Genomic DNA, 113829 nt, shown 5'->3' on the forward strand with positions numbered 1-113829 from the left:
CGAAGGACACCCGGAAGACGCAAATCTGCAGCTTGCGCTGGAAGAATTGCGGTTCTTCACCAAGGAAGTGCGGATTCTTGGCGTCTACAAAGGCAGCGATATCCGCGATACGCATCTGCTGGCAGCAGAATAATCAGCCTGCGTCGTAGACCCAGGCCTTTATCAGATGGGTTGCGATGGCGCCGGACGGTGGCACCCGCAACCCATTTTCATGTGTGCCTTCCAGCATTGTCCGCACTTCGGCCTTCGAGAACCAGCGACCGTCTTCCAGCTCCGAACGGTCGATAGTGAAGTCGTCGCTCAAAACCTCGGCATGACAGCCGATCATCAGCGAATAGGGAAACGGCCAGGGCTGGCTCGCATGATAGGCAACGCGACCGATGGAGAGCCCCATTTCCTCGACACTTTCGCGGCGCACGGCGGCCTCGATTGTTTCGCCGTGCTCGATAAAGCCTGCGAGGCAGGAATAGGAACCGGGCGCGAAATGCGGGCTGCGTGCCAGAATGCATTTTTCGCCGCGCACCGGCAGCATGATCGCCACCGGGTCGGTACGCGGGAAATGTTCCGCACCACAGTTCGGGCATTGCCGCTTGGCACCGCCAGCGCGCATGTCGGTTTTTGCACCGCAGCGTCCGCAGAAACGGTGATTGGCATGCCATGCGGTCAGCGCTGCGGCTTGCGCCAGCGCGCCGAGCATATCGGCTGATACCAGCCCTTCCGTATAGATGCTGCGATAATCCTGTAGACGGAAAGGCGCTTCCATCGTCTCGGGGTCGAGCGGTGTCGTCAAAGCGACAAGCGGCGCGCCGTCCTGAAGACCGAGAAAAATCGGCTCGTGAAGATCAGGCGCAAAGTCCTTCGCCTCACCGAGGCGGAACAATGCGCGTGGCGCTTTTTCATCGGCATAGTCGAGAAGCAGCCGGTTACCGCCAAGCAACATGATTCGCGTTTCGGGAAGTTCCAGCGCCGTGAAGGCAGAGTCATCCTGCCGCTTTTCGGATTGGCGGTCGATCCGGTTGCCGGAAAATCCGACAGATCGGCTCGGTTCGATTTCCGGCAGATCGTAGAGACGGAAAGTCATATCTATCTCGGAATTGTTGGGGGATTTAAAGCGCATCCCGAAAAGTGTGAAACGGTTTTCGGAAAAGATGCGCGTGAAAGCAAATTAAAGCGCCGTGCGAATGTCGGCGATCAGCTGGCGGGCGTCTTTTTCGTCATAGGTCTCGCGGGTGCCAAAGCCCCAGACAGGGCCGGGCCAGCCCGCATCGCCTTCATTGCGGGCGATGACATGCAGATGCAGCTGCCGAACGATATTGCCGAGCGCGCCCGTATTGATCTTCTGGCAACCCGTCACAGTCTTGAGCGCCTGCGCAACGATGCCGGTCTCGAAGGTCAGCATGGTCTGGTCGAGCGGGGTCATGTCATGAATTTCCGCAAGGCCGGGACGGCGCGGCACCAGGATCAACCATGGCCAGCGCCGGTCGTTCATCAACCGAAGCTCGCACAGGCCGAGCTTGGCCACGGAAAAAGTGTCGGCATTGAGCCGTTTATCGACTTCGAATTGTTCCATAGGCCGACATTTACCAGTTTTTTTCGTTCAGCGCTTGCTTTTTGCGTGGCGCCCTCCTTGCTTTTTGCTTCACAATTGACGATATGCAGCGTGGGAGGTTGGTGGTGGACGAGCCACTCGCCAACCGGGTCAGGTCCGGAAGGAAGCAGCCCTAACGAGCCACGGCACGGGTCATCGTGCCAGCCTCCCACCCTTTCTCGCTACGCCGACGACTGTTGATGGGTTGCCTCTTTGGTTGACGCCGCTCATGCGTCCGGTCCAAACTGGCGACTGAGAAAAAGCGGAACAGGAAGAACGGAAGGGTCGCTATGGACACAAAATCCGCCGATGGCGCCTATCGCGTTCTCGCCCGCAAATATCGCCCCCAGAATTTCAACGACCTTATCGGCCAGGAGCCGATGGTTCGCACGCTCAACAACGCGTTCGAGACGGGCCGCATTGCGCAGGCCTGGATGCTTACCGGCGTTCGCGGGGTCGGCAAGACCACCACGGCGCGCATTCTGGCGCGTGCTCTCAATTACAAGACCGATACGATCGACCAGCCGACTATCGACCTTTCCGTGCAGGGCGAAAACTGCCAGGCGATCATGGAAGGCCGTCATGTCGATGTGATCGAGATGGATGCCGCCTCGCATACCGGTATCGACGATATCCGCGAGATCATCGAGCAGGTGCGTTACCGCCCGGTTTCGGCGCGCTACAAGGTCTACATCATCGACGAAGTGCACATGCTCTCCAATCAGGCTTTCAACGGCCTGTTGAAGACACTGGAAGAGCCACCGCCGCACGTCAAATTCATCTTTGCCACCACCGAAATCCGAAAAGTTCCGATCACGGTTCTGTCGCGCTGCCAGCGCTTCGACCTGCGCCGTATCGAATCGGGCACGCTGGCGCAGCATCTGCGCCGCATCGCAGAAGCGGAACAGATCGCGGTGGATGACACGTCGCTCGCCATGATCGCACGCGCAGGCGAAGGCTCGGCACGCGATTCGCTGTCGATCTTCGATCAGGCCATCGCGCATGGCGCAGGCACCGTCACGGCGGAAGCCGTGCGCTCCATGCTGGGCCTTGCCGACCGTGCCCGTATCATCGATCTCTTCGAGATGCTGATGCGTGGCGATGTGGCAGGCGCACTGACGGAATTTCGCGCGCAGTATGATGTCGGTGCCGACCCGTCGGTCGTGCTGACCGATCTTGCCGATTTCAACCATCTCGTGACACGACTGCGTTTCACGCCGGATGTGGCCGAAGACGTGTCCCTGTCGGAAGATGAGCGCGTGCGCGGTCGTGAATTCGCGCAGAAACTTTCTGTCCGTGTGCTGTCGCGCACCTGGCAGATGCTGCTCAAGGGCATTGCGGAAGTCGATACGGCGACGAGACCGGTTCAGGCTGCAGAAATGCTTTTGATCCGGCTTGCCCATGCCGCAGATCTGCCGACGCTGGACGAGGCGATTCGCAGTCTCGACAATGGCTCCGTTTCGGCGCCGCGTCCGCAGCCGGGCAATCCGCGGCCGAATGGCGGCGGTGGTGCGCCGGAAGCGCGTTTTGCCGCCGATGCGGTTGGATCGTCTTCGATGGCTCCAGCTTCCGGTGGACCGGCAACGGCCATGCGTATCGTGGAAACACCGCAGCCGGTTCAGCCGTCAGCCGCACCGCAGCAGTTTGTCGAGAACACGCCGCAGCCTTCGGTGCCGGTCAACAGCTTGCATGATGTCGTCGCACTTGCCGACAAGCACCGCGACATGCAGTTCAAGATTCTGGTCAAGGGTTGCGTGCGCCTTGCATCCATTGCACCCGGGCGGCTCGAAATCGGCCTGACCGATGATGCGCCGAAATCTCTGCCGAGCGATATTTCGCAACGCCTCCTGAACTGGACCGGCATTCGTTGGGTGGTGACGGTCGCGCGTGATGTGGCGGGGCAGACCATTTCGGAGGCGGAAACGGAACGTCGCGACAATCTGGTGACCGACGCCCGCGCCGATCCCGATGTCGCCGCTATTCTCGCGGCCTTTCCGGGGGCAAAAATCACCGACGTGCGCATTGCCGTACCGGAACAGAATGACGACGAGGACATTGACCTCGATGCCGTGGTGGAAACACCGGGCGCACCGTCTGAAGACGACTGATTTACGGAATGATGGAGTGAACCCATGCGTGACATGATGGGCATGATGAAGCAGGCGAAGGAATTGCAGGCCAAGATGAAGGCCATGCAGGACGAGATCGCCACGATGGAAGCCTCGGCGTCATCGGGCGGCGGGCTGGTGACGATCACGCTTTCCGGCAAGGGCACCCTGTCGGCGCTGAAGATCGACCCGTCGCTGATGAAGGAAGAAGAGGTTGAAATCCTCGAAGACCTGATTATCGCGGCGCATAACGACGCCAAGGCCAAGCTCGAAGCGGCCATGGCCGAGAAGACGCAGTCGCTCACCGCCGGTCTGCCGATCCCTCCGGGGTTCAAACTGCCGTTTTAGGGGAATATGGCAATAAGGCAGTAGGGCAGTATGTTTTATCTGCCGGAAACGCCGTTGCCGTTGTTTTCCCTATTGCCTTACTGCCCTACTGCCTTATTGCCTTAAAAGATGTCCAAACGAATAGCCGGTCCTGAAATCGAACGTCTCATCCAGCTTCTGGCCCGTGTGCCGGGGCTTGGGCCGCGTTCGGCCCGTCGTGCGGCGCTGCATCTCATCAAGAAGAAAGAAGCGCTTCTGGTGCCGCTTGGTGGCGCCATGCAGGAAGCTGCCGAAAAGGTGCGCATCTGTTCTTGTTGCGGCAATGTCGATACGTCCGATCCATGCACGATCTGCACCGATGAACGCCGCGATCCGACGACCCTCATCGTGGTGGAAGATGTTTCCGATCTCTGGGCGCTGGAACGGGCGGGCACGATGAATGTGCGCTATCACGTTCTCGGCGGTCGCCTGTCGCCGCTCGATGGCATCGGCCCGGACGATCTCAACATCAAGGGACTGGTGGAACGGGTTTCCACGGGTGAGATCAAGGAAGTGATTCTCGCGGTCAACGCTACCGTCGAAGGCCAGACCACGGCGCATTACATCACCGACCAGTTATCGAGCTTCGACGTTCGTGTCACGCGGCTTGCCCATGGCGTCCCGGTCGGCGGCGAGCTTGATTATCTGGATGAAGGCACGCTTGCTGCCGCCTTGCGGGCAAGAACCACCCTTTAGAACGAATGGAGAAGGCATGGCAGCGGGAAATTGGAAGCATAGCCTGAAGATTGGTCTCGCACTGCTTGCCAGCCTTGCCATTTCTCCCGCCATTGCCGCACCGTCCAAGGCGCAGATTGAAAGCCAGTATCGCAACTGGCTCGAAAAGGACCTTTGGCCGGAAGCGAAGGCAGCAGGCGTATCGCGCGCCGTGTTCGATCAGGCTTTTGCCGGTGTCTCGATCAACTGGAAGCTGCCAGACCTCGTCATCCCCGGCGAAAAGCCTTCGACACCGAAAGAGCAGAAACAGGCGGAATTCGGTGCACCCGGCAAATATTTCAATGCAAAGACGATGGGCGCGGTCACAAGCGGCGGCAAGGCGCGCTATGGCCAATATGCCAATCTCCTGAAGCGCATCGAACAGAAATACGGCGTTCCGGGGCCGATCCTGCTTGCCGTATGGGGCCGCGAATCCGGCTTCGGTACGGTGAAGATTCCCTACAATGCTTATGAGGTTCTGGGCACCAAGGCTTTTATGGCCACCCGCAAGGATATGTTCCGGAAGGAACTGATTGCTGCGCTCGAAATCGCTTCCAAGGGCTATATCAACGAAGCCGCTATGAAAAGCTCATGGGCGGGTGCACTCGGCCAGCCGCAATTCATGCCGACTTCCTATCTGAAACATGCTGTCGATTTCGACGGTGACGGCAAGCGCGACATCTGGAACTCGGTGCCGGATACGCTTGCCTCCATCGCCAATTATCTGAAGCTGCATGGCTGGCGGAAGGGGCGTGACTGGGGCTTTGAAGTGAGCGTTCCGCAGAACGTATCCTGCTCGCTGGAAGGTCCGGATCAGGGCAAGACGATTGCCGAATGGGCAAAGCTCGGCATTACGCGGGTGAATGGCAAACCGTTTCCGGCCAATGAAATGAAGGGCGAGGGCTTTCTGCTCATGCCCGCCGGTCGCTACGGTCCGGCCTTTGTCGTGAGCCCGAATTTCTACGTGCTCAAAGACTATAATATGAGCGATCTCTATGCGCTCTTCATCGGCCACGTCGGTGATCGTATCGCCTATGGCGCGGGCGATTTCAGCCGTGGATGGGGCGACGTCGGCTCCATGTATCGCTCTGATATCGGCGCAATGCAGAAACGCATGCAGGCGCTGGGCTATGATGTCGGCAAGCCGGATGGTCTGCCCGGCTTCAAGACCCGCCGCTCCATCGGCCTGTGGCAGGCGAAGAACGGCATGGCGTCAACCTGCTTCCCGCAGCCAGAATTGTTGCGTCAGCTTCGCTGAGTCTGTCTGCGCAAGATTTGGTTTGTCGTGTTTTATCAATCAGAAAGATATTGAATATCCTGCGGATATAGAGTTTATTCTGGCTGTGTATAGATATTCCGCGCGCAATTAATTTTATTTTTCACAGTGAATATCTGCTTATTTTTGCATTTATTGATTTTTTTGAAAGTAAATATGGGAAATATTGATTATATTTCGAACTCTTCGGAAGAGTTTTTTCATGTTCGTGTCTTAACGGGAGTCGTTGTAAGTTTGTGTATGTCTCGTCTTCTGGCGAGCGTCGCGGGGTTTATACAGCACCCGAAAGATAAGAAATATAATAAAATACAGTTGCTTTGGACATTAAATTTAATTTTCTGGATGATGCGATGGTGGTGGATTATATTAGATCTGAAGGAAAGCGTTGTATTTAATTATTATATTTATATTATGATTGTTTTTTATTCATCTCTTCATTTCTTTATAGTTTTTCTTATTACTCCGGACGACATAGATGAGTACTCTTCATTTGAAGAGTACTTCAATAGAGTAATTAAGATAATTTATATCATATGTATAATTATATCAAGTGATTGCTTTCTGCTTTTTGACTTTGATACTAAAAGTTTATTTTCATTTTTATTCTATTCATCTATTTTTCTTTTTAAATCTTCAGCTTATATTATTGCAATTATGTATAAAAGTATGCAATTTCAACAATTGTTTATAACAATTCTTTTGGTTTTTTCCGCTGTAGATATATTATTAGAGTTTCTGATTTGATGAATTTTTCAGTATTGTAACAAAAGGGGTGAGGCATTTTACTTGCGCGTGTTTCCGATCATATCTGCGAAAATCCGGGTGGCTTTCGTTCTATAGCGATCATTGTGCTGCAGCATGAGAAACTGGCGTTGCGGCAGAGCAAAATCCGCCTTTACCAGTGTTCCGGCAGCAAGATGCGGGGCGGCGACAAGTTCCGATATGGCCGTCACGTAATCACCGGAGCGCACCGCCGAACAGATGGCTTCGTTCGATGGCAGTTCCAGCGCCACATGCAGTCGCGCTGGATTATAACCGGAAGCGCGCATCGCATCCTCGAAAACGCTGCGCGTTCCAGATCCCTGTTCACGCAGAATCCATTTTCCCTCGAAAAGCCGATCCCAGGTGAGCTTGCCGCCCGTACCCCAGTCATGATCGGGGCGCGCCACCAGAATAAGCTGGTCGCTTGCAACCTTACTGATTGATAGCGACGGCGCCTGCACAGCACCTTCGACGAGGCCAATATCGGCGACGCCTTCCTGTGTCGCCTGGGTAACGCTTTCCGTATTGCCAAGCGTCAGTCGCACGTCGATCAAGGGGTAGGCGGCGTGAAACCGTGCCAGAAAGGACGGCAGCCAATAGCTGGCGATGGTCTGGCTGGCATGAATGGCGAGAATGCCCCGTTTGCCGCCACCGAGTTCCGATAGCATCCGCTCGGCAGAGCGGGCGCGCGCAAACGTTGCGCGTGCCTCGTCCAGAAACATGCGCCCGTCACCGGTCAGCTCGATCCGCCGCCCGATGCGGTTGAAGAGCGTCGCTCCGTAGCGATCTTCCATGGTGCGGATGGCCGAACTGACCGCCGAAGGGGTCAGATGCAGGGCTTCCGAGGCTCGCGTGAGGTGCTCACGCTCGGCGACTTCAATGAAAATTCGTAGCTGTTCCAGTGTCATAGCGATGATCGTTCGATTTTATCAAATGAAATATGCCATATAATGAAATGGATTGAACAGGGAAAAGCAGGCATCTAATCAGAAAATAATTCTCATACGAGCATTTCCAGCAAAAGTGCGAAGCGGTTTTGCGCAGGGCAATGCGAAAAATGCAGACAGTCAGATTTGAAATGCTGAAAATGACCTACTCCAAAATCCAGAACATCCTCCCGGGACTTGGCTTGAGCGTCGCCGTTGCTATCGCTGCAATCGGACTCGAAAAAGTCGAGGAACATTATGCAGGACGGGCCTGGCTCGAAGCGCTGGTGATCGCCATCCTCCTTGGCACGGTCGTGCGGACGTTCCTGCGTCCCGGCAAGCATTTCAACAAGGGCATCGGCTTTTCCGCCAAGCTTCTTCTGGAAATTGCAGTGGTATTGCTTGGCGCGTCGATCAGCGCCAGCGCGGTGGTGGCTGCGGGTTCGGGGCTTATTTTCGGTATCGCAGGCGTTGTGGTGCTGGCTATTACACTCAGCTACGGAATCGGGCGTCTGCTGAAGCTTCCGCATCGGATGGCCGTGCTGGTCGCCTGCGGCAATTCCATTTGCGGCAATTCCGCTATTGCCGCAACCGCACCGGTTATCGGCGCGGGAAGCGAGGACGTGGCGGCTTCGATCGCCTTTACCGCTATTCTCGGCGTGGTCGTCGTGCTGCTTCTGCCACTGCTGGTGCCGTTTCTGGGGCTGTCGCACACGCAATATGGCGTGCTGGCGGGCCTGACCGTTTATGCAGTGCCACAGGTTCTGGCGGCCACTGCTCCGGTCGCGACGATCAGTGTCCAGCTCGGCACGCTGGTGAAGCTCGTGCGCGTGCTGATGTTGGGACCGGTCATTCTCGCATTGGCGCTACTTGCCGGAAACAAGGACGCAAACGCCAAGCCTGGCTTCTTCCAGCTTGTGCCATGGTTCATCCTCGGCTTTCTTGGCATGATGGCGCTGCATTCGCTGCACCTGATACCGGAATCGATCCTGCCCGGCATCCAATATGCCTCGACCATCCTTACCATCATTTCGATGGCGGCCCTTGGCCTTGGCGTGGATATCCGCTCTGTGGCGTCGGCAGGCGGTCGCGTCACGCTGACTGCGATACTTTCGCTCGTGGCTCTCGGCACCATCAGCCTTGGCCTGATCCATATCCTCAGCGTTGCTTAAAAAGGCCGGGATGGTTCACATTCCGGCCTTTATTCTCACAAGCGATGGTCAGCTTTTCTTGGCCGCATCAGTCGGCTTTGCGTCGGCTGGTGCATTGGCTGTCTTGCTGGCGTCCTTCTTGTCATCAACGGACATGTTGGAGCGGATCGTCACCACATGTTCCGCCTTGATGAGGGTCAGGTTGGCATCGTAATATTTGCCGTTGCCGAGCTGTTCCAGTGCCAGATCGACATCCTTGTCGATGGCAGGCAGATTGGCTGTCGTTTCGGTTATCACCAGATCAACATCCGCGAGTTTCAGCTCATCCTGAGCCTCTTTCTTGCGGCCATGCTGGATATGTTCATTGGCCTTTTTCAGGTGGGCAGCCTTTTCAGGCGTCAGCTTGTAGTCATCGACCACACCGACTTCCATATCGACCGGCAATGTGCCCGACTGAACTTCGGCGACTTCGTCGGCTGGAGCGCCAGCCGCTTTCATCTTGTCGAGCAGGGATGGAGTGTCTTTCTGCGCCTTGTCCAGATCATCCTTGACCGTCGACAGAATGACCTTGGCCTGGTCGGGTGTTCCCTGAAAAATGGCCAGTCGCGCCAGTGTAACGCCGCGCACCGCTGCGAGGCCATCGCCGGAAATGGCATCCAGCTTCTTGATGGCGTCCTGTTGTGCAGCTTTCGTGCTCTCGGTCGCCGGGGCATTCGGCTTTGCTGCACTTTCGGCGAAGCTTGGCACGGCAAAGGAAGCGCTCAGCAGCGCAGTTGAAAGCAGCATTGCGGTCAGGGTGGTGGTTCTGGAAATCATCTTATGCAATCCGTTCAAAAGTAATTCTGTATAGATATTTTGCTATGAATAGGCGGCTTGGAAGCTTTTATCCTCCACGATTAATGCAGAGAAAGCTTTATTAGTCGCTCACCTGCCGAATTGGAAAAGAATATAATGAATCAATATTGGTGGAGTACGTAAAATTGTGCCGGTTCGTGACCATTTCGTGGCGGAGGAATCACCATAAATTTATTTGATAAAGAAAAAGCCCGCCAGGAGGCGGGCTTTCTCATGTTCGATCGAAGAAGAAAAGATTAGTTCTTTTCCTGCTTCTTCAGAGCGGCACCGAGGATGTCGCCGAGCGAAGCGCCGGAGTCGGACGAACCGTACTGAGCGACAGCTTCTTTTTCTTCAGCGATTTCGAGCGCCTTGATCGAGACCTGCAGCTTGCGGGTCTTCTTGTCGAAAGCGATGACGCGAGCGTCAAGCTTCTGACCGACCGTGAAGCGTTCCGGACGCTGCTCGTCGCGGTCACGCGACAGATCCGAACGCTTGATGAAGCTTTCGAGATCGTGGTCGACGAGACGGACTTCGAGGCCACCGTCGGTAACGGCGGTCACTTCGCAGGTCACAACGGCGTTCTTGCGCAGTTCGCCGGAAGCTGCTGCTTCGCCGACCTTGTCGCCGGAAAGCTGCTTGATGCCGAGCGAGATGCGTTCCTTGTCGATATCGACGTCGAGAACGACAGCCTTGACGACTTCACCCTTGTTGTACTCTTCGATGACCTGTTCGCCCGGACGGTTCCAGTCGAGGTCGGAGAGGTGAACCATGCCGTCAACGTCGCCGTCGAGGCCAATGAACAGGCCGAATTCGGTCTTGTTCTTGACTTCACCTTCAACAACGGTACCGACAGGGTACTTCTGGGCAAAGGTCGTCCACGGATTGTCGAGGGTCTGCTTGAGGCCCAGCGAGATACGGCGCTTGACCGGATCAACTTCGAGCACAACGACTTCGACTTCCTGCGTGGTGGAAAGAATCTTGCCCGGATGGACATTCTTCTTGGTCCACGACATTTCGGAAACGTGGATGAGGCCTTCGATGCCCGGCTCGATTTCAACGAACGCACCGTAGTCGGTGATGTTCGTGACGGTGCCGGTGATCTTTTTGCCGATCGGGTACTTCGCGCCGATGCCATCCCAAGGATCGCTCTCGAGCTGCTTCATGCCGAGCGAGATACGATGGGTTTCCTGGTTGATGCGGATGATCTGCACCTTGACCGTCTGGCCGATGGTGAGGATTTCCGACGGATGGTTGACGCGGCGCCATGCCATGTCGGTCACGTGCAGGAGACCGTCGATGCCGCCGAGGTCAACGAACGCACCGTAATCGGTGATGTTCTTGACGACGCCTTCAACGACCTGACCTTCTTCAAGGTTCTGAACGATTTCCGAACGCTGTTCCGCACGGCTCTCTTCAAGAACGGTACGACGCGAGACAACGATGTTGCCGCGACGCTTGTCCATCTTGAGGATTTCGAACGGTTGCGGGACGTGCATGAGCGGGGTGACGTCGCGGATCGGACGAATGTCGACCTGCGAACGCGGCAGGAAGGCAACAGCGCCGTCGAGGTCGACGGTGAAACCACCCTTGACCTGATTGAAGATGACGCCATCGACGCGCTCGCCATTGGCGAACTTCTGCTCGAGCTTGACCCAGCTTTCTTCACGGCGTGCTTTTTCGCGCGACAGGACAGCTTCGCCCAGAGCGTTTTCGATGCGCTCGACGTAAACTTCCACTTCGTCGCCCGGCTTCAGCGTGCCGTCTTTGCCCTTTGCGCCGAATTCCTTCAGCGGCACGCGGCCTTCGACCTTCAGACCGGCGTCGATGATCGCCATGTCCTTTTCAATGGCTACGATGCGGCCCTTGACGACATAACCTTCAGCAAGGTCGTTCGTTGCAAAGGATTCCGCCAGCAGCGACTCGAAGTCTGCGAGGGATGGATTGAATTCTGACATGAATACTCCTGGTGCATCCGGAAAATTCATCGGATGCGGCGCCGGGGGTTAGTGTTGCGTTATGCCCGACCTCGGCCCCGTCTTTGCAGACAACCGGCGCGTGGAACGCGAAGTCAGGCTTTTCAGTATGAGTGCAGCCTATATAGGTCCGAACTCAAGATAATCCAGCTTTTCGGGGCATAATGAGATCCAAAAAGTCTAAAAACTTGTCGGTTTCATCCCCGATGCTGCGCCAAAGCATGATCGATCAGCTTTTTTGCGGCCAGAAATGCCGCTTCTATACTCATTTCGCTCGTATCTAGCAAGTGCGCGTCTTCAGCGGGCCTCAGCGGAGAATCGATGCGGTTCGTGTCGCGTTCGTCGCGTTTCCTGAGGTCCGCCAGGATTTCCGCGAAATCTGCCTTCTCGCCGCGTGCCACGATTTCTTCAAAGCGACGCTCGGCGCGCACTTCCGGCGACGCCGTGACGAAGAGCTTTATGGCTGCATCGGGACAGACGACAGTGCCGATATCGCGCCCGTCAAGCACGCTTGAGGGCAGGGCATTGGCGAAATTGCGCTGCGCTTCGACAAGCGCACGTCTGACCTTCGGCATGACCGCGACCTTCGACGCCGCTTCGCCGATCGCATGAGCGGAAAGGACCGCCTTGTCCATCTCGCGCAGATCGAGATTGAGCGCGGCGTCAGCCGCCACCGCTTCATCATCGAGCGGCAGCCCCTTGTCGATCAGCGCCTTGGCCACAGCGCGATAGGTCAGCCCTGTATCCAGATGCGGCATGCCGTAGTGAATGGCAATGCGCCGGGCAAGGGTTCCCTTGCCCGAGGCGGCCGGTCCGTCGATAGCGACGATGAACGGCGTCATCGCGCGTCGCTCAGTTCGATCTTGGCGCCCAGTCCCGGCATCATGTCCATGAATTCGGGGAAGGACGTGGCGATCATGGTGCTGTCGTCAACCGTCACCGGCTTTTCCGATGCAAGGCCCATGACGAGGAAGCTCATCGCGATGCGGTGATCGAGATGGGTTGCGACAGTGCCACCACCCAGTCCCTTGCCGTCGGGACGACCGCGGACCGTCAGCGACATCTCGCCTTCGGTGCAATCGACGCCATTGGCTTCAAGGCCGCGTGCAACCGCTGCCAGACGATCCGATTCCTTGACGCGCAGTTCGTCGAGACCGTCCATCACAGTTTCGCCTTCCGCGAAGGCCGCGGCGATGGCCAGAACCGGATATTCATCGATCATCGACGGAGCGCGTTCCGGCGGAACGACAACGCCCTTCAGCTTGGAGGCCTTCACGCGCAGATCGGCGACATCCTCGCCGCCGGCAAGACGGGCATTGAGCACTTCGATATCGGCGCCCATTTCCTGCAACGTCAGGATCAGGCCGGTACGGGTCGGGTTCATCAGCACGTTGCGGATGGTAACATCCGAACCTTCGACCAGAAGGGCGGCAACGAGCGGGAAAGCCGTTGACGACGGATCACCCGGTACGTCGATGGTCTGGCCGATAAGCTTGCCCTGTCCGGTGATGCGGATATGGCGCACGCCGTCCTTGTCGGTTTCAACCGAAAGATCGGCGCCAAAGCCCTGCAGCATCTTTTCGGTGTGGTCGCGGGTCATGACCGGCTCGATGACGGTGGTAACGCCCGGCGTGTTGAGACCGGCGAGCAGCACGGCGGATTTGACCTGTGCGGATGCCATCGGCACGCGATAGGTGATCGGATTGGCCGTCTTGGGGCCGATCAGCGTCAGCGGCATGCGGTCGCCTTCGGCTGCTTCCACCTGAACGCCCATTTCACGCAACGGGTTCAGCACGCGACCCATCGGGCGCTTGGAAAGCGAGGCATCGCCGATAAAGGAGGTTCTCATGTCATAGGTGCCGACAAGGCCCATGGTGAGGCGCGCACCGGTTCCGGCATTGCCGAAGTCGAGCGCTGCTTCGGGCTGCAACAGGCAGCCGTTGCCGACGCCATTGATGATCCAGGCATCGCCATCCTTGCGGATTTTCGCGCCCATGGCCTGCATGGCGCGACCGGTATTGATGACGTCTTCGCCTTCCAGAAGGCCGGTGATGCGGGTTTCACCCGATGCAAGGCCGCCGAACATGAAGGAACGATGCGAGATGGATTTGTCACCCGGAATGCGAATTTCGCCCGTAAGTGCCTCCGAGCGGCGGGCGGTTGCTGGTTTCGGGGGTGCAGAATGGGACATGGATTTTTCACAGTCACATTTTTGGCGCGGACACGCGCCGGGATTGAGAGATAAGCCGGGCTTCCCTAGCATAGTAATATTGTGCGGTCATCCGCGAATACGCGGTGCGGATGAAACCCATAATCAGGAGGGAGAGCCAAGAGTCTGCACATCCCTTTGCGTTTGGCTTTGACAAACGCGCCAAATTGCGTTTATGCACCGGACAACAATATAAACGCGCTTAAGACTTGCCCCTTGCCATATGGCTCCATGAACAGCATGGTGAAGGGCTATATGCTTCAAGGCAGGCATTCCGGCGCGATTTTATGAATTTGTGTCCCCGTGCGAATTAACGAGGCTAGACGTGGCAAAAGCTGAACTTGGTACCAAGCGTATCGACCCGGAAACGGGCAAGAAATTTTACGATCTCAATCGCGACCCGATCGTTTCGCCTTACACCGGCATTTCCTATCCGCGTTCCTATTTCGACTCCACGCTTGAAAGCCGCGTTGTCGAAGAGGAAACCGAAGAGGAAGAACTGGATACGGCACTCGAAAAGCCGGAATTCGTCTCTCTCGAGGATGCCGACGACGAAACCAAGGGCAGCGGCGACGACCTGCCGGATATGGACGACGACGATGTCGATCTCGGCGACGACGATGAAGACACCTTCCTCGAAGAAGAGGAAGACGAGGACGACGACATGTCGGGCATTCTCGGCGGCGGCGTCGGCGGTGAAGACGAGGAAGGCTGATCTGTTACACAGGTCAAGACCGGATGCTTTTGCGAGGCGACCTTCGGGTCGCCTCGCTGCGTTTGGAGCATATCCCGGATGAGGCTTCGGCGTGATCTGTGAATTATTTTCGGCAGATGTGAAAAGAGTTGCGATTTAGCTCTTGATCTTCTGACAAACGCCATTTAATAAGCCGCCACACCGGGCAGCAAGTCCTGCCTGATGCGCCTCGAAAGAGGTCTGATGGGGCCATAGCTCAGCTGGGAGAGCGCCTGCATGGCATGCAGGAGGTCAGCGGTTCGATCCCGCTTGGCTCCACCAAATGTTTCTTCTCAACTAACCAGAACGGACACCGTCATCGGTCGGCACAATGGCTGTCGGTGGACAAAGCCTGTCCAAGCGCTATGTCATTTCCCATGACTGAGATGATATTGGCGACATTCGACTGGGTTCCCAAAATGCCGCGTGGCTTCGTCCGCGATCTTCGCGTGCGCTGGGCGCTGGAAGAAGCCGGATTGCCCTATCGTGTCGAAGGCGTTCCATTCAAGAATCGCGGGCCGGAACACTTCACCCATCAGCCTTTCGGGCAAGTGCCATGGCTGATCGACGGTGATATGTCGGTCTTCGAAAGCGGCGCCATCCTGCTTCATATAGCCGAGAAGAGCGATGCGCTGTTGCCGCCTGATCCGAGGGCACGCAACGAGGTCATACAATGGCTGTTCGCGGCGTTGAATTCGGTCGAAATGGCCGCCTTGCCGCTCGCCCTTTATAAATTCACCGGTGATGAGGAGCAGACGCCGGGGCGTCAGCTCATGGACAGCTTCCTTGCCGGTCGGCTGGCGCACATGGAGCAGGCGCTGTCAGGCCGCGAATGGCTGACGGATCAGTTTTCGGTTGCCGATATTCTGATGGCCGACGTGTTGCGTCTGGTTGACCATTTCGACGGTCTGGCGCAGCATCCGGTCTGCCGGGCCTATGTCGGGCGCGCGACGGCACGGCCGGCATTCCAGAAAGCCTTTACCGACCAGATGGAACATTTTGCTGCAGCGGACTGACGCTCTTATTGAAATTAGCATGATGGCGCTATTTCCCGCTCAAGTTGCACTCGACAATTCCTAAAAAATTGCTAAACAGAAATTGTGTGAAGTAGTTCCAGTGTTTTCAAATGAAAAGACTCCAAGATTTTGATGGGTTGCGGTTTTTATTATGTATAGGAATCGCAATTTTCCATTTTTCTTTCCGGGTTCCGGTAAATGATGAGATTCTGAATTCTTTTATATTAACATTTGCTTATTTTACCGATGTCTTTTTTATTGTTTCTGGATTGTTTCTGGCAAGAAGACAAAATTATCTCTGGAGCTGGCCGCGTTATGTAGCTTTCGTTGGGAAGCGGCTCGCGCGGATTTATCCGCTGCACGTGGTGACCTTCTCCTGTTTCGCGCTTCTTTCTGTCCTGACAGCAGCGGGAATTCTGCATCCTCTGGTCGAACCCAGCATGAGCTGGCGAGACGGGCTGACCCAGTTACTGCTGATTCATAATTGGGGTTTGGGGCGCACCTTGTCCTACAATTATGTCAGCTGGTCGTTGAGTGCCCTTTTTGCCATGTATCTCGCTTTTCCGCTGTTCGATATGTTGTGCCGTCGTTTCGGGAGCTGGGTTCTCGTCGGTGTGATGGCTGCAGCCGTGGGCGGTGATTATCTGGCGCAACAGCTTGGCGTATTGTCACTCACACGCATTCAATTGTCCGATGCCGGGGTCTTGCGAGCCTTGCCTTCGTTTGTCTTTGGAATGTGGCTTGCTCGCCGGGAACATCCACCGATGCCGGCATCGGCAATCAAGGCATTGCTTGCCACTTGCCTGATTGTCTTTCTGTTCTATCACCCGGCAAACGGGCCGGACGAACCGCACACGCTTGAAGGCCCCTGGCGGCTGGCCTTCCTCTATGCGGGTGTCTATGTGCTTTATGCCGCATCCACTCGGGGCATTTATACACCGCTGCAATGGCGCGGATTCACAAGGCTTTCCCGTTACAGCTTCGGCATCTTCATTCTCCATCCTGCGGTCGGAATGGTTTTCTTCAAAGCTGCTCCGGAACGATGGGGCGAGGCGACGGCAGGCGCGGTCCTGCTCATCGCTGCAGGTGTTCTTGCAAGCGTGTTGACTGCCATTGCCTCTTACCACCTGTTCGAAAATCCCGTTCACCGCTGGCTGGTGAAAAGAATTGACGCATGGGTCAGCAGATCGGAAGGCTCAAGCGGGTTTTCTGGTTCCACGCGCGACGGCCTGCCCGTCTCCCGATAGGCAGGCATCCTCACCGGATCGATCAGGCGGTGCGCGACGTACCGCTGTCCTGCCGCATCAGATAGAGCGATGCGCCGATGATCAGGGCCGCTCCCGGCCAGAAGTTGATGCTTGGCGCTGCTGCAAACACGATCCAGCCGAAGATCACGTTGATCGGCAGTCTCAGGTCATCGAACGGTTGCAGATAGACCGCATCCGCTATCGAATAAGCTGCCGTCTGGAAATATTGGGCGAGAGCTGTGAATGCGCCGATGACGATCAATATGGACCAGATTTCGACGTCCGGCGCGGTGATTGCGGACATGCTTAAGCCGGATGCCAGCCAGAGTGCCGCGTTGATGGGCGTGAGCAGTACCAGCATATAGGCCGAAATGCTGGCGGGCTTTTCGAAACGGGTCAGATATTTGGTCATCACCGAATAGCCGGCCCACAACGCCGCGGCCAGAATCGGCAGGAGCGAATAGACCGTATAGGAATCCGACCAGGGTGCGATGATGATCAGCGCGCCAATAAATCCGGTGAATGTGGTCAGCAGCCGTGCCGGCGTGACCTTTTCCTGCAGAAAGAGCCGTGCGCACAGGATGACGAAGAATGGCGATGTCATGGACAGCGCGACCACCTGCCAGATCGGCACATGGGTCAGCGCATAAATCCAGACCTGTACGCCAGCGGCAGCCAGCGCGACGCGCATGACGTGAAGACCGAAATGGCTGGTACGCAAGGCTCTCGTGCCGTCGCGAACGAGCAGGGGCAAGGTCAGCACTAGCGCGATCACATATTGCCAGAAGGCGATGATGACGGAGGGAATACCGGTACGCGTTCCCGCCCATTGGGTGGCGACATTGACGGCGGCATAGGCCGAACAGGCCGCGACCATCAGCGCTGCTCCGCGTATGGTCGGTTTCAAAGTTGGCGAAGAGGCAAGTTGGCTCAACGGTTTCTTCCTTCGGAGCATTTTGCAGCCAAATGGAAACATTTGACGTCGCATAAATGCGGCAAAACAAATGGACAGAGCGTTCCGCTTCAGGCGGAACTTGCTCTGGCAAGCCTGTTACCTCAGGGTACGGGAAGAAAGACTGCAGGACGAAGACGGCAAGCCGTCCAGCCGAGCATGATTCCAACCTCGTTCTCTCTCATCCGGACTATGACCGTCGGCTTCGGAATTGCACCGAATCTGCTGACCCTGACACGTCTGCCGTGTCAGGCGCTCGCGGGCTTCGGACACTTGGTCCGTTACCGCCGGTGGGGAGTTTCGCCCCGCCCTGAGAACTGGATATTTCGTTTGCACCGAAGGACATCAGGATGAACTCCGACGCGGGCTGTAGTTATGTTACGCTTTCCCATAAAGCAAGGTGCAGGTTAGATTCTGCCTGCCTGTCCGGCAATCACAATTGAGTGCAGGGCAACACAAGGGATGAGCCTTTGATAGCCAAGTCACGGGAAAAGCATGGACGTATCGGAAACTCTCTTTTAGAAACTCGTGTCGGAGTTGATCGAGAGAGGGTCTAATTCCACATGGTTCTGGGAGGAATGATGAGCACCAACGCAGTCCCCACGCAGTTTTCGCATGACCATCCGCTATGGCAACCGGATGCGGGGCGCATCGCCGCCAGCAATCTGGAGCAATTCCGTATTCGCGCAGAACAGCGCACGGGCTTGAGCCTGCCGGATTATGCCGCGCTGCATCGCTGGTCGGTCGAGGATCGCGGCGGCTTCTGGCAGCTTGTGTGGGATTTCTGCGAGGTTATCGGCGAGCGTGGCAAAACGGCCCTTGTCGATAAAGGCCATATGCGTGACGCAAAATTCTTCCCCGAGGCACGGCTCAACTTTGCCGAAAACCTGTTGCGCCATGAGGGTGGCGAGGAAGCCATCGTCTTTCGCGGTGAGGACAAGATCGAGCGCCGCCTGACATGGGACGATCTTCACGCGCTGGTCTCGAAACTCCAGCAATTCATGCTGGCGGAAGGGGTTCAGCCGGGCGACCGCGTGGCGGGCATGATGCCCAATATGCCGGAGGCGGTGGCCTTGATGCTGGCCGCTTCGTCCATCGGTGCCGTCTGGTCGTCCTGCTCGCCGGATTTTGGCATACAGGGCGTGCTCGACCGCTTCGGCCAGATCGAACCAAAGCTTTTCTTCGCCTGCGATGGCTACTGGTACAATGGCAAGCGCATCGAAGTTGCCGACAAGGCTGCTGAGGTGACGGCAAAGCTGCCGGGGCTGAAACGTGCGGTCATTGTCACCTATCTCGGCGAAGCGGAAGCCGTTGCTGACCGCGCTGAAAAGGGAATTGCGCTTGATGTGGCTCTGGAACCGTTCAAGGCCAAAGACGTCGAGTTCACGCGGCTCCCTTTCGATCATCCACTTTGTATCCTGTTTTCGTCCGGCACGACGGGCATTCCGAAATGCATTGTACATCGCGCAGGCGGCGTGCTGTTGCAGCACCTGAAGGAACACCGCCTGCATGCGGATATCCGTGATGGCGACCGTTTCTTCTATTTCACCACTTGCGGATGGATGATGTGGAACTGGCTGGCTTCAGGCATAGCATCGGGCGCCACGCTTCTGCTCTATGACGGTTCGCCCTTCTATCCCGATGGCAATGTGCTGTTCGATTATGCCGCCGCCGAGGGTATGACTTATTTCGGCACTTCGGCGAAATTCATCGACGCGGTGCTGAAAGCCGGTTTGAAGCCCGGCGAGACACATGATCTTTCAGCGCTGCGCACCGTCTCCTCGACCGGCTCGCCGCTATCGCCGGAAGGCTTTGCCTTCGTCTATGAAGCGATCAAGCCGGACGTGCATCTCGCGTCCATTTCCGGCGGTACGGATATCGTGTCCTGCTTCGTACTGGGCGTTCCGACCGAACCGGTCTGGCTGGGCGAAATTCAGGGTGCTGGCCTTGGCATGGCAGTCGATGTCTGGAACGACGATGGCAAGCCGGTGCGCCGCGAAAAAGGTGAGCTGGTCTGTACCAAGGCATTCCCTTGCATGCCGCTGCAATTCTGGAACGATCCTGAAGGCGCGAAATATCAGGCCGCCTATTTCGAGCGTTTCGACAATATCTGGTGCCATGGCGATTTTGCCGAATGGACCGAGCATGACGGCATCGTCATCCATGGCCGCTCCGATGCGACACTCAACCCCGGCGGCGTGCGTATCGGTACGGCGGAGATTTACAATCAGGTCGAACAGATGCCGGAGATCGCCGAGGCGCTCTGTATCGGGCAGGATTGGGATAATGACGTGCGGGTGGTGCTGTTCGTGCGCCTCGCCGAAGGTGTGGCGCTGGACGACGACCTCAAGGCACGCATCAAGACCAAGATTCGTACTGGTGCCACGCCGCGCCACGTTCCGGCAAAGATTGTGGCGGTCCGGGATATTCCGCGCACCAAGTCGGGAAAAATCGTGGAGCTCGCCGTGCGCGATATCGTGCATGGGCGCGATGTGAAGAATCGCGAGGCGCTGGCAAACCCGGAAGCGCTGGAGCTTTATCGCGATATTGCCGAGCTTCATGAGGATTGATTTGATTACCCTCCAATTGCTTGGAGTTGCCGGATAACGGGCGCAACAAAATTTCGTTATCCGGTAATAAATAGCCACAGAACGCCACGCAAAGCCATTGCCTAATTGGTCGCCACGGGACACTCTGGCCGGAACATAGCCGTCTTGCAAAAGATGGACACCGGGCAGAACTTGTGGAGGACGAGTATGTTTGCATCGGGCATGAATTTCGGTCTTGGCGAGGAGATCGAAGCCCTTCGCGATACGGTGCGCCGTTTTGCGGAAAGCCGCATTGCGCCGCTGGCCGCTGAAACCGACCGCAACAATGCATTTCCCATGCATCTCTGGCGTGAACTGGGTGAGCTTGGCGTACTCGGCATTACGGCGCCAGAAGAATATGGCGGCGCTGGCATGGGCTATCTCGCCCATTGCATTGCGATGGAAGAAATCAGCCGCGCTTCCGCTTCCATCGGCCTGAGCTACGGCGCGCATTCCAATCTCTGCGTCAACCAGATCAAGCGAAACGGTTCTCCCGAGCAGCGCGCGAAATATCTGCCAAAACTTATTTCCGGCGAGCATGTCGGCGCGCTCGCCATGTCTGAGCCGGGTGCGGGTTCCGACGTCGTTTCGATGAAACTTGCCGCCGAGAAACGCGGCGATCGTTACGTTCTCAACGGAAACAAGATGTGGATCACCAACGGCCCGGATGCCGATGTGCTGGTGGTCTATGCCAAGACAGATCCGTCGGCAGGTCCGCGCGGCATCAGCGCCTTCATCGTTGAAAAAGGTTTCAAGGGGTTCTCGACCGCGCAGAAGCTCGACAAGCTTGGCATGCGCGGTTCCAACACCTGCGAACTGGTGTTCGAGGATTGTGAAGTGCCTGCCGAAAACCTGCTGGGCGAAGTCGGCAAGGGCGTCAATGTGCTGATGTCCGGTCTTGACTATGAACGCGTGGTGCTGGCGGGTGGTCCGCTCGGCATCATGGCGGCCTGCCTCGATGTCGTGGTGCCCTATGTGCATGAGCGCAAGCAGTTCGATCAGCCGATTGGCGAGTTCCAACTGATGCAAGGCAAGCTTGCCGACATGTATGTGACCTTCAACGCCTCGCGCGCCTATACCTATGCGGTGGCGGCTGCCTGTGACCGGGGCGAGACGTCGCGCAAGGATGCGGCGGGCTGCATTCTCTACACGGCGGAAAATGCCACGCAGATGGCGCTTCAGGCGATCCAGTCTCTCGGCGGCAATGGCTACATCAATGATTATCCGACGGGCCGCCTTTTGCGCGATGCGAAGCTCTATGAGATCGGTGCGGGCACATCGGAAATCCGGCGCATGCTGATCGGACGGGAACTCTTTCAGGAGACCCGTTGATGGCAGTTCTGAAATCGGAAATCTCGACGCGCAGCGCCAGCTTCGAGGCTAACCGCAAGGCGATGCTGGCGGCGATCGACGTGGTGGGTGAAGCTTCCCAGATTGCACTCGATGGCGGTGGCGAGAAAGCGCGCGAACGCCATGTTTCGCGTGGAAAACTGCTTCCTCGCGAGCGCGTGGCGCAATTGCTCGATCCGGGGGCGCCCTTTCTGGAAGTGGGGCTGACGGCAGCCCATGGCATGTATGGCGGCGCGGCTCCTTCGGGCGGGATTATCACCGGCATCGGGCGTGTATCGGGCCGCGACTGCATGATCGTCTGCAACGATGCGACGGTGAAGGGCGGCACCTATTATCCGGTCACAGTGAAGAAGCATCTGCGCGCGCAGGAGATCGCGGGCGAGAACCGTCTGCCCTGCATCTATCTGGTCGATTCCGGCGGGGCCAATCTGCCCAATCAGGATGAGGTGTTCCCGGACCGCGACCATTTCGGGCGCATCTTCTACAATCAGGCGCAGATGTCGGCGGCAGGCATTCCGCAGGTCGCCGTGGTCATGGGGTCGTGCACGGCAGGCGGTGCTTACGTGCCTGCCATGAGCGACGAGACGGTGATCGTGCGCAATCAGGGCACGATCTTTCTGGCCGGTCCGCCGCTGGTGAAGGCTGCAACCGGCGAAGTGGTGACGGCGGAAGATCTCGGCGGTGGTGACGTGCACACAAGGCTTTCCGGCGTGGCCGACCATCTGGCCAATGACGACGCCCATGCATTGCAGATTGCGCGCGCCATTACCGCCAATCTCAACAGTAAGAAGCGTGAGTTTATCCCGCGCGGCGATAGTGCTGCACCGCTTTATGACCCGGAGGAAATTCTGGGCGTCGTTTCCGCCGATACGCGCATTCCCTATGATGTGCGCGAGGTTATCACGCGGCTGGTCGATGGTTCGGATTTCGATGAGTTCAAGGCACGCTACGGCACCACTTTGGTCTGCGGTTTTGCCAGCGTCTATGGCATGCCGGTGGGGATTATCGCCAATAACGGCGTGCTGTTCTCCGAAGCGGCCTTGAAGGGCGCGCATTTCATCGAGCTTTGCTGCCAGCGCAACATTCCACTGGTGTTTTTGCAGAACATCACCGGCTTCATGGTCGGGCGCAAATATGAAGCCGAGGGCATTGCGAAACATGGCGCCAAACTGGTGACGGCGGTGGCGACGGCCAATGTACCCAAGATCACCATGCTGATTGGCGCTTCCTATGGTGCGGGTAACTACGGCATGGCGGGGCGGGCCTATTCGCCGCGCTTCCTGTGGACCTGGCCGAACAGCCGCATTGCGGTGATGGGCGGCGAACAGGCGGCAGGCGTGCTGGCAACCGTCAAGCGCGACGGGATCGAGCGCACCGGCGGCACGTGGTCGGCGGATGAGGAAGCGGAGTTCAAGCGCCCGACGCTCGAAATGTTCGAACGCCAGAGCCATCCGCTTTATGCCTCTGCCCGACTTTGGGATGACGGCATCGTCGATCCGCGCAAGAGCCGCGAAGTGCTTGGCCTGTCGCTTTCCGCCACGCTGAACGCACCCATCGAGCCGACGCGTTTCGGCTTGTTTAGAATGTAAAAGGGCCGTCAGATGTTTAAAAAAATACTGATTGCCAATCGCGGAGAAATTGCCTGCCGGGTCATTCGCACGGCGCGCAAGCTTGGCATTGCCACCGTCGCGATCTATTCCGATGCCGACGCCGAAGCGCTGCATGTGGAGATGGCCGACGAGGCGGTGCGCGTCGGCCCTGCCATTTCTGCGCAAAGCTATCTGAATGCCGGTTCGATCATAGAGGCTGCGAAGGAAACTGGCGCAGAGGCTATCCATCCAGGTTATGGGTTTCTCTCCGAAAATGCCGGTTTCGTGGATGCGGTTGAAGCCGCCGGGCTTGTATTCATCGGCCCATCGGCCAAAGCCATTCGCGCCATGGGGCTGAAGGATGCCGCCAAGGCACTGATGGAAAAGGCAGGTGTACCTGTCGTTCCGGGCTATCACGGCGACAATCAGAATGGAGCCTTCCTCAAAAGCGAAGCGGACCGGATCGGCTATCCTGTGCTCATCAAGGCGCGGGCAGGTGGTGGCGGCAAGGGCATGCGCCGCGTCGATCAGTCGGCGGATTTCGCAGTGGCGCTGGACAGCGCGCGCCGCGAGGCGGAAGCCTCTTTCGGCGATGGCGCCGTGCTGGTCGAAAAATACATGACCAAGCCGCGCCATATCGAGGTGCAGGTCTTTGGCGACAGTCATGGCAATGCGGTGCATCTCTTCGAGCGCGATTGTTCGCTGCAGCGCCGCCACCAGAAGGTTATCGAGGAAGCACCTGCGCCCGGCATGACGCCGCAAATGCGCGCCGCCATGGGCGAGGCCGCGGTGAAGGCCGCATTGGCCATTGGCTATTCCGGCGCGGGCACGGTGGAGTTCATCGCCGATGTTTCTGAAGGGCTGCGGCCGGACCGCTTCTTCTTCATGGAAATGAACACCCGCCTGCAAGTGGAGCATCCGGTGACGGAAGCGATTACCGGCCTCGATCTGGTCGAATGGCAATTGCGCGTAGCTTCCGGCGAAGTCTTGCCGAAACGACAGGATGAACTTTCCATAGATGGCTGGGCTTTCGAGGCGAGGCTTTATGCGGAAGATCCGGCGCGGGATTTTCTGCCTGCAACCGGCAAGCTTGCTCTATTTGCACCGCCTGAGAATGCCCGTGTCGATTCCGGTGTGCGAACCGGCGATACGATCACGCCGTTCTACGATCCGATGATCGCCAAGATCATCGCCCATGGCGCAACGCGCGATGAGGCACTGAACCGACTTGATGCGGCACTAAACAAGACCCGCATTGCAGGCCTCGTCACCAATCGCCAGTTCCTGTCGGCGCTCTGCAATCTTAAAGCTTTCCGTACAGGCGATGTCGATACCGGCCTGATTGCACGCGAGACGGCGACACTGTTTGCCGATAAGCAGCCTTCGGATATCGCATTTGCGCTGGCTGCACTCGGCGCGCTCGATCTTCTGGATGCGCCAGCAAAGGATGATCCATGGTCGAGCCTGCGCGGGTTCCGGCTTTGGGGTGAGGCATCGCGCTCGGCCCTTATCGATCATCATGGCGAGCGCCACACGGTCAGCTTCACGACCATGGGTGACAGGCATTTCGGCTTTGCTTTCGGCACTATCGAAATCCGTTTCCATGAAAACGGGCTGGTTCGCTTTGCTGTTGATGGCTGCGTGTCGGAGGCGTCCGTCGTGCGCATCGGACACGATGTGACGGTGCAACTCGAAGGTCGCGACACCATATTTCATCATGTGCAGTCTGTTGGCGCGGAAGAGGATGCTTCGAGCGAAAGCCGCATCCTGTCACCGATGCCGGGACTGGTACGACTGGTTTCCGTCGTGGAGGGGGCGAGCGTCGCCAAGGGCGATCCGCTGGTAACGATGGAAGCGATGAAGATGGAACTGTCACTGACCGCGCCGCGCGACGGCAAGGTTGCGTCCGTAACTGTTGTAGCGGGCGATCAGGTCAATGAAGGCATCCTTCTTGTAGAACTGGAGGAAGAACATGGCTGAACACGTAGAAATCGTTGAAATGGCTGCGCGTGATGGCCTGCAAAATGAAAAGCGGTTTGTGCCGACAGCGGACAAGATCGCGCTGATCGACCGCCTGTCCGATTGCGGCTATGCCCGCATCGAGGCAACGAGTTTCGTTAGCCCGAAATGGGTGCCGCAACTGGCGGATGCCGCAGAAGTCATGGCCGGGATTCGCCGTGCTGATGGCGTGCGCTATTCGGTGCTGGTGCCCAACATGAAGGGCTATGAAGCTGCCGCCGCTGCAAATGTTGACGAGATTGCGGTTTTCATTTCCGCCTCGGAAGGCTTTTCGAAAGCCAATATCAATTGCACGATCGCTGAAAGCATCGAGCGGCTGTCGCCGGTCATCGGTGCTGCGATCAATGATGGTCTGGCCATTCGCGGCTATGTGAGCTGCGTCGTGGAATGCCCTTATGACGGGCCGGTGGCCCCGCAAGCGGTTGCCGATGTGACCGAACAGCTCTTCTCGCTCGGCTGTCACGAAGTAAGCCTCGGCGATACGATCGGGCGTGGCACGCCGGACAAGATTGCAGCCATGCTGGATGCCGTTCTGGCCATTGCGCCTGCGCACAGCCTTGCCGGCCACTATCACGACACGGGCGGGCGGGCCCTCGACAATATCCGCGTCAGTCTGGAGAAGGGCTTGCGCGTGTTCGATGCTTCGGTTGGTGGGCTCGGCGGCTGTCCTTTCGCGCCGGGCGCCAAGGGCAATGTCGATACGGTCTCCGTCGTCGAAATGCTGCATGGATTGGGTTTTGAAACCGGCCTCAATCTGGACAAGCTAAAGTCGGCGGCCTTGTTCGCGCAGGCGCTGCGTCAGGACAAAGCCGCATGAAGGCGTTTGACACCATCCAGATTGCGATAGACCAACGCGGCGTTGCGACACTGACGCTCAACCGTCCAGAGCAGCATAATGCGCTATCCGGTCGGATGATCGATGAGCTTCTGACGGCGACGCTGCATCTGGCGGATGATGACGCCGTGCGCCTCATGGTCCTGACCGGCAATGGCACCAGTTTTTGTGCAGGCGGTGATCTGGGATGGATGCAGGAGCAGGTGAAAGCCACACGCGCGCAGCGCATTGAAGAAGCGCGCAAGCTCGCCCTCATGCTGAAAGCATTGCGCGATTTGCCAAAACCGCTGATCGGGCGCATCAACGGGCAGGCCTATGGCGGCGGCGTCGGCCTCATCAGCGTCTGCGATGCTGCGATCAGCGTTTCCGGCGCGCGCTTCGGGCTGACGGAGACGAAGCTCGGCCTGATACCGGCCACCATCAGCCCTTATGTGGTAGCGCGCATCGGTCAGGCGAATGCGCTGCGCACATTCACTTCGGCGCGACTGTTCGATGCCGAGGAAGCACGGCGGATCGGGCTGGTGCATGACGTGGTCGAGGCGGAACGTCTCGATGCGGCGGTGGAGGCGGAGATCAAACCCTATTTTGCCACCGCGCCTGCAGCGGTTGCCGCCTCCAAGAGGCTGGTTCATGCGCTGGGCGCGCCGATAGACGAGGCCGTCATCGAAATGACGCTGACCCGTCTTGCCGATACATGGGAAACGCCAGAGGCCGCGGAGGGAATCGCGGCCTTTTTTGCGAAGAAATCACCATCATGGAAGGGAGGGAACTGAACATTTGGGAGGAGCTGATTTTCGTTGTAGTTGCGGGCACTTGGCCCCTTGCAATCGGAAGCCGGAAATGCATTCTTATTACATCATGAAAGCTCGCTCCCGTTCCGGAGCATGATTCCGAAAGGGCAGATGCAATTTCGGATAATATTATGGCTCTGACCTCTTCGAGGCGGCGGTGCGGCGTGCTTTTGGATTGACCCTTTGAGATCATGTGATGAACAAAAGGGAGGGCCCGGCAATTCGGCAGCGCAGATGCGCTGAGATTTGACCGGCAAGGGTTGTCTCGGGGCCGTCGGAGGACGCTGCCCTACAAAGGAGAAAAAGAATGAACCTGAAACTTCTGTCCAGCGTGGCTTTCGCAGCTACACTCGGCTTTGCCAGCGCCGCTTATGCAGACATCACCATCGGCGTCGTTGCACCGCTGACGGGCCCTGTCGCTGCTTTCGGTGACCAGGTGAAGAAGGGCGCGGAAACCGCCGTTGAAGTCATCAACAAGGCTGGCGGCATCAAGGGCGAGAAAGTCGTTCTGAAGTTTGCCGACGATGCCGGTGAACCGAAGCAGGGCGTTTCCGCCGCCAACCAGATCGTTGGCGACGGCATCAAGTTCGTCGTCGGCCCGGTCACGACCGGCGTCGCCATCCCTGTTTCCGACGTCTTCTCGGAAAACGGTGTGCTGATGGTCACCCCGACCGCCACCGGCCCGGATCTGACCGCGCGCAATCTGGAAAACGTGTTCCGCACCTGCGGCCGCGATGACCAGCAGGCTGAAGTCATGGCCGATTATGTCCTGAAGAACTTCAAGGACAAGAAGGTCGCCGTGATCCATGACAAGGGTGCCTATGGCAAGGGTCTGGCCGACGCTTTCAAGGCGGCGATCAACAAGGGCGGCATCACGGAAGTCCATTACGATTCGGTCACGCCGGGCGACAAGGATTTCAGCGCGCTCGTCACCAAGCTCAAGTCTGCTGGCACTGACGTCGTCTATTTCGGCGGCTACCATGCCGAAGGCGGCCTCCTGTCGCGTCAGCTGCATGACGCTGGCATGCAGGCACTGGTGCTCGGCGGCGAAGGCCTGTCCAACACCGAATATTGGGCAATCGGTGGCACCAACGCACAGGGCACGCTCTTCACCAACGCCAAGGACGCCACCAAGAACCCGGCTTCCAAGGATGCTATCGAAGCGCTCAAGGCCAAGGGTATCCCGGCTGAAGCCTTCACCATGAACGCCTATGCCGCTGTGGAAGTCATCAAGGCCGGCATCGAACGCGCCGATTCGACCGATGATTCTGCTGCCGTCGCCAAGGCTCTGCATGATGGCAAGCCTATCGAAACCGCTATTGGCACGCTGACCTATGGCGCAAACGGCGACCTTAGCTCGCCAAGCTTCGACATCTTCAAGTGGGATGATGGCAAGATCGTCGGCCTCGAATAAGATTGTCGTGGTTAGAATAAAGAACGCCGGGGTTATCCCCGGCGTTTTGCATTTGTGGAGCTGAAAACCGTCAGGAACCGGTATAGCCGAGTTCCGCCTCGATGGCTTCGAAGGTCTTTTCCATCGCGTAGGTCGGGCTGAGCGGAAAACCGAAATGTCCGTAGGCGATGGACATCTGCCGCTCGGCCTTGCCTTCGCTACCCTTCGCGACGGCTGCCACATAGAGCGCTGCAGCGAGACCGGTGCGGTCGGCGCCGGATTTGCAATGGATGAGCACCGGCTTTTCTGCATTCTGCATCAGGGCGATTAGCTGTCTGGTCTGTGCCGGGGACAGCTCCCGCCTTGACGACATTTCGAAATCGGCATGCTTGATGCCGAGCGTTTTCGCTGTTGCGATCTCTTCATCATACCATTTCGAGCCCGGCTCCGGGCCGCGCAGATTGATGATGGTTTTGATGCCATAAAGCTTCTGCAGGGATGCGATGCGCGCAGGATCAGGCTGGTTCGAGCGATAGGCCTGTCCGTCGATGATGGTGTGGACGTTGCCCTTATATTGCAGCGTGTACAGATAACCGCCCATGACGCTTGAGCCGACGAGCAGTCCCAGCCCGGCCATCCGGGCGTAAGTAAAGGACCAATCGACGTATTTCCGAAAGAACGACATAGGGGCCTCATCCGAACGAAAGCAAATAATAAAATATAGCGAGTTGAAAATTTCTTCTTGGTTTTCGCGGGAAATATACTAGGATTTGGACTTAATCTTGTCCGAAAAACAAGGTTTTCAATTTTCTGTTTAAGTTATTTTTGAAATGCATTCCGCAGGTTCTTGCGGAAAATTTTTTGAGCAAGCGTCTGCGTCAGTTTGTGGTGTCAGTAAATCGCGTTGGTTTTTCGTGGCTTAAGCTTCGGTTAACCATGACTGTTTAATCTATGACCATGTGCTGGGGCAGATAGCGGAGCAGGTTTATGCAGCGCTACAGATTTGACGATAAGAGAATTCTGATCGAGGCGATAGTTGAGTTGCTCAACAGGGGCGTAGAGCCCGACGAACTCGATCTTGTACTGAGCCGGATCGGTCCGGTCGATCTCGACTTGATGCGGCAATGCCTGATCGAGGTGTGGAATTACAACCACCCCGATGTGGCGGAAACGCCGATGGCGGCCTGACGACAGGTTCTGCAGCCCTTTGGGCGCAAAGCTTCAGACGTCGGAAACGGATATTACAAGCGTCGATCTGCGGAAGCGGGATGAACGCGGACTACATGGGGCGTGATCAGGCGCCCACGCAAGAATACGGCAGTTTCAGGCAACGGTTTGTGGGTCGAAACTGTCGGGGCAGGGCCGGGTTGAACCGGTTTTGGAGCAATCTGGCTACTGCCCGCAATGTCATATTCCTGAAACGCAGACGGGTTATATCCATATGCGTATCGGGAATTCACTTGGGATCGTGACCACGGATGTACTGGCGCAACTCAGGTGAAAGCGGAAGGTCGGGTTCAACCCGGCCTTTTTCGTTTTTGGCGTATTTTCCGGAAAGAATGCCGTGTCCGTGCCGGGAACCGGTCCACGGGATTGGCTTCTCATCTCGCTTCGATGCGTTGAATAATGCGACGAAACAAATACTTGCAGCGGTTCAGCGACTCCGTTTTTAACTGGAACCGTTGAGTACTGCCGTCAGGCGAGTTCCAGTCGAGACCGCATGGAATTGCGAAATGGCTTTCGGTGCGGTTCCGTTTCAGCGACGCCTGACAGGAGGCATTTTCCCCGCTCGATAAATACCGTATGAAAGAGGTTGCCTGCTGCCATTTCTGGGAGGCTGCGCGATCTCATTTTCAATCACGGAAACCGTTCATGATACGCCATATCGTTCTCGTCAAATTCAGGTCCGAACTCGGAGCCGCGCAGATCGAAGAGAAGCTGCAGGCCGTTGTGGCGCTCAAGGACAAGATCGGCGGCATCCTGTCCATTACGGCTGGCGAAAACAACAGTCCGGAAAATCTCGAAAAGGGTTTCCGGCACGGTTTTGTCGTCGATTTCACGGATAGCGCGGCGCGGAACGCCTATCTTCCGCATCCCGAACACGCAAAGGTTGGCAAAAGCCTCGTCGAAGCCGCTGAAGGTGGCATCGAGGGCATATTGGTTTTCGACTACGCGTTCTAGAGAACCAGTCCACCAACCCCCATGCGGGAAAGATCGTCGGCGGAAAGTGTGATCCCCGCCATCAGGCGATCCAGCACCCAGTCGAGGCTGTTTTCGCGGGCGCTGCGGGCCGATCCGGGGGCGGCGACAATATACTTGCCGTCATGCCGGCCCAGGACCAGCAGATTGCCCGGATCGACCGGCATGCCAACGCGCAGGATTTCACCGCCTGACATGCGGATCGACTGCGGTACGATATCCGCTTCGTCGGCAACCGCCGATGCGCTGAAAATCACGATAATATCGCAGGCCCGGCTCACTTCCGCGATTGCTGCCGCCAGCGCAACCTGATCGTGCGCGACGCGCTTTTCGCAAACAAGTGTCCCGCCATTTCGAGTAGTCCGCTTTCCCATCAGTTCGCGGGTCTTCTCAAGAACCGTTTCGCGTATCGAGGGAAGGCGCGACTGGATCAGCCCGATCCGCGCGCCGTTGAAGGGATGGACGCGCAGCGCAGGCCGTGCATCGAGGCCGATGTCCCGCAAAAGGGTCCCCGGTACAGCAAAAGGAATGATCTTGACTGTGGCGACCATCTGTCCGGCTTCCACCCGCACATGATTGCGCAGCGTCGCGATGGAAATGCGCGCATCATGCGCATTGACCGCATCAATACGGTCGGCATCTACCAAAAATACGCCATTCTTCCGGGCGTGCAGGTTGACCCGTCCAGTTGTGGGGCTGCCGATCTCCACTTCGCCGGAAATAAGCATACGCCCGATGGCGAGTGCGGCCTCATCCTCGCCGATATCGCCCTTTTCCAGGCGCGCAGCCAGAACCGAGCTGATACCTGCTTCCCGCAACAGGGCAAGATTGAGGGCATCGAGAACTGTGCCTTTGCGTAAAGTGAGCGCACCTGCCATCATAGCATAGCCGAGAATTGCACCTTCGGCTTCATCAAGCGGCATTTCGGCAAATATCATTTCTATCCCCAATTCCCTCGCGCATTTTCAATAAGCATACACAGCGCGGAAGATAAACCGTCTCTGCGCCCCGGGGTTATTTTGCCGAGGATCGTGCCGCCACAAAACGTCGGACATGGATCGGAGCGGCTGTCCGAAAACCGTTTAACACTTTCCGGGATGCGCGCAATTCGCGTCAAATTCGGTAAATTCCCATCACGATCCCGTTTATTCATGGGGTAGATGGCGGTTTTCATCTTGCAAACCCTTTCCTTTGGGCCTATTCGCTCCGCCGCACCTGACAACTGGCGACCCATTCAGACCGCCGGTCAGGACATCGATCCCTTGAGAGGGCCGATGGATTTATTGCATTTATGCATTGCCCAAAACATGGTCCGCATCAGTGATCTGGCCGGATTGTTCAGACAAAATGCCCGCTTTTGGGCGCGACATTACGATCCAGCACAATTTTCGTCAGGCACGTGACAAACGGGATTATTCGTTATAACGGTACTTTTGGAAATTTCAGAATTTACCGAAAACTAGGAAATGACGCATGCGCCGGAGATGACACTCCGCGCGCAGGATGGAAAGACAAATGAAACACGGCACCCCCCGGACGATCGTTTCGTTCGCCGTCTTGGCCCTCACGGCGTTTCTCGCAGGCTGCGAGAACCAGGTCCTGCTTTCCCCGAAAGGGGAAATCGGCATGGCAGAACGCGATCTCATGCTTTTTGCGACCGGCATCATGCTGCTCGTCGTGCTTCCCGTCATCTTCATGACGCTTTACTTCGCATGGAAGTACCGCGCCTCGAATGAGAAGGCGGATTACCAGCCCGACTGGCACCACTCGACCAAGATCGAGCTTGCCGTCTGGCTCATCCCGTTGGCGATCATCGTCGTTCTGGGCTCCGTGACCTGGGTCGCCACCCACAAGCTCGATCCGTACCGCCCGCTGGAATCGAATGCAAAGCCGATCAATGTCGAAGTTGTTGCGCTCGACTGGAAATGGCTTTTCATCTATCCGGACCAGGGCATCGCCACCGTCAATGAAATGGCAATGCCGGTCGATGTGCCGGTCAACTTCAAGTTGACCTCCAGCAACATCATGAATTCCTTCTTCATCCCGCAGCTCGGCAGCCAGGTCTACACCATGCCGAGCATGCAGACGAAGCTGCATCTGATTGCCAATCATGCTGGCGAGTTCGACGGTATCTCCGCCAACTATAGCGGTCAGGGTTTTGCCCAGATGCGCTTCAAGGCGCATGCCTACAATCAGGCCGACTTCGACAAGTGGGTTGCCGATGTGAAGGCCAAGGCGAATGGCGAAGAGCTGAGCCGCGACCGTTACGCCTCGCTGGTTCAGCCGAGCGAGAAGGTTCCGCCGCAGTTCTTCACCTATAATGACCAGGCGCTGTTCCACAACATCGTGAACCGCTGCTGGGACGGCAAGTCCGTCTGCCTCGACGATGAAATGCATCGTCAACAGATGATCCGCGAAGCGCGCGCCAATCTGCGCAAGTCTTCGCCTGTCGATTTCAGCCAGTGGGCGAGCGACATCATCTGCGCAGTCCAGCCGCAGCGGCTCTCGCAGCTCGAAAACTGATGTGCCGATCGGCCCGTGATCTCGCAGGAGGTCACGGCCATCCGCATTCAATCCTTTGTTTCACGCGGTTCCGGAAAGATGGCCGTCTTGCGCCGTCCCGGAATTGCTAAAATCGAAGCGTGATAAAAAATGTTCGGAAAACTTACGCTCGAAGCGATACCCTATCACGAGCCAATCATCATGGTCACTTTGGCCGCGGTGGCTGGCGGGGCGCTCGCTATTCTTGCAGCCATTACCTACTACCGCAAATGGGCTCCGCTCTGGAACGACTGGCTGACGTCCGTCGACCACAAGCGCATTGGCGTGATGTACATCATTCTGGCACTCGTGATGCTGTTCCGCGGCTTCTCGGATGCGGTCATGATGCGCGCCCAGCAGGCAATCGCCTCCGGCGCCAATGAAGGCTTCCTGCCGCCGCACCACTACGACCAGATCTTCACCGCCCATGGCGTGATCATGATCTTCTTCGTGGCGATGCCCTTCATCGTCGGCCTGATGAACTTCGCCGTGCCGCTTCAGATCGGCGCGCGCGACGTGGCTTTCCCGTACCTCAACTCGCTCAGCTTCTGGTTGACGGTTGCCGGTGCGATCCTCATCAACATCTCGCTCGGTGTCGGCGAATTCGCCAAGACCGGCTGGCTGGCCTATCCGCCGCTTTCCGGCAAGGAGTTCAGCCCGGATGTCGGGGTGGATTATTATATCTGGGCCTTGCAGATTTCCGGTATGGGCACGCTGCTTTCGGGCGTGAACCTCATCACCACCATCATCAAGATGCGCGCGCCCGGCATGGGCATGATGCAGGTTCCGGTCTTCACCTGGACCGCGCTCTGCTCGAACGTGCTGATCGTCGCAGCCTTCCCGATCCTCACCGTCACGCTGGCCCTGCTTTCGCTGGACCGCTATCTGGATTTCCACTTCTTCACCAATGATGCCGGTGGCAATCCGATGATGTATGTGAACCTCATCTGGATCTGGGGTCACCCGGAAGTCTACATTCTGGTTCTGCCGTGCTTCGGCATCTTCTCGGAAATCGTGGCAACCTTCTCCGGCAAGCGCCTGTTCGGCTACAAGTCGATGGTTTACGCCACTGTGGCCATCACGGTTCTGTCGTTCCTGGTCTGGGTCCACCACTTCTTCACCATGGGTGGCGGTGCCAACGTCAACGCCTTCTTCGGCGTGGCAACCATGATCATTTCGATCCCGACAGGGGCGAAGGTCTTCAACTGGCTCTTCACCATGTATAAGGGCCGCGTTCGCATGGAAACGCCGGTCATGTGGACCATCGGCTTCATGTGCACCTTCGTTATCGGCGGCATGACGGGCGTTCTGCTCGCAGTTCCGCCTGCGGATTTCGTGCTGCACAACTCGGTGTTCCTGATCGCCCACTTCCACAATGTGATCATCTCGGGCGTGCTGTTCGGCTGCTTTGCCGGTCTCGTCTACTGGTGGCCGAAGGCTTTCGGCTTCAAGCTGAACGAACGTCTGGGCAAGAACGCATTCTGGTGCTGGCTCGTCGGCTTCATCCTGGCCTTCATGCCGCTCTACGTGCTCGGCCTGATGGGCATGACCCGTCGTCTGAACCACACCGAAAACCCGGCATGGCACATCTACCTCATCATTGCCGCCATCGGCGTTGCGATCATCCTTTGCGGTATCGTGTTCCAGGTTCTGCAGATCGCAGTTTCGATCCGCGACCGCGAAAAGCTGCGCGACAACAATGGCGACAGCTGGGGTACGGGCCGTACGCTGGAATGGTCGCTGGCTTCGCCGCCTGCCTTCTACAACTTCGCCGAAGTTCCGCATGTGCGCGATCATGACGGCTGGTGGGACATGAAGCAGAACGGCTATGTGCGCCGCACCGAAAAGTTCGCGCGCATCCACATGCCGAAGAACACCGGCACCGGCTTCATCATCGGCATTCTGAACATTCCGCTCGGCTTTGCCCTGGTGTGGCACATCTGGTGGCTGGCAATCGCCTCCGCCATCGCTGTGCTGGCCGTTGCCATCGCTCACTCCTTCAATAATGACAGAGACTTTTACGTCTCGGCCGAAGAGGTGCAGGAAGTCGAAGACCTCCGTACCCGGCAACTGACTGCTCAGGAGGCCTGATTCCGATGAGCGCAAGCATTTCAACCACCGCTCCGTTCACGGGCGGGAACGAGCACCCCGCTCATGAGGACCATCACGATGCAGGGTCGACCACGCTGGTCGGCTTCTGGATCTACCTGATGAGCGACTGCGTCCTCTTTTCGGGCCTGTTTGCAACCTATGCCGTTCTGGCGCATCAGTTTGCGGGCGGTCCGACCGGCCGTGAACTGTTCGATCTGAACTTTGTTCTGATCGAAACCATGCTCCTGCTGGTGTCGTCGCTGACCTATGGTCTGGCCACGCTGTCGATGTTCAAGAAGAACCGTGCCGGCCTTCTGTTCTGGCTGGGTGTGACCTTCCTGCTGGGCGCTGCCTTCCTCGCGATGGAAGTCTATGAGTTCAATCACCTGATCCATGAGGGTGCGGGTCCGGGCCGCAGCGCGTTCCTCTCGGCCTTCTTTGCGCTGGTGGGAACCCACGGTCTTCACATCACGTCGGGCCTGATCTGGATTCTGGTGCTTTCGGCCCAGCTTCTGCGTGACGGTCTGACGGAAAAGAACCAGACGCGCGTGATGTGCCTCAGCCTCTTCTGGCACTTCCTGGATATTATCTGGATCGGCGTCTTTACCCTTGTCTATCTGTTGGGTGTACTGTGATGAGTTCTGCACACGAAACACATGACCACGGCGCGAGCCACGGCAGCCTGAAGACCTATCTGATCGGCTTCGTGCTGGCAGTTGTTCTCACCGTCGTTCCATTCATGCTGGCCATGAACGGCTACTTCACGCCGGGAACCACCGCAGCCATTGTGCTCGGTATCGCCGTCGTCCAGATTTTGGTGCATCTGGTTTACTTCCTGCACCTCGATCCGAAGTCGGAAGGCGGCTGGAATATTCTGGCACTCATCTTCACGGTCATCATTCTGGCTATCGTTCTTGCCGGCTCCATCTGGGTCATGCATCACCTCGATACCAATATGATGCCGATGTACATGTCGCCGGAAGACGTGCGCAATCTGCCGTAATATCAGGTCTCGTTGAGTTTGACTCATCGAGACTTGTTAAGCCCGTGTGGCGATAGAGCATTTTCAGGGCGCGGATAGCGCAAGCATCTTAGCGCCCTGCTATAAAAGGCTCGTCAAACACATTCCCTGCACCACAACGCTGCAGGGAGTGCATCTGTGAGCCTCGCAAAACAACTGGCCTGACGGCCCGTGATCGCGGCTTTATCCTCCCTCTCTCCCCCCAAAGCCGCGTGGCGTCCCGGTTCCCTCCGGGGCGCCTTTCTTTTTGACTGTCTGTCAAAGAGGTGAGAGTAACATTTCCTGTAAAATTTTAATCAACTTGCTGTAAGTGCGACGTTGTATTTTGTAAAATAAAGATGATTGCAATCAATATTTAAGTGTAGAAAATAATAATATACGCCCTAAATTTACCATTATTGCGAATGTTGTTTGCATAGTGTACTATATCAACATAGATTAGCTCGTGTTTGATACTTATTGCGTCTCTGTTCGATCGCTAATCTGGAGAAGATGCGATGTCTTTATTTAAGGGAATGCTTACTAATAATCGTATTCTTGGTGCGGCTGTTATTGCCGCAACCCTGTTCACGCCCGTTATTGCTTCCGCTGCAACAGCCTATGTCTCCGCTTCGGTCAATGTCCGTTCGGGCCCCGGGTCCAATTACGGACGGCTTGCCGCGCTCCCTGCCGGTGCGACGGTCAATGCCGGTTCCTGCCGCAATGGCTGGTGCCAGATCTTTAACGGGAGCCGTGTTGGCTGGGTCTCGGCGCGTTATGTGCGTTTCGGCGCCTATAGCGGCCCCGCTTATGCCGCGCCGTCCAGCACTACGGTGATCGTCAATAATGACGGTTACGATGACGGCTTCGGCCTCGGACTTGGTATCGGCTGGGCGACCGGCGGCTATTGGGGTCCCGGCTGGGGCGGTGGTTGGGGTCCAGGCTGGCGCGGCGGACCGAACTACGTCAATGGCTGCATTGGCCGCAATTGCCAGTCCAATCGCGGCGGCTGGAATCCGCGCTGGGGCCATGGTCCGCGCTGGAACGGCGGCGGCAACTGGGGCGGGCGTGGATGGCCGCAGGGCCAGCTACGTCGCAACTGGGGTCCCGGTCCGGTGATGTCTCCGACCCGCTTTGGTGGTTTCAACCGCGGCTTTGGCGGCGGTGGTATGGGCGGTGGCGGTTTCCATTTCGGAAATATGCGCCCGATGCACGCTGGCCGCTGACGGCATCCGGTGTGTTTGTGCCAGAACTTATTTTGATCAGGTCGTTCTCCCTCCTCCCAATGGCCTGATGGACAGCTCGCCGGCAGCACCCCGCCGGCGAGCTGTTACAATTTTTTGATCGCGCCCTGCAATCAATGCGGAATGCGAGCACAAAGCTCTTCAATCTGTGCGGGAAGTTGCAATGGTGTGGTAACGTTAATACTCCATTGACTGAAATGGTCCATATCTAGCGTTGTTGCTTGGACTTCCGTTCTCCCTATGGTAATCCCTGAATCGTCCTGGGCTTGGGGGTAATGAACGGGACGCCGCCAGGCGACCGCATAGACAGGAACCGGACAGTAGCGCGTATGACTTGGAGTAACAGGACGATACAGGGAAGGGGCATCGCCGTGCTTTTGCTGGCGGCTCAATTTTCCTCTTTCATCGTGTCGCCTGCTTTGGCGTTCGAGATCTTTGGTGTTCGTCTGTGGGGCGAGGACAAGAAGGAAGATCCTGACATTATCGACCCGAAGACCTACTCCGTCGAGGTCACAACCACGGGCGACCGCAAGAATGCGGACGGCACGGAAGCCGATCTGAAATCCACCATTGAAGGCGCTTCCGGTCTCGTTTCGGATGCCGAGAGACCAGCTTCGGGCTCCGCCGGACTGCTGGCCAAGGCGCGCGGCGATTATCGCCGCATTCTGGCCGCACTCTATGGCGAAGGCCGCTATGGCGGTACGATTTCTATTCAAGTCGATGGTCGCGAGGCGAACGACATTCCGCCCGACGCGGAAATCCCCAATGATGCGAAGGTCGCGATTTCGGTTGACCCCGGCCCGCAATTTCTGTTCTCGCGCACGGCCATTTCCAATATTGCGCCACCGCCGGTCGACAAGCGCGATCACGTGCAGTCGCCCGAAGATGCGGGCTTCGCGCCGGGACAGGTGGCGCGTTCGGGCACGGTCATCAAGGCGGAGCGCCTTGCCGTTGAGGCGTGGCGCCAGCAAGGCTATGCCAAGGCGCGGGTTACCGATGAGGATATCGTCGCGGACCATGCCGACAACCGGGTTTCCGCCGATGTTTCGCTCGATCCCGGCCAGAAGGCGCATTATGGCCCGGTCAGCGTCGTTGGAACCGCGCGCATGGACCCGCAATTCGTGGCCTGGATGACCGGGCTGAAAGAAGGCCAGGAATACGATCCCGACGATATCGAGAAAGCCAAAAAGCGTCTCGGTCGTATGGAAGTGTTCCGCGCCATGAGCTTTGAGGAAGCCGAAAAGATCGAGCCGGACGGCAGCCTGCCGATGACGCTCAACGTGCAGGAGCGCAAGCCGCGCCGCTTCGGCTTCGGTGCCGAATATTCGACCATCGATGGTTTCGGCCTGACCGGCTACTGGATGCACCGCAACCTGTTCGGACGCGGCGAGCGCCTGCGTTTCGATGCCAAGGTCAGCGGTATCGGCGGCACGCAGGACAATTCCTTCGATCCGAAGAACTTTACCTATCTTCTGGGTACGAGCTTCACGAAGCCGGGCGTCTATACACCGGATACGGATTTTGTCGCATCGCTTGATGCCAAGCGCGAAGTGCTGGATGCTTATACCGAAACATCGGTCAATGCGAAGACCGGCTTCACGCAGATATTCAGCGACGAGCTGTCAGGCGCGCTCTATGCCAAGGCGAGCCAGGGTCATTTCGACGATGACGTCTTCGGTTCGCGCAGCTTCACGACGGCAGGTCTTGAGGGCAATCTTCTTTATGACAGCCGCAACAACAAGCCGGATCCGAGTTCGGGCTTCTATCTGGAAGGCAATATCCAGCCCTTCTATGAATTCCAGTACGGCAATTTCGCCACCCGTTTCACCGCCGAAGGCCGCACCTATTACGGCTTTGGCGAAAAGGATCGCGTGATCCTCGCAGGCCGTCTCAAGTTCGGTTCGATCGTCGGCGCGTCCATCGAGGACCTGCCGCCGAGCCAGCTCTTCCTGGCAGGTGGCGGCGGCTCGGTTCGCGGCTATGGCTATCGCAACATCGGCGTCAGCGCAGGCAATGGCGAGATCATCGGCGGGCGCTCGCTTGTCGAGGCCAATGGCGAAGTGCGCACCCGCATCACCGACTCCATTGGCGCGGTGGCATTTGTCGATGCCGGTTATGTCGGTGAAAAGTCTTTTCCCGATTTCTCGGAACAGATGCGTGTCGGCGTCGGTGGCGGTCTGCGCTATCTGACCGGTCTCGGACCGATCCGCCTTGATGTCGCTGTTCCGCTCAACCGCCGCTCGGGTGATCCGAGCTATGGCTTGTACGTAGGTATAGGACAGGCGTTTTGACCAGATTTCTCGCAATCATCGCCTTCGTCGCTTTCGCCGTCACGGCAGTCATCTTCGGCTGGCCGGAACAGCAGAAGCAGTTGCAGGCTCAAGCTCAAGTTCCCGCTCAGGCTCAAGATCAGGCCTCTGGACAGGAACAGGCAGAAGCACCAGCAGAAGAAGAGAAATCCTATTTCCTGTCTTTCGTGGAAAGCCAGCTTTCCGCGCCGAACCGCCGCATTTCCATTTCCGGCATCAGCGGCGTTCTGTCTTCGGAAGCAACCGTCGGCTCAATCACCATTGCGGACCGTGAAGGCGTCTGGCTGCGCATCGAGAATGCCAAGCTGAACTGGAGTCGTACCGCACTTCTTGTTGGTCGTCTCAGCATCCAGTCGCTTGCTGCCGAGCGTATCGATATCATTCGCAAGCCGTTGCCTGACAACAGCCTGCCGTCGCCGGAATCGTCCACGTTCAGCCTGCCGGAACTGCCGATTTCAATCAGCCTCGACCAGCTCGCCATTGCGCGCCTGCATTTCGGGCCGGATATTTTCGGTCTTGAATCGGAAGTTTCTGCCAATGGCAGCCTGTCGCTTGCCGATGGTTCGCTCGATTCAAATTTCGACATCAAGCGTCTCGACGGTCCCGGCGGAAATTTTGCCCTTCGCGCGGCCTATGCCAATTCTGACCAGAAGGTCGATCTCGACCTTAAAGTCTCGGAACCGGCTAACGGCATCGTCGCCAACCTGTTGAACATCGATGGTCGTCCTCCGGTCGATCTTACTTTGAAAGGCGCCGGTCCGCTTGACGAGTTGAAGGTCGATCTTGCGCTCGACACCAATGGCAGCCGCACGTTGACAGGCGAATTCGCGCTCAACCGGCAAGGTCAGGCGCCCGATGGCGGACGTGTTTTCTCTGCCCGTTTCAACGGTCCGATCGCGGTTCTTGTACCGCCTGTATTCCGCGATTTCTTCGGTGCCGAAACCGTACTGTCGGCGGATGGCTTCCTGAAGGATGCAGGCGGCTTCCGCCTTGATGATCTGGCGCTGAACAGCGCTGCCTTGAAACTGAAGGCTTCTGCCGAAACCGGTAATGACCGCTTCCTGAACAAGCTGCGCATCGATGCCTCCATTGCCGATGAGAGCAAGGGCCGTGTCCTCCTGCCGGTCAAGGGCGCTGAAACCTATATCGACAATGCAAAGTTCCAGGTCGCTTACGGTGATCGCCCGACCAATGACTGGACGGGAACGCTTGCCATCGCCGGTCTCAAGAACGCAACCATTTCCGCCGACAGCATCGCGCTCGACATGGGCGGCGTTGCCGAGAACCTGAGCGATGCCGCCAATCGCCATATCACCTTCAAGGTCAATGGCGGGATGGATGGCATTTCGGCAGAACGGGCGGAAATTGCCGAGGCGCTTGGCAGCAAGATTGCGCTCGCCATCGATGGCGCATGGCGCGCCGGCTCGCCGGTCGAGCTGGCGCAAGCCAATATTGCCGGTAACGGTCTCAGCCTCGATCTCAAGGGCAATATCGACGACTTTGCCTTCAATGGCGATATCGCCGCCAAGATTGCAAGCCTTGCGCCGTTCGGCGCTCTGGCTGACCGTGACCTTGCAGGCAGCATCGATGTCAACGCCAAGGGCATTGTTCGCCCGGTCAGCGGTGCATTCCAGCTCGACCTTAACGGCACAGCACAGAACATGCGCACCGGCACGGAAGCAGTCGACCGCATTCTCGATGGTGCCGTCAATCTCAGCGGCGCGCTTGGCCGCAGCAGCGAAGGGTTTTCGGCGCGTGATTTCCGTATCGGCAATGAGCTGAGCGAAATCACTGCCAATGGTTCCTTTGCATCCGACAAGGCAAGTTTCGACTTCGGCGTCATGCTGTCCGATCTGAAGCTTCTTTCCGATCAGGCATCGGGGCGGATGACCGTCAAGGGCAGTGCGCGCGGCGACGACAAGCTGATTGCGCTGGCGCTGCGCGCCGATGCGCCGGAGGGCACTCTGGCCGGTCGCAAGCTTTCCGAAGGCGGTCTCGATTTCAATGCCATGCTCGACGGAAATGCAAAGACAGGTGCTGCCCTTTCCGGCAAGCTTGCTGGCAGTGCATTCCTTAATGGCCAGCGTGTTGATCTTGGAACGCTCATCGACATCGTCAATGACGAGAAGCGTCTGACCGACCTCGTCTTCAATGCAGGCGGTGCGCATCTTTCGGGCAATGTCACCCAGACCGCGAAAGGTCTCCTGACCGGCGCGCTGAAGCTCGATGCGCCGGATATTTCCACGGCAGCAGCCCTGGCGCTGGCAGAGGCGACCGGTGCGGCCAATGCTGATATCACGCTCGACGCCTATGACGGTCGCCAGAATGCATCGGTCACTGCCAATGCCAAGGACATCAAGGTCAATGGCAATCGTATCACCTCGGCTGATATTGCCCTGACGGCAAAGGACCTGTTCGGCGTGCCGGTGGTGGACGGCAATGCTGCGGCGCGCGACATAATGGTCGGCACTTTCGGCATCGACAGCTTCGATGCCAAGGCCAATGCGACCGGGTCGAAAACCGATTTTACTGCCAATACCAAGTTGAAAATCGGCACAGTCGCCAGCGCTGCCGGTTCGCTTGAGCCGAAAAATGGCGGTTTTGAACTGGGACTGGCTTCGGCCCACGTGAAGCAGGGCACACTCAGCGCCAATCTGGCCGCGCCCGCCACCATTTCCATGAAGGGCGAGGAAATCTCCTTCGGGGATATCATCATCAATACGGGCGCAGATGCCAGCGCGGGGCAGGTCAAGGTGAATGGCGTGGTCGATGGTCGTCTCGATCTTTCGGTCGCCCTTTCCAATCTGCCGCTGGCTCTCGCCAATACGTTCAAGCCGGAACTAGGGCTTGGCGGCACGGTCAACGGCACAGCCCGCATCACCGGCACGAAAGAAGCGCCCAATGTCGCTTTCGACATGGCGGCGCGAGGCGTGACAGCAGCAGAGCTCAAAAAGCAGGGCATTGCGGCTCTCAATGCCGATGCCAAGGGCACCTCGGCCAATAATCGGCTCAATGTCGATGCGCATGTAACCGGAGGCGGCGGCATCGATGTCCGCGCCAATGGCGGCGTGCCGCTCAGTAAGGGCGATCTTGCCATTGACGTTAATCTGGCCAATCTGCCGCTGACGGCGCTGAACGGTGCGGTCAAGGGACAGGATTTGGCTGGTAATGTGACCGGAACGGCGCGTGTCACGGGCCCCCTCACCAATCCTGCGGCAACCTTCAATCTGCGCGGCACAGGCCTTGCGGCCAAGCCGCTGCGCGATAACGGACTTGCGCCGCTCACCCTGCAAGCTGCAGGCAGCTATGCGGCCATGGCTATCGACTTCTCGTCGCTGACCGTCGACGGTCCGCGCGGCCTCAATGTCACCGCCAATGGCAAGGTTCCGTTCTCGGGGCAGGGGCTTGGAGTCAATGTCAATGGTAGCATTCCGCTGGCGCTCGCCAACCGCTTCCTGGCCGATCGCGGTGCGCAGGTAAACGGTACGCTGACGCTGACGGCCAGCGTTTCGGGCGGCTTCAACCGTCCGCAGTTGCGCGGCATGTTCTCCACCAATGGCGCAACCTTTGTCGATCCGGACACCAATGTTCGCCTGAACAATATCAATGTCATGGGCAGCCTGGATGGCGAAACCGTCACGCTGCGTCAGGTCAATGCCGCGCTCGGCAGCGGCGGATCGGTTTCTGCCAGCGGTACGATCTCGACCAATGCCGAAGCGAGTTTCCCGGCCAATATCGAGATCAAGCTCAATCGTGCCCGCTATGCCGACGGCAAGCTGGTTGTGGCGACCGTCGACGGCGGGATCACGATCAGCGGGCCGCTGATGCGAGATCCTTTGATTTCAGGCCGCATCGATGTCGACAGGGCAGAAATCTCGGTGCCGGAAAATCTGGGCGGCGGCGCAGCCTATGTTCCGGTTCGCCACAAGAACACGCCTAAGAACGTTCAGGTGACGCTTGATCGCGCCAAGGTCGAAACGCGTCGCAGCAAAGTGCCGACGCCGACAGCGCGTCCGACCGTGCCGCGCCTCGACGTTGTCATCAATGCGCCCAACCAGATTTTCGTGCGCGGTCGCGGCCTCGATACGGAGCTGGGCGGACGTCTTCGCCTGACCGGGCCTGTGACCGATATCAAGCCGGTCGGCGCGTTCGACATGATCCGCGGCCGCATCGGTATTCTCGGGCAGCGCATTACCTTCGATGAAGGCAATGTCACGCTGGTGGGCGATCTTAATCCGCAGCTCAACTTCGTCGCCCGTTCGGAAGGCAATGAAATCACTGCAATCGTGACGGTGACGGGTACGGTTGATAATCTCGACATAAAATTCTCGTCGACGCCGGAATTGCCGCAGGATGAAGTGCTGGCGCAGTTGATCTTCAAGCGCTCAATCGGCGAGTTGTCGGCCTTCCAGATCGCACAGCTTGCCGCTGCCGCCGCCGAACTTGCGGGCGGCTCCAACAACTCGCTCATGAACAAGCTGCGCGCCGGGACAGGTCTCGACGATCTTGATGTCGTGACGGATGACAAGGGCCAGACAGCAGTTCGTGCCGGTCGCTATATCCGCGACAATATCTATCTGGGCGTGGAAGCGGGTTCAGGCGGCTCAACCAAGGGCACCGTCAATCTCGACATCACCCGTAACCTGAAAGCCAAGGGTTCACTGGGAGCGGAAGGCGATTCCAGCGGCGGTATCTTCTACGAAAAAGATTATTGATCGCCGCAAAATATTGAAGGCAATCAAGGCCGGGTTTCATGACCCGGCCTTTTGCTATCCGGCTACAATTCAGAATAGCGGTTTTGAGGCAAAGCCACATTTTCGCCATCAAATAGCCATGAGATACATACGTTCGTCGCATTTGCCATGAAACTTAAATCGATTGAATTTTTACATTCACTGCAATTTATGCTTTCAAACGGAATTTTCAGACACGTTTGCGCGAGTTGTTTAACCGTTCTTCAACCATAAGAACGCAAATTGCTGTTGAGTATGGCGGTCGCTTGACGGCTGTGTTTCAACCCTTCTGTCCGGGTAATTTGCATGACCAAGTTCATTGACGATCTGAGCCGCCGCCGCTTCCTTTTCGGCACCGGTGCCGTCCTCCTCACCGGTGCTGCCGGTTGTAACCAAACGATGGATATGTCGGCCTTCCAGATGAATGTCGATCCGATGTCGACGGGCGGGATTACGCCGATGCGTCCGCAGATCAGCGTCGACCGCGATATCACGACGCCGGATGTCATGTACGCCGCCGTGCAGGAAGGGCCGTATTCACTGCCCGCAATTCCATACGAGAAGGTGCCGAAGCAATTCCGCCGTCAGATCGTGCCGGACCCGACAGGGCAGGCGCCGGGAACGATTGTCGTCAGCCTCAAGGACCATCTTCTCTATTACGTTCTGCCGGGCGGAGAAGCGCTGCGCTACGGCATCGGGATCGGCAAGGCGGGCTTTGAGTGGTCGGGCACCGCCAATGTCCAGTACAAGAAGCAATGGCCGGTCTGGACGCCTCCACCGGAAATGATCCAGCGCAAGCCGGAACTGGCAAAATATCGTAACGGTCAGGAACCCGGCCCGCAAAATCCGCTGGGTGCGCGCGCGCTCTACATTTTCCAGAATGGGCAGGACACCGGTTATCGCATCCACGGCTCGCCGGAATGGTGGTCGATCGGCCAGTCCATGTCATCCGGCTGTATCCGCCTGATGAACCAGGACATCATCGATCTCTATAACCGCGTACAGGGCAAGGCTCCGATCATCGTCGGATAACCGGACCGGAGGAATTCCGGCTCTGACGGCCTGCAAATGGCGTTGTGCTGCGCTTCCAGTGCTCGCACTCCACCATTTTCGGCTCGTCATAACCGAAATCTCAACGGTCGCACGGCGCATCAGCGTCTGTTGGAAATTGAAGCGTTTCTGCTGCAAATAAAAAGGCCACGCCAGATCTGGCGCGGCCTTTTTGTATCAGGTTCGATACGATTACTCGTAGCGCACCGACTTCGGCATGGCTTCGCCGAGATTGACGAAATGGCGCAGCTCGGCGCGCAGGTTTTCTGCCGAGGCCATATGAATCTGGCTCTGCGGCACCACATCGTTCTGCACGATCTGGGTGGATACGCCCGGCATGACAAACGCTCCTGCGGTCAGGACGAGGGCGGCGGCAATGCCGAGGCGTCGTTCGGTTCTGGCCTGCATTTCTATCTCCTTGCGCCGGGTGACGGCGACTTGAAATCTGGAATCACATTCATTCGCAAAACGCTGGGACTTTTCCGGCCAAGGATCGGTCTGGGGCCGATCTTGGGTCAATCAGTGAAAAGTCGCGCGCGGCGTAAAATTCAAAGCGCTGTCGATGGCATGGATCGGTATTGGCAACAAAGTCTGGCCGAAATCAGCCAGCGTGTCGGCAAAATTGCGGGCAGCCCCTGCCACATCGTCGCAGCGGCGATGACAGGCAATGGCTTCAAGGCAGGTATCAAGTAGCAGCGCGTCCTGATTCTGGATGCCGGAAATCAGCCCCAGCGTCAGGCATTCCTCGCGGCAGACATGGTGCGAGTCGAAAGGGAAAGCACGCAACTGGCAGCTGGCGCAATGGCGCAGCACGCGGATGAAATGCGACAGCTCGCCCACCGCGCGTTTTGCTTCCGAAGGCCCAAGCACTTCCGAATAGAGGCCCCAGGTCATTTCCCACGGGATGATCGAGCCTGTCTCGAAACCCGCAGTCCAGCGGCGATAACCTTCCAGCACCAGCTTTTCCGGCAGGCGATCGAAATAGCCCGCAGTGTTAGCGCCGTTCAGTTGGGATATGCGCATATTCATGTCCGCCTCCCGTAGAAGCTACGGAATGAAGACATGCATGCGGGGCGTGAACCCTGCATTTTTACAGAGGGACGTTCGGTTTCCCCCCGCACATTGCAATATCCGGTCGGCAAGAGACTGAGCTGCCAAGGCAGGCCGTCGACATTTGCGGACCGGCATTCGCCGAGACCAATCATAGGGTCCTCCAATCGAAAGGGTTCAAGGCCCAGACATCAAAGGTTGTGAATTTGCACCATGCATAAAAGCCAGAAAATCCATCTGGAGTCAATTACTCAAGTTTAAAATCTTATTAGATTTCAATTGTTTGGAATTATTCTAGACTTTAATACTCATGTTTACAGCATTCGAGAAGGAACGCAACCGCTGTGGGGGAGCAGCGGTTGCGGCAAACGGGCGCATAATGCGCGAAGGAGAGAGGACGCGGATCATTCGCCCCTTTGCTAACACCACAGTCGCATTCTTCGTGATGCCGGGTTGCAAAGAGCAATCTTCCCCGTTCCGGTGCTCACGTAGCTTTCTCTGGCGCATAGCCTGATCCGAAAAGTCTGCAACTTTTCGGGACTATGCCTGGAAGCACGCTCCGCTCCGGTACTCGAAAATTACTCTTCTCGCCACGGTCTGACGAATTTGCAACTGTAGTGCTGGAGCGCATCCCGCAAAGTATGAAACGGTTTTCAGGATGCGCTTTAGAACAAAAAGCCGAGACGCGCTGATCTGATTCAGTCAGATCGAAACGCGCTCTAGTGACCCGAATGCTCTCCATCTTTCTGGCCGCCCTTTTGACCGCTTTGCGCGGTGACGGGGAAATCGATTGTGACCTTGCCGGCCTTTTCGAATTCCAACGTGACAGGAACGGTCTCGCCTTCCTTGTATGGCTTTTCCGGTTGGATGAACATGAGGTGATAACCACCGGACTTCAGCTCGACCTTCTCGCCTGCCGGAATATCCAGACCGCCTTCAAGCTGGCGCATCTTCATCACGTCGTTCTGCATCGACATCTCATGGATTTCGACGCGCTTGACACCGCCGGTGGTGACGGAGACCAGCTTGTCGGCATCCTTGCCGTCATTGGCGATGGTCATGAACCCGCCTGCAACCTTGGCACCGGGAACCATGGCGCGCACCGAAGGTGCCGTGATTTCCAGTTCGCCAAGCTTCGTCGGCATTGCTGCCTGCATGGAGGCCCCATCCATCTGGCCCATCTTGTCGTGCCCACCATGGCCGCCGTGCCCATCGTCAGCGCCCGCGGCCTTCACGAGCAGCTGCGGTGCCGGATGCGCCAGATCGTGCGGGTTCTGGCCATCCTTGGGCACTTCCGTCCACGCAACCGAAGCGTCGCTTCCGCAGACCTGCGTCACGGGAAAGGAGAGGGTGGTGTCCTTGTCGAACTTGGCGAGCTGGCCGACAACGGTGAACTCGTCGTAGAAATCACCGGGCAGGTTGCCATCGGTGAAGCGGACTTCGCGGACGCCGGAAGTCACATCCTTGCCGTGCACCTTGTAGCTCTGGGCATAGTCACCCTTGACGGTCTCGATCTTCCAGCCCGCCTTGACCTGCGGCTGGGCCGAAATGAAGCCTTCAGGCAGCTCGACCTTCACTTCAGTCGTGGCCTTGCCGTCGCAGCCATGCGGTACGCGGAAGGTTGCCTTGTAGAAGCCGCCTGCCTTGGCTTCGCTCTGGTCGAGGGAGGAGTGGGCTTGGGCCAGGCCAGCAGAGGCGCACAGTGCGGCAATCGAGATGGCGGAGGCGAAAAGACGATAGTTCTTCATTGTGTCAAACCTGAATAATCATTGGAAGGCACGCCGACGCCAAGTTCGGGGGAACAGGGTTCAGGCGCGTTTCATTCCCGAATGCGATCCGGGGAGCGCATTCGCTCAAACGATATTATTCAGGCGAGCGGCGGCGCTTGCGGCGGTGCCGATGGCGGATAGGTGTTGTGCTGCAGGATCGGTTGCGGCGGCACGATGCCATCCGCCATGGCGATATGCGGGGCTGCACCGGTTGAACCCGTAGGCGCAGGGCACAGGAAGGCCGATGAAATCCGGCAGGCTTCGCAACTATTGTTGCTCAGATGCTTGTCGTGACCCTGATGGTTGGGATCGGAACCATGATCGCCGATGCAGAGCACCGGGTAGGTTCCATCAGGCAACTGGTATTGGGCAAGCAGGTAGCTGTCGGGCGCATTGAGGTCGATGGGCTTGTGCGCAAAGGCGACGAACATCAGGGCGAATACGCTAAGGACGCGTATAGCCAAGGATATCCGATATTGGCCGATGCTTGTCTTCAACTCAAAGCTTCTCCATTCAAGCCGAATTTACCTAGCCTAAAGGAGCTGTCTTTGCCAAGCATCAAACAGAAACGGCGCGAATTGGTCGCGCCGTTTCTGTTTTTCAGCGGTCGGGAGAATAGATATCGAGGTCAGATCGCCCGCTTCTTCATCTGTTCCGCGATATAATCAGCCTGACGGATAGCGAGAGCTACGATGGTCAGGGTCGGGTTTTCCGCGCCGCCGGTTGTGAACTGGCTGCCATCGGAAACGAACAGATTCTTGATGTCATGCGTCTGTCCGTGCTTGTTCACGACGCCATCCTGCGGCTTTTCGCTCATCCGGTTGGTGCCCAGATTATGCGTTGACGGATAGGGTGGGGTCGGGAAGGTACGGACGGCACCAACGGCCTCATAAAGCGCCTTGCCCTGCGCATAGGCATGATCGCGCATGGCGATATCGTTCGGGTGATCGTCGTAATAGACGTCGGGAACCGGCAAGCCGTGTTCGTCCTTCACGTCCTTGCTCAGCGTGATGCGGTTTTTCTCCTGCGGCATGTCTTCGCCGACGATCCAGAGACCGGCCATGTTGACATAATCGTCGAGTGCCGAGGTGAAGCTGCGCCCCCAACCGCCCGGATTGAGGAAGGCAGCCATGAAGGGCAGGCCAAGCGAAACGGTTTCCATCTCATAGCCGCCGACGAAGCCTCGTTTCGGATTATGCGCAGCCTCATCGCGGATGATGCCTGCCATGGTGGTGCCGCGATACATATGAACCGGCTTTTCAAACGAGGCATAGACCGAACCGGTGGTGTGGCGCATATAGTTGCGCCCGACCTGTCCTGACGAATTGGCGAGGCCGTCCGGGAATTTCGACGAAGCCGAATTGAGCAGAAGGCGCGGGCTTTCAATCGAATTGCCTGCCACGCAGACGACGCGCGCCTTCTGCAAGTGCTGCTTGCCATCCTTGTCGGCATAGAGCACGCCCGTCACCTTGCCAGCTGCATTGTGCTCGATCTTGAGCGCCGTGCATTCCGGGCGAACTTCCAGCCTGCCGGTTTCCTCGCCCTTGGGAATTTCCGTATAGAGCGTCGACCATTTCGCGCCCCATTTGCAGCCCTGAAAGCAGAAGCCGGTCTGCTGGCAGGCCATGCGGTCGTCGCGCGGCGCTGAATTGATAGCCATGCGACCCGTATGGCATTCCTTGTAGCCGAGCTTGTCGGCACCGGCTTTCATAACCTTGAAATTATTGTTGCCGGGCAGACCCTCAATGCCGTTGGTGCGGGTGACCCCCATCTTGTCCTCGGCCTTGGCGTAGTAAGGCTCCAGATCTGCCAGCGTGATCGGCCAGTCGAGCAGATTTGCCCCTTCGATCTTGCCGTAATGGGTCAGGGTCTCGAACTCGTAATCCTGAAAACGCAAGGATGCACCAGCCCAGTGGGTGGTGGTGCCGCCGACAGCCTTCACGATCCATGCGGGCAGGTTCGGGAAATCGTTCGCCACGCGCCAGCTGCCCGATGTCGTGCGCTTGTCGAGCCAGGCGAGCTGGGCAAAACTATCCCATTCATCATTGATAAAATCTTCGAACTCGTGGCGTTTTCCGGCTTCGAGAATGACGACGTCGATGCCTTTCTGGGCCAGTTCGTTGCCGAGCGTGCCGCCGCCAGCGCCCGAGCCGATGATAACGACGACCTTGTCGTCCTTGAGATTGTATGGAGCAGCCATTGTTTCCTCCCAATGCTTTCCCGTTTCCGCAAAACGCAAGGCGCTTGCAGGACGGTGGTGCCGCTTTGAAATTGGTATGTCCTGCGCCGGGGGCGCCTAGAGCCATTCGATATCGTCGAAGCCGCGCTGGATGTAACCGCCCTTGGAATAGGCTTCGCCCTCGTAGCCGAAGAGCGGCCAGATATCCTTCTGGTTATAAAGGCCGGTCACAAGCCCGCTGCGCACCTTCTGGAAGAAGGGGCTTTTCTCGATCTCGCGCAGGATCGCGACGCGCTCTTCCTCCCAGCCAAGCCCCAGATAGCCTCCGGCTCCAGCCCGCTTGTTCAAATCGGCAACACCGTCCTCGATCAGCTTTTTGAGCGTCTCGTCCTTGGCGGAATCCGCGTCATAAGGTTTGACGGCAATGGCATAGAAACGGTCGGGAAGCTTGTCATGCGGATAGATGTCGCGCGCAAGCTGGATCAGGGTCGCCATGGTTTCGGGCTTGAGCGTGGTGGTTTCAAGCGCCCATGCGAATTGCGGGCAGATAACGGCATTGCCGCTGACAACGAGCATGGCGCCGAGGCTGAGGCCTGCGCCGCGCTTGAGAATATCGCGGCGGGACAGTGTCTTTTTCTCTCGGGTGGAAAGACCGTCAAAAACGGTAGTCATTCGGTTCTCCTCCTTTGCTTGCCCGTCCGGAATGGGCGGGCTGGCTATGCGTTCCCGGAGATTCTCACCACCGGGAATGCTGGCTTTCCCGTCTTCCATGGCCGCTCCTCCCGGCCAGAAAAGACGATAGGGAGCGGCTTACTGGTAGCGGCCACCCCGTTGCAGAACTTCGATCTTGTAGCCGTCCGGATCTTCCGCGAAGAAGAAGCGGGCAAGCTGCACGCCGTTATTCTTGAAATCGACAAGCTTGCCGACCTTGAAGCCAAGTTCCGTGAAACGGGCATGTTCGGCATCGACGTCATCGACCGCCACGGCGAGATGACCATAGCCGTCGCCCAGATTGTAAGGCTCGGTACGGCCCTTGTTGACCGTCAGCTCGACTTCGAAATCGGCTTCGGCATTGCGCAGATAGATCAGCGTGAAGGTTTCGAAATCAATGCGCTCGGCAATATCGAGGCCAAAAGCCTGATTATAGAAGGAAACGGATTTTTCCTCGTCGAGAACACGGATCATCGAATGAATGGCTTTAGCCACAAGCTACTCCTGTTTCTTTTGCCGCTTCCTCAAAAGCGGCTTGCGATTGTCTTGCTGGTTGTCGATTATGAAAGAAAAAGCGACGGCGTGGTGGCAATCGGCTACCACAGCCAAGTTCGTGCTCTTAATGAAGGGAGGAACCCATGTGCAAGGTTTTCGCCGAGCAGGACCCGGAAGGCTACCGGCAGATCAATCGCTCCGTGCGCATAGGCGGCCATTCCACCAGCATTCAGCTGGAGGCCACCTTCTGGCGCCTGCTGGATGAGATCGCGGCCAGCCAGAACCTGACCACGCCCCGCTTCATATCGACGCTTTACGACGAAGCGCTGGAGGCCAATGGCGCGATCCCGAATTTTGCCTCCATGCTGCGCACCACCTGCGCGCTCTATCTCATGGGTCATCGTCCCGAGGCTGCCGTCTGCGAGGAGGCAGCCTGACAGAGGCCTGAAACGGGCATTGGCCTTTTGATGAAAAGGGAATAGGGGAGTAGGGCAATATGTTCTTACATCGGACATACTTCCTTACTCCGGTATTCCCTTGCTGCCTTCATTAAAGGAATCGAAATGACAAGCGTAACACGCGAACAGGTTCAGGAACGGCTGAAGACCGTGACGGGACCGGATTTCGAAAGCGATGTTGTGTCGCTCGGACTGGTGTCGGATATCTTTATTGCCGACGGCAAGGTTTTCTTCTCCATCACGGTTCCGGCAGCGCGCGCCGATGCGCTGGAGCCGATGCGGCTTGCCGCTGAAAAGGCCGTGAAGGAAATTCCGGGCGTCACTGGCGCGCTGGTCACGCTCACCGCCGAAAAGAAAGGCGGACGTACCAGCGACGATGCGCCCCCACCACCAAAGCCGCAGGCCAGACCTGCAGCCGCTCCGGTTCAGCATCGCCACCCGCCACAGCCGCAGCGCGCAGCGACCAAGCCCGGCATACCGGGCGTTGGCGCGATCATTGCTGTCGCATCGGGCAAGGGTGGCGTCGGCAAGTCCACCACCGCGGTCAATCTTGCGCTCGGTCTTGCCGCCAACGGGCTGAAGGTCGGCATTCTCGATGCCGATATTTACGGACCGTCCATGCCGCGCCTGCTCGGCCTTTCCGGCCGTCCGGAAACGGTCGAGGGCCGCATCCTGAAGCCGATGGAAAATTACGGCATCAAGGTCATGTCGATGGGCTTCATGGTCGATGAGGAAACGCCGATGATCTGGCGCGGGCCGATGGTCATGTCGGCGCTGACGCAGATGCTGCGCGAAGTGGCCTGGGGCGAACTGGACGTTCTGGTGGTCGACATGCCGCCCGGCACCGGTGACGCACAGCTCACCATGGCGCAGCAGGTGCCGCTGGCGGGTGCCGTGGTCGTTTCGACACCACAGGACCTGGCGCTGATCGACGCGCGCAAGGGCTTGAACATGTTCCGCAAGGTGGATGTCCCGCTTCTGGGCATCGTCGAAAACATGAGCTACTTCATCGCGCCCGATACTGGCGCGCGCTACGATATTTTCGGCAATGGCGGCGCGCGCAGGGAAGCGGAGCGTCTCGACGTGCCGTTCCTGGGCGAAGTGCCGCTGCATATGGATGTGCGTGCCTATTCGGACGCGGGCACGCCGATCACCGTCCATGAACCGGACAGCGAACACGCGAAAATCTATCGCGAGATCGCCCGCAAGGTCTGGGACAACATGAAGGGCGGCAAAGGGGCTGGAAAGCCCGCGCCGGCGATTGTCTTTGAATGAAAAAAAGGGCCGGAAACGGCCCTTTTTCTTTTGTCAGGTGATAACGCTCGGCTCTGTCCGCCCGCTGCGCTTTTTCACCTCGGCGATCTGTTCTGCCGCGTCGATGAATGGGGCCAGCGTTTCCTGCGTGTCGAGATTGTGCCTGGTGGTGTCCGCTTCATAGCGCTCGACATAGATGCGGATGGTAGCACCTGACGTACCGGTGCCGGACAGGCGCAGCACCACACGACCGCCATCCGGGAAATAGATGCGGATGCCCTGATGTTCGCTGATCGAGCCGTCGACCGGATCGTGATAGGCGAAGTCGTCGGCCTTCTCGATTGTGAGGCCATTGACAGTCGTGCCGGGCAGGCTTGCAAGCTTGCCGCGAAGATCGGCCACCAGTTGTTTGGCGATATCGGAATCGACAGCTTCATAGTCGTGGCGGGTGTAATAATTGCGCCCGAAACGCGCCCAATGTTCCTCGACGATGTCTTTCACGCTTTCCTTGCGCACCGCCAGAATATTGAGCCAGAGCAGTACGGCCCACAGGCCATCCTTCTCGCGCACATGGTCGGACCCGGTGCCGGAGCTTTCCTCGCCGCAAATCGTGACCTTGCCATTGTCGAGCAGATTGCCGAAGAACTTCCAGCCCGTCGGCGTTTCAAACATGCCGATGCCGAGCTTGTCAGCCACGCGGTCGGCGGCAGCACTTGTCGGCATGGAACGGGCAATGCCCTTGATGCCGTCCTTGTAGCCCGGCGCCAGATGCGCATTGGCGGCCAGCATGGCAAGCGAATCGGATGGCGTGACGAAGATGCCGCGCCCGATGATGAGATTGCGATCACCGTCGCCATCGGAGGCGGCGCCGAAATCCGGCGCGTGGTCGGACATGAGCAGATCATAGAGATCTTTTGCGTAGACGAGATTCGGATCCGGATGGTGGCCGCCGAAATCCGGCAGGGGCACGAAATTGACGACGCTGCCTTCCGGCGCGCCGAGACGGTGCTCGAAGATTTCCTTGGCGTAAGGCCCGGTCACCGCATGCATGGCATCGAATTTGAGACCGAAACCGCCCTTGATCATGGCGCGGATTGCGTCGAAATCGAACAGGCTTTCCATCAGCTCGGCATAATCGGTGACAGGATCGAAGATGACGACTTCGGTATCGCCGATCCGGCTCGTGCCGATCTTGTCGATGTCGACATCTACGACATCGGCAATTTTGTACTGGTCGATCACCTTGGAGCGGGCGAAGATCGCCTCGGTGATCTTTTCCGGTGCCGGTCCGCCGTTGCCGATATTGTATTTGATGCCGAAATCTTCATTCGGGCCGCCAGGATTGTGGCTTGCCGAAAGTATCATGCCGCCGAAAGCCTTGTATTTGCGGATCATGTTGGAGGCGGCTGGCGTCGAAAGAATGCCGCCCTGACCCACCATGATGCGCCCGAAGCCATTGGCGGCGGCCATCTTGATGAGCTTCTGGATCACTTCGCGGTTATAATAGCGTCCGTCGCCGCCGACCACGAGCGTCTTGCCGGCAAAACCTTCCAGCACATCGAAAACCGACTGGATGAAGTTTTCAGCGTAATTGGGCTGCTGGAAAACCGGAACCTTCTTGCGCAGGCCTGAAGTGCCCGGCTGCTGGTCCTGGTATGGCGTGGTGGCGATTGTCTTGACGGTCATATCTTTCCCGTTCGATTAAATGAATTAAGCAGTCAATGTGTTGGCATTTGCGGTCATTGCAAGACAACATAGATCAAACTTATTGATTGAAAATAACAAACTGTGTGGTTGTCGCTGGCCATGCTACAAATTCTGCCATGACCGACAATGCTCGCCCCATCAATGGCCCGCGCGATGTGATGCGGCTGAAACGCGACGATACCACCGGCCTGGAAGCCGTGGCGGCCCGTTTTCACAGCCATGCCTATGACATGCATTTTCATGACGAATGGCTCGTCGGCGTGACCCATGCGGGCGTGCAGGATTTTTTCTGCCGGGGCAGGCGGCGGCAGAGCACGCCGGGGCGAGTGATTCTCATCGAGCCGGGCGAACGCCACGACGGGCAGGCGGTCGCGGCGGACGGTTTTGCCTATAACATGCTTTATATGCCGCAATCGCTGGTCAGAAGCGCGATGGGGGGCAATGATGCGCATATCGGTTTTCGAGAGACGCTGGCCGATGACGGACAGTTGTTTCATGCGGTCGCCCGCGCCTGCGAGGCAATCTTCCTCGAAGCGCCGCGCCTGATGATTGAAGACTGCCGCGATCAGGTGACGAACCATCTTGCCCGACATCTTGGGCAGGACGTGACAGAAAAAGGGTCGGCTCCGCATCCGGTCGCAGCACGCGCGATGGACTATCTGCGGGCGCGCTTCGACGAGGAGTTCGGCCTCGATGAACTGGCGGAAGCGGTTGGGGCCGCCGACCGTTTCCAGCTTTCACGTGGGTTCCGGCGTGAATACGGCACCTCGCCACATGCCTGTCTGGTGCAGTTGCGCCTTGCTGAAGCACGGCGCCTGTTGCGCGAAAAAGTGGCGCCAGCAGAAGCAGCCGCGCTCAGCGGATTTGCCGACCAGAGCCATATGGGGCGCTGGTTCCGCCGCGCCTATGGCATGACGCCTGCTGCTTATCGCAAGGGACGCACAAACGTTCCAGAAATTGCAGCGAAAAGCCGTTAGGCCTGTCCTCGAAAAGAGGAAAAGCTTATGATTTTCGATACAAAAGTAGCCATTCTTGTCCTGCATGATCTGCCTGTCTGGCAGAAGCTGAACGTGACTGCCTTTATCGCGACCGGCATATCCGGCGCTGTGCCGCACGCCATGGGCGATCCTTATGAGGATGCGGCAGGCCGCAAGCATACGCGTCTGCTCGGCCAGCCGATGCTGATCTTCTCGGCAACACCGGACGTTCTGCAACGGGCATGGCAGCAATCGATCCAGCGCGATCTTATCCGTGCGCCCTATGTGCGTGCCATGTTCGAGACCGGGTATGACGTCGCCAACCGCGCTGTATTCAAGGCGGAAAATGCCGACGCACCCGATCTGGTCGGCCTTGCGCTTTACGGCCCAAAGAAAGATATCGACAAGGCCATAAAGGGAACTAACCTGCATCCTTGAACAGGACGCTCTGGTCGAACAGATAGCGGTTGGAAAGCGGCAGGCTTGCCGCGCCCATCGCCTTGGCATGCACACCAACCTTGCCCTCGATGATCTTCGGCGCGCGCAGGCCCTGCAAGTCGAGGCATGAAAGCTCCACGCGGGTCGCTTCCACGATGCGGTGACGCACATTACCCGGCAACCAGCCATCGATGACAGCGGCGGGAAAGTCGATCACGGAGGCGGCAGCTACCGTTGCATGGGCCAGCCCGCGTGCGGCAAGCGCTACCCATTCGTCGAGCGGCGTACCAAAGTTGCGCCAGTTTTCCGGTGAAAGCCACAGATCGTCGGAGGGCAGGTGCCGCTCCTGCAACATGCGTTCGAGGACGAACAGCGAAGCCGTATCGATGAGCTGCAAGGTTTCGCCGCGCTCCCACGTGCCGCGCATCCGCATCGGCATGGAGCCGAGCGCGCCCGCATTGCCCGTGCGGCCCGGATAGAGCGTGTTGTTCAGCACCACGCCGCCGCCGATGAACGAGCCGATGAAGAAATAGACGAAGTCGGTGAATTCTGGCCCGCGACCAAAGGTCAGTTCCGCACCACAAGCTGCCGTTCCGTCATTCTGCACGAAGACCGGAAACGAAAACGCCTTGGCGAAATCGCCGACGAGATCGGCGCCGAGCCATGCATCCAGATCTTCGGCAGGTGCACCCACTTCCTCGACCCAGTTCCACAATTCGAAGGGTAATGCGATGCCGAGCCCTGCAATGCGGTCGCGCTTGGCCGGTTCGAGGGCTGCCGTGAAAGCGGCGACGCTCTCGACGGCGAAGCGACGGATTTCACCCGGTACAGGCCAGCGATAGGTAATGTGCCGCCGTTCGCGGATCGCTCCCAGAAAATCCATCAGGATGATTTCCGCGCTGCGCCGCCCGATCTTGAGACCGAAGGAGAAAACCCCGTCGGCGGCAAGGCGCATCGGCATGGAAGGTTGGCCTACACGACCGCGCACCCGTTCGCCCTGCGTAATAAGGCCGTCTTTTTCCAGCGCACGAATGATGACGGAAACCGTTTGTGCCGAAAGTCCGGTCAGGCGCGCAATTTCGGCGCGGGCCAAAGCGCCATGCCGGCGCACGAGCGCCAGAACCAGCCGCTCATTATAGGCGCGCACGCCGATCTGGTTTGAACCGCGATTGACGCTCGCGCCCGGCCCGGCGAATTGCAGCATGGCAGGACCCGGAGTGCCGGAAAGGGTGCCAGAAAGGGTGCTGGAAAGCGTATCGGCAGACCCGTTGTCTGGTTCGCCTTCAACTTTATGCCTGACCATAGCCTCTCCCAGATTCCGTGCCATGGAATGCAATCTCGAAATGCAGCCATGGAATGCCGGAATTCCTAAACCAACCATCGGAGGAGAAAAAGCCCTCATTGTGAGGGATATGAAATAAAAACAATCGCTTAAGAGCCTGCTCCAAAAGTCACCATGCCGGTCTCCAAATAGCGCCTTTCTACGTTCCGGTGCTCACGTACCTTTAAGTACGCTCCGCTCCGGTACTCGAAAATCACCATTTTCGCCTCGGCCTGCCGCTTTTTGATTCAGTCTTTAAGACCGATCATGCGGCGCGGCAGTGGGCTCGGTGCCTGCCTCTTTCGATCCTCTCTCCTCCGTCTTCCAGAGTGACACAGCATATTAATAAATCAAGTGGATTTATTAATTGACTCTGTTTTGAAGCCGTGTTTTGCTTCTCTTCTGCCGGGGGAAGAGGACCGGTTTCAATCTGGGAGGAGTCCATGAAGAAGACAGTTCTGTCGGCAGCCTTTGCTGCCTTAGCGCTTGGCGCTGCCGCGTTGCCTGTTGCTGGGCCAGCGAATGCCGCCGATGTCGGCGCGTGCCTCATCACAAAGACCGATACCAATCCGTTCTTCGTCAAGATGAAGGAAGGCGCTATCGCCAAGGCGAAGGAGCTGGGCGTCAATCTCAAGACCTATGCGGGCAAGATCGACGGCGATTCCGAAAGCCAGGTTGCAGCTATCGAAACCTGCATTGCTGATGGCGCCAAGGGCATTCTCATCACGGCTTCCGACACCAAGGGCATCGTGCCATCGCTGCAGAAGGCACGCGATGCGGGCCTGCTCATCATCGCGCTCGATACGCCGCTTGAGCCTGCCGATGCGGCGGACGCAACCTTTGCAACCGACAATTTCCTGGCCGGTGAACTGGTCGGCAAATGGGCAGCGGCAACACTCGGTGACAAGGCCAAGGATGCGCGGGTTGCCTTTCTCAACCTCACCGCATCGCAGCCGAGCGTCGACGTTCTGCGCGATCAGGGTTTTGCCACCGGTTTCGGCATCGACCCGAAAGACAAGACCAAACTCGGTGACGAGGATGATCCGCGCATTGCCGGTCGCGACCTGACCGATGGCAACGAAGAAGGCGGACGTCGCGCGATGGAAAACCTTCTCCAGAAGGATCCGAACATCAATGTCGTCCACACCATCAACGAACCTGCCGCCGCCGGTGCCTATGAGGCGCTGAAGGCCGTCGGTCGCGAAAAAGACGTGCTGATCGTTTCCATCGATGGCGGTTGCCCCGGCGTGAAGAATGTCGAGGCCGGTGTGATCGGCGCGACTTCGCAGCAATATCCGCTGCAGATGGCGGCACTCGGTATCGAGGCGATCAAGAAGTTTGCTGATACGGGTGAAAAGCCGAAGCCGACCGAAGGCAAGGACTTCGTCGATACCGGCGTGTCGCTTGTCACCGACAAGCCGGTGGAAGGCGTTCCGTCCATCGACACGAAGACCGCACTCGACAAGTGCTGGGGCTGATAGGCTCTTTGGGTTCTGGTTCGGCAGGTCGTAGGATTTGCCGAACCTTTCTGCAGGTGAAGGCAGGAGACAGACATGAGTGAGCCACAGGCGGCTTCCGCTGCACAAAAACCGTCTATGCAGGACTATGAAAAGACGCTGGCGCAGAGCGCGGCTGATGTCGCCTCTTTCGATGCGGGCGACCAGTCGCTGCTTTATCGGATGCGGAATTTCCTGCATCACAATCCCGCTGCCGTGCCGCTGATCGTGCTCGTCCTGTCGCTGCTGGTGTTCGGCATCACGCTTGGCGGCAAGTTCTTCTCCGCTTTTGCGCTGACGCTCATTCTGCAACAGGTCGCCATCACCGGCATCATTGCCGTGGCGCAGACGCTTGTGATCCTGACCGCAGGTATCGATCTTTCGGTCGGTGCCATCATGGTCCTGTCATCGGTGGTGATGGGCCAGTTCACCTTCCGCTATGGGCTTCCCGCCGAACTTTCCGTTCTGTGCGGCTTTGCTACCGGCGCGCTATGCGGCTTCATCAACGGCTTTCTGGTGGCCTATGTCCGCCTTCCGCCCTTCATCGTAACGCTCGGCATGTGGCAGGTGATCCTCGCCACAAACTTCCTCTATTCCGCCAACGAGACGATCCGCGCGCAGGAAATCACGGCGGAAGCGCCGATCCTGCAATTCTTCGGCGAGAGCATCCGCTTTGGTGGCGCGGTCTTTACCTATGGCGTCATTGCGATGGTGCTTCTGGTTCTGCTGTTCTGGTATGTGCTGAACCACACTGCCTGGGGACGGCACGTCTATGCCATCGGTGACGATCCCGAAGCGGCACAGCTTTCCGGCGTCTCGGTCAAGCCGATCCTCATGTCGGTCTATGTGCTGGCCGGTATCATCTGCGCGCTTGCAGGCTGGGCGATGATCGGTCGTCTCGGTTCTGTGTCGCCGACCGCAGGCCAGTTCGCCAATATCGAATCCATCACCGCAGTGGTGATCGGCGGCATTTCGCTCTTCGGCGGACGCGGTTCCATTCTGGGCACCATGTTCGGTGCGCTGATCGTCGGCGTGTTTTCGCTGGGGCTGCGCCTGTGGGGCACCGATCCGCAATGGACCTATCTCCTGATCGGCGTTCTCATCATTGCCGCCGTCGCCATAGACCAGTGGATCAGAAAGGCTGCCGCATGAAAACGAACACCACGCCTGTTCTGTCTGGCAGAAGTCTGGTCAAGCGCTATGGTCGCGTCACCGCACTCGACCATGCCGACTTCGATCTCTATCCCGGCGAAATCCTCGCGGTCATCGGCGATAATGGCGCCGGCAAGTCCTCGCTTATCAAGGCGCTGTCCGGCGCGATCAAGCCGGATGAAGGGGAAATCCTGCTCGACGGCAAGCCGGTCAGCTTTCATTCACCGATGGAAGCACGGCAGGCGGGCATCGAGACGGTCTATCAGAACCTTGCTTTGTCGCCTGCGCTTTCCATCGCCGACAATCTGTTTCTGGGTCGTGAAATCCGCCGCAAGGGGCCGCTTGGCTCGCTGTTCCGCATGCTGGATCGCGGTGCGATGGAAAAGATCGCGCGCGAAAAACTGTCCGAACTGGGCCTGATGACGATCCAGAATATCGGCCAGGCGGTGGAAACCCTTTCGGGCGGCCAGCGTCAGGGCGTTGCGGTGGCGCGTGCCGCCGCCTTCGGCTCCAAGGTGGTCATCATGGACGAGCCGACGGCGGCGCTTGGCGTCAAAGAATCGCGCCGCGTACTGGAGCTTATTCAAGACGTGAAGCGGCGCGGCATGCCCATCGTGCTCATCTCGCACAACATGCCGCATGTGTTCGAGGTTGCCGACCGCATCCACATTCACCGGCTCGGACGCCGCCTGACGGTCATCGACCCGAAGGAATATTCCATGTCTGATGCCGTGGCGCTGATGACCGGGGCGATGAGACCGAAGGAAGCGGCTTGACCACTTGCGCTTGAACAGGGTTGCTGCGCCTTTAACACGGTGACAGGACGAATCACGGAAACCGGACATGACGCCTATTGAGCGCGAAGCCCTGCCTTCGGAAATTCTTGCGCGGCTGGCGGAAACCGACAAGCGCCTGATCGTGGCCATCGCAGGCCCGCCGGGAGCCGGAAAATCCACCATTTCCGACTATCTGCTCCATGCCATCAACAAGGGCGGCGAAACGCCGTCCATCGTCGTGCCCATGGACGGGTTCCATCTTGATGACGGGATTCTCGATCAGCGTGGATTGCTGAGCCGCAAGGGCTCGCCGCCCACTTTCGACTGCGCCGGATTTGCGGTGTTGCTGCAGCGACTGAAACAGGCAGAGGGCGAAATCTTCATTCCGGTTTTCGACCGTTCTCTGGAGCTGTCCCGCGCTGCGGCATCCGTGGTCGGCCCGGAGCATCGCGTGCTTCTGGTCGAAGGCAATTATCTGCTGCTCGATCAGCAACCATGGACGCAGCTTGCTCCCTTTTTCGACATGACGCTCTATCTGGATGTGCCCTTTGCAGAGCTGGAGCGTCGCCTGATCGAACGCTGGCTCAGCTTCGGTTTCGATGCCGAAACCGCCCGAAACCGCGCCCTTTCCAACGACATTCCCAATGCCGAACTCGTGGTAGCGCAGTCGCGCAAGGCGGATTTTGTCGTGGTCTCGGACGGGCGATAACAGGGAATTGCGCCTTTCAAGGGTTGCGGCGATGCGCTTGCGTCTGCATGATGGGAAAATCGCTTCATCAGTTTCCGACCGGAATAGTTCCCCATGACGACTTATGTTTTTGCGCCGCCTCCGCAGCCTTTTTTGCCTGTGAAGGGAACGGACGCGCGCTTTCCCGTGCACCGCATCTATTGCGTCGGCCAGAACTACGCTGATCACGCCATCGAAATGGGTGGTGATCCGACTCGCAACCCGCCTTTCTTCTTCCAGAAGAACCCGGACAGCCTCGTGATCGAAGGCGGTGATTTCCCTTATCCGCCGAAGACCGAGGACGTGCATCACGAGATCGAACTTGTGGTGGCGCTGAAGGCCGGGGGCACCGACATTGCTGTCGAAAAGGCGCTGGACCATGTTTATGGCTACGCCGTTGGCATCGACATGACGCGCCGCGACCTGCAGGCCGTGGCCAAGAAGGCCGGGCGCCCGTGGGAAGTCGCGAAAGCTTTCGAACACTCCGCACCCTGTTCGGCCATCGTGCCGGTGTCGGAAATCGGCCACCCGGAAAAGGCTGCGATTTCGCTCGCCATCAATGGCGAAACCCGCCAGTCGGGCAACCTCAACCAGATGATCTGGAAGGTGGCGGAAACCATTTCCTACCTGTCTTCGCTCTTTGAGCTGCAACCCGGCGATCTTATCTTTACAGGTACGCCTGCGGGCGTCGGACCGGTGAAGCGCGGCGACCGTCTGGAAGGCAAGGTCGACGGCGTGGAAACCCTCACCGTAACCGTAGTCTGATTCTCTTCACGTGGAGGAGCATGAATGAGCATCTATCTTCCCGATGACGTGCACGACGCTCTGGAGCGCTTCATCGCCGAAAAGCATCCTGGTCTCAACCAGACCGAGGCGATGACGCTTATCCTGCGCAAATGGCTGGTGCGTGAGGGCTATCTGTCGGCGGAGCCCGAACACGGCACACCGCCGGATGAACTGAACGCGACCAATGACGATTGAACAAGGCAGCAATTGACTATGGCCAAACAGCCGCCGGAAGGAGCGGGTCGCAAGACCGCGCTCGGGCGACGCCTTTTGATTCTCATGATTCTGGCAATTGTGCTCGTGATCGCGCTCGTCTGGATGAGCATTTATCTCTTCGATCCAAACGGCGGTCTAGACTTCGATGATCTCGGTATTTTTGCTTTTGATTTCAATGTGGTAGATGCAATGTCACCGCGCATTTTGTGAGTGCGTTAATCTTTTTGTTACCATTTGAAATATTCATTTTGGCCGAGCCCCGACGTTTAGCGCTTCCGTTTGCCGTCTTTTGCATGGTACATGATCCTCATCGACCGAAAGAATATTGACTGAAACGGGCGCTTTCCGATGCCTGTAAAGCCAAGAGGATCTGGATGGCATTCGAGGACATCAAGGCGGAAATTGCGCTGCTTTTCGAGCAAATGGTGAATCAGCCGCAAGACGCTCATGAAATCCGTGAAACGGTTCGCGAGAAGCTCAATACGCTGCGGGCCAGTGGTTTGCCTCTGCCTGAAGATCTGGTCGAGCTTGAAAAACGCATCGAAAAAGATTTCGATTCCTGAGAACGGATCCGGTCATGCGTTACGCGCTTTCCTCTTCTTCCTCCGCTGGTCTGGTCCGCAAGGGCCTCATGCTTCTTGGTTGTGCCGTGGCGCTCAGCGCCTGCAACACCACCAATGACGGCAAGCCCGTGAAAACGGCGCTGATCACGCAGACCGATACCTCCAGCCAGACCGCTTCCGCAGCAGGCAGCGCTGCCAGTGCCACGGCCAATGCCGCAGGCACGGCGACTGCCGATGCGGGCGCTGCTGCCGGAACGCAGACCGTCGCAGCCGTGACCGATCCTTCCGATCCGGTCCTGCCTGCCGTTGTTCCCATTCCCGGCATTCGTGGCCAGTCCGAACCGATGATGGCCTATGCCGGTGCGCAGGCTGCCGCTTCGCCGGCATCCGTTGCCGCCAATATGGCGTTTGAGACACCGGATCATGCGCCGGAAGAACTCGATGCGCTGATCACCAAATATTCCGTCGCCTATGACGTGCCGGAACGCCTTGTGCGCCGGGTCGTGCATCGCGAAAGCCGGTTCAATCCGGGCGCCCGCAACGGACCTTATTGGGGCCTGATGCAGATCAGCCATCCGACTGCGCGCGGCATGGGTTATACGGGCGCGGCCAAGGGTCTGCTCGATGCGGAAACCAATCTGAAATATGCGGTTCGCTATCTGTCCGGCGCCTATAAGGTCGCGGGCGGTGATGAAAGCCAGGCAGTCCGCTATTATGCGCGGGGCTATTATTACGATGCCAAGCGCAAGGGACTGTTGCAGGAAACCGGCCTCGACGGAAGCTGGAAGCGCAACGGACCGACCCGTGACGCAGCCGCTTCCATCCAGCCGGCATCCTTGCCGGAAGGTGGGACAGCACCGCTCCCCGGCGTCGCTCCCATTCAGGCTTCCTACGCACCGGCAGCGCAATAAACTTCCTATCAACCAACTGTCATCTTGACGCTGCAAAGCGATGGCAGTTTCCTGTTGAGAGCGCATCCCGAAAAGTGTGAAACGGTTTTCGGAAAAGATGCGCGTTAAAACAAAGGACTAGAGCGCCGATCTGACCCAATCAGATCGAAACGCGCTCTGGAACCGACGACAGGGAAATTTCATGAATGTAAGACTGCCTCATCCAGTCAAATGGAAATATGACCGGGCCGAATTGTGGGCCGATGGCGTCATCCATGTTCTGGGTGTCGGGCTGGCGCTTGCGGGCGCCATTGCCATGCTGATCTATTTCCTGCCGAACATGCCTGCGGCGACCTCGATTTCGTCGGGGGTCTATCTCGCGAGCCTTCTGGCGGCGCTCGGCATTTCGGCCGTCTACAATATCTGGCCGGTTTCCCCGACCAAATGGTTCCTGCGCCGTTTCGACCATTCGGCGATCTATCTGCTGATCGCCGGAACCTACACGCCTTTTGCCATGCATATGGGCGACCGCGCTCTGCCGCTGCTTCTCTTCGTCTGGAGCGTGGCTTTCGTCGGCATCATGCTGAAACTGTTCATGCCGGGACGTTTCGACCGGCTGTCGATCCTGCTTTATCTGGCGCTCGGCTGGAGCGGCGTCATGGTCTACGACACCATGGTGCAATCGCTGCCGCCAGCCGTTTTCTGGCTGATTGCAGCCGGTGGCATGGTCTATTCGTTGGGGGTGATCTTCCATGTCTGGGAGCGCCTGCGGTTTCAGAATGCCATCTGGCACGGCTTTGTCGTGGTGGGCGCGGCACTGCATTATTGTGCTGTGTTTTTCGTTGGCGCATGGAACTGAAGCCCGCTCTATTTCGGCTCTGACGGTCTGCAAATGGCGCACTTCTGCGCTTCCGGTGCTCATGTACCTAATGCATGTCTCCCAAAAGTGGGAACCGGTTTTGGGATAAAGACATGCAGGAAAACAAAAACTTAAAGCGTGTCGTATGACTACGATAAAATGCGACACACTTTAAAGTACACTCCGCTCCGGTTCTCGAATTGCACCATTTTCGTCGCGTCATAGCCAAAATAGCGAACGGGCTTCGGAGCGCGTGATTGCTCAATGAAAGTCTCGCGAGTTCGGCATGATTTTTACATTCCGCGGATGATGCGCCATCTGGGATGGAGCGACGAGGCGCTGCGCTTCGCGTCCGCTCATTTCGATCAGTGCTGCCGAACGATCCTGCAGCTTTGACGCCACCAGATGCACGACCCCTTCGGGACTGCGCTGGAGGCGACCTTCGATATGGATCAGCCGCGCGCCCATTACTTCGCGGCGAAACGCTTTCATGATTTTCGGCCAGACGACAATATTGGCGATGCCGGTTTCATCCTCGATGGTGAGAAACACCACGCCCTTGGCGCTGCCGGGGCGCTGGCGCACGGTGACGACGCCCGCCACTTTCATGCGGCGTCCATCGGCACCTTCCTGCACTGCGCGACAGGTTGAAACGCCTTCCGCTGCCAGACCCTCGCGCAGATATTGCAGCGGATGCCCTTTCAGCGAGAGCCGCGTCGTCTCGTAATCGGCAATCACATGCTCGGAAGCGGCCATTTCAGGAAGTTTTGTGCGCGGTTCCTCCGCCAGTTCGCTGGTTGCGGCGGCGCGGAACAGCGGCAGCGTTTCGTCATTGGGCAGACGGCGCACGGCCCACAGTGCTGCGCGGCGGTCGATATCGAGTGAGCCGAAGGCATCGGCATCGGCCAAAAGCGTGAAGGCGCGCCGGTCGAGCCGGAGACGCCGATGCATGTCCTCGATGGTGCGGTAAGGCTCCTGCCGGTCGGCAATCAGGAGTTCGGTGTCCCGTTTGGAAAACCCGTCGATCTGGCGGAAACCCAGCCGGAGCGCCGGTCGGATATCGAGCGTATCCTCCAGCATATTATCCCAGTGACTGAAATTAACATCGACGGGCAGCACCGTCACGCCATGCTCGCGGGCATCGCGCACGATCTGGGCGGGTGCGTAAAAACCCATGGGTTGGGAATTGAGAAGCGCGGCGGCGAACACTTCCGGATGGTGGCACTTGATCCACGCGGAAATATAGACCAGATGGGCAAAGCTTGCCGCATGACTTTCGGGAAAGCCATATTCGCCGAAACCCTTGATCTGGTTGAAGCAGTTTTCGGCAAAGGTCCGGTCATAGCCACGATTGACCATGCCTTCGATCATCTTTGTCTCCATCGTATGGATGGTGCCCATCTTGCGGAAAGTGGCCATGGCGCGGCGCAACTGGTTGGCCTCATCCGGTGTGAATTTTGCAGCCTCCATGGCAATGCGCATCGCCTGTTCCTGAAACAGCGGCACGCCCTTGGTCTTACCGAGAATTTGTAGCAACTCGTCGGGCGGCCCGTACTCCGGCGCTGGCGATGGCAAGGTGCAGGGTTCCTCATTGTTTCGCCGCCGCAGATAGGGATGGACCATGTCACCCTGAATGGGGCCGGGCCGCACAATGGCGACCTCGATGACGAGATCATAGAACTCACGCGGGCGCAGGCGTGGCAGCATGTTCATCTGGGCGCGGCTTTCCACTTGAAACACGCCGAGCGAATCTCCCTTGCACAGCATGTCGTACACGGCTTCGTCTTCGCGCGGCAAATTGGCCAGCGTCAGCTTCTTGCCATCATATTTTTCCGGCTTGTGCTGGTGAATGAGATCAAAGGCCTTGCGGATGCAGGTGAGCATGCCGAGCGACAGCACATCGACCTTCATCAGCCCCACCTCGTCGATATCGTCCTTGTCCCATTCGATGAAGGAGCGGTCTTCCATCGCCGCCGGGCCGATGGGCACGGTCTCGTCCAGTCGATCACGGGTCAGCACGAAGCCGCCGACATGCTGGGACAGGTGGCGCGGAAAGCCGATCAGCGTGATGGCCAGTTCCACCGCGCGTCGGATGATGGGATTGTCGGGGTCGAGACCCGCCTGTCTGATATGCTGCTTGTCGATGCCGCCGCCCGATATGCCCCAGACCGTATTGGCGAGCGCCGCCGTCACATCCTCAGTCAGGCCCAGCGCCTTGCCGACATCGCGAATGGCGCTGCGGGACCGATAGCTGATGACGGTTGCGACAATGGCCGCACGGTCTCTGGTGTAGCGGTCATAGACATATTGCATCACCTCTTCGCGCCGCTCATGTTCGAAATCGACGTCGATATCCGGCGGTTCCTTTCGCTCGACCGAAAGAAAGCGCTCGAACAGGAGATCGACCTGTGTCGGGTCCACACCGGTGACGCCAAGGCAGAAGCAGACAACGGAATTGGCCGCCGAACCACGTCCCTGACACAGAATGTTTTTGGAAATAGCAAACTGCACAATGTCATAGACGGTGAGGAAATAGGCAGCATATTGCAGCTTTTCGATCAGCGCCAGTTCCTTGTGGATCAGCGCCTGCACCTTCGGCGGGATGCTGTCCGCACCGTAATGACGGGCAGCACCTGCCCAGGTGAGATCATGCAGATGCTGTTGCGGCGTCTTGCCAAGTGGCACCGGCTCGTCGGGATAATCATATTTCAGCTCATCAAGCTGAAAAGTGATGGGCGCGACGAAATCGGCGGTAGCCTCGACTGCTTCAGCGTAGTCGCGGAACAGCCGCAGCATTTCCTTTGGTGGTTTCAGGTGGCGTTCGGCGTTCTTTTCGAGAAGCTGCCCGGCTGCGAAAACAGTCGTGTGGTGGCGGGTTGCCGTCAGCACATCCTGAAGCGCGCGGCGGTCGGGATGATGATAGAGCACGTCATTGGTGGCGAGCAGCGGCACATTGGCTTCGGCTGCAAAGCGGGCGATGCGTTCGGCCCGGCGCCCGTCATGGCCCTGATGCGGCATGGCGAGCGCCAACCAGACCGAGCCGGGGGCAGCTTGCGCAATCTCGGTCAGGCGCGCGGCAAAATCCGGCTCGTGGTCTTCAGGCGCAAAGACCGCGATCTGGAACTGTCGGGCGCGAAACAGCAGGTCGCCCCATTCGAGATGGCATTCGCCCTTGATGGCGGCGCGTGCCTTGCCCTCCGTCAGCAGGCGGCACAATTGCCCATAGGCAGCGCGATCACGCGGATAGACGACCATATCCGGCGTGCCGTCGGTGAAGGACAGGCGACAGCCGATGAAAAGCCGGAAATCGCTCTTGTCGCGAAAATCCTTCCATGCCGCATGTGCCCGCACCACACCGGCCAGCGTGTTGCGGTCGGCAATGCCGATGCCGGACAGGCCAAGCTCATGCGCACGCGCTACCAGTTCCTGCGGATGCGAAGCGCCGCAAAGGAAGGAGAAATTGCTGGCAGCAGCCATTTCGAAATAATGAGCCATCACGCGAACAGTCCGTGTAAAAACCAGCGCGGATGATTGGCACCGTCATAAAGGCCTTCGCGGAAAATCCAGAAGCGCTGGCCGTTCTCGTCTTCCACCCGGTAATAATCGCGCAGTTCCGGAACCGTGTGACCGATTGCGAGCCACCATTCCGGTTCGATCCTTTCAGGTCCTTCGGCAAGGCGCACATGATGGCGCACCCGCCGCCACAGGAAAAACGAAGGCGGACTGTCGGGCACTTCCGCCACGCTTTCAATCAACTGCGGCGGGCGAAACAGTTTTATGGGACGCAGAGGCGGGTCGTTGGGAAGTGCTGGGGGAAGTGCTACTGTGTTTTCGTAATCGGCTTCGCCCTTGCTGTCCGTGTGCAGAGCAGGGCGCAGGCCGAAAGCCCGTTCAGGAATATGCGTGTTGCGCGAAAAGGAGACGAGAACGCGGTTCTGTCCAAGCCGCGCCGAAAGCCGGTCGACAAGCTGGCTAAACCCCGCTTCATCTTCCTCATGCTGGTCGAGCCCCGTCTGGCGCTGGGCGATTGGCGCGCTGCGCAGCGCTGCCAGCCGGATCATGTCGAAGCCGAAACCTGCATCGAGCGGGTCGGTCAAGGCGTTGAGCCTTTCACGCGCAAGGCGCAGGAAAACCTTGTCGCTGCGCAAGGGCTGGCCGGTCTCGATGTGGATATGACGCATTTCGCCGTCGACACGGAAGAAGGAGGCCTCAATCAGAAGCGCGCCTTTGCCCTCCGGTTCAAGCTGCGCAAAAAGCTCCTGCGCCAGTTCCTGCAAGATGCGTTCGACCAGTTCCATTGCGGTAACCGGCTCTGACAGGCGGCGCTCGACGGTACTGAGCGGCATGATGCGCATGGGGGAAATCGGCGCGCGCTCCTGCCGCGCCAGCCGGTCGAGCCGGGTCGCAAGATCGGTGCCGAAGCGGGCGGTGAGTGCGGCGCGCGGAAGCCCCATCACATCGCCGATGCGTTTCAATCCGGCGCGCTTGAGGCCGGTTTCGGCAGCTTGCGTCAGTTCAAGCGCGGAGAGCGGCAGGCGGGGAAGCAAGCGGTCGGCCTCTGCTCTGCTGAAGACACTGCCCTTCGTTCTCCGTGCCAGAAGCCGCGCGGCAAAACTGTTATCGGCAATCGCCGCCTGTACGCCAAGCCCGGCCCGTTCCAGACGCCGGATTGCATCGGCACGCATGGCGTCGAGCCCGCCAAAAAGATGCGCACAGCCGGTTATGTCGAGCATCAGCCCATGCGGCTCATCGAAGGCGACAAGCGGCGTGTAGCGCTCGCACCAATGGGCAAGACGCTTGAGCAATGCCGCATCATGTTCCGGTGCTGCCGTTGCCACTTCAAGCCGTTCCACGCGGGCGCGCGCATCCGTCAGTGCCATACCGGGAAAAAGGCCGAGCTTTGCCGCTCCGGCATCCACTGCTGTCAGGCGCAGCGCATTGGCCGTGCGTTCGGTCACAACCAAAGGCAGGCGCGGTTTACCGTCAGGCGGAGCGCTGTTGCGAAGCCGGTCGGTCGGCAGAAACGGAAACCAGAGGGCGAGAAACAGACGTTCTGCCATCCCGTTCGTTAGCACCAAATTCCTGGGTTTCATTGTTCCATTCCATGATCCATTGCCCGCATGTGCCGTGGCGATTGCGTTCCAGAACCGCCGAAAAGACAGGCTTGCCGGGTGCGTTCGCTCCACTTGAACGGGACGGCGCGGGCGCCACCCGCCAGCGGCTGACGGCAGCGCTTTGCACAGCCGTCCGATGGCTCCGGAGCAGGATGACGGGCAGCTGCGCGGTTTCGGTTGCCAGAAGCAGACGACGCGAAGCGGTCAGGTCGAGGCATTTCGGCTGGCCTGTCACCGAGGCGACGACGCCGGAAACAAGATGCGAAGCCTTGCCGCCGGTTCCGGCTTCCAGCGCATCATTTGCCGCCTTCAGGACATCCTGTGCCGTGGGGCAGCGCACGATCAGAAGTCGCGACGGATCGATCCCGAAGGCATGAAGTCCCGGCGGATAAAGCCCGCCATATTCACTTGCAGCACTTTCTTCCTCGATCCAGATAATCGGGCGACGAGGCTCTATGGCGCGTTCTGCCGCACGGGCGGCAAAGGCGAGCGCAAAGCCGGTCGCAGCCATATGCGCGCCGGGGTTTTCGGCAAAAACCTCATGCAGCGCGTCGCCTGCCAGACCATGCGGAAAGGCAGCATCCGCTCCGGCAAGGCCGAGCGTGAAACTGCGCGCCCGCCCGAAGCCCGTTTGCCCCTGATTTGCAAAACTGCCTTGCGGATCGTTGCCTTCAATGGTCGTAACCATGCGCCGCAGCGCCGCGATGTCGATGCCGCTCACGTCTAGATTCCATCTTTTTGTTCTCTATATGTTCTAGTATTGAATCGAGCGAGGCAAGAGTCAAGCGGGATCAGAAATCAGTCCAGTGGACTGATTTCCTTGCGTAGGCGTTTCACACTTTTCGGGATACGCTCTATCATCGCGATAGTGGTTTTGGATTAGGCGGCGTCCCTGAAAGGCACGCCTGCCAGTTGCGCCAGATGGCCGGGAAGGTCGGTGCCTGCACCCGCCGCATTGATCGTGTCGAAATAATCATGCCAGCCGGTGGCGGTGATTCCGGCAATCAGCATGTCGAGAGCTGCTTCATCCGGGAAACGCCAGATGGCGAAGAAACTCTGGCTGGGCGCAAAAGACTTTGTCGCGTCGACGGGACCTAATGCCAAGGCCTCGATACCGAGCGCGCCAAGCCCGCCCATACCCGCGCCGACTTTCTCAAAGAAGGCCTGCCTGCCTTCAGCATCGAGCGCGTGCCAGCTCGATTTCGGGGAATAAAGCTCGGCGAGGTAATAGGTCATGTCATATCCCTTAGGGTTTCATTGATCTTGAAAGAGCGACCGGCATCGGTGCGGCTCCAGATACGGCGCAGCAAGGTGCTGAGAAGCTGCTGTTCGCCTGACGAGAGATCGCTCATCAGGCTTGCAATCCATGCGGTATGTTGTTCGAAAAGCTGTTGCGCCAGCAGCGCCCCTTCGGATGTCAGCCGGACAGTCAGTTTGCGGCGGTCCTCGCTATCCGCGTGACGCTTGAGGAAACCATCGCGCTCCAGCCCGTCCAGCAGGCCGGTGATGGTGGCACGCGTGACACCTGCGCGTTCTGAAAGCTCGTGCGGCGAGAGGCCGCCGGGCACATTGTGCAGCAGAAACAGCAGGACGAACTTGCCCTCCGAAAGCTTGTGCGGTGCCAGCCGGCTGGCGCAATCCCGGTCAATGGCCGCAGCAAGCGACAAAACTTCAAAGCAGGTTTTCAGCGCGTCGGTGGACGGGCTGTGCCGGCGTTCCATTTCACCCAGAAGGGCGCGATGCTTTTGTTCGATTATCTCCATACGGTACCTGATAGTAAGGTGCCGTATTAAATGCAAGCGGATTTGAACATGCGAATGAAAATCAGGGGAGCTTGATCGATGGATATATGCGGTTTATATATGATCCATATATGAACCGTATGGTCTGGACAATGATATGGGTATCGTGAAAATCGCTGACGAACTGCATGAGGAACTGCGCAAGGCGAGTGACGTCATGTGCCGTTCGATCAATGCGCAGGCTGAATACTGGATGAAGATCGGCATGCTGGCGCAGGCTTATCCCGACCTGTCGTTCAACGAGATCGTGCAGATGCAGTTGCGCGCAGCGCAGGTCGAGCTGCCGGTTCTGCCCGTTCTTACTGTGCAGTCGTCATGACCAAGACCCCTGCCGAAGTGGAGAAAATGGCGGCATCCGGCGCGCTGCTTGCCTCTGTTTTTGCGCTTCTCGACCGCACACCTCTGGCAGGCATGACCACGATGCAGGTCAACGATCTGGTCGAGGATTATATCACCCGCGAATTGCAGGCGCGGCCTGCCAGCAAGGGGCAATATGACTATCCCTATGTGCTGAACAGTTCCAAGAACGAAGTCGTCTGCCACGGCATGCCGTCGGATGATGAGATCATTGAAAACGGCGAGATCATCAACTTCGATATCACGCTGGAAAAGGACGGCTATATCGCCGATTCCAGCAAGACCTACATGGTCGGCGAGGTTGCCCCCTTCGCCTCGCGGCTGGTCCGTGTGACCTATGAGGCGCTGTGGAAGGGGATTGCTGCCGTGCGACCCGGCGCGACGCTGGGCGATATCGGCCATGCCATCGAGCGTCACGCCAAGCGGCATGATTACAGCATCGTGCGGGAATATTGCGGCCACGGTATCGGCCGCGAGATGCACGAGGAACCGCAGGTTCTGCATTTCGGCAAGCCCGGCACCGGCGTGCGTCTGCGCGAAGGCATGGTGTTCACCATCGAGCCGATGCTCAATCAGGGAACGGCCAAGGTGAAGACCGAAGAGGACGGCTGGACGGTGGTGACGCGCGACGGAAAATTGTCAGCGCAGTTCGAGCATACGGTCGCAGTCACCGCGAATGGCGTGCGGGTGCTGACTTTGCGTCCCGGTGAAGAAAAGATGCTGGCGGGTATAAAACACGCCGCTTGATCTCATGCGATCCTGCCGGTCATCCAGAGCACAAAGACAATTGTTCCGCTCTAAAAACAAAAAGCCCGCCGGGAAGGCGGGCTTTTGTCCGGATGGGATATGCTTATTTGCGATCACGCGCAGCAAGCGTGCGCAGACGCAGTGCATTGAGCTTGATGAAGCCTGCGGCGTCCTTCTGGTCGTAAGCACCCTGATCGTCTTCGAAGGTGACGAGCTTGTCGGAATAAAGCGACTTGTCCGATTCGCGGCCGATCACCATCACATTACCCTTATAGAGCTTGAGCGTGACTTCGCCTTCAACATGGCGCTGGCTGTGATCGATGGCGGCCTGCAGCATTTCGCGTTCCGGCGAGAACCAGAAGCCGTAATAGATCAGTTCCGCATAGCGCGGCATCAGCTCATCTTTCAGGTGCGCCGCACCGCGGTCGAGCGTAATCGATTCGATGGCGCGGTGTGCTGCCAGCAGGATCGTGCCGCCCGGCGTTTCGTAGACGCCACGCGACTTCATGCCGACGAAGCGGTTTTCCACGAGGTCGAGACGACCGATGCCATTGTCGCGGCCATAGTCGTTGAGCTTGGCAAGCAGCGTTGCTGGCGACAGACGTTCGCCATTGATCGAAACGGCATCACCTTTTTCAAAGCCGATCTTGATGATCGTTGCCTTGTCGGGCGCGGTTTCCGGTGAAATGGTGCGCATATGCACATATTCCGGTGCCTCGACAGCCGGATCTTCCAGAACCTTGCCCTCGGACGAGGAGTGCAGCAGGTTCGCGTCGACGGAGAACGGCGCTTCGCCCTTCTTGTCCTTGGCAACCGGAATCTGGTGCTGTTCGGCGAATTCGAGCAGATGCGTGCGGCTCTTGAACGACCAGTCGCGCCATGGGGCGATGATCTTGATGTCCGGGTTCAGCGCATAGGCCGAAAGCTCGAAACGAACCTGGTCGTTGCCCTTGCCGGTCGCGCCGTGCGCGATGGCGTCGGCGCCGGTCTTCCTGGCGATTTCGATCAGGTGCTTGGAGATCAGCGGGCGGGCAATCGAGGTGCCGAGCAGGTAGACGCCTTCATAGACGGCATTGGCGCGGAACATCGGGAAAACGAAATCGCGCACGAATTCTTCGCGCACGTCCTCGATGAAGATTTCCTTGATGCCCAGCATTTCCGCCTTCTTGCGGGCTGGCTCAAGTTCTTCGCCCTGACCGAGATCGGCAGTGAAGGTCACAACTTCCGCGCCGAGTTCCGTCTGAAGCCACTTCAGGATGATCGAGGTGTCGAGGCCGCCCGAATAGGCGAGAACGACTTTCTTAACGTCTTTCCACTTGCTCATAATAAACTTCCGTCTCATCAGGCGCTCCAGAGCGGCGCCCAAAATTTGTCCGTAGTTCTTTTAGCAGTTGCCAAGCAGCGTGCAAGCCGAAGGGCTGCGACTTATCGCGAAAACTCATGCGGATTACGTGATCTGTGGTTCGCCAACTTCATAAACAACGAGTTTGCGGTCGCCAATACCAAGCCCAGGCCAGGCCGCACGCCATTCGGCAATATGGGCGGAGGCAAAATGCCGGTCGAGCGAAGCACGGTCGCGCCACATCTCCTTCACATGGATGAGACCCGGTTCGAGAATATCTGCGGCATAGCCATAGTCCACACAGCCATCCTCCGCCCGGCTGGCGGAGATCATGCGCTGCATGGCTTCACGCGCTTTGGCGAAGTTTTCCGGCGGCAGGCGGACGGTCCCTACGATCAGCAGCATTTCTGTCTCCATTCCACTGTTTCATTTGCCCGGAAATTATTCTAGCGTGCGCCATCTCTTGGAGCACATTTCGATGTCTTTTCTGACAAACCTGACCTTCATTCCCGAATGGACGATTTTTGTCCAGTTCGCGATAGCAACCGCGATCCTTTCCATTACCCCCGGTCCTGACATGACGCTTTTCGTCGGGCGCGCCCTGTCCGAAGGCAAGGCCGCAGGTTTTGCCTGCATGGCTGGCGCCAGCACCGGCATCGTCATTCACACAACCATGGTGGCGCTCGGCCTTTCGGCGCTCATTCTGGCGTCTCCTGCAGCTTTTACGGCGCTGAAAGTGGTGGGGGCGGGCTATCTGGTCTGGCTGGCCGTGCAGGCGATCCGCAAGGGATCGGCCTTCTCGCCGGAAAAGAATGGCGGCAAGAAGCATACGCTGTTCCAGAACTGGCTGACCGGTCTTGGCATCAACCTTTTGAACCCGAAGATCATCCTGTTCAACATGACCTTCCTGCCGCAGTTCGTCTCCGCGCATGACCCGCATGCCATGGGTAAATTGTTCTTCCTCGGCCTGTCGTTCATTCCGATGGCGCTGCCCTTCACCATTCCGATGGTGGTGGCGGCAGATCGTTTCGCCGGGCTCCTGAAAAAGAACCCGACCGTGACGCGCATCGTGGACTGGATGTTTGCGGGTGTATTCTCGGCCTTTGCGCTGAAGATCATCACAGCACAGGCAAAATAGAGCATTTCCAGCAAAAGTGCGAAGCGGTTTTGCGTAGGACAATGCGAATGAAAAAGCCATTTCCAGCAAAAGTGCGAAGCGTCTCCGCGGGGAAATCAGTCCACTGGACTGATTTCTGATCCCGCTTCGATGCGTAGGACAATGCGAAAAAGAAGATGGATTTTATTCAACCGGGCGAGTTAAAAGCCGCCCAGCATTGCGCCCTGCCAGCAGCCAGTAGACGAAGCTGCCGACGACACCGGCGCCTGCTATGGCTGCGATCCAGAGCGAGCTTTCCGGCACGCTCCGGCCATCGCTGAACGGAAGCGATGCGCCTGCGGCGGCAAGCCCGATCAGGGCGCCCGCAACACAATAGAACAGGGACGATTTGTAACCGCGCGCTTCAGCCAGAATGATGAGGATGAGTGCGGGCACAAAGCTGAACCCGCCAGCCATGGCTGCAATGGCAAAACCGCCAACGAAGACGGCGCTCCAGAAGCTGGTGGCTGCAAAGAGCGAACCGGCATCCGGGTCGCTTGCCATCATGACGAAATCGCTCATGAAGGAATCGATCCCGAGGGTGCGGAAAAGGATGGCGGCGAGAAACCAGCCTGCCGTCAATACACCGCAGCAATAGCCGAATACCACGATGGCGAAGCGCGTTATGTAGTCGAAAGTATCGTTCAAGCGCGCTCACCCATCGGTTTATTCACCCCGTTATTCACCATGCCCGGCAATCATCATGGCTTCGAGTGCAAGGCGCTCGCTCTTGCGCATGCGCTCCGATTCCGACTTAAGCTGGCCGCAGGCCGCGAGAATGTCGCGACCGCGCGGGGTGCGGATCGGCGATGCATAGCCAGCTGCGTTTACATAATCGGCAAATTTCTCGATCTGCTCCCATTCCGAGCACTGGTAATTGGTGCCGGGCCACGGGTTGAACGGGATCAGATTGATCTTGGCCGGAATGCCCTGCAAAAGCTTTACCAGCAGCTTGGCATCCTCAAGGCTGTCATTGATGTCCTTGAGCATCACATATTCGAAGGTGATGCGCTTTGCATTGGACAGGCCCGGATATTCGCGGCAAGCCTTGATGAGCTGTTCCAGCGGATACTTCTTGTTGATCGGCACCAGAATGTCGCGCAACTCGTCGCGCACGGCGTGCAGCGAAATGGCGAGCATCACACCGATCTCGTCGCCGGTGCGATAGATTTCCGGCACGACGCCGGAGGTCGAAAGCGTGATGCGACGCTTGGAAAGCGACAGGCCATCGCCATCGGAAGCGATAATCAGCGCCTTCTTCACTTCCTCGAAATTATAGAGCGGCTCGCCCATGCCCATCATCACTATATTGGTGATCTTGCGGCCCTCGGCGGGCACCATGGCGCCGTCTGGTGTATCCTTGTCCGGGAAATCGCCGAGCCGGTCGCGGGCGGTCAAAAGCTGCGCCAGAATTTCTTCAGAGGTCAGATTGCGCACCAGCTTCTGCGTGCCGGTATGGCAAAACGAGCAGGTGAGCGTGCAGCCGACCTGAGAGGAAACGCAGAGCGTTCCGCGCCCTTCTTCGGGAATGTAGACGCTTTCAATTTCGACCGGACGGCCTGCGCCGCGCGGCGGAAAACGGAACAGCCATTTGCGGGTGCCGTCCTGCGAAATCTGTTCTTCGACCACTTCAGGCCGCGCAATGGTGAAATGCTGCGCCAGCATAGCGCGCAAATCCTTGGAAATATTGCGCATGTCGGCGAAATCGGAAACGCCGCGCACATAGAGCCAATGCCAGAGCTGGCTGATGCGCATCTTCACCTGACGCTCGGGCACACCGGCCTTGATCAGCGCTTCGGCCATTTCCTCGCGCGACATGCCGATGAGCGACGGCTTTGCCTCCAGGCTGGCGCGCGCATGGCGGGCAAGCTGGTCGCGCGTATCATCAATGGTAAGGTCGAACGAAATGGACATCTGTTTTCAACTGTTGGAGACGACGGCTGAAGCGCGTCGATAAGCTTCGCCAGATAATCTGGCCCGAATGCATGGATAAATAGGGTCCGGCACTTGGCTTTGCGACCCCTGTTGCGCGCGCTCTTAGCACACAATATCGCATTCGTCATCCCACATGAAATCCGGCCACATGAAATCCGGTCGCTATGCATGACGGCGGGGAGCAAGGCTGCAAAAGAAAAAGCCGGGCGCAAGCCCGGCTTTGAAAGTTGTCCAATCGCGAGGATTACTTGCACTTCTGGATGGCTTTCAGCGCATCCGAAATACCCTTCAGCGAATAGGTATAGTTGGTCTTGGTGCCGCGCTTCGACTGTGCCTGCACCTTCATTTCCGAACCGCCGCGCATGGCTGCGATGAGCTGCGGCTCTTCCGCTGCATTTTCCATCCAGCCGGACTTACCGTTGACGAACATGTTGAAGTTGCGGTTGCCGATGGAGACGACGACCTTGGCATTGGTATTGAGGTCGTAACCGGCCATGAATTGCGGTTCGAACGAGATGTTCTGGCCGGGCTTCTGGCTCACGAGGAAGAAGTTGTCACCGTGATCGACATTGGCCGGAGCCTTCTGGGTCGGTACGGAGAGGACATAGCAGACCTTGCCGTTGCCCGACTGATAGCTGTAGGCGCCCCAGGCATTGAACTGGCTGATCTGGCTCGGGGTCTGGGCGAGTGCCGAACCCGCCATCCCAATCATGAACACAGAAGCCGCGACGATCGATTTTCCAAGCATTGGTTTTTACCGGTTCTCTTTCGTTTGCTTCAAACTTGAATATCGGGATGCCGCCGTTCATCACGCCGTCCCGCTCAGTTGCCGATTAAATTGCCTTAATCTGGGTTACCAAACGGTGAAGTTTCGAAAGAAAACTTGAATGAGCAGCTAAGTCGCCCCGCCATCCCTTGGCTCCACTTGAATTAAAAGAAAGCGGCGAGAGTGTGTTCGTGGGGATAAGGCAATAAGGCAGCAGGGGATTAAGGCAATATGTTGAAGGGGGATAGGATGTCGGAACTAGGGAAATAAGGAAAAAAGCGGGGGGCAATTGAAGCAAAGTAGCCAGAATCACATAGCTGTGATCAGCCGCCGCTATTCCCTTGCTCCCTCATCCTCAAGTGCCTGTCGCGCGGCCAGCCGGTGCGCCGGTGTGATATGGGCACGAACGGCTGTCAGCGCTGCCATCAGCACGGCAACGTCATCGGTGAAGCCGATACCGGCCAGAATATCGGGAATGGCGTCGAAGGGTAGGACGAAATAGGCGAGCGCCGCCATCAGGGTCATGCGCACATGGGTTGGGGTCCTCTGGTCGAGCGCGCAGTAATAGGCTGCCACCACCTCATCCATGAATGGCACCATGCGACCGGCGCGGCGCGCGGCCTTCCAGAATCCGTTCTTCACCCGTTCGCTGCGCTTCTTGAATTCGCTCTCGCTGCCGGGTTCGAGGATTTCACCGATTCTGACGTCATCCATTCTCGTTCAACTCCTGTCGTCCCGATTCCAATCATCGAATGCGGGTTCTGACCGGTAAAAAATGGGGAGTTTGTACCGCTCTTGCAAGGCCAGTTCGATTTCCCCGTAGTCCTATCCTGCAAGAACCATCAGCTACAACGCCCCCGTCAAATCCCCAAAATACAGATTCGACCGGATTGCTCACCAAACGGCTTGGACCGCACTGGAGCGATGCCGAACGAATGGAGGTTTTGATGCATTTGACCGGCTATGGGGAAAATTTCATCCGCAGCGACCGTTCAACACGGCTGTTTCGCGGCAACCAGCTACTGGCTGCTGGAAGCGAAGATAATTACATCACCGTCGATCTGTCGGAGGCGGGATGCTACGATGCCGCCGTCTATCTGCGGTTTCTCTTCGGAGCCGGAATTTCGCTCAACACTTTGCGCGGCACATCCAGCCAGAACTGGATACCGATCCTGAATTTCAGGGCGGGCGAACAATGGAACGGCTATTCGGCACTGCCATTCGGCAAAGCAATCGGCTTTTATGATGTTCAGGCCGGACATATTTTCCATGCCGCAATTTCGCTCGGCGATGTTCATATCCGGGGTGTCCATGGCGGCAAACTCGGGCAGAACTGGCAGGATCGCATCAATCTTACCCGCGTTCTACCCTATTCCAGCCGCAATCCAGATGGCAGCTTCAATTATGATCGCCGGAAGATTTACGTCTATATTTCAAAGCTCTAAATTCAGGCTATCGCATTCATCTTGCGCGCAAGCTTGATGTCGAGTTCCGTAATGCCGTTCTCGCTATGGGTAGCGAGCGTAACATCGACGCGGTTGTAGACATTGAACCATTCAGGGTGATGGTCGAGCTTTTCCGCATGGAGCGCTGCGCGCGTCATGAAACCGAAGGCGGCATTGAAATCCTTGAACTTGAAGCTCTTGGCAATCGCCTCGCGTCCGTCGACCTTCTGCCAGCCATCCAGTTCAGTGAGCGCTTCGTTCAGTTCATTTTCTGTCAGCCGGTTGCGTGCCATCGTCTTTCGCCTATGTTGCGGTTCCTGAACTAACTTATCATGAGCGCGAGAGTTCCGTGATCGTATCCGTAGCCGCACAAGCCCCGACCAGCATTCTTTTCGTTTGCGCAGGCAATATCTGCCGTTCTCCGCTTGCCGAAGGCGTGATGGGGCATGTGCTGGAAAAGCGCGGCATCCGCCATGTGCTGGTCGATTCTGCCGGAACCAATGGCTATCATACCGGCGAGGAGCCGGACGAGCGCTCCATCAGCGTTGCAGCGCATCATGGTCTCGACATTTCCGCACAGCGCTGCCGACAGCTCATCGCCGGTGATTTCAGCCGTTTTGACCTGATCCTTGGGATGGACCGTTACAATATGCGGATGATCGCTGAGCGCAGGCCCGCAAGTGCAGACGCGCATATCGGGCTTTTCGCGGAGATTGCAGAAGGGCGGGCAGTTGAAATCCCCGATCCCTACTACGGCGGGACCGGGGACTTCGAAAAGGTTTACCGGATGGTTCTGGCAGCCTCCATCGCGCTTGCCGACCAGTTCTGGCCGGAACGGGCAACCAAAGGCCAGGCTTCCTCCACGATATAAGGTCCGCCACCGACGGAATCGCGTGACGACATCAGCACGAACCGTCCCACCTTGAAGGGCAGCGTCGCGAAGTTGCCACGTGAGGAGAGATAGCGCACCACATCCTCGATGCGGGGATTTCTCAGCCGCGCCAGTGTCACATGGGGCGTGAACTTGCGCGGGTCGGCGGGAATGTGAAGTCGCCGGCAGATCCGTTCGATTTCCGCCTGCAATGCGTTGAGCTCAGGCGAAGGGGATACACCCGCATAGATGCTGTGCGGCTTTTTGGAACCGAAAGCATTGACACCCGACAGGTTGAGCATGAATTCCGGCCGCCGCACGCGATCAAGCGCATTGGCAACCTCGTCGGCCACGTGGCCTTCCACATCTCCGATAAAACGCAGCGTTATGTGGTAGTTTTCGACATCAATCCAGCGTGCGCCGGGAAGACCGCCTCGCAACAACGAGAGCGAAAGCGCGGCGTCGCGCGGGATTTCGAGGGCAGTGAAAAGACGCGGCATAAGGCATCCTCCTCGAAGCGTTCCATGCCAGAGCGCCGGGCATCCAAAGGATGCATAAAGGACACTCTAGCCTAGAGAGTCAGTGCATCGTACCTGCCGAATTGATTCGGTTAAGTTGATGCAACTGCAGCGAATCAAAGTTTGAGTCCGGGAGCAAGCTGTTTATGCTCCCGACCGGCGTCAGCCTCCCGATGTCCCCTTATTTTGCATGTTCGTCAGGCTCTTTTCGATAGTGGGCATAAAGTTAGACACCATCGTTTCGACGCCCTTTTCATTGGGGTGCATTCCGTCCTCGAGCAGAAAGTCCTTCTTGGTTGCTACGCCGTCGAGGAAAAACGGGTAGAGCGGCACGCCATATTTCTGTGCCAGCTTCGGATAGATCGGGTTGAACTTGGCGGCATAGTCCTTGCCCATGTTGGGCGGGGCCATCATGCCGGCAAGAATGACCGAAATGCCGCGCTGCTTCAGGCGCGCCAGCATCTCGTCGAGGTTCTTTTCGGTAATGTCGGGTTCGATGCCGCGCAGCGCGTCATTCGCACCCAGTTCAAGGATGACCAGATCGGTGCCATCGGGAACGGACCAGTCGATGCGCGAAAGCCCGCCCGTGGTCGTGTCGCCCGACACGCCCGCATTCTCGATCGAAACCTCGACACCCTTGTCGTTGAGTGCCTTTTCAAGCTGCTGCGGAAAGGCGGCATTGGCCGGCAGCAGATAGCCCGCCATGAGGCTGTCGCCGAAACCGACGATCTTGACCTGTGAAAGCTGCTCGGTCGGCAGTGCGTCTTCGAGACCGGTCGGATCCTCCTGCGCCTGCGCCGTAGTGATGGGGCTTGCCGCCATAAAAGACGCCATCATCGCAAAAATCGGGAGCCATGCCGGAATTGAGAGTTTGAAACGCATCGTCGAAAACCCATATTTGAGGGGCTGTGGGCAAATGGCCCGCCGGACTTCTCTTCAATAATTGGCGCAACATAAGTTCAAATTTGTGGCGCGCTGTTTGGTTCTAAAGATTCATATAGGATAAAAACCGCGTGACGGAACAGGTTGTTGGCCCGATTATCGAACTTGAGAACGTTCATCTAACCCTTGGTCACGCCGCCTCATCGGTGCATGTGCTGAAGGGCGTTTCCCTTCATATATCGCAGGGACAGTCGGTTGGCATCGTTGGTCCGTCCGGTTCCGGCAAGTCCACGCTGCTGATGGTTCTGGCCGGTCTGGAGCATGTTGATAACGGAACTGTGAAGATTGCCGGTGAGACGATCAGCCAGATGAGCGAAGATCAGGCCGCCGCTTTCCGCGGCGCCAATATCGGCATCGTGTTCCAGTCCTTCCACCTCATTCCCAACATGACCGCGCTTGAAAATGTCGCCGTGCCATTGGAACTGGCCGGGCGTCGCGATGCTTTCGAGGTGGCGGAACGCGAATTGCGCGCTGTCGGCCTTGGCGAGCGCCTCACCCATTATCCATCGGAGCTTTCCGGCGGTGAACAGCAGCGCGTTGCGATTGCCCGTGCTCTTGCGCCAAGCCCGAAAATCCTGATCGCGGATGAGCCGACCGGCAATCTCGATACCACGACGGGGCGCCAGATTGCTGATCTTCTGTTCGCCAAGCAGCGCGAAAACGGCCTCACCATGGTGCTCGTCACGCATGACCCGGCGCTTGCGGCGCGCTGCGACATCGAAATTCCAGTGCGCTCGGGCCGGATCGAAGAGCCTGCACAGGGCGGCTCGGTTCTCGAATCGCTGGCAGCTGGCGCATGAGTGCAGCAAAGTCGTTCTCGCTTGCTCTCCGCTTTGCGCTGCGTGAAATGCGCGGTGGCCTGTCCGGTTTCTATATTTTCCTCGCCTGTATCGCGCTTGGCGTTGCCGCTATCGGCGGCGTCAACTCGGTGGCGCGCTCGGTCAGCACCGGCATTGCGTCGGAAGGCCAGAGCATTCTGGGCGGTGATGTCAGCTTCGCGCTCAATCAGCGGGAAACAACGGCGGAAGAACGCGCCTTCATCGCAAAACAGGGCAGAATGGCGGAAAGCGCCACCATGCGCTCCATGGCGCGCATGCCCGATGGTTCCGACCAGTCGCTGGTCGAGGTGAAGGCTGTCGACGCGGCCTATCCGCTTTATGGCGAACTGAAGGTTCAACCGCAGCAATCTTTGGCTGACATGACCGGCGAGAAGGACGGCACCTATGGCGCGGCCGTCAGTCAGGATTTCCTCAATCGCATGGACCTTTCGCTTGGCGCAAAAGTGCTGCTCGGCTCGCAAGTGTTTGAATTGCGTGGCCTGATCGAGAGCGAACCGGACCTGCTTTCTTCGGGTTTCAATTTTGCGCCGCGCTTTCTGGTTTCGCTGGATGGCCTGCGTGCTTCCGGTCTCATTCAGCCCGGAAGCCTTGTCGATCATATCTACAAGGTTGCTCTTCCGGACGGCGCGCCGGATGCAGCAATTGCCGAAGTCAGGCGGCAGGCCGCTGCCGATTTCCCCGATGCAGGCTGGAACATCCGTTCCCGCACCAATGCCGCTCCGGCGCTGAGCGCCAATATCGAGCGCTTCTCGCAATTCCTGACACTGGTGGGCCTGACAGCCCTGATCGTCGGCGGTGTCGGCGTCGCCAATGCGGTGCGCGCCTATCTTGACGGCAAGCGCGGCGTGATCGCCACCTTCAAGTCGCTCGGCGCGCCAGCGCGCTTCGCGGTGTTGGTTTATCTCGTGCAGATTATGGTGATCGGCTTCATAGGCATTGTTCTCGGGCTGATACTGGCGGCGATTATCCCGTTTGCTGCCGCGATGGCGCTTGCCAATTATCTGCCGGTCGCCGGTGGTGGCGGTTTCTTTCCCGATGCTCTGGCGCTCGCTGCCGTCTTCGGCCTCATCACCACGCTTGCCTTCGCGATTATTCCGCTGGGCCGCGCACGCGATATTCCGGCGACGGCGCTTTTCCGCGAACAAGGTTTTGAACAGCGCGGCCTGCCACCGTTCCTCTATCTCACCCTTGCGGTTCTGCTGATTGCTGCACTCGCCGGTCTGGCGCTCTACGTTGCTTATGACCGGCGTATCGCCGCAATCTTCATCGTTTCGGCCATTGCGGCTTTCGGCGTGCTGCGGCTAGTCGCCGACGGCATCCGCTGGCTTGCCCGCCGGGTTCCGCGCGTGCGCTCGACGTCGCTCCGGCTTGCAGTGGGCAACATCCATCGACCCGGCGCACTCACGCCCTCTGTGGTGCTTTCACTGGGCCTTGGCCTGACGCTGATGGTGGCAATCGCGCTGATCGATGGCAATCTGCGTCGCCAGGTAACGGAAAACATTCCAGCACAGGCGCCCGACTTTTTCTTCGTCGATATCCAGAACCGCGATATCGGCGATTTCACCAAGCTGGTCAGCGGCATCGTACCCGATGGCAAGCTGACCTCCGGTCCGATGCTGCGCGGGCGTATCGTTGCCTTCAACGGCACCAATGTGCGCGACATGACCATCCCGCCGGAAGCAGCCTGGGTGCTGCGCGGCGACCGTGGCATTACCTTTTCCGATACGGTCCCCGAAAACTCGACACTGACGGAAGGCGAATGGTGGCCGAACGACTATAGTGGCGAACCACTGGTGTCCTTCGCGGAGCGCGAGGGCAAGGAACTGGGCCTGAAGCTCGGCGACACGGTGACGGTCAATGTGCTGGGCCGCAACATCACCGCGAAGATTGCAAGCTTCCGTCAGGTTCAGTGGGAAACGCTTGCGATGAATTTCGTCATGGTGTTTTCGCCCAATACCTTTGCCGGTGCGCCTGCGACTTGGCTGGCGACGCTCACCATTCCCGATAGCCAGAAGAACCTTGCGCCTGATGTGCTGCGGCAGGTCACCAAGACATGGCCCGCCGTTACGACGGTCAGCGTGACCGATGCGCTCAATGTCGCCAATGATCTGATCAGCCAGCTTGCAACCGCCATTCGCGCTGCGGCTTCCATCGCGCTGGCTGCATCCGTTCTGGTGCTGGGCGGAGCGCTGGCTGCGGGCAACCGCGCCCGTGTCCACGATGCCGTGGTGCTGAAGACGCTGGGCGCCACGCGCGGCACGCTGATCACGGCCTATGTGCTTGAATATATGCTGCTCGGACTCGCAACGGCGCTCTTTGCGCTTGTCGCCGGCAGCGTGGCTGGCTGGTATGTCGTGGTGGAAATCATGAAGCTGAAAGCGAGCTTCCTGCCTGATGTCGCGCTGATGACCGTTGCCATCGCGCTGGTGCTGACTGTCGGTTTCGGCTTGGCCGGGACATGGCGCGTTCTCGGCCAAAAGCCTGCCCAGGTACTCAGGACGATATGAACGATTTGTAATCGTCACGGGCAGAAAAACGTAAGTCATTGGATCGTATGGAGAAAGCGTTTACACTTCCAGGCTGCTGCATCACGTTTTTTTACAGGTGGTACTTGTACGCGAAGGCCGAAATCCCCATAATGTCAGGCAGGCATGCTGGGGTCCCGCCAGCGGCGCCTGGCGGCGGCTCGACCTTTTGAGCGCCCCCGACACCGGACGGGACATGGCAAGAGGATTTAAGTCATGGCTGACTTTCGCAATATTCAGGCGCAGCAGAGGCCGGTAGGCGGCGCTCGCGCTGATGCAGGCATCGATCAGGGCCTGCGCAGCTATATGCTTGGCGTCTATAACATGATGGCTATCGGCTTGGCCGTTACCGGCCTTGCCGCATTTGCCGTTGCAGCACTCGCAACGACCACGGACCCGTCCGCAGCCGTCGCCCAGCTCGCCAACGGCAAGATGCTCACCGGTCTCGGTGTGGCGCTCTACACGTCTCCGCTTCGCTGGGTCGTGATGCTTGCGCCGCTTGCGGCAGTGTTTTTCCTGAGCTTCCGCATCGAACGTCTTTCGGTCTCGACCGCTAACGCCGTCTTCTGGGGCTATGCAGCTCTCGTCGGTCTGTCGCTGTCGTCGATCTTCCTGGTCTTCACCGGCCAGAGCATCGTTCGCACCTTCTTCGTGACGGCTGCTTCCTTTGGCGCGCTGTCGCTCTACGGTTACACGACCAAGCGCGACCTGTCCGCCATGGGCTCGTTCCTGATCATGGGCCTGTTCGGCCTGATCCTGGCATCGGTCGTCAACATCTTCCTCGGCTCCACCGCGCTGCAGTTCGCGATCTCGGTGATCGGCGTTCTGATCTTCGCAGGCCTCACCGCCTACGACACGCAGTCGATCAAGGAAATGTACTACGAAGGCGATTCTTCGGATGCGCATGGCCGCAAGGTCGTAATGGGCGCGCTGCGTCTCTATCTCGACTTCATCAACATGTTCACCTTCCTGCTGCAGTTCATGGGCAACCGCGAATAGTCGACTGAAGAGTGATTGAACAAAAGGGCAGCGGAAACGCTGCCCTTTTTGCTTTTGTCCATATGATTACTGATGCATGGTAGAAGCCTTATCAAAACACTTTACTCCGGTTCCTCCCATGCCCGTCATTCGTGATTTCCAGCCTGCCGATATTGAAACGATTACCACCATCTATACGGAAGCCGTACTGACCGGCGCGGGCTCCTATGAGATCGAGCCGCCGACAATGGACGAAATGGTGAAGCGTTTTGAGGCATTCGTGGAGCAGGGCTTTCCGATCCTCGTCGCGGAGGAGGATGGCCGGGTTCTGGGCTATGCCTATGCGAGTTATTTCCGCGTCAGACCAGCCTACCGCTGGCTTGCGGAGGATTCGATCTATATCGCCCCGGATGCGAAGGGAAAGGGTATCGGCAAGCTTTTGCTGCGGGAACTCATCGACCGTATTGCTGCATTGGGGTTCCGGCAATTGCTGGCGGTCATCGGCGATGGCGAACACAATATCGGCTCGGTCAAGCTGCATGAGAGCCTTGGCTTCACCCATTGCGGACGTATCGAGGGCTCCGGCTTCAAGCATGGACGCTGGCTGGATACGGTGTTGATGCAGCTACCGCTCAACGGCGGGCGTTCAATCGAGCCGGGAACGCCGCCACTTTCATGATCCTGTAGTCGCTGCCGAAATCAGCTTTCGACGAGCTTGAGGCTCTTGTCGAACACGCGCAGCACGCGTTCCAGCTCATGGCCGCGCTTCATGATAAGCCCGCTTGCAGCGATGACCGAATAAGCGCCCTGTTTCTGCGCCAGCTTCGGATTCTTCTCGATGCGGAAGAGCGGTACTTCGCTTGCGCGGCGAAAGATGGAAAACACCGCACGGTCAGCCAGATGATCAATGGCGTAATCACGCCACGTGCCGGAGGCAACCATGCGGCCATAAATGTTCAGGATTTTGGCAAGTTCATGCCGGTTGAAACTGATGGGAGCCGGTCGCACACGGTCGATAGGAACGACCTTTGGCGAAGCAGACGAGGGAGAAGGGGATGACAAATCCTCATTCGCCACGCTTGACGTATTCATGTCGTTCCTTTCAGCCTTTTGCAGAGCCGGACCGAAGACCGGGCGGGATCAAGAACAAACTGCGCGCAACCGGTTTGGATATTCGGCAATGGCGACGAAGCGAACCGAACCGGCGCATGACAACAGGGTGATGCTTTTGTGAAGCAATTTCAAGGGGAGGCTTTTGCAGGCCGGTTTTCATCGCCAATTATCTGGCGGGGAAAGCCCCAATAAATAGGGATTATGGGCTCTATATTAGTTATTCACGAAAAGAGAATGCCTGTTTGGAATGGTGATTGTCGGCCACATTTTCGCCTTGTCAGCTTCGCATTCCAGCCTGATTATGGCTTCAGCATCTACACGTTGCCTGAGACGGTTCGGTTCGGGTATGTCCGACCCCAAGCCCCCCGCCCAAAGGACTGCCCGAGCCGAACCAACCTTTTCCAGCCCCGCTGAACCAAGTTGCAACACGCACCCAGATGCCCGACGCTACATCAGCCCAAAATGAGAATCTGTTCGATCTGATCGAAACGCATTTCTTGCTGTAAATCGCGCAAGAGCGATGAGGATCGCAGAAAGCTCAAAGGCCGATCGGCTTCTTCTGCTTGAACATGGCCGCGCCATGGATAGGGCCGAGCGAATTGTCATCGCGCGTTTCCTGCAGCACCACCGCACAGCCTGAAACATCCTTGCGTTTCAGTTCCGACGCCGGGATTTCGATCTTCAGCGGCTTGCCGTCCCACATGCCGATCGTATTGGTATCGCGGACAGTGTTGCGATAGGTGACAGCCTCACCGGCATTTTCACCTTCGGTGATCGGAATGGTCACGGAATCGCGGAAATAGAACAGCACGACATGCACCGGCGCTTCCGGCTTCTTGCCTGCACCGATATCGATGGACAGGCGCCCATCATCAAGCTGTGTGATCGAAACCGGCACATCCAGCTTGTTGGCCGCAATCTGCGCCTGAACGGCTTCACTGTCGCGACCGTTCACTTCCGTCGTACCATTGATGATGGCTTGCGGCGTATAGATCATGCGCGCATTGAAGGAGTTGCGATAGGCGTTCTGCCGGTCGGTGTTTTCCTGGGTGGCAAGCGTGTCGCGCCATCCCATATAATCCCAGTAATTGACATGGAACGACAGCGCCAGAACATTGGGATCGTCGGCATATTTCGCGAAATTCTGGTCAGCCTTGGGGCAGGACTTGCAGCCCTGGCTGGTGTAGAGCTCCAGAACGGCGGTCTTCTTGCCACTGTCTTGTGCCTTGGCCGGCCCCTGCATGGAGATGCAGCCGGTGAATGCCAGCCCCAGAACGGCACAGATGCTACGCCAGCCGGGCAAATGCTCGCCGGTAAGCCATGAACCTGTCCCATAGAAGGGGGCGTGGAGTATCACTTCGTTTCATCCTGCAATAATTGTCGCTGACATCTATTATGTAAGAAGTCCTGCAATCAATAGGAATTCACGTTGCGGTGAGATTCGCAGGCGTTACGATTCCCATATCTCACCCTTAAGGGCGAATATCACCAAAATAGCCCACAACAGATTGTGCGAGAACGAGACTGGCTGAACATGAGATCGAGCTTGAGAGAAAAAGCCATCGCCATTTGCGATGAGAAGATAGCGAAAAAGGGCGATACGGTCGGTATCTCGTTCTATGCGTTCTTTGCCAACAAGAACACGGAGCCTGAATTGCTCATGGAAGCTGCCGAGTGGTGGATCAAGACCCATACCCTCGATCACTTTGAAAAAGCGGTAAAAATCAGAGAAATGATCCGATCAGGCCGATAGGCTCCATGTCTAATCTAAAATAAAAAAGCCGCCGGATTTCTCCGGCGGCTTCTGAATTTCAAGCGCGTGCTGATTAAGCAGCGAGATCGCGCAGAACGGTCTGCAAAATGCCGCCGTTCTTCATGTAGTCGAGCTCGTCCAGCGTATCGATGCGGCAGATGAGCGGAACCTTCTTCACCGTGCCATCGGCAAAAGTGATCGAAGCGTCGACCTTCTGGCGCGGACGTACATCTGCAAGACCTTCGATGGTGACCATTTCGTCGCCCTTGAGGCCCAGTGTCTGCCAGCTGGTGCCTTCCTCAAAGACGAAAGGCACAATGCCCATGCCGACGAGGTTGGAGCGGTGGATACGCTCGAAGGACTGCGCGATCACGGCCTTGACGCCGAGCAGGTTGGTGCCCTTGGCAGCCCAGTCACGCGAAGAACCGTTGCCATATTCGACGCCTGCGAAGACGACGAGCGGAACGCCCTCGGCCTTGTACTGCATGGCAGCATCATAGATCGAGGTTTCTTCCTTCGACGGGTAGTGGATGGTGTAGCCACCTTCTCGTCCGTTTTCGCCCAGCATGTGGTTGCGAATGCGGATGTTTGCGAAGGTGCCGCGCATCATCACTTCATGGTTGCCGCGACGCGTGCCGTACTGGTTGAAGTCGGCAATGCCGACGCCATGGTCGATGAGATACTTGCCAGCTGGCGACTGTGCCTTGATCGAACCGGCAGGCGAAATGTGGTCGGTCGTGATCTTGTCGCCGAAGAGACCCAGAATGCGGGCACCCTTGACGTCGCCGATCGTACCGGCCGATTTGCCCATGCCAACGAAGTAAGGCGGGTTCTGCACATAGGTCGAGTTGTCGTCCCATGCATAGGTCTGGCCTGCGGGCACCTGAACGGCCTGCCAGTTTTCGTCGCCCTTGAAGACGTCCGCATACTTTTCCGAGAAGATCTTGCGGGTCACGTTCTTGGCGATGAACTCCTGGATTTCCTGAGAGGAAGGCCAGATGTCGCGGAGGAACACCGGATTTCCGTTCTGATCTTCGCCGAGCGGCTCCTTGGTCAGGTCCTTGGTGACTGTACCGGCAAGAGCGTGGGCGACGACGAGCGGCGGCGAAGCAAGGTAGTTTGCCTGAACGTCCGGCGAAACGCGGCCTTCGAAGTTACGGTTGCCGGAAAGAACGGCAGCCGCGATCAGGCCCTTTTCGTTGATCGTCTTGGAGATCGGAGCAGGCAGCGGACCGGAATTGCCGATGCAGGTCGTGCAGCCGAAGCCGACGAGGTTGAAGCCGAGCGCATCGAGATCCTTCTGGAGGCCAGCGGATTCGAGATAGGCGGCAACGACCTGAGAGCCGGGAGCCAGAGAAGTCTTGACCCAAGGCTTGGTCTTGAGGCCCTTGGCAACGGCGTTGCGGGCCAGAAGGCCGGCGGCGATCAGCACGCTCGGGTTCGAGGTGTTGGTGCACGACGTGATGGCGGCAATCGCCACATCGCCATGGCCGAGATCATAGTCTTCGCCTTCAACGGCATAACGCGCGGTCTGGCCGGTGGTCTTCTTGTACTCGTTTTCGAGCGAGGTGGCGAAACCGGAAGCGATGTTTTCCAGCGCGATGCGGCCTTCCGGACGCTTCGGGCCGGCCATCGACGGAACCACGTCGCTCATGTCAAGTTCGAGAATGTCGGTGAAGACCGGATCGGCTGCACCCTTGTCGCGCCACATGCCCTGTGCACGGCAATAAGCTTCGACGAGTTCGATGCGATGCTCGTCGCGGCCGGTGGTGTTCATGTAGTTGAGCGTTTCGCGGTCAACCGGGAAGAAACCACAGGTCGCGCCATATTCCGGACCCATATTGGCGATGGTTGCGCGGTCGGCCAGCGTCATGTTTTCGAGGCCTTCGCCGAAGAACTCGACGAACTTGCCGACAACGCCCTTCTTGCGCAGCATCTGCGTGACGGTGAGAACGAGGTCGGTCGCGGTCACGCCTTCCTTGATCTTGCCGGTCAGACGGAAGCCAACGACTTCCGGCAGAAGCATGGAAACCGGCTGGCCGAGCATGGCAGCTTCAGCTTCGATGCCGCCAACACCCCAACCCAGAACGCCAAGGCCGTTGACCATGGTGGTGTGGCTGTCGGTGCCGACGCAGGTGTCAGGGTAGGCAACGGTTTCGCCGTCTTCTTCCTTGGTCCAGACAGCCTGGGCCAGATATTCGAGGTTCACCTGATGGCAGATGCCGGTGCCCGGAGGAACGACGCGGAAGTTCTTGAATGCCTGCTGGCCCCACTTCAGGAAGCGGTAGCGTTCGCCGTTGCGCTGATATTCGAGGTCCACATTGGCCTTGAATGCGCTTGGATTGCCGAATTCGTCGACGATGACCGAGTGGTCGATGACGAGATCGACGGGAACGAGCGGGTTGATCTTTTCCGGATCGCCGCCAAGAGCCTTGAGGCCGTCGCGCATGGCTGCAAGGTCAACGACGGCAGGAACGCCGGTGAAGTCCTGCATCAGCACGCGGGCCGGGCGGTAGGCGATTTCTGCGCCTGCGGAACCGCGGTCGTTCAACCACTTGGCAACAGCTTCGATGTCCGACTTCTTGACGGAGCGGTCGTCCTCGAAGCGGAGCAGGTTCTCGAGCAGAACCTTCATGGAGAATGGAAGCTTGGAAACGCCTTCGAGACCGTTCTTTTCGGCTTCGGTCAGGCTGTAATAAACATAATCCTTACCACCTACGGTAAGGGTTTTGCGGCATTTAAAGCTGTCGATGTGCGACACTGCGTTCGTCCTTCATGCTACTGGCCGGAAAACCAGGACGAACGCCTCTGCTGCGTTTCAAGGACGCGCCAAGGTGCGGGTGCAGTCATTTCCGCTGTCCGTCCCGATGCCTGCGTCCTTGAGGGCAACAGGTTGAGATCGGCCAAAAATGGTTTCCACGCCGACCGCTGGCGTGGTAGCCCTCATATAGAGAGTTTTCTAAAACGATTCCAGACAGAATATCGTGAATTCGGCCCCTTGCGGCGAAATGTTGCGATGCCTTTCCGTAGACCTTCCGGGGTTCCGGTTCTATTGGTCTGGCAATTATCCATCGGGGCTTAGAGGGTATAAAATGCGGCTTGAAGCCGAAAATCTGGCGGGCGAGAGAGGCGGGGAAACGATTTTCGCTGGCCTGTCTTTTGCTCTCGGTGAAGGCGAGGCGCTGGTGGTGACCGGACCGAATGGCTCGGGCAAGTCCACGCTGCTGCGAATCATCAGCGGCCTGCTTCAGCCCGAAGCGGGCAAGGTTGAGCTTCGCGAGGATGGCACAGTTTTTCCGGTGCGCGCCGCCTGCCATTATCTCGGCCATCAGAACGCGATGAAACCGGCGCTCAGCGTGCGTGAAAACCTGTCCTTCTGGCAGAAGTTCAATGGTGCTGCGCAAACGGAGATCGATGAGGCGCTGGAAGCCGTCGATCTGCCCGGCGTGGAGCATCTGCCTTTCGGCTATCTGTCGACGGGGCAGAAGCGCCGTGTTTCCATCGCCAGGCTTCTGGTCAGCCATCGTCCGCTCTGGATCGTCGATGAACCGACCGCCGGTCTCGATAAGGCGTCCGAAGCCCGCTTCGCCGAGCTGATGCGCGGACATATGCGGGACGGCGGCATGATCGTCGCTGCAACGCATATTCCTCTTGGCCTTGAAGGTGTCAGCGCACTCGACATGGCCGCCTGTTCAGTCGAGGCTGCCTGATGCTGGCGCTTTTCCTGAGAGATTTGCGCCTCAGTTTCCGCGCCGGTGGTGGCGCGCTGATCGGAATCCTATTCTTTCTGGCCGTGATTTCGGTGATGCCCTTCGGCGTCGGGCCTGACCTCAATCTTCTCGCACGCATCGGTCCTGCCATGCTGTGGATCGGCGCGTTGCTGGCAACGCTGCTGGGGCTCGACCGGCTGTTTCAGGCCGACCGGGAGGACGGTTCGCTCGACCTGCTGCTGATCGGCGCGGACAGTCACATGCTGGCTTTCACGGTTTTTGTGAAATGCGTGGCCCATTGGGTGGCAAGCGTGCTGCCGCTGGTGATCGCATCGCCGATGCTCGGTCTGTTCATGAATATGGATGCCTCGGCAATCGGCGCAACATCGCTGACGCTTCTGGTGGGAACGCCCGCCATCGCCTTCATTGGCGCTGTGGGTGCAGCCCTTGCCGTGGCGCTGCCGCGTGGCGGGTTGCTGGTGTCGGTGATCGTTCTGCCGCTCACCATTCCGGTGCTCATTTTCGGTGTATCAGCTTCGCATGGAGCGACAGTAGACAACGCGCCCTTTCTGGCGCCATTCCTTATTCTTGCAGCACTCACCCTGTTCTTTGCCGTCCTCGGGCCTCTGGCCGCGAGCGCGGCACTGAAAAGTTCGGCGGATTGAACATGATCCCGAAAAGTGGGAACCGCCTTCGCGGGGAAAACAGTCCACTGGACTGTTTTCTGATCCCGCTACGATCAGAATCGATCAAGTTCGGCGGATTGACGCAGTTGATTACGGTCAATTGAACGGCACGGGGGTGGAAGGTAAGTATAGGCCATGGAAAAAGACATGACCAAAGACGCCGTTAAAACCACGAGCTGGCTCGATCTGGCCAATCCCACGCGCTTCCTTGCCTTTTCAGGCAAGGTGTTGCCATGGCTGGCCGTGCTTTCGGTGCTGTTTCTGGCGGCTGGCCTCTATATGGTCTTTTTCCTGTCGCCGGAAGACTACCAGCAGGGCATGACGGTTCGCATCATGTATATCCATGTGCCTTTCGCATGGCTTTCCATGATGTGCTATTCGATCATGGCTGTTTCGGCGCTGGGCACGCTGGTCTGGCGGCATCCGCTGGCCGATGTCTCGATCCGCGCAGCCGCTCCGCTCGGTGCCGTCTTCACCGCGCTTGCGCTTGCCACTGGTTCGCTCTGGGGCAAGCCGATGTGGGGCACATGGTGGGTGTGGGATGCGCGGCTGACTTCGGTTTTCGTGCTGTTCCTGATGTATCTCGGCATTATTGCGCTGTCGCGCGCCATGGACGATCCGGCGAAAAGCGCCAAACCTGTGGCCGTGCTCACGCTGGTCGGCTTCATCAATATTCCGATCATCAAATTCTCGGTCGACTGGTGGAACACGCTGCACCAGCCAGCCTCGGTGTTCCGCATGGATGGCCCGACCATCGACGGCTCCATGTTGCGCCCGCTTTTCGTGATGGCTATCGGCTTCTCGCTTCTGTTTTTCACCCTGCACATGATGGCTATGCGCAATGAAATCTGGCGTCGCCGCGTCGCGTCGATGAAGAAGCTTGCCGCACGGAATGCCGACCGCAATCGCAAAGCGCAGGAGGGTGCAGTATGAACCATCTTGGCTATGTTCTCGCCTCATATGGCATCACGGTCGCGGCACTCGCCGTCACCATTGGCTGGATATTGATCGATCAGCGTATCCAGAAAAACGAACTGAAGCAGCTTGAGGCGCAGGGCGTGCGCCGCCGTTCTGCAAAAGCCTCCGGTAAAGCACAATGACCGAAACGAGCGAGAAGCCAGCCGCGCCGAAAAAGCGCTCCACATGGGTTGCCCTGCTGCCGCTGGCGATTTTCGTCGGACTGGCGGCGGTGTTTGCGGTCCAGCTTCTGTCGGGCAAGGACAATACGACGATCCCTTCCGCTTTGATCGGCAAGCAGGCACCGCAGACGAACCTGCCGCCCGTCGAGGGGCTGGTGCGCGATGGCGTGCCTGTGCCCGGCCTCAACAGCGAAGAGTTTAAGGGCAAGCTGACACTGGTGAATGTCTGGGGATCGTGGTGCGTTCCCTGCCGTCAGGAGCATCCGCTCCTGATGGAAATCGCCAAGGACGAGCGCATCCGCGTGGTTGGCCTCAATTACAAGGACCAGCCGGAAAATGCGCGCCGCTTCTTGGGCGATCTAGGCAACCCGTTTGCAGCCGTCGGTGCCGACCGCGCCGGACGCTCAGCCATCGAATGGGGCGTCTACGGCGTGCCGGAAACCTTCCTCGTCGGTCCGGATGGTAAGATTGTCTACAAGCATGTCGGGCCGTTTACGCCAGAATCTGTGAAGAATGATCTGATGCCACTTATAAAATAAACACGACTAATTGGGTAAATACGACATGGAGCCACTTGAAAAGCTAGTAGGTTTATATTTGCGGCTAAATGGTTATTTTTTGTCAAAATATATTATCCACTCGCCTAAAAGCGGAACTGTGCGCGGGGAAGTAGACTGGCTAGCTTTTAAAGGTGCTCATCATTCGCAAAGCCATGTAGGGGATAGTGGGTGTGACTTTCTAAGCCTAAAAGAGAAGCACAATGATATTATCATCTGCGAAGTAAAGTCATCAGCTTCCTCTGATTTTAATAAATCTTTGAAGAGTACTGAAAATATTAAGGACATATTATCATGGATAGGTGTTGTTTCCGATAGAGATATCGATTCACTTGCTGAGAAAGTATCGAAATTAGTTTCTCGAGATGTAGATAAAATTGAAGCGCAATTAGGTATAGTTTATCAGAACTATGTTTTCAGGCCGCTTTTAGCGATTGGTGTGGATTCTGACCGGGATTTTGAGAAGCGTTGGCGTCTTAATACTGGCATAATTTTCAATTTCATTAAAAAAAGATTGGCAACAGAAAACCATATACCGTCATGCTCTAGAAACTACGGAGCTTCGCAATGGGGCGATGATTATAAAGATCTGATAGATTGGTTTAAAAAAAATAATGCTGAAACTATCAATATAGAAAACTTCAATAAGAAATTTAAAGGTTAAATAGCACTGCCCTTAATAGGGCAGTGCTAAATCACGTAACAATCAATCCGGCAGTTTCCGCACCGCGCCCTTGGCGGCACTGGTTGCCATCGAAGCATAAGCCTTCAAGGCAGTGGAAATCTTGCGCTTGCGTGTTTCCGCTGGCTTCCAGCCCGTTTCTTCCTGCTCGGCGCGGCGTTCTGCCAGCGTTGCATCATCAACAGCCAGATGGATCTTGCGGTTTGGAATGTCGATATCAATGATATCGCCTTCGCGCACCAGACCAATGGTGCCGCCTTCGGCTGCTTCCGGCGAAACGTGACCAATCGAGAGGCCTGAAGAGCCGCCCGAGAAACGTCCGTCGGTGATCAGCGCGCAAGCCTTACCCAGACCCTTCGACTTGAGGTAACTGGTCGGGTAGAGCATTTCCTGCATGCCGGGGCCGCCGCGCGGGCCTTCATAGCGGATCAGTACAATGTCGCCAGCCTTGATCTTGCCGTTCAGAATGCCGAGTACTGCGGTATCCTGACTTTCGAAGATGCGGGCAGGGCCGGAGAACTTCAGGATGGAATCGTCCACGCCTGCTGTCTTCACGATGCAGCCGTCTTCGGCCAGATTGCCGTAAAGCACGGCCAGACCGCCATCTTGACTGAAGGCGTGTTCCTTGGAGCGGATGACGCCCTTTTCACGGTCGGTATCGACGCTGTCGAAGCGGCGTTCCTGAGAGAAGGCAACCTGTGTCGGCACGCCGCCGGGTGCAGCCGAATAGAACTTGTGCACCATGTCGCTGTTGGTGCGGGTCACGTCCCAATGATCGAGCGCCTTGGCAACCGTTTCGCTGTGTACGGTCGGCAGATCGGTATTGATGAGGCCCGCTTTGTCGAGCTGGCCAAGAATGCCCATGATGCCGCCTGCGCGGTGCACATCTTCCATGTGAACCGTATTGTTGGCAGGCGCGACCTTGCAGAGCACCGGCACGCGACGCGACAGACGGTCGATGTCGGCCATGGTGAAATCGATCTCGGCTTCCTGTGCAGCTGCAAGCAGATGCAGAACCGTATTGGTCGAACCGCCCATGGCGATGTCGAGCGTCATGGCGTTTTCAAAAGCCGGGAAGCTCGCAATCGAGCGCGGCAGCACGCTTTCGTCGTCCTGCTCGTAATAACGGCGGGCAAGATCGACAACCAGATGACCGGCTTCCACGAACAGGCGCTTGCGGTCGGCATGGGTTGCGAGCGTGGAGCCGTTGCCCGGCAGCGACAGGCCGAGCGCTTCGGTGAGGCAGTTCATCGAATTCGCGGTGAACATGCCTGAGCACGAACCGCAGGTCGGGCAGGCTGAACGCTCAATCGCCTTGACCTGATCGTCGGTGTAGCTGTCGTCGGCAGCTGCAACCATCGCATCGACGAGGTCGAGCTTCTTGACCTGATCGTCCCAGACGACCTTGCCTGCTTCCATCGGACCGCCGGAAACGAACACGACCGGGATATTGAGGCGCAGAGCGGCCATCAGCATACCGGGAGTGATCTTGTCGCAGTTGGAAATGCAGACCATCGCATCGGCGCAATGGGCATTGACCATATATTCGACCGAGTCGGCGATGAGTTCACGCGACGGCAGCGAATAGAGCATGCCGTCGTGACCCATGGCGATGCCGTCATCGACCGCAATGGTGTTGAATTCTTTTGCCACGCCGCCAGCGCTTTCAATTTCGCGCGCAACGAGCTGGCCGAGGTCCTTCAGGTGCACGTGGCCGGGCACGAACTGGGTGAACGAGTTCACCACGGCAATAATCGGCTTGCCGAAATCCTCATCCTTCATGCCGGTGGCGCGCCATAGGCCGCGCGCGCCGGCCATGTTGCGACCGTGGGTGGTTGTACGCGAACGATAAGGAGGCATTTTCAAACCTTTTAGGAACTATTCCAATGTGTAACGTCGATATGACAGAACCGTTCCCGCTGAGCAAAGCGCAAATTGCCCCATACTGTCGGGGCTGAACCATTCGCAGACTTGCGGACAACGGAAAGGGTTCCGGCGTGCGACAGCTTTCGCAGGCACAGACACGGCAATCTAGCACGTTATTGTTATAATGCAAAAGATATTGCTCTGAAAACGTAAGGAAGTTGCTCAGCCTTAAGATGGTGCGTCAGCCATGGCGGCATCCAGCAGGGCATTCGCCGTTTTCATCCGCTGTTCCGCGGCAAGGCGAAACTCTTCCGGCAGGCGGTCCGGATGATTGCTGGCGGCAAAGCTGCGCCGCCGCCGTTGCAGTTCGGAGCGTTTCAGGCCGGAATGCAGGCCCAGCTCCTGGCGGATTGCATCCGGCGACTGCTTCTGCATCCGCGCTTCTATCGCCTGTCTTTCCTGTTCAGGCTCGGGCGCAGCCTCCGGCACGCTCTCAATATCGAACAGGCTTTCAAGATTGTCCGGCTGGCGGGGTGTTGCTGGCGTATCGCCGAAACCCACGGAAAAGACGGCGGAAGCAAACCCGAATTGCGGCGGGCGGGTGTTTTCCTCGGGGCTTGCGTCAGCCTCGACTTCCTTCAGAACCGTTGCGAAATCCGGGCGGTTCCGCAGCATCAGGCTTGCTGCACCCTATGCGACGAAAAGGCGGAAGCCAGAGCGCGCGTCAGCCGGGATGGCAGCACAGGCTTCTGAAAGACCGGTATTCCGGGATAACGTGCCGCAAGACGCGCGGGAAGGCCACCGCCGGTATGGATGACCACGAAGACATCACGGCTCTTCAACCGGTCCAGCACGGCTTCCACATCGCCATCGGCGAGGTTTACATCGAGAATGGCGGCATCAACTTCATTGCGATTGATGATATCTATTGCTTGCCGGACGGTGCCGACCGGACCGAGAACGGTTCCGTTCGCATCCTCGACAGTCGCGGCGACATCGAGGGCGACGAAAATCTCGTCTTCCACCACCAATACCCGCCGCTGTCCAAGATCGTTCATCACTTGTCTCGCTGCCTCCCTTTTTGAGGTAAGCCCTTCACGCAAGAAATGCGCGAGCGCAAGCAGAGGTTCCCTTCGCCGGCATGATAATTCGTTAATGGTGAATCAAACCTTTACCGGTTTTGGAGGCCGCGATGTCAGAAGGCGGTGAAGGTCAGCGTCGTCAGTGAACGGATGATGTTGGGAATGTTGAGAACATTCTCGTTGATGAACTTGCCGATATCCTGATCCTCGGCAATGTAGATCTTGGCCAGAAGGTCGAATTCGCCGCTGGTGGAATAAAGCTCGGAGACGATTTCGCGCTGAAAGAGCGTATCGGCAACTTCGTAGGTCTTGCCGGGGGCGCACTGCAGTTGCAGGAAAACGGGCTTCATGTCTCTTCCTTTCGCGACGGGACTGCGTGGCGGATATCACAGCAGTGTTTGCAGGTTACAAACACGGACAGCCCGCCGAAATCAAGAGCGAAAGCATAGCGGATGGCGATGTTTGGCGCAGCAGGTTTGTCCTCCACGCATGGCTGGTTCACGCGGAGGTTTTAATTTACTCAATTGTAATTTTCTTGAGAGGGCGCAATAAGACTTCTCCCAGAAATTGTAATTTGCGCGTCCGATTTATATGAAATTTGTACTTCCCGCCGTTTTGCTGCTGTTCGCGTTCGCCTTTTTCTCGGCGTGGCTTTCCGATCGCGGTCGCCAGTTTCTGGTGTCCTGCGGCGCTTGTTTCCTGCTGATCGGCCTCGCAATGCTGGTCCAGCTTGGTGATTTCCCTTCGGACGACAATCTGAACACGGTGCTTTCCGCCGCATTTTATGTCGGAGGCACGCTGGTTGGCGGCTATGGCATTTTGCAGCGAAGCGGGCTGCGGCTTACATCTGCCTTCTACATATTGAGCTTTGCCCTCATCGTCGGCGGTGTCTGGTATTATTGCTATATTGAGCCCGATCTTCTGTCGCGGGTCTATGTGCTCAATCTGGGCATGGCCACGTTGATCCTTTCTTTCGCATGGCAGGCGCGGCGGCTGTTCAAGGGGCCGCTGGTGGACAAGCTGCTGCTGGTCATGCTCGTTCTGGTGGCATTGCAATTCGTGCCGCGCACGCTTCTGACCGCCCGCTCCCTGCTCGGCGATGTCGATGGCGACGATTTCGCAACGACTGTTTTCTGGCAATGGACGGTGTTTTCTACCGCTATCGCAGCGGTTGTCACCGGCTTCGCCTTGCTGGCCGCTGCCGGTTACGACCGTATCGGCGAACTGTCGCATGAACGTGACAGCGATCCCTTGACCGGGCTCCTCAACCGGCGCGGACTGGAAATGCGCTACGATGCGCTTTCACAGACGAAAAAGGGCGTGCCCGGCTGGGTTGCCGTTTGCGATATCGATTACTTCAAGGCGCTGAATGATGCCTATGGCCATGCGGCGGGCGACGCGGTTTTGAAGGAATTCGCTGGAATCCTGCGCAAACTCATCGGCGAACGGCCACTGATTGCGCGTACTGGCGGGGAGGAGTTCGTGATCTGTGTCGACGACATGCATGCCGATAATGTCTTCCAGCTTATGGAAGGCGTGCGGCAGAACATCGAGAGGCACCGGTTCCAGCGCCTCGCAAAGGAAGCCAGCGTCACATGCAGCATAGGCTGTGTCCGTCTGCCGGAGCAGGGTGATTTCTGGCAGGCGGTCGATAAGGCCGACAAAATCCTCTACGCCGCCAAGAAAGAAGGACGCAACCGCACCTATGTGGAAGGGTTGAACCCGAACAGCGACGGATAGTTCACAGAGCGGACGAATTTTGGGGATGGCGGTTTTTACGGGTGGCCTTCGATAACTTTCCGGTGATGATCCGCACATTGCCGCAAATCATGCTTATTATCGCCGCCGATAATGTGAGTACCGAGGAGTTCCCGAAAGTCCGATGAAATTCAAATCCCTTGTGTTGCCTGCGTCCGCTGTTGTTGGTCTCCTCTCGTTCGGCCCGGCGGTTTCTCCGTCTTTTGCAATGAATGCTTCCGAAAAGGCCCAGCTCGAGAAGCTCGATCCGGCAACCCGCCTTGAGCAACGTTGCGACGTGGAAGCAATGGAACGCATCACGCGGGAACAGAAGTTTTCGGTCGACAAGGTTCTGGCCTATGCCTTCTCCGATCCCGTGACCACGAAGAATTCGATCGAGGCCGATGGCGCTGCCTTCCGCAGCCGCGAGCACTGGTACAAGCTGTCCTTTGTCTGCAAGACGGATGAGGAACATATCAATATCGTTTCGTTTCGCTACGATATCGGCGATGAAGTGCCCCAGAACCAGTGGGACAAGCACTACCTCGTCCCATAACAGGGTCGTCTATTCTTCCGAGTCGTCCGAACGGCAGGCTGACAGCAGCGTCACTTCCTTGGCGGTGTGATCGGCTTCGAGATGGCTCAGCACAGCCTGACCGTCCTTGTCGCTCCAGCGGTAGCTGTCCTGCTCATCGATGGCGACATATTTCTTGAGACTGTCATGCCATTGCAGCGCGATCATCTTGCCTTCCGCATCGAGAACCGCAAAGCCGGGTGCGCTGCCATTGCGGATATAGGTAACAGGCACGACGACCCCACGTTCGCAGATGTAATCGACCCGCTCGATGGGGTTTGCATCCTGAGCCTGCGCCGAAACAGAAGGCGCGAAGAGCATTGCCGGGCCTGCTATAACCGCGAAAAGGGTGCAAATGGAACGCTTGCCATATGCCATGGTGAAAAATCCTCTGGTCAGCCAATCGATACAGGGAAAATAACTCTTCGGCGGCCCGGTTCAAGAGCGATCATATCGCGCGGTAAAGTTGCAACCCGACAGCAAAAATAATCAGCCTGCGACCGATTTCCTGCAACCGAAACAGGTTTCGCCCGTTATCAGCCTGCCGATCGCGAGATTGGCGGAGGCCCGGATGAATACTTGCCCCCCGCAACCCCAGTCTGGGCCTCACTTCCGAGGTTGGAAAGATTGTATCTGAAATTATTGGGATTGTTCGTACTCATAGCAGGCACTTATATCGGGTGAGCTTGATTTAGAAATTTATACTGAAGCCCGGTGATCCCATATGATGCTCAATCTGATCGTGGTTTTTGTTGTTGCCGGATTGCTCCTTCATTTTTTCAATTGGCGTAAGACCGGAATCGTTCTGATCGGCCTTGCGGCCATCTTTTACGGTGCAATTGCTTCGGCAATTCTTCCCGACACGCTGATGAGCCGCCTGCAATCGGCCTATTCATCGCAATTGCAGACGCAGCTTGAAGACAATACTGCCTTCATCGTCTTCGGTATGGGAACCCAGACAGTCGATGGCGACGGTCAGAAGGTGGTCGAACCACTTGCCTTCTCCTACGGGCCGATTTTGGCGGCGGTCGCCATGAACCGACAATGTGTCGAGAAGGGTTTTCGCTGCAAGTTCATCGCCAGCGGCGCCGATGTAGCCGGAACGGGTGTTTCCGAAGCCGCATCAATCGCCACGCAGCTGGAAAAGGCCGGTGTCGATCCCGCTTCCGTCCTGCTTGACGAGAAAAGCCGCAACAGCTGGCAGAACTCCAGGAATGTGGCAGCAATCCTGCGCGAGATCAGACCGGCGAAAGTTGTTCTGCTACAGGCTGCGCCGATGATGAAGCGCGATCTTCTTTATCTGGCACATTTTGGTGTGAAGCCTGAGCCGGTTGCGGCCGGTTATCTGACCGGGTCGCATACCAACATGTCTTCGCCGGGCCTGTCTTTCCTCATGACCGATCTGGCGCTTCACGAGGAGATCGGAGTCTGGCGCTATACGCTCTACAACTTCATGGGCTGGAATGAGCCGAAGCAGCCTCCGCTCCAACTGGGGCAGGCCACGAGCAGCCTCCCCACCCAAACTTCACCGGCTGCCGGACCGGTGTCGGCTCAATGAGTTAATGATACTATCACCGGCGTGTTTCGACACGCCGGTGGAAAAATTATCTCCGAATTCTCCGACAAAATGAGTAGATTTTTCGAAGTCGTTTCAAATAACGACCGGCTTGTGGCATCCTGTCTTCAAAGAGCTCTGATACTGTCTTGGCCAGTGAAACATGGAGGCGGTCATGAAGATATCGAGATTCTCGCTCACTTTGGCAGCATTGGTGGCTGCGGCTTCGCTGACCGGAACGGTTCAGGCAAGCTTTGCCGATCAGACACTTCTGAACGTGTCCTACGATCCGACGCGTGAACTTTACAAGGATTACAACGCCGCTTTTGCCGCCCACTGGAAGGCAGAAACCGGCGAAACCGTCACCATTCGCGCTTCCCATGGCGGGTCGGGCAAGCAGGCGCGCTCGGTGATCGATGGCATCAAGGCCGATGTGGTGACGCTGGCGCTTGAAAGCGATATCGATGCTATTGCCGCACTTTCAGGCAAGATCGACAAGGACTGGCGCAAGCGCCTGCCCAACAATTCGGCTCCCTATACGTCAACCATCGTCTTCCTTGTGCGCAAGGGCAATCCGAAGGGCATCAAGGACTGGGGCGATCTGGTGAAGGACGGCGTCGAGGTCATCACGCCGAACCCGAAGACCTCTGGCGGTGCCCGCTGGAACTATCTCGCCGCATGGGCCTGGGCCTACAAGCAATACGGTGGCGACGAGCAGAAGATCAAGGATTACATCGGTGAACTGTTCCGCCATGTGCCTGTGCTCGATACTGGTGCGCGTGGCTCGACAACCACTTTCGTGCAGCGTCAGCTCGGCGATGTGTTGCTTGCCTGGGAAAACGAAGCCTATCTCTCGGTGGCTGAATTTGGCGAGGATGCATTCGACATCGTCGTTCCGCCGCAATCCATTCTGGCTGAACCACCGGTCGCGGTGGTGGACAAGAATGCCGAGGAAAACGGCACCACCAAGCTGGCGCAGGCCTATCTTGAATATCTGTATTCGCCGGAAGGTCAGGCGCTTGCCGCCAAACATTTCTACCGTCCGTCGAAGCCTGACATCATCCCTGCCGACAAGCAGCGCAAGTTTCCGGACTTGACGCTGGTGACGATCGATGATCCGATTTTCGGTGGATGGGCCAAGGCACAGCCCTATCATTTTGGCGATGGAGGAACGTTCGACCAGCTCTACAAGCCGGGAAAATAATCCGGAGTTCGAGAGCAATCAGTAACAATAAGTACTGAAGAGGGAACAAACCAACGCATGTCTTCGCTCCCTGCACGGGCCAGAGCAGGGTCGCACTTCAGAAAGCCGAGCGTCATTCCCGGTTTCGGGCTGACGTTCGGCTTCAGTGTTGCCTATCTGACCCTTCTCATTCTCATTCCGCTTGCGGCATTGGTGCTGCGTTCCACCGAAGTCGGGTTTTCCGGCTTCTGGCGCCTCGTCACCGACGAGCGCACATTGAAAGCGCTTGAAACGAGCTTCGGCACCGCCTTCATCGCGGCGCTGGTCAATGTGGTCTTCGGCGTCATCCTCGCCTGGGTTCTGGTGCGTTATCGCTTTCCGGGGCGCCGCTTCGTTGATGCCATCGTCGATATTCCCTTTGCGCTGCCGACGGCAGTGGCCGGTATTGCGCTGGCCGCGATCTATGCGCCGAATGGCTGGATAGGCAGCCTGCTGGCTCCGTTCGGCATTCGCATCGCCTTTTCGCGGGCGGGCATTATCATTGCGCTGATCTTCATCGGTCTGCCGTTCGTGGTGCGCACGGTCCAGCCGATCATGGAGGAAATCAGCCGCGAGGTCGAAGAGGCGGCGGCAACGCTTGGCGCATCCCGGTTTCAGACCATCTGGCGGGTGCTGCTGCCGAGCCTGCAACCCGCCATCCTGACCGGCTTCGCGCTCGCCTTCGCACGCGGCGTCGGCGAATATGGCTCGGTGATCTTCATTGCGGGCAATACGCCTTATGTCTCGGAAATCGCGCCGCTTCTGATCGTGATCAAGCTGGAGGAATATGATTATGCCGGGGCGACGGCGCTCGCCACGGTGATGCTGGCGCTTTCCTTTGCGATGTTGCTTTTCATCAATCTCATCCAGTCGTGGACACGGAGGAAATATGGTCATGGCGAATGAACCTGTCTCTGCCGCTCCTCGCAACAGCCGAAGCGCTGTCACGGAAAGCCCGGCGACGCGCATCACGCTGATCGCTCTGGCGCTGGCATTTCTGGCCCTGTTCCTCATCCTGCCGGTGATAGCGGTTTTCGTGGAAGCCTTCCGCAAGGGGGCAGGCGAATATCTGGCGGCACTGGTCGAGCCGGATGCCTGGGCTGCGATAAGGCTCACCCTCATGGTGGCGGCCATTGCCGTGCCGCTCAATCTGGTCTTCGGCATTGCAGCTGCTTGGGCAATCGCGAAGTTCGAGTTCAAGGGCAAGGCGCTGCTGACGACGCTGATCGATCTGCCGTTTTCCGTGTCGCCGGTCATTTCCGGTCTTGTTTTCGTACTGCTTTTCTCAAGTCACAGCCTGCTTGGGCCGTGGCTGTCACGGCACGGCATCGAGATATTGTTCGCCGTTCCGGGCATCGTGCTGGCGACGGTGTTCGTCACGTTTCCCTTTGTCGCGCGCGAACTGATCCCGCTGATGCAGGAACAGGGAACCGGCGATGAAGAGGCGGCAATTTCGCTCGGCGCCAATGGCTGGCAGACGTTCCGCTATGTGACGCTGCCCAATATCAAATGGGGGCTGCTTTACGGTGTGCTGCTCTGCAATGCCCGTGCAATGGGCGAGTTCGGCGCTGTTTCCGTTGTCTCTGGACATATTCGCGGTCTCACCAATACGATGCCGCTGCATGTGGAAATCCTCTACAACGAATATAACTTCGTCGGTGCATTTGCGGTGGCGTCGCTGCTGGCTTTCCTGGCGTTGTTGACGCTTGCAATCAAGACGGCGCTGGAACTGCGCTATGGCGATGAACTGGCTGGCAGTGGAAACGGGCACTGACACCCAAACTGGCAATTAGCCGCTCGGCGGCAGAAATAAAGCATAGTCCTGCTATGGCAGACGGAAGGATTGGGAATGGAAGTTCGTGTTGCCGGTGTGCGTAAGGAGTTCGCTCGCTTCCCGGCGTTGCATAATGTCTCGCTGGATATTCGTTCCGGCGAGTTGATCGCTTTGCTGGGACCTTCCGGTTCGGGCAAGACCACGCTTTTGCGCCTGATTGCCGGGCTGGAAACGCCGACCGAAGGTACCATCTTCTTCGGCGACGAAGACGCCTCGCAGAAGAGCGTTCAGGAGCGCAATGTCGGCTTCGTCTTTCAGCATTATGCGTTGTTCCGTCATATGACGGTGGCGGACAATATCGGCTTCGGTCTGAAGGTGCGTCCAAGCGCGACACGTCCGTCGAGTGACGATATTCGCAACCGCGCGCTGGAATTGCTCGATCTCGTCCAGCTACAGGGACTGGAGAAGCGCTATCCGGCGCAGCTTTCCGGTGGTCAGCGCCAGCGCGTGGCGCTTGCCCGCGCCATGGCGATTGAACCGAAAGTCCTGCTTCTCGATGAACCGTTTGGCGCGCTTGATGCGCTGGTGCGCAAGGAACTGCGCCGTTGGCTGCGCGAGATTCACGACAAGACCGGCCATACGACCGTTTTCGTGACCCACGATCAGGACGAGGCGCTGGAGCTCGCCGACCGCGTGGTGGTGATGAGCCAGGGGCGTATCGAGCAGGTCGGTACGCCCGACGAAGTCTATGACAATCCGAATTCCCCCGGCGTCTATGGCTTCATCGGCGAGTCCAGCACGCTTCCGGTGCGGGTCGAAAAGGGCGAGATCTGGCTGGTGGATCGCAATATCGGCCTGACAGCCCAGGATGTGGCGGATGGTGACGCGCAGCTCTTCTTCCGTCCGCACGATGTTGAATTGCTGGACGGTTGCGGCGGCTGTATCGCAGGCACGGTGGTGGCGAGCCGTCGCTCGGGCGGCAAGCGGCGTGTCGAACTGGAAGTAGGCGGCGCACGTGAGCGGGTGGAGATCGAAATTCCAGCCGAACATCCGGCCGCGGAAAAGAGTCGCATCGCCTTTCGACCGCGTTACTGGAAGCTTTTTCCTGCCAGTGAAACCGGTTCCGGAACAGGTTCCTGATCGTCACTTTCCGGTGAAGTGAAATATGAGGCCCGGCAGATGCGCGGTGATTCCCGCAGACCTGTCGGGCTTTTCTCTATCGACGGGCGTGGTGGGGCCGCGCTGAAATTTTCTGACACGTTACCTGCGGTAGTATTATTTTTATTTTCAATATGTTAGGGTTGCAGGAAACGGGGTGTTCCATAACGCAACATTAATGGGCGGAAAGAATTGTGCGTTGCGATTCAAACGGTTTGAATATCAGCACATTGCGCCGTCGCATTTTGGCCAAATGCGGTCGACATTCAGGGAACCGATCACGGATACTGCCGTTTCCCTGAAATGAAAATTCGGAATAATGTCAGTATCCACCCGCCGCAGATAACTCATTTCCTTCGGAAAGGCTGTTAAGGCAGATGCCGGAATTGTCTTCTTCGCTCTCCAATTCAACCTCTACCGAGAATAAATCGCCGATGCAGAAACCTTCGATGGAACCCAAATCCAGCGAGCCCGATGCATCGGGCCGGATTCCGCCCGAACAACCTTCCCCCATCCGGGCCTTGTATAAAACCGAGGAAGAGCTTGGCGCGCTTGCCGCTGCCGTGGCGCGGGGCGAAGACATTCCGCTGCCGGGCTATATCGCCTTCCCGTTCGATCAGCGCCTTTCCGAAAACGGCAAGCTGATCCTGCATGCCTATCGCGCCTCCGATGCCGCATCGCGTGCGGGCGAGACCATCACGCCAGCCGCGCAATGGCTGCTCGACAATCATTACCAGATCGACAAGAACGTGCAGCAGGCCCGCCGCGACCTGCCACGCCGCTTCATCCGTCAGCTGCCGCTCTACAAGGCGCCGGTTGAGAAATATGAAGGCATGCCGCGCATTTTCGCGCTGGCCTGGCTTTATGTCGCCCATACGGACAGCAATTTCTCACTGAAGACGCTGACGGCCATCGTCAAGGGTTTCCAGACCGTGGAGCCCCTGAAGATCGGTGAGTTGTGGGCGCTGCCTTCTGCGGTGCGCTATTTCCTGATCGAGAATGCACGCCGTCTGGCGCTGCGCGTCGATCGCGCGCGCATCATGCGCAATCTCGCCAATACGGCCGCCGACCGCATCGTGGTTGCCACCGACGGTGCCGAACTGGATTCGGTTCTGGCGCAATATGCCGATGCCGCCCGCGACAGCACTTTCGCGACCCACCTTCTTTATCGCCTACGCTCGTCCTCGACCGACACCACGGCTGCTGCCAGCTGGCTGGAACGGATTCTGGAGCAGGAAGGCAGCAATCCGGAAGACGCCATCGTTGAGGAACATGCCCGCCAGTCCACCGGCGGCGTCACGATGGGCAACGTCATCCGCAGCCTGAAATCCATCGATGACGTGGACTGGGAGACCTGGTTCGAAACCGTCAACGAGGTTGATGCGATCCTGCGTGACCACAGCGATTTCGAACTTCTGGATTTCCGTTCCCGCAATGCCTATCGCGTGACCATCGAAAAGCTCGCCCGCTATTCGGACATGAGCGAAATCGACATCACATGGGCTGCGCTGAAACTGGCCGAAGACGGACATCGTGCGGAAAAGGCCGGTCATCCGGAAGCCGAGGGCAAGGGCGCAATCGCCTATTACCTGTCCGGCGAAGGGCGCAAGGAGCTGGAAAAGGTCTGTGGCTACAAGGCGCCGTTCGGCGTCAAGGCGCTGCGCTTCTATCGTGGTCTCGGTCTTTGGGGGCTGTTCATCCCGACGGCGATCTTCACGATCCTGATCCTTCTGCTCGTCAATTACTGCATGATCCGCGCCGGTCTTTCGACTGATCTGCGCACGCTGTTCACGCTTCTGGCGATCTTCCCGGCAATGGACGCGTCCTATTCGCTGTTCAATGCGCTGGTGCCGTGGTTTGTCCAGCCGACGCGGCTCATCGGTTTCGAATATAAGGAAGGCTTGCCGGAGGAGGCGCGCACGCTGGTCGCGGTGCCGACCTTCATCACCTCGCGTGATTCCATCGATGAGCAGATTCGCAATCTGGAAGTTCATTATCTCACCAATCCGCGTGGTGAAATCTACTTTGCGCTGGTCAGTGACTGGACCGATGCGAAGCAGGAAATCACCCCTGCGGATATGGAAATCTATGAATATGCGCGCGAGGAAATCGCCAAGCTCAACGAGCATTATACCGGCGACGACCAGCCACGCTTTTTCCTCATGCATCGCCGTCGCCTCTTCAACGAGAAGCAGAATTGCTGGATGGGCTGGGAGCGCAAGCGCGGCAAGCTGCACGAGCTGAACCTGCTGCTGCGCGGTGATCAGGATACGAGCTTTTTCCCGCCGGACGAACGTTTGCCGAAGGAAATCAAATATGTGATGACGCTGGACGCCGACACGCGTCTGACGCCGGAATCCGTCACGCATCTGGCCGGCAAGCTCAGCCATCCTCTGAACCGTCCGATCATCGACGAAAAGACCGGCAAGGTCGTGCGCGGTTACGGCATCCTCCAGCCGCGCGTCACGCCCTCGCTCACCACCGGTGACGAGGCGTCGTTCCTGCAGCGCGTCTTCTCGGTCAATCGCGGTATCGACCCTTACGTCTTCGCCGTGTCCGACACTTATCAGGACCTGCTCGGTGAAGGCACCTTCACCGGCAAGGGACTTTACGACATTGATGCCTTCGAGGCAGCGCTGAAGGGCCGCGTCCCTGAGAACACGCTGCTCAGCCACGATCTTCTCGAAGGCGGCTATGCCCGCGCGGCTCTGGTCAGCGATGTCGAAGTGGTCGAGGATTATCCGACCGGCTACAATGTCGACGTATCGCGTCATCATCGCTGGGCGCGTGGCGACTGGCAGCTTCTACCCTGGCTGTTTTCGACAAGCCGTGGCGTCAGCCACATCACGCGCTGGAAGATGGTCGACAACCTGCGCCGCTCGCTCAATCCGATCCTGTGGCTGATCGCAGCCGTCGTCGGCTGGAGCGTGCTGCCAATCGGGCCTGCTGCCGTCTGGCAGGGCTTCCTCATTCTCTCCATGTTCGTTGCGCCGACATTCGGCATTGTGACCAATCTCATTCCATCGAACATGGACTATTCGCTGAAAGGTCATGCGCAGTCGGTGCTGACTGACATCGCGCTCGGCACGGCCGATGTGGCGCTGCGCACTACCTTCATCGCCCATTCGGCGTTCCTGATGGCGGATGCGATTGTGCGTACCGTCTATCGCCTGTTCGTCTCGCATCGCAATCTTCTGGAATGGCGCACGGCTGCGCAGGCGAGAACCTCGCCCGATACGCTGCTGTTTTATTTCCAGCTGATGTGGCCGGCCATAGCCATTGCGGGTCTGGCGATCTTCATCCCGCTTGCTGCCCAAAGTCATGCGGCAATGATCGCGGCGCCGTTTGCCGTCATCTGGTTTGCCTCGCCGCTGATTGCATGGCTGGTCAGCCGTTCGGCAAAGCCGCAGGACACGCTGGAAGTGCTTTCTTCCGACAAGTCGGACCTGCGCCGCTATGCACGCCGGACCTGGCGTTATTTCGCCGAGTTCGCAAACGAGGAAAACCACCATCTGCCGCCGGACAACTTCCAGGAAGATCCGGCGCCGATTGTCGCGCAGCGCACGTCGCCGACCAATATCGGCGTCTATCTCCTGTCCGTCGTCGCCGCGCGCGATTTCGGCTGGATCGGCTTCGGTGAAACGCTGGACCGCGTTCAAGCCACTGTCGATACGCTTGAGAAGATGGAGAAGTATCAGGGCCATCTCTACAACTGGTACGAGACCAACACGCTGACGCCGATGCGCCCGCTTTATGTCTCTGCGGTGGATAGCGGCAACCTTGCCGGGCATCTGGTCACGCTGTCGTCGGCGCTGGAAGAATGGGCGGAAGCACCATCCGTCTACATGCAGGGCGACCTCGACGGTATTCTTGATGTCAACGACATCCTTGAAGAGACAATCGCGAGAATCCCGGATGATCGCCGGATTCTGCGTCCGCTGCGCCGCCTTCTGGAAGAGCGGATTGCCAATTTCCGCCGCGCCGTGATTTCCATCAAGGATGAGCCGGAAACGGCCTCCTTCCGCACCATCAACCTGTCGCTGTTTGCAACCGACATCGTTCGCCTGATGGACGAACTCGATGGCGAAATCGAAACCCCGGCAAGCGCTGAAGCCGTGGAATGGGCGCGCATTCTCGTCGATACCTGCAAGGCGCATACCGAGGATTCCATCGGCGAGCACGATACGGACGCGCTGCGTGAGCGTTTGCGCTATCTTGCTACCCGTTCGCGCCAGCTCGCATTCGATATGCAGTTCGGTTTCCTTGAACGGAAGGAACGCCGCCTTCTCTCCATCGGTTTCCGTGTGCAGGAAAACGAACTGGACGAAAGCTGCTACGATCTTCTGGCGTCCGAAGCGCGTCTGGCGAGCCTGTTCGCCATCGCCAAGGGCGACGTTCCGGTCGAACATTGGTTCAAGCTTGGCCGTCTTCTGGTGCCCGTGGGCTGGAAGGGCGCTCTGCTCTCCTGGTCCGGCTCGATGTTCGAATATCTGATGCCGCCGCTGGTCATGTCCGAGCCGCTCGGTTCGCTGCTTGACCAGACCAACAAGCTCGTGGTGCAGCGCCAGATCGATTATGCGACCTCGCGCGGTCTGCCATGGGGTATTTCGGAAGCGGCGTTCAATGCGCGCGATGCGCATATGAACTATCAGTATTCCAATTTCGGCGTGCCCAATCTGGGCCTGCAGCGCGGCCTGTCGCGCAATGCGGTTATCGCACCCTATGCGAGCCTGCTCGCCGCGCAGTATCAGCCCGCTGCCGCTGTCGCGAACCTGAAGCGCCTTGCCAAGCTTGGCGCGCTCGGACGCTATGGCTTCCACGATTCGGTGGACTTCACGCCGTCGCGTGTTCGCGAAGGCGAACTCTGTGCTGTGGTGAAGAACTACTACGCCCATCATCATGGCATGGCGATCATCGCGGTCAACAACGTGATCTTTGAAGGCCGGATGCGCGAGCGTTTCCACTCCGATCCGGTGATCGAGGCCGCCGAACTGCTCCTGCAGGAAAAGGCACCGCGCGAAATCCCGATGATCTACGCCAAGACGGAAAATCCGATGCGCGTGGATTCGGGTGGCTTCGACGATGCGCCGATGCGGATTGTCGACAAGCCGTTCAAGGCGCCGCGCACCACGCATATGATGTCGAACGGACAATATGCGCTGATGGTGACAGCAAACGGTTCAGGCTACAGCCGCTGGCACAATTGGGACATTACCCGCTTCCACGCCGATGCGTCGGAAGACCTTCAGGGCACGTTCCTGTTCCTGCGCGACATGGAAAGCGGATACTGGTGGTCGGCAACCGGCGAACCGGTCCGCAACCCGGAAGAGGAAACCAAGACGGTCTTCACCGAAGACAAGGCGGAATTCTACAAGACCGCCGGTGACATCAAGACCGTCATGGAAGTGATCGTGTCGTCGGAATCGGACGGCGAAGGCCGCAGGCTCGACATCATCAACACGTCCGCCCGCGACCGCATGATCGAGGTCACCTCCTATGCGGAACTGGTGCTGACCGACAGCGACAGCGATGCCGCCCATCCGGCCTTTGCCAAGATGTTCGTAGAGACCGAAATCTCCGATAACGGTTCGACCATCTATGCCAAGCGCCGCAAGCGCGCGCCGTCCGATCCGGATATCCACGTCGCGCATTTCGTGACCGATCTTTCCGGCTCGATCCGCGAAACGGAAGTCGAAACTGACCGCCGTGCCTTTGTCGGTCGTGGCCGCAGCTTGCGCGATGCGGCTGCCTTCGATCAGGGTGCCAAGTTCAACGGCAGCCAGGGTTGCGTGCTCGACCCGATCGCTTCGGTGCGTACACGTGTCCGCGTTCCGGCGCATAAAAAGGTGAGCCTCGTTTTCTGGACCTTCGCAGGCGGCAGCCGCGATGCGGTAGAACACGCCGTGGCGCTGCATCGGCATCCAGAAACCTTCGCCCGCGAATATTCGCTGTCATGGACCAGCTCGCAGGTGCAGCTCTACCATATCGGCATCAAGCCTGCCGAAGCTGCCGATTATCAGAAGGTCGCTGCCTATCTGCTCTATCCGGAGCGGACCCTGCGCCAGCCACCGGAAACCATCGCCAGCGGCCTCGGCAAGCAGTCCGACCTTTGGCCAATGTCGATTTCCGGCGACTATCCGATCTTCGCGCTGCGCATCGACAACGAAGCTGATCTCGACGTGTTGCGCGGCGTGCTGCGCGCGCAGGAATACTGGCGCTCGAAGGGCCTAACCGTCGATGTCGTGGCGGTCAACGAGCGTGCCTTCTCCTATGCGCAGGACACGCAGCGCGCCATCGACTGGATCGTGGAAGGTTTCCGCGCCCGTGGCGGTGGCCAGCCGCACATCTTCGCGGTGCGCCGCGACCAGATGAGCGACGAAAGCTACAACACGCTGCTCGCCTCGGCGCGCATCGTCATGCATGCGCAGAACGGCTCGCTGGCCGAGCAGCTTCGTCGCAGCGAGGAAATC

At 57.9% G+C, this 113829-nt stretch carries 105 protein-coding genes, 1 tRNA gene, 1 other RNA gene and 1 riboswitch (2 of these 108 running past the window's edge); of the genes, 66 read left to right on the forward strand and 41 right to left on the reverse strand.

The window, feature by feature from the left end; all coding sequences use genetic code 11:
- On the forward strand, positions 1-133 hold the end of the coding sequence (locus KWJ32_RS06325; protein WP_011982259.1) for a prephenate dehydratase. The gene continues 731 nt to the left of window position 1, outside the view; only the last 133 of its 864 coding nucleotides appear in the window; its start codon lies beyond the left edge, outside the window; its stop codon occupies positions 131-133.
- Here KWJ32_RS06325 and nudC read toward each other — a convergent pair whose 3' ends face one another.
- Together nudC and KWJ32_RS06335 are read right to left on the reverse strand one after the other, a co-directional pair.
- Positions 134-1081: an NAD(+) diphosphatase gene (gene nudC, locus KWJ32_RS06330; RefSeq protein ID WP_040129042.1), complete on the reverse strand. Its 948-nt coding sequence runs from the start codon at positions 1079-1081 to the stop codon at positions 134-136.
- Between the two features lie 84 nt (positions 1082-1165).
- Positions 1166-1570, reverse strand: coding sequence for an HIT family protein (locus KWJ32_RS06335; protein ID WP_011982261.1), 405 nt, complete (start codon positions 1568-1570; stop codon positions 1166-1168).
- A 93-nt stretch (positions 1571-1663) separates the two neighbouring features.
- Here KWJ32_RS06335 and ffs point away from each other — a divergent pair.
- The 5 genes from ffs to KWJ32_RS06360 all read left to right on the forward strand — a co-directional run bounded on the left by ffs (position 1664) and on the right by KWJ32_RS06360 (position 6034).
- Positions 1664-1761: signal recognition particle sRNA small type (gene ffs, locus KWJ32_RS06340), an RNA gene on the forward strand.
- A gap of 117 nt (positions 1762-1878) precedes the next feature.
- On the forward strand, positions 1879-3696 hold the full coding sequence (locus KWJ32_RS06345) for a DNA polymerase III subunit gamma/tau (protein ID WP_011982262.1): 1818 nt from the start codon (positions 1879-1881) through the stop codon (positions 3694-3696).
- Positions 3697-3720: 24 nt separating this feature from the next.
- The gene (locus tag KWJ32_RS06350; protein ID WP_010657829.1) at positions 3721-4044 is read left to right on the forward strand and encodes a YbaB/EbfC family nucleoid-associated protein; all 324 of its coding nucleotides are present in this window, start codon (positions 3721-3723) and stop codon (positions 4042-4044) included.
- Positions 4045-4152: 108 nt separating this feature from the next.
- The gene (gene recR, locus KWJ32_RS06355) at positions 4153-4758 is read left to right on the forward strand and encodes a recombination mediator RecR (protein ID WP_010657830.1); all 606 of its coding nucleotides are present in this window, start codon (positions 4153-4155) and stop codon (positions 4756-4758) included.
- A gap of 16 nt (positions 4759-4774) precedes the next feature.
- On the forward strand, positions 4775-6034 hold the full coding sequence (locus KWJ32_RS06360; RefSeq protein WP_011982263.1) for a lytic murein transglycosylase: 1260 nt from the start codon (positions 4775-4777) through the stop codon (positions 6032-6034).
- An 800-nt stretch (positions 6035-6834) separates the two neighbouring features.
- Here the strand turns inward: KWJ32_RS06360 and KWJ32_RS06365 are convergent.
- Entirely contained in the window at positions 6835-7722 is an 888-nt protein-coding gene (locus tag KWJ32_RS06365) for a LysR family transcriptional regulator (protein WP_011982265.1), read from the reverse strand.
- Positions 7723-7892: 170 nt separating this feature from the next.
- Between KWJ32_RS06365 and KWJ32_RS06370 the strand changes: the two genes are divergently transcribed.
- Positions 7893-8912: a YeiH family protein gene (locus tag KWJ32_RS06370; protein ID WP_172488794.1), complete on the forward strand. Its 1020-nt coding sequence runs from the start codon at positions 7893-7895 to the stop codon at positions 8910-8912.
- 48 nt (positions 8913-8960) lie between these two features.
- Here the strand turns inward: KWJ32_RS06370 and KWJ32_RS06375 are convergent, their stop codons facing one another.
- The 4 genes from KWJ32_RS06375 to aroA all read right to left on the reverse strand — a co-directional run bounded on the left by KWJ32_RS06375 (position 8961) and on the right by aroA (position 13892).
- Complete coding sequence (locus tag KWJ32_RS06375) at positions 8961-9707, reverse strand: YfdX family protein (RefSeq protein WP_011982267.1); 747 nt, start codon at positions 9705-9707, stop codon at positions 8961-8963.
- A 275-nt stretch (positions 9708-9982) separates the two neighbouring features.
- Positions 9983-11683, reverse strand: coding sequence for a 30S ribosomal protein S1 (gene rpsA, locus KWJ32_RS06380; protein WP_010657835.1), 1701 nt, complete (start codon positions 11681-11683; stop codon positions 9983-9985).
- A gap of 215 nt (positions 11684-11898) precedes the next feature.
- Positions 11899-12543: a (d)CMP kinase gene (gene cmk / locus KWJ32_RS06385; protein ID WP_010657836.1), complete on the reverse strand. Its 645-nt coding sequence runs from the start codon at positions 12541-12543 to the stop codon at positions 11899-11901.
- Positions 12540-13892 (reverse strand): 3-phosphoshikimate 1-carboxyvinyltransferase, encoded by a 1353-nt coding sequence (aroA, locus tag KWJ32_RS06390; RefSeq protein ID WP_011982268.1) that lies wholly within the window; start codon positions 13890-13892, stop codon positions 12540-12542. The genes cmk and aroA overlap by 4 nt, the downstream gene beginning before the upstream one ends.
- Before the next feature lie 343 nt (positions 13893-14235).
- Here aroA and KWJ32_RS06395 point away from each other — a divergent pair, with 343 nt between their 5' ends.
- The 4 genes from KWJ32_RS06395 to KWJ32_RS06410 all read left to right on the forward strand — a co-directional run bounded on the left by KWJ32_RS06395 (position 14236) and on the right by KWJ32_RS06410 (position 16906).
- Positions 14236-14625 carry a TIGR02300 family protein gene (locus KWJ32_RS06395; protein ID WP_010657838.1) on the forward strand — a complete coding sequence of 130 codons (390 nt, stop codon included), beginning with the start codon at positions 14236-14238 and terminating at the stop codon, positions 14623-14625.
- Positions 14626-14849: 224 nt separating this feature from the next.
- A tRNA-Ala gene (locus tag KWJ32_RS06400) sits at positions 14850-14925 on the forward strand.
- A gap of 95 nt (positions 14926-15020) precedes the next feature.
- Positions 15021-15659, forward strand: coding sequence for a glutathione S-transferase family protein (locus KWJ32_RS06405; RefSeq protein WP_029926094.1), 639 nt, complete (start codon positions 15021-15023; stop codon positions 15657-15659).
- A 110-nt stretch (positions 15660-15769) separates the two neighbouring features.
- Positions 15770-16906, forward strand: coding sequence for an acyltransferase (locus KWJ32_RS06410; RefSeq protein ID WP_011982271.1), 1137 nt, complete (start codon positions 15770-15772; stop codon positions 16904-16906).
- A 22-nt stretch (positions 16907-16928) separates the two neighbouring features.
- Here the strand turns inward: KWJ32_RS06410 and KWJ32_RS06415 are convergent, their stop codons facing one another.
- On the reverse strand, positions 16929-17840 hold the full coding sequence (locus KWJ32_RS06415) for a DMT family transporter (RefSeq protein ID WP_255412123.1): 912 nt from the start codon (positions 17838-17840) through the stop codon (positions 16929-16931).
- 187 nt (positions 17841-18027) lie between these two features.
- Positions 18028-18180: riboswitch (FMN riboswitch) on the reverse strand.
- Positions 18181-18439: 259 nt separating this feature from the next.
- Here KWJ32_RS06415 and KWJ32_RS06420 point away from each other — a divergent pair.
- The 7 genes from KWJ32_RS06420 (at position 18440) to KWJ32_RS06450 (ending at position 28444) form a co-directional block, all read left to right on the forward strand.
- The gene (locus KWJ32_RS06420) at positions 18440-20428 is read left to right on the forward strand and encodes an acetoacetate--CoA ligase (RefSeq protein ID WP_151609676.1); all 1989 of its coding nucleotides are present in this window, start codon (positions 18440-18442) and stop codon (positions 20426-20428) included.
- Positions 20429-20614: 186 nt separating this feature from the next.
- Entirely contained in the window at positions 20615-21778 is a 1164-nt protein-coding gene (locus KWJ32_RS06425) for an isovaleryl-CoA dehydrogenase (RefSeq protein WP_011982274.1), read from the forward strand.
- Complete coding sequence (locus KWJ32_RS06430; RefSeq protein ID WP_151609678.1) at positions 21778-23385, forward strand: carboxyl transferase domain-containing protein; 1608 nt, start codon at positions 21778-21780, stop codon at positions 23383-23385. Before KWJ32_RS06425 ends, KWJ32_RS06430 begins: the two co-directional genes overlap by 1 nt.
- A 12-nt stretch (positions 23386-23397) precedes the next feature.
- Positions 23398-25365, forward strand: coding sequence for an acetyl/propionyl/methylcrotonyl-CoA carboxylase subunit alpha (locus KWJ32_RS06435; RefSeq protein WP_094514597.1), 1968 nt, complete (start codon positions 23398-23400; stop codon positions 25363-25365).
- Positions 25358-26221, forward strand: coding sequence for a hydroxymethylglutaryl-CoA lyase (locus KWJ32_RS06440; protein ID WP_011982277.1), 864 nt, complete (start codon positions 25358-25360; stop codon positions 26219-26221). Before KWJ32_RS06435 ends, KWJ32_RS06440 begins: the two co-directional genes overlap by 8 nt.
- Positions 26218-27012: a crotonase/enoyl-CoA hydratase family protein gene (locus tag KWJ32_RS06445; protein ID WP_151609680.1), complete on the forward strand. Its 795-nt coding sequence runs from the start codon at positions 26218-26220 to the stop codon at positions 27010-27012. The genes KWJ32_RS06440 and KWJ32_RS06445 overlap by 4 nt, the downstream gene beginning before the upstream one ends.
- Before the next feature lie 325 nt (positions 27013-27337).
- Complete coding sequence (locus KWJ32_RS06450; RefSeq protein WP_010657848.1) at positions 27338-28444, forward strand: branched-chain amino acid ABC transporter substrate-binding protein; 1107 nt, start codon at positions 27338-27340, stop codon at positions 28442-28444.
- Between the two features lie 70 nt (positions 28445-28514).
- On the opposite strand, the gene KWJ32_RS06455 is transcribed toward KWJ32_RS06450, so the two are convergent.
- The gene (locus KWJ32_RS06455; RefSeq protein WP_011982279.1) at positions 28515-29108 is read right to left on the reverse strand and encodes a tyrosine-protein phosphatase; all 594 of its coding nucleotides are present in this window, start codon (positions 29106-29108) and stop codon (positions 28515-28517) included.
- A 302-nt stretch (positions 29109-29410) separates the two neighbouring features.
- Between KWJ32_RS06455 and KWJ32_RS06460 the strand changes: the two genes are divergently transcribed.
- Positions 29411-29611 (forward strand): hypothetical protein, encoded by a 201-nt coding sequence (locus KWJ32_RS06460; protein WP_010657850.1) that lies wholly within the window; start codon positions 29411-29413, stop codon positions 29609-29611.
- Positions 29612-30295: 684 nt separating this feature from the next.
- Positions 30296-30604: a Dabb family protein gene (locus KWJ32_RS06465; protein WP_011982280.1), complete on the forward strand. Its 309-nt coding sequence runs from the start codon at positions 30296-30298 to the stop codon at positions 30602-30604.
- Here the strand turns inward: KWJ32_RS06465 and KWJ32_RS06470 are convergent.
- Positions 30601-31560 (reverse strand): molybdopterin-binding protein, encoded by a 960-nt coding sequence (locus KWJ32_RS06470; protein ID WP_125333661.1) that lies wholly within the window; start codon positions 31558-31560, stop codon positions 30601-30603. The two genes, KWJ32_RS06465 and KWJ32_RS06470, sit on opposite strands and share 4 nt — an antisense overlap.
- A gap of 577 nt (positions 31561-32137) precedes the next feature.
- Here KWJ32_RS06470 and cyoA point away from each other — a divergent pair.
- From cyoA to KWJ32_RS06510, 8 genes are all read left to right on the forward strand, one after another.
- The gene (cyoA, locus tag KWJ32_RS06475) at positions 32138-33145 is read left to right on the forward strand and encodes a ubiquinol oxidase subunit II (RefSeq protein WP_010657853.1); all 1008 of its coding nucleotides are present in this window, start codon (positions 32138-32140) and stop codon (positions 33143-33145) included.
- Positions 33146-33274: 129 nt separating this feature from the next.
- A complete protein-coding gene (cyoB, locus tag KWJ32_RS06480) occupies positions 33275-35254 on the forward strand; it encodes a cytochrome o ubiquinol oxidase subunit I (protein ID WP_151691163.1) in 1980 nt (659 codons plus the stop codon).
- 5 nt (positions 35255-35259) lie between these two features.
- The gene (cyoC, locus tag KWJ32_RS06485) at positions 35260-35889 is read left to right on the forward strand and encodes a cytochrome o ubiquinol oxidase subunit III (protein ID WP_010657855.1); all 630 of its coding nucleotides are present in this window, start codon (positions 35260-35262) and stop codon (positions 35887-35889) included.
- On the forward strand, positions 35889-36257 hold the full coding sequence (locus KWJ32_RS06490; protein ID WP_010657856.1) for a cytochrome o ubiquinol oxidase subunit IV: 369 nt from the start codon (positions 35889-35891) through the stop codon (positions 36255-36257). The genes cyoC and KWJ32_RS06490 overlap by 1 nt, the downstream gene beginning before the upstream one ends.
- Before the next feature lie 515 nt (positions 36258-36772).
- Positions 36773-37480, forward strand: coding sequence for an SH3 domain-containing protein (locus KWJ32_RS06495; RefSeq protein WP_151609684.1), 708 nt, complete (start codon positions 36773-36775; stop codon positions 37478-37480).
- 389 nt (positions 37481-37869) lie between these two features.
- The gene (locus tag KWJ32_RS06500; protein ID WP_040129035.1) at positions 37870-39789 is read left to right on the forward strand and encodes an autotransporter assembly complex family protein; all 1920 of its coding nucleotides are present in this window, start codon (positions 37870-37872) and stop codon (positions 39787-39789) included.
- The gene (locus tag KWJ32_RS06505) at positions 39786-44522 is read left to right on the forward strand and encodes a translocation/assembly module TamB domain-containing protein (RefSeq protein WP_151609686.1); all 4737 of its coding nucleotides are present in this window, start codon (positions 39786-39788) and stop codon (positions 44520-44522) included. Before KWJ32_RS06500 ends, KWJ32_RS06505 begins: the two co-directional genes overlap by 4 nt.
- A 324-nt stretch (positions 44523-44846) precedes the next feature.
- Positions 44847-45572, forward strand: coding sequence for a L,D-transpeptidase family protein (locus KWJ32_RS06510; protein WP_010657860.1), 726 nt, complete (start codon positions 44847-44849; stop codon positions 45570-45572).
- Positions 45573-45782: 210 nt separating this feature from the next.
- On the opposite strand, the gene KWJ32_RS06515 is transcribed toward KWJ32_RS06510, so the two are convergent.
- The 7 genes from KWJ32_RS06515 to KWJ32_RS06545 form a co-directional block, all read right to left on the reverse strand.
- On the reverse strand, positions 45783-45998 hold the full coding sequence (locus tag KWJ32_RS06515; protein ID WP_011982288.1) for a hypothetical protein: 216 nt from the start codon (positions 45996-45998) through the stop codon (positions 45783-45785).
- Between the two features lie 111 nt (positions 45999-46109).
- Complete coding sequence (locus KWJ32_RS06520; protein WP_011982289.1) at positions 46110-46619, reverse strand: hypothetical protein; 510 nt, start codon at positions 46617-46619, stop codon at positions 46110-46112.
- A gap of 740 nt (positions 46620-47359) precedes the next feature.
- Entirely contained in the window at positions 47360-48388 is a 1029-nt protein-coding gene (locus KWJ32_RS06525) for a DUF1775 domain-containing protein (protein WP_011982290.1), read from the reverse strand.
- A gap of 119 nt (positions 48389-48507) precedes the next feature.
- Complete coding sequence (locus tag KWJ32_RS06530; protein ID WP_231771466.1) at positions 48508-48840, reverse strand: hypothetical protein; 333 nt, start codon at positions 48838-48840, stop codon at positions 48508-48510.
- Between the two features lie 197 nt (positions 48841-49037).
- Complete coding sequence (locus tag KWJ32_RS06535; protein ID WP_011982292.1) at positions 49038-50609, reverse strand: GMC family oxidoreductase; 1572 nt, start codon at positions 50607-50609, stop codon at positions 49038-49040.
- Positions 50610-50705: 96 nt separating this feature from the next.
- Positions 50706-51260 (reverse strand): hypothetical protein, encoded by a 555-nt coding sequence (locus tag KWJ32_RS06540; RefSeq protein ID WP_029375836.1) that lies wholly within the window; start codon positions 51258-51260, stop codon positions 50706-50708.
- A gap of 138 nt (positions 51261-51398) precedes the next feature.
- A complete protein-coding gene (locus KWJ32_RS06545; protein ID WP_011982294.1) occupies positions 51399-51794 on the reverse strand; it encodes a VOC family protein in 396 nt (131 codons plus the stop codon).
- Between the two features lie 143 nt (positions 51795-51937).
- Between KWJ32_RS06545 and KWJ32_RS06550 the strand changes: the two genes are divergently transcribed.
- Entirely contained in the window at positions 51938-52231 is a 294-nt protein-coding gene (locus KWJ32_RS06550; RefSeq protein ID WP_006471202.1) for a ribbon-helix-helix domain-containing protein, read from the forward strand.
- A gap of 126 nt (positions 52232-52357) precedes the next feature.
- The gene (gene apbC / locus KWJ32_RS06555; RefSeq protein ID WP_151609688.1) at positions 52358-53527 is read left to right on the forward strand and encodes an iron-sulfur cluster carrier protein ApbC; all 1170 of its coding nucleotides are present in this window, start codon (positions 52358-52360) and stop codon (positions 53525-53527) included.
- A 33-nt stretch (positions 53528-53560) separates the two neighbouring features.
- Here the strand turns inward: apbC and KWJ32_RS06560 are convergent, their stop codons facing one another.
- Positions 53561-55192, reverse strand: a complete 1632-nt coding sequence (locus KWJ32_RS06560) for an alpha-D-glucose phosphate-specific phosphoglucomutase (protein WP_011982296.1) — start codon at positions 55190-55192, stop codon at positions 53561-53563.
- Between the two features lie 137 nt (positions 55193-55329).
- Here KWJ32_RS06560 and KWJ32_RS06565 point away from each other — a divergent pair, with 137 nt between their 5' ends.
- Positions 55330-56190: an AraC family transcriptional regulator gene (locus KWJ32_RS06565; protein WP_151609692.1), complete on the forward strand. Its 861-nt coding sequence runs from the start codon at positions 55330-55332 to the stop codon at positions 56188-56190.
- A gap of 27 nt (positions 56191-56217) precedes the next feature.
- A complete protein-coding gene (locus KWJ32_RS06570; protein WP_011982298.1) occupies positions 56218-56628 on the forward strand; it encodes a DUF2000 domain-containing protein in 411 nt (136 codons plus the stop codon).
- Here KWJ32_RS06570 and KWJ32_RS06575 read toward each other — a convergent pair.
- Entirely contained in the window at positions 56612-57931 is a 1320-nt protein-coding gene (locus KWJ32_RS06575) for an ROK family protein (RefSeq protein ID WP_151609693.1), read from the reverse strand. The two genes, KWJ32_RS06570 and KWJ32_RS06575, sit on opposite strands and share 17 nt — an antisense overlap.
- A 461-nt stretch (positions 57932-58392) precedes the next feature.
- On the opposite strand from KWJ32_RS06575, the gene KWJ32_RS06580 reads away from it, so the two are divergent.
- The 10 genes from KWJ32_RS06580 (at position 58393) to KWJ32_RS06625 (ending at position 65414) form a co-directional block, all read left to right on the forward strand.
- Positions 58393-59427: a sugar ABC transporter substrate-binding protein gene (locus KWJ32_RS06580; protein ID WP_029926053.1), complete on the forward strand. Its 1035-nt coding sequence runs from the start codon at positions 58393-58395 to the stop codon at positions 59425-59427.
- Positions 59428-59502: 75 nt separating this feature from the next.
- Positions 59503-60597 (forward strand): ABC transporter permease, encoded by a 1095-nt coding sequence (locus KWJ32_RS06585; RefSeq protein ID WP_010657874.1) that lies wholly within the window; start codon positions 59503-59505, stop codon positions 60595-60597.
- The gene (locus KWJ32_RS06590; RefSeq protein WP_125300500.1) at positions 60594-61373 is read left to right on the forward strand and encodes an ATP-binding cassette domain-containing protein; all 780 of its coding nucleotides are present in this window, start codon (positions 60594-60596) and stop codon (positions 61371-61373) included. Before KWJ32_RS06585 ends, KWJ32_RS06590 begins: the two co-directional genes overlap by 4 nt.
- Before the next feature lie 67 nt (positions 61374-61440).
- Complete coding sequence (locus tag KWJ32_RS06595) at positions 61441-62082, forward strand: nucleoside/nucleotide kinase family protein (protein ID WP_011982303.1); 642 nt, start codon at positions 61441-61443, stop codon at positions 62080-62082.
- A gap of 93 nt (positions 62083-62175) precedes the next feature.
- Positions 62176-62865, forward strand: coding sequence for a fumarylacetoacetate hydrolase family protein (locus KWJ32_RS06600; RefSeq protein WP_151609695.1), 690 nt, complete (start codon positions 62176-62178; stop codon positions 62863-62865).
- A 24-nt stretch (positions 62866-62889) separates the two neighbouring features.
- On the forward strand, positions 62890-63081 hold the full coding sequence (locus KWJ32_RS06605) for a hypothetical protein (protein ID WP_010657878.1): 192 nt from the start codon (positions 62890-62892) through the stop codon (positions 63079-63081).
- An 18-nt stretch (positions 63082-63099) separates the two neighbouring features.
- Positions 63100-63312 carry a hypothetical protein gene (locus KWJ32_RS06610; RefSeq protein WP_011982305.1) on the forward strand — a complete coding sequence of 71 codons (213 nt, stop codon included), beginning with the start codon at positions 63100-63102 and terminating at the stop codon, positions 63310-63312.
- Positions 63313-63476: 164 nt separating this feature from the next.
- A complete protein-coding gene (locus KWJ32_RS06615) occupies positions 63477-63665 on the forward strand; it encodes a hypothetical protein (protein WP_010657880.1) in 189 nt (62 codons plus the stop codon).
- 14 nt (positions 63666-63679) lie between these two features.
- Positions 63680-64576 carry a lytic transglycosylase domain-containing protein gene (locus KWJ32_RS06620; protein ID WP_040129029.1) on the forward strand — a complete coding sequence of 299 codons (897 nt, stop codon included), beginning with the start codon at positions 63680-63682 and terminating at the stop codon, positions 64574-64576.
- Between the two features lie 181 nt (positions 64577-64757).
- A complete protein-coding gene (locus tag KWJ32_RS06625) occupies positions 64758-65414 on the forward strand; it encodes a hemolysin III family protein (protein WP_010657882.1) in 657 nt (218 codons plus the stop codon).
- Positions 65415-65675: 261 nt separating this feature from the next.
- Here KWJ32_RS06625 and KWJ32_RS06630 read toward each other — a convergent pair whose 3' ends face one another.
- The 5 genes from KWJ32_RS06630 to KWJ32_RS06650 form a co-directional block, all read right to left on the reverse strand.
- Positions 65676-68909, reverse strand: coding sequence for an error-prone DNA polymerase (locus tag KWJ32_RS06630; protein ID WP_151609697.1), 3234 nt, complete (start codon positions 68907-68909; stop codon positions 65676-65678).
- Entirely contained in the window at positions 68909-70462 is a 1554-nt protein-coding gene (locus tag KWJ32_RS06635) for a DNA polymerase Y family protein (RefSeq protein ID WP_151609770.1), read from the reverse strand. Before KWJ32_RS06635 ends, KWJ32_RS06630 begins: the two co-directional genes overlap by 1 nt.
- Positions 70398-71249, reverse strand: coding sequence for a hypothetical protein (locus KWJ32_RS06640; protein ID WP_094514613.1), 852 nt, complete (start codon positions 71247-71249; stop codon positions 70398-70400). Before KWJ32_RS06640 ends, KWJ32_RS06635 begins: the two co-directional genes overlap by 65 nt.
- A gap of 158 nt (positions 71250-71407) precedes the next feature.
- A complete protein-coding gene (locus tag KWJ32_RS06645; RefSeq protein ID WP_011982310.1) occupies positions 71408-71764 on the reverse strand; it encodes a DUF6616 family protein in 357 nt (118 codons plus the stop codon).
- On the reverse strand, positions 71761-72291 hold the full coding sequence (locus tag KWJ32_RS06650; protein ID WP_151609699.1) for a MarR family transcriptional regulator: 531 nt from the start codon (positions 72289-72291) through the stop codon (positions 71761-71763). The genes KWJ32_RS06645 and KWJ32_RS06650 overlap by 4 nt, the downstream gene beginning before the upstream one ends.
- Positions 72292-72427: 136 nt before the next feature.
- On the opposite strand from KWJ32_RS06650, the gene KWJ32_RS06655 reads away from it, so the two are divergent.
- Together KWJ32_RS06655 and map are read left to right on the forward strand one after the other, a co-directional pair.
- The gene (locus tag KWJ32_RS06655) at positions 72428-72649 is read left to right on the forward strand and encodes a ParD-like family protein (RefSeq protein ID WP_061344766.1); all 222 of its coding nucleotides are present in this window, start codon (positions 72428-72430) and stop codon (positions 72647-72649) included.
- Positions 72646-73434, forward strand: coding sequence for a type I methionyl aminopeptidase (gene map / locus KWJ32_RS06660; RefSeq protein ID WP_151609701.1), 789 nt, complete (start codon positions 72646-72648; stop codon positions 73432-73434). The genes KWJ32_RS06655 and map overlap by 4 nt, the downstream gene beginning before the upstream one ends.
- Positions 73435-73537: 103 nt before the next feature.
- Here the strand turns inward: map and KWJ32_RS06665 are convergent, their stop codons facing one another.
- Both KWJ32_RS06665 and KWJ32_RS06670 read right to left on the reverse strand, forming a co-directional pair.
- A complete protein-coding gene (locus tag KWJ32_RS06665) occupies positions 73538-74758 on the reverse strand; it encodes an argininosuccinate synthase (RefSeq protein ID WP_040129026.1) in 1221 nt (406 codons plus the stop codon).
- A 123-nt stretch (positions 74759-74881) separates the two neighbouring features.
- On the reverse strand, positions 74882-75181 hold the full coding sequence (locus KWJ32_RS06670) for a putative quinol monooxygenase (protein WP_029926030.1): 300 nt from the start codon (positions 75179-75181) through the stop codon (positions 74882-74884).
- Between the two features lie 73 nt (positions 75182-75254).
- Here KWJ32_RS06670 and KWJ32_RS06675 point away from each other — a divergent pair, with 73 nt between their 5' ends.
- Positions 75255-75914: a LysE family translocator gene (locus tag KWJ32_RS06675; RefSeq protein WP_010657892.1), complete on the forward strand. Its 660-nt coding sequence runs from the start codon at positions 75255-75257 to the stop codon at positions 75912-75914.
- 162 nt (positions 75915-76076) lie between these two features.
- Here the strand turns inward: KWJ32_RS06675 and KWJ32_RS06680 are convergent, their stop codons facing one another.
- The 4 genes from KWJ32_RS06680 to KWJ32_RS06695 all read right to left on the reverse strand — a co-directional run bounded on the left by KWJ32_RS06680 (position 76077) and on the right by KWJ32_RS06695 (position 79347).
- A complete protein-coding gene (locus KWJ32_RS06680) occupies positions 76077-76580 on the reverse strand; it encodes a hypothetical protein (protein WP_151691164.1) in 504 nt (167 codons plus the stop codon).
- Positions 76581-76610: 30 nt separating this feature from the next.
- Entirely contained in the window at positions 76611-77846 is a 1236-nt protein-coding gene (gene rlmN, locus KWJ32_RS06685) for a 23S rRNA (adenine(2503)-C(2))-methyltransferase RlmN (RefSeq protein ID WP_029926026.1), read from the reverse strand.
- Positions 77847-78111: 265 nt separating this feature from the next.
- On the reverse strand, positions 78112-78615 hold the full coding sequence (locus KWJ32_RS06690; RefSeq protein WP_010657895.1) for an invasion associated locus B family protein: 504 nt from the start codon (positions 78613-78615) through the stop codon (positions 78112-78114).
- 351 nt (positions 78616-78966) lie between these two features.
- Positions 78967-79347 carry a YkvA family protein gene (locus tag KWJ32_RS06695; RefSeq protein WP_011982318.1) on the reverse strand — a complete coding sequence of 127 codons (381 nt, stop codon included), beginning with the start codon at positions 79345-79347 and terminating at the stop codon, positions 78967-78969.
- 233 nt (positions 79348-79580) lie between these two features.
- Here KWJ32_RS06695 and KWJ32_RS06700 point away from each other — a divergent pair, with 233 nt between their 5' ends.
- A complete protein-coding gene (locus KWJ32_RS06700) occupies positions 79581-80078 on the forward strand; it encodes a hypothetical protein (protein WP_231771270.1) in 498 nt (165 codons plus the stop codon).
- 2 nt (positions 80079-80080) lie between these two features.
- Here KWJ32_RS06700 and KWJ32_RS06705 read toward each other — a convergent pair whose 3' ends face one another.
- Positions 80081-80371 carry a 4a-hydroxytetrahydrobiopterin dehydratase gene (locus tag KWJ32_RS06705; protein WP_010657898.1) on the reverse strand — a complete coding sequence of 97 codons (291 nt, stop codon included), beginning with the start codon at positions 80369-80371 and terminating at the stop codon, positions 80081-80083.
- 56 nt (positions 80372-80427) lie between these two features.
- Between KWJ32_RS06705 and KWJ32_RS06710 the strand changes: the two genes are divergently transcribed.
- Complete coding sequence (locus tag KWJ32_RS06710) at positions 80428-80949, forward strand: low molecular weight protein-tyrosine-phosphatase (protein WP_011982320.1); 522 nt, start codon at positions 80428-80430, stop codon at positions 80947-80949.
- On the opposite strand, the gene thpR is transcribed toward KWJ32_RS06710, so the two are convergent.
- Together thpR and KWJ32_RS06720 are read right to left on the reverse strand one after the other, a co-directional pair.
- Positions 80859-81449 carry an RNA 2',3'-cyclic phosphodiesterase gene (thpR, locus tag KWJ32_RS06715; protein ID WP_010657900.1) on the reverse strand — a complete coding sequence of 197 codons (591 nt, stop codon included), beginning with the start codon at positions 81447-81449 and terminating at the stop codon, positions 80859-80861. The two genes, KWJ32_RS06710 and thpR, sit on opposite strands and share 91 nt — an antisense overlap.
- A gap of 180 nt (positions 81450-81629) precedes the next feature.
- Positions 81630-82349, reverse strand: a complete 720-nt coding sequence (locus tag KWJ32_RS06720) for an arylesterase (protein ID WP_011982321.1) — start codon at positions 82347-82349, stop codon at positions 81630-81632.
- 131 nt (positions 82350-82480) lie between these two features.
- Between KWJ32_RS06720 and KWJ32_RS06725 the strand changes: the two genes are divergently transcribed.
- From KWJ32_RS06725 to KWJ32_RS06740, 4 genes are all read left to right on the forward strand, one after another.
- Positions 82481-83209: an ABC transporter ATP-binding protein gene (locus KWJ32_RS06725; RefSeq protein ID WP_011982322.1), complete on the forward strand. Its 729-nt coding sequence runs from the start codon at positions 82481-82483 to the stop codon at positions 83207-83209.
- On the forward strand, positions 83206-85755 hold the full coding sequence (locus KWJ32_RS06730; protein ID WP_011982323.1) for an ABC transporter permease: 2550 nt from the start codon (positions 83206-83208) through the stop codon (positions 85753-85755). Before KWJ32_RS06725 ends, KWJ32_RS06730 begins: the two co-directional genes overlap by 4 nt.
- Before the next feature lie 234 nt (positions 85756-85989).
- Positions 85990-86772: a Bax inhibitor-1/YccA family protein gene (locus KWJ32_RS06735; RefSeq protein ID WP_011982324.1), complete on the forward strand. Its 783-nt coding sequence runs from the start codon at positions 85990-85992 to the stop codon at positions 86770-86772.
- Positions 86773-86890: 118 nt separating this feature from the next.
- Positions 86891-87430, forward strand: a complete 540-nt coding sequence (locus KWJ32_RS06740) for a GNAT family N-acetyltransferase (protein WP_040129023.1) — start codon at positions 86891-86893, stop codon at positions 87428-87430.
- Positions 87431-87450: 20 nt separating this feature from the next.
- Here the strand turns inward: KWJ32_RS06740 and KWJ32_RS06745 are convergent, their stop codons facing one another.
- Together KWJ32_RS06745 and KWJ32_RS06750 are read right to left on the reverse strand one after the other, a co-directional pair.
- Positions 87451-87843 carry a DUF2794 domain-containing protein gene (locus KWJ32_RS06745; RefSeq protein WP_010657937.1) on the reverse strand — a complete coding sequence of 131 codons (393 nt, stop codon included), beginning with the start codon at positions 87841-87843 and terminating at the stop codon, positions 87451-87453.
- 559 nt (positions 87844-88402) lie between these two features.
- A complete protein-coding gene (locus tag KWJ32_RS06750; RefSeq protein ID WP_029375846.1) occupies positions 88403-89137 on the reverse strand; it encodes a thioredoxin family protein in 735 nt (244 codons plus the stop codon).
- A gap of 261 nt (positions 89138-89398) precedes the next feature.
- Between KWJ32_RS06750 and KWJ32_RS06755 the strand changes: the two genes are divergently transcribed.
- Entirely contained in the window at positions 89399-89617 is a 219-nt protein-coding gene (locus tag KWJ32_RS06755; RefSeq protein ID WP_040129021.1) for a DUF6500 family protein, read from the forward strand.
- Between the two features lie 73 nt (positions 89618-89690).
- Here the strand turns inward: KWJ32_RS06755 and acnA are convergent, their stop codons facing one another.
- Entirely contained in the window at positions 89691-92378 is a 2688-nt protein-coding gene (gene acnA, locus KWJ32_RS06760) for an aconitate hydratase AcnA (protein ID WP_011982327.1), read from the reverse strand.
- A gap of 331 nt (positions 92379-92709) precedes the next feature.
- On the opposite strand from acnA, the gene ccmA reads away from it, so the two are divergent.
- From ccmA to KWJ32_RS06790, 6 genes are all read left to right on the forward strand, one after another.
- A complete protein-coding gene (gene ccmA, locus KWJ32_RS06765; RefSeq protein WP_151609703.1) occupies positions 92710-93327 on the forward strand; it encodes a heme ABC exporter ATP-binding protein CcmA in 618 nt (205 codons plus the stop codon).
- Complete coding sequence (gene ccmB / locus KWJ32_RS06770; RefSeq protein WP_011982329.1) at positions 93327-93992, forward strand: heme exporter protein CcmB; 666 nt, start codon at positions 93327-93329, stop codon at positions 93990-93992. Before ccmA ends, ccmB begins: the two co-directional genes overlap by 1 nt.
- A 168-nt stretch (positions 93993-94160) precedes the next feature.
- On the forward strand, positions 94161-94946 hold the full coding sequence (locus KWJ32_RS06775; protein WP_192799828.1) for a heme ABC transporter permease: 786 nt from the start codon (positions 94161-94163) through the stop codon (positions 94944-94946).
- Positions 94943-95113 carry a heme exporter protein CcmD gene (ccmD, locus tag KWJ32_RS06780; protein WP_151609707.1) on the forward strand — a complete coding sequence of 57 codons (171 nt, stop codon included), beginning with the start codon at positions 94943-94945 and terminating at the stop codon, positions 95111-95113. Before KWJ32_RS06775 ends, ccmD begins: the two co-directional genes overlap by 4 nt.
- Positions 95110-95691 carry a DsbE family thiol:disulfide interchange protein gene (locus KWJ32_RS06785; protein WP_151609708.1) on the forward strand — a complete coding sequence of 194 codons (582 nt, stop codon included), beginning with the start codon at positions 95110-95112 and terminating at the stop codon, positions 95689-95691. The genes ccmD and KWJ32_RS06785 overlap by 4 nt, the downstream gene beginning before the upstream one ends.
- Before the next feature lie 25 nt (positions 95692-95716).
- Positions 95717-96373, forward strand: a complete 657-nt coding sequence (locus KWJ32_RS06790; protein WP_011982332.1) for a hypothetical protein — start codon at positions 95717-95719, stop codon at positions 96371-96373.
- A 42-nt stretch (positions 96374-96415) separates the two neighbouring features.
- Here KWJ32_RS06790 and ilvD read toward each other — a convergent pair whose 3' ends face one another.
- The 4 genes from ilvD to KWJ32_RS06810 all read right to left on the reverse strand — a co-directional run bounded on the left by ilvD (position 96416) and on the right by KWJ32_RS06810 (position 99689).
- On the reverse strand, positions 96416-98251 hold the full coding sequence (gene ilvD, locus KWJ32_RS06795; protein WP_011982333.1) for a dihydroxy-acid dehydratase: 1836 nt from the start codon (positions 98249-98251) through the stop codon (positions 96416-96418).
- Positions 98252-98485: 234 nt separating this feature from the next.
- On the reverse strand, positions 98486-98932 hold the full coding sequence (locus KWJ32_RS06800) for a hypothetical protein (RefSeq protein WP_151609710.1): 447 nt from the start codon (positions 98930-98932) through the stop codon (positions 98486-98488).
- A complete protein-coding gene (locus KWJ32_RS06805; protein ID WP_011982335.1) occupies positions 98932-99315 on the reverse strand; it encodes a response regulator in 384 nt (127 codons plus the stop codon). The genes KWJ32_RS06800 and KWJ32_RS06805 overlap by 1 nt, the downstream gene beginning before the upstream one ends.
- A 137-nt stretch (positions 99316-99452) precedes the next feature.
- Entirely contained in the window at positions 99453-99689 is a 237-nt protein-coding gene (locus tag KWJ32_RS06810) for an Lrp/AsnC ligand binding domain-containing protein (RefSeq protein ID WP_010657951.1), read from the reverse strand.
- 241 nt (positions 99690-99930) lie between these two features.
- Here KWJ32_RS06810 and KWJ32_RS06815 point away from each other — a divergent pair, with 241 nt between their 5' ends.
- Positions 99931-101079 (forward strand): diguanylate cyclase, encoded by a 1149-nt coding sequence (locus tag KWJ32_RS06815; RefSeq protein WP_011982336.1) that lies wholly within the window; start codon positions 99931-99933, stop codon positions 101077-101079.
- A 226-nt stretch (positions 101080-101305) separates the two neighbouring features.
- Entirely contained in the window at positions 101306-101632 is a 327-nt protein-coding gene (locus tag KWJ32_RS06820) for a DUF930 domain-containing protein (protein ID WP_226622520.1), read from the forward strand.
- A 9-nt stretch (positions 101633-101641) separates the two neighbouring features.
- Here the strand turns inward: KWJ32_RS06820 and KWJ32_RS06825 are convergent, their stop codons facing one another.
- Positions 101642-102028: a hypothetical protein gene (locus tag KWJ32_RS06825; RefSeq protein WP_010657954.1), complete on the reverse strand. Its 387-nt coding sequence runs from the start codon at positions 102026-102028 to the stop codon at positions 101642-101644.
- 346 nt (positions 102029-102374) lie between these two features.
- Here KWJ32_RS06825 and KWJ32_RS06830 point away from each other — a divergent pair, with 346 nt between their 5' ends.
- The 6 genes from KWJ32_RS06830 to KWJ32_RS06855 all read left to right on the forward strand — a co-directional run.
- Positions 102375-103208, forward strand: coding sequence for a YdcF family protein (locus KWJ32_RS06830; RefSeq protein WP_151609712.1), 834 nt, complete (start codon positions 102375-102377; stop codon positions 103206-103208).
- A gap of 172 nt (positions 103209-103380) precedes the next feature.
- Positions 103381-104409 carry a sulfate ABC transporter substrate-binding protein gene (locus KWJ32_RS06835; RefSeq protein WP_010657956.1) on the forward strand — a complete coding sequence of 343 codons (1029 nt, stop codon included), beginning with the start codon at positions 103381-103383 and terminating at the stop codon, positions 104407-104409.
- A 57-nt stretch (positions 104410-104466) separates the two neighbouring features.
- On the forward strand, positions 104467-105333 hold the full coding sequence (cysT, locus tag KWJ32_RS06840; RefSeq protein WP_010657957.1) for a sulfate ABC transporter permease subunit CysT: 867 nt from the start codon (positions 104467-104469) through the stop codon (positions 105331-105333).
- Positions 105323-106201 (forward strand): sulfate ABC transporter permease subunit CysW, encoded by an 879-nt coding sequence (cysW, locus tag KWJ32_RS06845; RefSeq protein ID WP_010657958.1) that lies wholly within the window; start codon positions 105323-105325, stop codon positions 106199-106201. The genes cysT and cysW overlap by 11 nt, the downstream gene beginning before the upstream one ends.
- 75 nt (positions 106202-106276) lie before the next feature.
- Positions 106277-107341 carry a sulfate/molybdate ABC transporter ATP-binding protein gene (locus KWJ32_RS06850; RefSeq protein WP_011982340.1) on the forward strand — a complete coding sequence of 355 codons (1065 nt, stop codon included), beginning with the start codon at positions 106277-106279 and terminating at the stop codon, positions 107339-107341.
- Between the two features lie 395 nt (positions 107342-107736).
- Positions 107737-113829 carry the 5' portion of a glucoamylase family protein gene (locus KWJ32_RS06855; protein WP_256885953.1) on the forward strand. 2583 nt of this gene lie beyond the right edge of the window, so 6093 of the gene's 8676 nt are visible here — the first part of the coding sequence; its start codon is at positions 107737-107739; the stop codon falls past the right edge of the window.

Source organism: Ochrobactrum sp. BTU2 (assembly GCF_024539785.1).
GTDB classification, from domain to species: domain Bacteria; phylum Pseudomonadota; class Alphaproteobacteria; order Rhizobiales; family Rhizobiaceae; genus Brucella; species Brucella anthropi.

What these genes read in the sequence shown, in the direction of transcription:
- nudC (WP_040129042.1), bottom strand. Translation starts at nt 1,081, where the DNA reads ATGACTTTCCGTCTCTACGATCTGCCGGAAATCGAACCGAGCCGATCT.
- KWJ32_RS06335 (WP_011982261.1), bottom strand. Translation starts at nt 1,570, where the DNA reads ATGGAACAATTCGAAGTCGATAAACGGCTCAATGCCGACACTTTTTCC.
- KWJ32_RS06345 (WP_011982262.1), top strand. Translation starts at nt 1,879, where the DNA reads ATGGACACAAAATCCGCCGATGGCGCCTATCGCGTTCTCGCCCGCAAA.
- KWJ32_RS06350 (WP_010657829.1), top strand. Translation starts at nt 3,721, where the DNA reads ATGCGTGACATGATGGGCATGATGAAGCAGGCGAAGGAATTGCAGGCC.
- recR (WP_010657830.1), top strand. Translation starts at nt 4,153, where the DNA reads ATGTCCAAACGAATAGCCGGTCCTGAAATCGAACGTCTCATCCAGCTT.
- KWJ32_RS06360 (WP_011982263.1), top strand. Translation starts at nt 4,775, where the DNA reads ATGGCAGCGGGAAATTGGAAGCATAGCCTGAAGATTGGTCTCGCACTG.
- KWJ32_RS06365 (WP_011982265.1), bottom strand. Translation starts at nt 7,722, where the DNA reads ATGACACTGGAACAGCTACGAATTTTCATTGAAGTCGCCGAGCGTGAG.
- KWJ32_RS06370 (WP_172488794.1), top strand. Translation starts at nt 7,893, where the DNA reads ATGCTGAAAATGACCTACTCCAAAATCCAGAACATCCTCCCGGGACTT.
- KWJ32_RS06375 (WP_011982267.1), bottom strand. Translation starts at nt 9,707, where the DNA reads ATGATTTCCAGAACCACCACCCTGACCGCAATGCTGCTTTCAACTGCG.
- rpsA (WP_010657835.1), bottom strand. Translation starts at nt 11,683, where the DNA reads ATGTCAGAATTCAATCCATCCCTCGCAGACTTCGAGTCGCTGCTGGCG.
- cmk (WP_010657836.1), bottom strand. Translation starts at nt 12,543, where the DNA reads ATGACGCCGTTCATCGTCGCTATCGACGGACCGGCCGCCTCGGGCAAG.
- aroA (WP_011982268.1), bottom strand. Translation starts at nt 13,892, where the DNA reads ATGTCCCATTCTGCACCCCCGAAACCAGCAACCGCCCGCCGCTCGGAG.
- KWJ32_RS06405 (WP_029926094.1), top strand. Translation starts at nt 15,021, where the DNA reads ATGACTGAGATGATATTGGCGACATTCGACTGGGTTCCCAAAATGCCG.
- KWJ32_RS06410 (WP_011982271.1), top strand. Translation starts at nt 15,770, where the DNA reads ATGAAAAGACTCCAAGATTTTGATGGGTTGCGGTTTTTATTATGTATA.
- KWJ32_RS06420 (WP_151609676.1), top strand. Translation starts at nt 18,440, where the DNA reads ATGAGCACCAACGCAGTCCCCACGCAGTTTTCGCATGACCATCCGCTA.
- KWJ32_RS06425 (WP_011982274.1), top strand. Translation starts at nt 20,615, where the DNA reads ATGTTTGCATCGGGCATGAATTTCGGTCTTGGCGAGGAGATCGAAGCC.
- KWJ32_RS06430 (WP_151609678.1), top strand. Translation starts at nt 21,778, where the DNA reads ATGGCAGTTCTGAAATCGGAAATCTCGACGCGCAGCGCCAGCTTCGAG.
- KWJ32_RS06435 (WP_094514597.1), top strand. Translation starts at nt 23,398, where the DNA reads ATGTTTAAAAAAATACTGATTGCCAATCGCGGAGAAATTGCCTGCCGG.
- KWJ32_RS06440 (WP_011982277.1), top strand. Translation starts at nt 25,358, where the DNA reads ATGGCTGAACACGTAGAAATCGTTGAAATGGCTGCGCGTGATGGCCTG.
- KWJ32_RS06445 (WP_151609680.1), top strand. Translation starts at nt 26,218, where the DNA reads ATGAAGGCGTTTGACACCATCCAGATTGCGATAGACCAACGCGGCGTT.
- KWJ32_RS06450 (WP_010657848.1), top strand. Translation starts at nt 27,338, where the DNA reads ATGAACCTGAAACTTCTGTCCAGCGTGGCTTTCGCAGCTACACTCGGC.
- KWJ32_RS06455 (WP_011982279.1), bottom strand. Translation starts at nt 29,108, where the DNA reads ATGTCGTTCTTTCGGAAATACGTCGATTGGTCCTTTACTTACGCCCGG.
- KWJ32_RS06460 (WP_010657850.1), top strand. Translation starts at nt 29,411, where the DNA reads ATGCAGCGCTACAGATTTGACGATAAGAGAATTCTGATCGAGGCGATA.
- KWJ32_RS06465 (WP_011982280.1), top strand. Translation starts at nt 30,296, where the DNA reads ATGATACGCCATATCGTTCTCGTCAAATTCAGGTCCGAACTCGGAGCC.
- KWJ32_RS06470 (WP_125333661.1), bottom strand. Translation starts at nt 31,560, where the DNA reads ATGATATTTGCCGAAATGCCGCTTGATGAAGCCGAAGGTGCAATTCTC.
- cyoA (WP_010657853.1), top strand. Translation starts at nt 32,138, where the DNA reads ATGAAACACGGCACCCCCCGGACGATCGTTTCGTTCGCCGTCTTGGCC.
- cyoB (WP_151691163.1), top strand. Translation starts at nt 33,275, where the DNA reads ATGTTCGGAAAACTTACGCTCGAAGCGATACCCTATCACGAGCCAATC.
- cyoC (WP_010657855.1), top strand. Translation starts at nt 35,260, where the DNA reads ATGAGCGCAAGCATTTCAACCACCGCTCCGTTCACGGGCGGGAACGAG.
- KWJ32_RS06490 (WP_010657856.1), top strand. Translation starts at nt 35,889, where the DNA reads ATGAGTTCTGCACACGAAACACATGACCACGGCGCGAGCCACGGCAGC.
- KWJ32_RS06495 (WP_151609684.1), top strand. Translation starts at nt 36,773, where the DNA reads ATGTCTTTATTTAAGGGAATGCTTACTAATAATCGTATTCTTGGTGCG.
- KWJ32_RS06510 (WP_010657860.1), top strand. Translation starts at nt 44,847, where the DNA reads ATGACCAAGTTCATTGACGATCTGAGCCGCCGCCGCTTCCTTTTCGGC.
- KWJ32_RS06515 (WP_011982288.1), bottom strand. Translation starts at nt 45,998, where the DNA reads ATGCAGGCCAGAACCGAACGACGCCTCGGCATTGCCGCCGCCCTCGTC.
- KWJ32_RS06520 (WP_011982289.1), bottom strand. Translation starts at nt 46,619, where the DNA reads ATGAATATGCGCATATCCCAACTGAACGGCGCTAACACTGCGGGCTAT.
- KWJ32_RS06525 (WP_011982290.1), bottom strand. Translation starts at nt 48,388, where the DNA reads ATGAAGAACTATCGTCTTTTCGCCTCCGCCATCTCGATTGCCGCACTG.
- KWJ32_RS06530 (WP_231771466.1), bottom strand. Translation starts at nt 48,840, where the DNA reads ATGTTCGTCGCCTTTGCGCACAAGCCCATCGACCTCAATGCGCCCGAC.
- KWJ32_RS06535 (WP_011982292.1), bottom strand. Translation starts at nt 50,609, where the DNA reads ATGGCTGCTCCATACAATCTCAAGGACGACAAGGTCGTCGTTATCATC.
- KWJ32_RS06540 (WP_029375836.1), bottom strand. Translation starts at nt 51,260, where the DNA reads ATGACTACCGTTTTTGACGGTCTTTCCACCCGAGAGAAAAAGACACTG.
- KWJ32_RS06550 (WP_006471202.1), top strand. Translation starts at nt 51,938, where the DNA reads ATGTGCAAGGTTTTCGCCGAGCAGGACCCGGAAGGCTACCGGCAGATC.
- apbC (WP_151609688.1), top strand. Translation starts at nt 52,358, where the DNA reads ATGACAAGCGTAACACGCGAACAGGTTCAGGAACGGCTGAAGACCGTG.
- KWJ32_RS06560 (WP_011982296.1), bottom strand. Translation starts at nt 55,192, where the DNA reads ATGACCGTCAAGACAATCGCCACCACGCCATACCAGGACCAGCAGCCG.
- KWJ32_RS06565 (WP_151609692.1), top strand. Translation starts at nt 55,330, where the DNA reads ATGACCGACAATGCTCGCCCCATCAATGGCCCGCGCGATGTGATGCGG.
- KWJ32_RS06570 (WP_011982298.1), top strand. Translation starts at nt 56,218, where the DNA reads ATGATTTTCGATACAAAAGTAGCCATTCTTGTCCTGCATGATCTGCCT.
- KWJ32_RS06575 (WP_151609693.1), bottom strand. Translation starts at nt 57,931, where the DNA reads ATGGTCAGGCATAAAGTTGAAGGCGAACCAGACAACGGGTCTGCCGAT.
- KWJ32_RS06580 (WP_029926053.1), top strand. Translation starts at nt 58,393, where the DNA reads ATGAAGAAGACAGTTCTGTCGGCAGCCTTTGCTGCCTTAGCGCTTGGC.
- KWJ32_RS06585 (WP_010657874.1), top strand. Translation starts at nt 59,503, where the DNA reads ATGAGTGAGCCACAGGCGGCTTCCGCTGCACAAAAACCGTCTATGCAG.
- KWJ32_RS06590 (WP_125300500.1), top strand. Translation starts at nt 60,594, where the DNA reads ATGAAAACGAACACCACGCCTGTTCTGTCTGGCAGAAGTCTGGTCAAG.
- KWJ32_RS06595 (WP_011982303.1), top strand. Translation starts at nt 61,441, where the DNA reads ATGACGCCTATTGAGCGCGAAGCCCTGCCTTCGGAAATTCTTGCGCGG.
- KWJ32_RS06600 (WP_151609695.1), top strand. Translation starts at nt 62,176, where the DNA reads ATGACGACTTATGTTTTTGCGCCGCCTCCGCAGCCTTTTTTGCCTGTG.
- KWJ32_RS06605 (WP_010657878.1), top strand. Translation starts at nt 62,890, where the DNA reads ATGAGCATCTATCTTCCCGATGACGTGCACGACGCTCTGGAGCGCTTC.
- KWJ32_RS06610 (WP_011982305.1), top strand. Translation starts at nt 63,100, where the DNA reads ATGGCCAAACAGCCGCCGGAAGGAGCGGGTCGCAAGACCGCGCTCGGG.
- KWJ32_RS06615 (WP_010657880.1), top strand. Translation starts at nt 63,477, where the DNA reads ATGGCATTCGAGGACATCAAGGCGGAAATTGCGCTGCTTTTCGAGCAA.
- KWJ32_RS06620 (WP_040129029.1), top strand. Translation starts at nt 63,680, where the DNA reads ATGCGTTACGCGCTTTCCTCTTCTTCCTCCGCTGGTCTGGTCCGCAAG.
- KWJ32_RS06625 (WP_010657882.1), top strand. Translation starts at nt 64,758, where the DNA reads ATGAATGTAAGACTGCCTCATCCAGTCAAATGGAAATATGACCGGGCC.
- KWJ32_RS06630 (WP_151609697.1), bottom strand. Translation starts at nt 68,909, where the DNA reads ATGGCTCATTATTTCGAAATGGCTGCTGCCAGCAATTTCTCCTTCCTT.
- KWJ32_RS06645 (WP_011982310.1), bottom strand. Translation starts at nt 71,764, where the DNA reads ATGACCTATTACCTCGCCGAGCTTTATTCCCCGAAATCGAGCTGGCAC.
- KWJ32_RS06650 (WP_151609699.1), bottom strand. Translation starts at nt 72,291, where the DNA reads ATGGAGATAATCGAACAAAAGCATCGCGCCCTTCTGGGTGAAATGGAA.
- KWJ32_RS06655 (WP_061344766.1), top strand. Translation starts at nt 72,428, where the DNA reads ATGGGTATCGTGAAAATCGCTGACGAACTGCATGAGGAACTGCGCAAG.
- map (WP_151609701.1), top strand. Translation starts at nt 72,646, where the DNA reads ATGACCAAGACCCCTGCCGAAGTGGAGAAAATGGCGGCATCCGGCGCG.
- KWJ32_RS06665 (WP_040129026.1), bottom strand. Translation starts at nt 74,758, where the DNA reads ATGAGCAAGTGGAAAGACGTTAAGAAAGTCGTTCTCGCCTATTCGGGC.
- KWJ32_RS06670 (WP_029926030.1), bottom strand. Translation starts at nt 75,181, where the DNA reads ATGCTGCTGATCGTAGGGACCGTCCGCCTGCCGCCGGAAAACTTCGCC.
- KWJ32_RS06675 (WP_010657892.1), top strand. Translation starts at nt 75,255, where the DNA reads ATGTCTTTTCTGACAAACCTGACCTTCATTCCCGAATGGACGATTTTT.
- rlmN (WP_029926026.1), bottom strand. Translation starts at nt 77,846, where the DNA reads ATGTCCATTTCGTTCGACCTTACCATTGATGATACGCGCGACCAGCTT.
- KWJ32_RS06690 (WP_010657895.1), bottom strand. Translation starts at nt 78,615, where the DNA reads ATGCTTGGAAAATCGATCGTCGCGGCTTCTGTGTTCATGATTGGGATG.
- KWJ32_RS06695 (WP_011982318.1), bottom strand. Translation starts at nt 79,347, where the DNA reads ATGGATGACGTCAGAATCGGTGAAATCCTCGAACCCGGCAGCGAGAGC.
- KWJ32_RS06700 (WP_231771270.1), top strand. Translation starts at nt 79,581, where the DNA reads ATGCATTTGACCGGCTATGGGGAAAATTTCATCCGCAGCGACCGTTCA.
- KWJ32_RS06705 (WP_010657898.1), bottom strand. Translation starts at nt 80,371, where the DNA reads ATGGCACGCAACCGGCTGACAGAAAATGAACTGAACGAAGCGCTCACT.
- thpR (WP_010657900.1), bottom strand. Translation starts at nt 81,449, where the DNA reads ATGCCGCGTCTTTTCACTGCCCTCGAAATCCCGCGCGACGCCGCGCTT.
- KWJ32_RS06720 (WP_011982321.1), bottom strand. Translation starts at nt 82,349, where the DNA reads ATGCGTTTCAAACTCTCAATTCCGGCATGGCTCCCGATTTTTGCGATG.
- KWJ32_RS06730 (WP_011982323.1), top strand. Translation starts at nt 83,206, where the DNA reads ATGAGTGCAGCAAAGTCGTTCTCGCTTGCTCTCCGCTTTGCGCTGCGT.
- KWJ32_RS06735 (WP_011982324.1), top strand. Translation starts at nt 85,990, where the DNA reads ATGGCTGACTTTCGCAATATTCAGGCGCAGCAGAGGCCGGTAGGCGGC.
- KWJ32_RS06740 (WP_040129023.1), top strand. Translation starts at nt 86,891, where the DNA reads ATGCCCGTCATTCGTGATTTCCAGCCTGCCGATATTGAAACGATTACC.
- KWJ32_RS06745 (WP_010657937.1), bottom strand. Translation starts at nt 87,843, where the DNA reads ATGAATACGTCAAGCGTGGCGAATGAGGATTTGTCATCCCCTTCTCCC.
- KWJ32_RS06755 (WP_040129021.1), top strand. Translation starts at nt 89,399, where the DNA reads ATGAGATCGAGCTTGAGAGAAAAAGCCATCGCCATTTGCGATGAGAAG.
- ccmA (WP_151609703.1), top strand. Translation starts at nt 92,710, where the DNA reads ATGCGGCTTGAAGCCGAAAATCTGGCGGGCGAGAGAGGCGGGGAAACG.
- ccmB (WP_011982329.1), top strand. Translation starts at nt 93,327, where the DNA reads ATGCTGGCGCTTTTCCTGAGAGATTTGCGCCTCAGTTTCCGCGCCGGT.
- KWJ32_RS06775 (WP_192799828.1), top strand. Translation starts at nt 94,161, where the DNA reads ATGACCAAAGACGCCGTTAAAACCACGAGCTGGCTCGATCTGGCCAAT.
- ccmD (WP_151609707.1), top strand. Translation starts at nt 94,943, where the DNA reads ATGAACCATCTTGGCTATGTTCTCGCCTCATATGGCATCACGGTCGCG.
- KWJ32_RS06785 (WP_151609708.1), top strand. Translation starts at nt 95,110, where the DNA reads ATGACCGAAACGAGCGAGAAGCCAGCCGCGCCGAAAAAGCGCTCCACA.
- KWJ32_RS06790 (WP_011982332.1), top strand. Translation starts at nt 95,717, where the DNA reads ATGGAGCCACTTGAAAAGCTAGTAGGTTTATATTTGCGGCTAAATGGT.
- ilvD (WP_011982333.1), bottom strand. Translation starts at nt 98,251, where the DNA reads ATGCCTCCTTATCGTTCGCGTACAACCACCCACGGTCGCAACATGGCC.
- KWJ32_RS06800 (WP_151609710.1), bottom strand. Translation starts at nt 98,932, where the DNA reads ATGCTGCGGAACCGCCCGGATTTCGCAACGGTTCTGAAGGAAGTCGAG.
- KWJ32_RS06805 (WP_011982335.1), bottom strand. Translation starts at nt 99,315, where the DNA reads ATGAACGATCTTGGACAGCGGCGGGTATTGGTGGTGGAAGACGAGATT.
- KWJ32_RS06810 (WP_010657951.1), bottom strand. Translation starts at nt 99,689, where the DNA reads ATGAAGCCCGTTTTCCTGCAACTGCAGTGCGCCCCCGGCAAGACCTAC.
- KWJ32_RS06815 (WP_011982336.1), top strand. Translation starts at nt 99,931, where the DNA reads ATGAAATTTGTACTTCCCGCCGTTTTGCTGCTGTTCGCGTTCGCCTTT.
- KWJ32_RS06820 (WP_226622520.1), top strand. Translation starts at nt 101,306, where the DNA reads ATGAATGCTTCCGAAAAGGCCCAGCTCGAGAAGCTCGATCCGGCAACC.
- KWJ32_RS06825 (WP_010657954.1), bottom strand. Translation starts at nt 102,028, where the DNA reads ATGGCATATGGCAAGCGTTCCATTTGCACCCTTTTCGCGGTTATAGCA.
- KWJ32_RS06830 (WP_151609712.1), top strand. Translation starts at nt 102,375, where the DNA reads ATGATGCTCAATCTGATCGTGGTTTTTGTTGTTGCCGGATTGCTCCTT.
- KWJ32_RS06835 (WP_010657956.1), top strand. Translation starts at nt 103,381, where the DNA reads ATGAAGATATCGAGATTCTCGCTCACTTTGGCAGCATTGGTGGCTGCG.
- cysT (WP_010657957.1), top strand. Translation starts at nt 104,467, where the DNA reads ATGTCTTCGCTCCCTGCACGGGCCAGAGCAGGGTCGCACTTCAGAAAG.
- cysW (WP_010657958.1), top strand. Translation starts at nt 105,323, where the DNA reads ATGGCGAATGAACCTGTCTCTGCCGCTCCTCGCAACAGCCGAAGCGCT.
- KWJ32_RS06850 (WP_011982340.1), top strand. Translation starts at nt 106,277, where the DNA reads ATGGAAGTTCGTGTTGCCGGTGTGCGTAAGGAGTTCGCTCGCTTCCCG.